Genomic DNA, 115,343 nt, shown 5'->3' with positions numbered 1-115,343 from the left:
ATCTCCCAGGTTACCGGGTTCGAGCGCCGCGCAAGAACCGAACAGGCTGCTCCACGCCTGGACCACGCTGTTCACGTCGAGACGTGGCGTGTGGTCGGCGAACCCGGCGAAGTCGGCAATCCGGCCCAGCAGCTCATGCGGCCAGGCAGCCAGCAACGGACGCCGGGTGCGGCGGTGCAGTTCGTTGATCAGGTAATCGATCGCGCTGTCGTCGGCCTCGATGCCGCGCAGGCGGCACTGGCGCCACAGCAGCGCGCGGTAGCCTGCTTCGGAGAGCGGACCCACGGGAATCCGGTAACCGACGCGGCGCATGCAGGATTCATCCAGCACCGCCTGCGGCGCCAGGCTCGTGACCAGCACCAGGGACACGTCGAACGGCAGGGCATGGCTGGCCCCGCCCGGTACCGTGACGTGGTCGGCGCCGCTCTCGAGCGCGCCCAGCCAGCGGTGCAGGACTTCGGCCGCCGGCACCCGCTGGCGGCCGATGTCGTCGAGCACCAGCAGGCCGTTGTTGGCCAGCAGGTGCGGCGGCGCGCGCAGCACGCCGCTGGCGGCGTCGATACGCAGCTCCAGCATGTCGCGCGCCAGTTCGGCGCCCACGTGCACCAGCGGGCGCTGACACAATGCCCAGCGCGCGTCGCAGCTGCGCCGTTCTTCCAGCGTGCGCGGCTGCAGCGGCGCGGGATGCAGGCCCGGGTCGTAGATCTGCACGATCTCGTGGTTGACCAGCACCGCGTAGGGAATCGCCACCGGCTCCTGGCGCAGCCGCGCGAACTTGCGCGCCAGCGTCGTCTTGCCGCTGCCGGAAGGTCCATACAACATCAGCGGACGGTTCGAATGCAGCGCCGCGCCGATCAGCTCATGCACCGCGGGCTCGATGCCGTCCTCCGCCAGTGTGGCCTGCAGCTCGGCGGGGGTGACGCGGGCGGCGTCGGGCTGGCGCAGCGACTGCTGTTCCACGATGCTGCGGTAAGCGTCGAGCGTCACCGGCGCCGGTCCGACGTAGCGCGATTCGGCCAGGTACCCGGCAGCGGCGCGCTGCCCGAAGGCGGTCAGCTGATAATGCACGTCGATGTCGGAGTCGCCATGCCAGGCCACCTCGGCCAGTTGTTCCGCGACCAGCCCTTGCAGTACTTCGCGCAGCACACTGACCGACAGACGCAGGCGTCCGGTCAGCAGCGAGAGCGGCATCTTGCCGCCGGCGTGCATGATCTTGACCGTGAGCGCCGTGACCAGGCGCGCGTCAAGGCCGGTATCGCGCACCGTGCGTGGCTGGCGCGGCAGCACGGGGGCGGGCTCGGTCTCAGGCCCACTGGCGGCTGCGGTTGCCGGCAGGCCGTCAAAGGGAGCACTTGGCCTAGATGGTGAAAACACTTCCATGAGGAAACCTCCTGATGAGGTGCGGATATTTCTTACATTTGTTAAATTGATTCTAACCATCGCTCCCGCCCCCCCGTTTGACCTCCGGCAAGGAAGCGGAAACCGCGAAACCGGGGCTTAACGGCTCACCAGGAAGTAGATCGTGCCGGCGGCAATCGCTACGCCGTAGGGCATCGAACCGGCGCTTGGCTGCGCCTCCGTCCGGGTGACGGGAAGTCGCAAGGCGACCTGGCGCACGAGGCTCCAGAGCCTGACCAGCGCCAGCTGCAAGCGGCCCCGGAAGATGATGATGGCCAGGGCCATGATGCCGCCGGCACACCAGGCGAGAACCGCGATGTGCAAGGCGGCCGCCGGACCGGTGAAGGCGCCGACCGTGGCCATCATCTTCACGTCGCCGGCGGCCATGCCACGGATGATGTAAAGAGGAAGAAAAATCAGCAGTCCGGCGGCGGCGCCGCCGAAACAGGCCAACAGGGCTTTGGCGGGCTCCGGCGACAGGGAATGAAGGGCCAATGCGGCCACGAAGCCTGACAGCAGCAACAGATTCGGGATGCGCCGGCTCGCGAGGTCGTTGATCGCAGCGGCGGCTACCAGCAGCAACAGCAGTGTGTCGAGATAGGGCGTGACAACCATGATCGGCTCACAAAAAAAAAGCCCCCGGGGCCGGATGGCCCCAGGGACGGCTGCGCTTAGGCGATGGTGAGCTTCGTGACGATTTGACCGAACAGCGTGCTGATTTGATCGCCGAGGGACTCGGCCGCCACCGCCATCACAACGCCGACCAGTGCAGCGATCAGGCCGTATTCGATGGCCGTTACACCGTCTTCATCGGCAACGAAGGTTTTGATGGCGGAGGTAATGGTGCTCATGATGAACTCCTTATGGTAGTTGATGGGACTTCTGCTACAGGGTCTTACTGACAGACGGGGCCCCGTCTTGTGCTGCTTTCGACTGCGTCTGTCAGTGAGTTCACTGTACCGAATAGTGCCGTACGGCAAGTTGATGTCGGGCAAGTTTTCCATGTGGAAACGTGAGCCTGCCATTTCGTTTGCGCTCTCACAAACGCAGCGATCCGGGTGCCTACCGTATTTGCATCAAAACGATAATTATTGTTAAGAATAGTTGCCTACTATACAAAAACGCATTATGCTGTCCCTCTTGCCCGCTTAAAAAAGCGGCAATTATGCGATCAACCCGGCCGCGCTCTTTGCCTGATTCAGTTCTCTCTGTTTCTGAAAAAACCGACATGGATTCCCTGCTGAGACACATGGTGGACATGACTGGCCACCGCGATCACACGATGCTCGACATCTCCGTGATTTCAGCGGTCCAGGAACTGGCGGGGGCGCTGCAGACCCGGGTCTTGAGCATCACGACGGTCTGCGGCCAGAAATTCGTCCGTCCGCGCGCCTGCATCCGCGCCGGCGGCGTGGCCTGTCCGGTAGAGATGCACGACGCCGCGAGCGCGGGAGATCCGATCGCGCTCTTTCCGGAACTGGCGCACTGCCTCGAACACCACGATTCGCGCGCCGAAGGCATGGGAAGCGACGGCCTGCGCCGCCTGTGGCTGCCGATCTGGTTCGGGGACCAGGCCGACACCTGCCTCGAGATCACGCACGAACACGTATTCACCGCCGAGTCGATCCACACCATCAGCGGGATCGTGAGCGTGTACCGCAACTTCCAGAACCTGCTCGACTACAGCGAGCGCGACTCGCTCACCGGGCTCCTGAACCGCAAGACCTTCGACGACCAGCTGGCGCGCATGCTGCACTGCGGGGACGCCGAGCCGCGAATGCCGGGCCATCTCGAAAGGCGCCACCACGTGGCCGAGGAAAAGCAATGGCTGGCCGTGGTCGACGTCGACCATTTCAAGAGCGTGAACGACCGCTTCGGCCACCTGTACGGCGACGAAGTGCTGATCCTGATCGCCAACCTGCTGCAGTCTTCCTTCCGTTCGCAGGACCGGGTGTTCCGCTTCGGCGGCGAAGAGTTCGTGGTACTGCTGCGCTCGACCACGCTGGAGAACGCGCGCAAGATCATCGACCGCTTCCGCACCAACGTCGAGGCGCACGTATTCCCGCAGGTGGGACGGGTCACGGTGAGCGTCGGCTTCACCAGCATCAGCGCCGCCGATTCGCCGGTGGTGACCCTGGGCCACGCGGACCAGGCCCTGTACTTCGCCAAGGCCAACGGGCGCAACCGCGCCTGCCATTACGAGGAACTGGTCGCGAACGGCCTGCTGCAAACCATCGCCACCAACGATACCGCCGAATTCTTCTAAGGCGAGGGGGCAACCCGCTGCGCGAACTCCAGCGCATCTTCCAGGCGGTCGTCGCCCCAGAACATCTCGCCCTGCACGATGAAGGTCGGCGCACCAAAGATGCCGCGTGCCCGCGCAGCGGCGGTCTGCGCACGCAGCGCTTCCTTCGCATCCGGCTGTCCGGCCGCCTGCACGATCGCGGCGGGATCCGCAACCAGGCCGTCGAGCGCGGCCAGCACCACGCCGGCGTCGTCGATCTCACGGTCGTGCACCCAGTTCTCGCGCATGATGCGGCGGCAGAATTCCCCGATCCACGGCTGTCCGCTGCCCAGCAGCGCCACGCGCAACGGCAGCACCGCCCGGCGCGGAAAATTCGTCGGCCGCGTGAAAGGCAGCCCGTACTTCGCGCTGCGGCGCGCCATGTCGCGCCAGACGTATTCGCCTTTCTCTTTCTGCTCGGCGAAGGGCGAGCTTTGCCAGCCGAGTTCGCGGAAGATGGGCCCGAGCAGGAAGGGCTTCCAGTGCAAGGGCACACCGGCGCTGCCGGCCAGGGCCTCGATGCGCATCACGGAAAGATAGCTGTAGTTGCTGCCGAACTCGAACCAGCATTCGATGGGTGCCGCCATGCCCTTCCCTCCCCGCTTGGTGGAAAACGCCATTGTCGCCGCATTGTCGGGTATCGTGCGCATGGAAGCCATGGAATGCGGAGGGAAGATGAGCAAGCTACTGATCATGACTGGCGCCGGGCGCGGCATCGGCGCTGGTGGCGTCCATCCGCGACGGCGGCGGACAGGCCGTGGCGGCCTGTAAGGAACAGCCTGGATCTCAGGCGATGTTCATGAACTGCAGCGGGTTGACGTTCCACTTCTCGGCCGACTCGTGGCGCAGGATCTTGTCGCCGCCGCCGAAGCCGAGCGGCTTGGACAGGTCGAGGGTCTGCGGCTTGATATAGCCAGGCGTCTTGGTGCTGAAGAACACATTGACCTTCGGCGTGAGCAGGCTGGTTTCGTGCGGCTCGATCACCACGCCGAGGCGCCCCGATTCGAGCAGCACCAGGGTGCCGACCGGGTAGATGCCGACGCAGCGCATGAACTCCTGGGCCAGCGTCGGGCTGAAGTGGAACTTGCTCCACTCGTAGATCTTGCGCAGCGCTTCGGCCGCCGGCATGCCCTTGTGGTAGCAGCGGTCCGAGGTAATCGCATCGTAGACGTCGACGATCGCCGCCATCTGCGCCAGCTCGCTGATGCGAGCTTCGTCCTGCTTGTCCGGATAGCCGCTGCCGTCGCGCCGTTCATGGTGGTGCAGCGTGATGTCGAGCGGGATCGGGCCGATCTCCGGCGTCTTGACCAGGATGTCGTAGCCGTCGCGCGGATGGCGCTTGATGATGTCGAATTCCTCGTCGCTCAGGCGGCCCTGCTTGTTCAGGATGGCGTCCGGCACCAGCGCCTTGCCGGTGTCGTGCAGCAGGCCGCCCAGGCCGGCCTGGTAGATCGTGTCTTCGTCCATCTTGCGCGAACGGCAGAACGCCACCAGCAGCGCGCACACGCTGACCGAATGCAGGAAGGTGTAGTCGTCCTTGTTCTTGATGCGCAGGAGGCCCAGCAGGGCGCCGGAATTGCGCAGGATCGATTCGGTCACGCTCTCGACCACCGGCCCCACCTTGTCCAGCTCGACCGCCTTGCCGAGGCGGGCATCGGCCATCACGGTGCGCACCAGGCCGGCGGCCTGCTTGCGGATCTGGGCGGCACGCTGCAGTTCTTCGCCCAGCGACACGCGGGTGACGATCAAGGGTTTGGTGGCGATCGCCGTGACTTCCGCTTCGGTCGCGGCTTCGGCCTGGGCCAGGGTCGGCGCATCATCCACGTCCATGCCCTTGCTGCAGTCGATGACGACGCCGCGGATCTTGGCGTTGCGGATCTTGTAGATCTCTTCGTTGGTGGTCAGCAGGAAGCGGCTGCGCACGAAAGGATGTTCCATCCAGCCGCAATCGAGGTCGTGGATGAACATCCCGACCTTCAGCTGTGATGCATCCACCTTTTTCAACATATCGCTACTCTGTCTGTAATAATGTCGGCGCCCGTCGGCCATCATGCAGTATAGCAATATTGTTACATTCCATCATCGTTTGTTGCTTATAAGACACACAGCCAAGAATGGAACTTCGTCAACTCCGGTATTTTGTCGCCATCGTCGACCACGGTTCGCTGTCGCGCGCCGCACTGGTCCTGCACGTTGCGCAGCCGGCCTTGACGCAGCAGCTGCGCCAGCTCGAGGAAGAACTGGGTGCGCAACTGCTGCACCGCTCGGCACATGGCGTGCTGAGCACCGATGCGGGCAAGATCTTCTACGAGCATGCCCAGGCCATCCTCAAGCAGGTGGCCGATGCGCGTTCGGCGGTGGTCCAGTCCACCACCCGGCCGTCGGGCAGCGTGTCGCTCGGCCTTCCTCACAGCATTTCGGGTGCACTGGCGCTGCCGTTGCTGCGGGCCGCGCGTGCCAGGTATCCCGAAATCACGCTCCAGCTGACCGAGGAGATCTCGGGCAGCCTCACCGAGCAGCTGAAGTCGGGCCGCCTGAACCTGGCGGTGCTGTTCGATGAAGTCCCGGCCGGACACTTCACCGCGACCGCGCTGGTCGAGGAAGACCTGATGTTCATCTGCCGTGCCGGTTCGGCTTTCGCGCCGGCGGCAGCGACGCTGACCCTGAAGGAAGCGCTGGCCAGCACCCTGATCCTGCCGGCGCGCCAGCACGGCGTGCGGCCGCTGGTCGAGCAGGTGGCGCAAGGCGCGGGCCTGGCGCTCGGCCCTGTCCTCGAAATCAACTCGCTCGCCATCCTGCGCTCGGCCCTGCTGGCCGATCTCGGCGCCACCCTGCTGCCGGTTGCGCCCCTGCTGGCCGACATCGAGCGCGGCGCGATGGCGGCCTGGCCGGTCGGCGCGCCGGCGGTGACGCGCCATGTGACGCTGTGCGCGTCGCGTAACATCCCGCTGACGAATGCGGCGGCGGCGATCGGGAAGCTGGTGCGCGAAGTGACCGAAGACCTGTGCGCGCGCGGCGCCTGGCCGGGCGCGCGCCTGATCTCGGGTTGACCATATAACGGTCATCATTTTTTCTTATACCCCCATCCGCATTCCCTATTGGCCCTGCCGGGACTAAATCCCTACACTCCACGCGGTTAAAAAGCGCCCTCGCCTACCCGGCGGCCGGCGCCACAGCACCGAACCACACAATGGAGACCCGCATGCCAGATACCGTCACGCCACAGGCCGTGGCGCCGGACTATTCGTCCCGCCTTCACACCGTTACCCTGGACGACAAATACACCGCCAAGTCCGGCAACATCTTCCTGTCCGGTATCCAGGCTCTCGTGCGCCTGCCGATGATGCAGCGCGAGCGCGATGCCGCCGCCGGCCTGAACACCGCCGGCTTCGTGTCCGGCTACCGCGGCTCGCCGCTCGGCGGCCTCGATGAGACCCTGTGGAAGGCCAAGGGCCATCTGGAAGCGAACAAGATCCAGTTCGTGCCGGGCGTGAACGAAGACCTGGCAGCGACCGCGGTCTGGGGCACCCAGACCGTCGACCTGATCGGACCCGCCAAGTACGACGGCGTGTTCGCCATGTGGTACGGCAAGGGCCCGGGCGTGGACCGCTGCGGCGACGTCTTCAAGCACATGAACCATGCCGGCACCGCGCAGCACGGTGGCGTGCTGCTGGTGGCCGGCGACGACCACGGCGCCTATTCCTCGACCCTGCCGCACCAGTCCGACCACATCTTCTCGGCCTGCATGATCCCGGTGCTCTACCCTTGCAACGTGCAGGAATACCTGGACCTGGGCGTGCACGGCTGGGCCATGTCGCGCTACTCGGGCTGCGCGGTCGCCTTCAAGGCACTGGCCGACACGGTCGAATCGAGCGCCTCGGTCGATGCCAATCCCTTCCGCGTCGAGGTGAAGTATCCGAAGGACTTCACGATGCCCGAAGGCGGCCTGAATACGAAATTGTCCTCGGTCCCGCTGGGCCAGCAGGCGCGCGCCCAGGAAGCGCTGATGCAGGACTATAAAATCTACGCGGCGCTGGCCTATGCGCGCGAGAACAAGCTGAATCGCACCACCATCGACAGCCCGGACGCGAAACTCGGCATCATCGCCTCCGGCAAGTCCTACCTCGACGTGCTGGAAGCGCTGGAAGAACTGGGCATCGACGAAGCCATGGCCGCCAAGGTCGGCCTGCGCCTGTACAAGGTCGCGATGATCTGGCCGCTGGAGCCGGAAGGCGTGCGCGAATTCGCGCAAGGCCTGGAAGAGATCCTGGTGGTCGAAGAGAAGCGCCAGGTCGTCGAGTACCAACTGAAAGAACAGCTGTACAACTGGCGCGACGACGTGCGCCCTCACATTGTCGGCAAGTTCGACGACAAGGGCGAATGGGTCGCGCCGCGCGGCGACTGGCTGCTGCCGCCCAAGGCCGACTTCTCGGTGGCGCAAGTCGCGCGCGTGATCGCCGGCCGCATTGCACGCCTGGTCACCGACGAGGCTACCCGTGACCTGATCAAGGCGCGCCTGTCCTTCCTCGAAGCCAAGGACGCCGTACTGCAGAAGGCGATCACCACGCCCTTCCGCCCGGCCTTCTACTGCTCCGGCTGCCCGCACAACACCTCGACCAAGGTGCCGGACGGTTCCTTCGCGCTGGCCGGCATCGGCTGCCACGTGATGGCGACCTCGATCTACCCGGAGATGAACAAGCTGACCACCCACATGGGCGGCGAAGGCACGCCCTGGATCGGCCAGGCCGCGTTCTCGCAGGTGCCGCACGTGTTCCAGAACCTGGGCGACGGCACCTACTTCCACTCGGGCTACCTGGCGATCCGCGCGGCGGTGGCGGCCAAGGTCAACATCACCTACAAGATCCTGTACAACGACGCGGTCGCGATGACCGGCGGCCAGCCGGTCGACGGCCAGACCTCGGTGCCGATGATCGCGCAACAGATGGCGGCCGAAGGCGTCAAGCGCATTGCGCTCGTCACCGAAGACCTGTCGCGCTACGCGGACCGCTCGAACCTGCCGGCAATGGTCACCCTGCACGACCGCAAGCACATGGACGACGTCCAGCGCGAGCTGCGCGAACTGCCGGGCGTGACCGTCATCATCTACGACCAGACCTGCGCCGCCGAGAAGCGCCGCCGTCGCAAGAAAGGCGAGTTCCCCGACCCGAACCAGCGCATGGTGATCAACGAAGCCGTGTGCGAAGGCTGCGGCGACTGCGGCATCCAGTCGAACTGCGTCTCGATCCTGCCGAAGGAAACGGAATTCGGCCGCAAGCGCCAGATCGACCAGTCCTCGTGCAACAAGGACTACTCCTGCGCCAAGGGCTTCTGCCCGAGCTTCGTCACCGTCGAAGGCGGCACGCTCAAGAAGAGCAAGGCCGGCGTGTCGAAGAACGGCGCCGACGATGGCTGGGGTTCGCTCCCTGAGCCGGTCCTGCCGAGCGTCGAGCACCCGTACAACATCCTGATCAACGGCATCGGCGGCACCGGCGTCATCACCGTCGGCGCCCTGATGGGCATGGCCGCCCACCTCGAGGGCAAGGGCGCATCGGTGCTGGACATGACCGGCATGAGCCAGAAGAACGGCTCGGTGACTTCGCACGTGAAGATCGCCGCCACCCCGGACCGCCTGCGCGCGCAGCGTATCGCCACCGGAGAGGCGGACCTGATCCTCGGTTGCGACATCCTGACCACCGGCGCCGCCGATGCGGTATCCAAGATGCGTCCGGGCCGCACCCTGGCCATCGTCAACCTGCACGAGCAGCCGACCGGCACCTTCGCCCAGCAGCGCGACTGGGAATTCCCGTCCGGTGATGTACGCTCCCTGATCCTGGAAGCCGTGGGTGGCGAGTCGGGCGCCGATTTCGTCGACGCGACCAAACTCGCGACCGCGCTGATGGGCGACTCGATCGCGACCAACCTGTTCCTGATGGGTTACGCCTGGCAGAAGGGCCGCATCCCGCTGTCGGAAGCCGCGCTGCTGCGCGCGATCGAGCTGAATGGCGTGGCCGTCGCTTCCAACAAGATGAGCTTCCTGTGGGGCCGCCGCGCCGCCGTGGACTTCAAGCGCGTCGAGAAGCAGGCCACGCCGACCCATTCGATCGTGGTGCAGATGCCGCAAAGCCTGGGGGCGATCGTCAAGAAGCGTGTCGAATTCCTGACCGGCTACCAGGATGCTGCCTATGCACGTGTCTATGAAGACCTGGTGGCACGCGTGCAGGCTACCGAGACCGCGAAAGGCCTGGGCAACAAGCTGTCTACCGCTGTCGCCAAGTACTACTTCAAGCTGATGGCCTACAAGGACGAGTATGAAGTGGCGCGCCTCTACACCGACGGCCGCTTCGTCGAGCAGCTCAAGACCCAGTTCGAAGGTGACTTCAGCCTGAAGTTCAACCTGGCCCCGCCGCTGTTCGCCAAGAAGGACGCCAAGGGCCACATGGTCAAGGCGCAGTACGGCTCCTGGATGTTCGGCGCGTTCAAGCTGCTGGCGAAAATGAAAGGCCTGCGCGGCGGTGCCTTCGACATCTTCGGCCACACCGCGGAGCGCAAGATGGAACGTGCCCTGATTGGCGAATACCGTGAGATGGTGGAAGGCCTGATCGCCACGCTGGACGCGGCCAACCATGCGGATGCCGTCGAACTGGCCTCGCTGCCGGAACAGATCCGCGGCTTCGGCCACGTGAAGGAAAAGGCCGTGGCCGAGTTCCGTGCACGCAAGGCTGAGCTGCTTTCCGGCAACATCAAGCGTCGCGCTGCGTAATTAACTGGAGGGGGCGGATTGCCGCTCCCCTTCCGCGCGCCCAGCTTGACGTTAACGTTAACGTCATATACCGTACCAGGATACCCCTGTCCTCCCGAACTCCCAAGGACCTAATCCAATGAACGACATCACCACCGCCGCGAAACTCGACCTGCCGGAGCAGCCGAAGCTGGCCAACAAGGTGCGCTTCGTGACCGCCGCTTCCCTGTTCGACGGCCATGACGCCTCGATCAACATCATGCGCCGCATCCTGCAGTCGAACGGCGCCGAAGTGATCCACCTCGGCCACAATCGCTCGGTCGACGAAGTCGTCACCGCGGCCCTGGCCGAAGACGTGCAAGGCATCGCCATCTCGAGCTACCAGGGCGGCCACGTCGAATACTTCAAGTACATGATCGACCTGCTGCGCCAGCGCGGCGGCGCCCACATCAAGGTGTTCGGCGGCGGCGGCGGCGTGATCGTCCCCAGCGAGATCGAAGACCTGCACGCCTATGGCGTCACCCGCATCTTCAGCCCGGAAGACGGCCAGCGCATGGGCCTGGTCGGCATGATCCGCTCGATGCTGGAAAGCTGCGACGTCGATCTGTCCTCCTACGCACCGAGCTCGATCGAAGCGCTGCAGCAGGGCGACATCGCCGCGCGCCACCGTCCGCTGGCCCAGCTGATCACCGCGCTCGAAAACGGCAAGGCCGACCCCGAACTGCACAAGCAGATCGTGGAAGTTGCCGATACCGTCAAGACACCGGTGCTGGGCATCACCGGCACCGGTGGCGCCGGCAAGTCCTCGCTGACCGATGAACTGATCCGCCGCATCCGCCTCGACCAGGGCGACCGTCTCAACATCGCCGTCATCTCGATCGACCCGTCGCGCCGCAAGTCGGGCGGCGCCCTGCTGGGCGACCGCATCCGCATGAATGCGATCAACCCGTGGAACGGCCAGGCGCGCGTCTTCATGCGTTCGCTCGCCACCCGTGAAGCCGGCTCCGAAATCTCGCAGGCGCTCCCCAGCGTGATCGCCGCCTGCAAGGTGGCCGGCTTCGACCTGGTCATCGTCGAGACCTCGGGCATTGGCCAGGGCGACGCCGCCATCGTGCCGCACGTCGACACCTCGATGTACGTGATGACCCCGGAATTCGGCGCCGCCTCGCAGCTCGAGAAGATCGACATGCTCGACTTCGCCGACTTCATCGCCATCAACAAATTCGACCGCAAGGGTGCGCAGGATGCCCTGCGCGACGTCGCCAAGCAGTATCAGCGCAACCGCGAACTGTGGAGCAAGCAGCCTGACGAGATGCCGGTCTACGGCACCCAGGCGTCGCGCTTCAACGACGACGGCGTCACTGCCCTCTACCACGGCCTGCTGCCGAAGCTGGCGGAACTGGGCCTCAAGGTCGATGCAAGCCGCCTGGCCCCGCCGACGCAAAAGTACTCGAGCGGCAAGAACGTGATCGTTCCGCCGGCCCGTGCGCGCTATCTCGCCGAGATCGCCGACACCGTGCGCGGCTACCACCGCAACGTGAAAAAGCAGGTGCAACTGGCACGCGAGCGCCAGCAGCTCAGCGAGACCCAGCGCATGCTGGCCGCCGCCAACCGTGAGATTGTCCTCGACGACCTGATCACGGAACGCGACAACGCCATGGAAGGCGGCGCCAAGAAGCTGCTGGCCATGTGGCCGGACATGCAGGCCGCCTATGCGGGCGACGATTACGTCGTCAAGATCCGCGACAAGGAAATCCGTACCCGCCTGGTGCAAAAGACCCTGTCCGGCAATCCGATCCGCAAGGTCGCGCTGCCGAAGTTCGAAGACCACGGCGAGATCCTGCGCTTCCTGATGCTGGAAAACGTGCCGGGCTCCTTCCCCTACACGGCCGGCGTGTTCGCCTTCAAGCGCGAAGGCGAAGACCCGACCCGCATGTTCGCGGGTGAAGGCGACGCCTTCCGCACGAACAAGCGCTTCAAGCTGGTGTCGACCGGCATGGACGCGAAACGCCTGTCCACCGCCTTCGACTCGGTGACCCTGTACGGCGCCGACCCGGCCATCCGTCCCGACATCTACGGCAAGGTCGGCAACTCGGGCGTGTCGATCGCGACCCTGGACGACATGAAGGTGCTGTACGACGGCTTCGACCTGTGCAGCCCGAGCACCTCGGTGTCGATGACCATCAACGGCCCGGCCCCGACCATCCTGGCGATGTTCATGAATACCGCCATCGACCAGCAGATCGACAAGTTCGTGGCCGACAATCATCGCCAGCCGACCGACGACGAGGCCCAGAAGATCAAGGACTGGGTCCTGATGAACGTGCGCGGCACGGTGCAGGCCGACATCCTGAAGGAAGACCAGGGCCAGAACACCTGCATCTTCTCGACCGAGTTCTCGCTGAAGGTGATGGGCGACATCCAGGAATACTTCGTGCACCACCAGGTGCGCAACTTCTACTCGGTGTCGATCTCGGGCTACCACATCGCCGAAGCCGGCGCGAACCCGATCTCGCAGCTGGCCTTCACGCTGTCGAACGGCTTCACTTTTGTGGAAGCCTACCTGGCGCGCGGCATGCACATCGACGACTTCGCCCCGAACCTGTCCTTCTTCTTCTCGAACGGCATGGATCCGGAATACACGGTGCTGGGCCGCGTGGCGCGCCGCATCTGGGCGGTGGCGATGCGCGACAAATACGGCGCCAACGAGCGTTCGCAGAAGCTGAAGTACCACATCCAGACCTCGGGCCGCTCGCTGCATGCGCAGGAGATCGACTTCAACGACATCCGCACTACGCTGCAGGCCCTGATCGCGATCTACGACAACTGCAACTCGCTGCACACCAACGCCTACGACGAAGCGATCACCACGCCGACCGACGAATCGGTGCGCCGGGCCTTAGCCATCCAGCTGATCATCAACCGCGAATGGGGTCTGGCGAAGAACGAGAATCCGAACCAGGGTTCCTTCATCATGGACGAGCTGACCGACCTGGTCGAAGAGCAGGTGATGCAGGAGTTCGAACGCATCGCCGAGCGCGGCGGCGTGCTGGGCGCGATGGAAACCGGCTACCAGCGCGGCAAGATCCAGGAAGAGTCGATGCTGTACGAGCACAAGAAGCACGACGGCTCGCTGCCGATCATCGGCGTGAACACCTTCCGCAACCCGAACGGCGCCGGTGCACCGGCGACGATCGAGCTGGCGCGTTCGACCGACGACGAAAAGCAGTCGCAGCTGACCCGCCTGGAAGCCTTCCACGCACGCAATGCCGACCAGGCCCCGGCCGCGCTGGCAGCACTGCAGCAGGCCGCGATCGACAACGAGAATGTGTTCGCCAGGCTGATGGACGCCGTGCGCGTCTGCTCGCTGGGCCAGATCACGACCGCGCTGTTCGAGGTCGGCGGGCAGTACCGCCGCAATATGTAATCCTTCGGTGAGTTTTTAGCCGAAACTCACCGCATACACCGGCGGCAGCGTGGTGGACAAAGTCCGCCAGCTGTCGCCGCCGTTTTCCGAGATCCACACCCCGCCCGTCGTCGACCCCATCAGCAAGGTGCGGCCGTCGCCGCTCACCGCCAGTCCGTGGCGGTACACCAGGTCATAGCAATGCTCCTGCGGCAGGCCATGGCGCAGCACCTCGAAGCTCTTGCCGCCGTCGCGGGTGCGCAGCACCGCCAGGGCCGCGCCCACCGGAATGCGGCGCTGGTCCGCCTCGGCCGGCACGAACCAGGCCGTGTCGGCATCAAGCGGATGGGCCGCCACCGCGAAACCGAAATGCGACAGCGGCGCGCCCCTGATCTCCTGCCAGCGCCGACCGCCATCGAGCGAGCGCCACATGCCGTTGTGGTGCTGGCACCAGAGCACGTCCGGCTGTCCGGCGCAGCGCACGATACGGTGCGGGTCCTGCACTTCCTCGTTCTCGTTCATCTCGGGCGGCATGTAGTCGGCACGCATGCCGGTCGCGCTGACGGTCCAGCTTTCGCCGCCATCCTCGCTGCGCCAGGCGCCGCCGCAGGATACCCCCACCAGCAGGCGCCCGGCGTCGCGGGGATCGATGCTGATGCTGTGGATGCCGGGAACGTCGTAGCCGCCGCCGAACCAGTTGGCGCGCTGCGGCACGTCCCACAGCGAACGCACCAGCTGCCAGGAATCGCCATGGTCGCGCGAGACGAACAGGCCGCCGGGCAGCGTGCCCGCCCACAGCAGGCCGGGCTGGCTGGCATGGCCTGCCTCCAGCACCCAGATCATCCGGTTGTTCCAGTCGGTCTTGTCCTCGCTGTCCTCCGGTTTGGGCGGATAGGCAGGCGCCGGCAGTTCGGTCCAGGTTTCGCTGCCGGCGCGGCGGCGGTGCAGCTTCACGCCGAAGTGGCCCAGGTTGAGCGCCGCATACAGGGCGCCGTCGCGCGGGTCCGGCAGCGCCATCGATACCGGCTCGCCAAGGAAATGAACCGGACCGAAGTCCCAGCGTCCGCCTTCCTTGCGCAGTTCGAACAGGCCCTTGCGGGTCGACAGATATGCACGCTCGCTCATCGTTTCAGCCTCCGGAAAGTGCCTGCAGCACGTAGACCTGGCTGTCAGGCAGCAAAGGGTCGTCCAGGCGCGCGGGGTCGCGGCAACGCCGGCCGTCGATAAAGATCGTCACGTTCGCGCGCAGCCGGCCCTGGTCATCGAGCACGTAGCCGCGCAGCAGCGGATTGATGGCGAAGGCATCCTCCAGCCCGGCGCGGAGCTCGCACGCCGCGGACGCGACTTGCGGCACGCTGGTAAAGCGCGCCAATTGCTGGGTGAAGAACAGCTGTGCCATGGCCGACCTGACGCTCCTTCGTTGTTTCTCTTGCGAAATGCCATTCTATGCCTGTCGGACCGGGGCGGCTACTGTCCAATCCCGTGGCCGCCCCTCGCTGCCCTGGCCTAGAATGGACTGACGACAACCAGCGGAGTTCACGCATGCCGATTCAACCCGAACAGCTCGCCGCCCTGATGCGCGAAGTCGAACTGGAAGACCCGATCGATTTCGCCGACCTTCCCTTTCCCGAGGATGAATTGCGTGGATTGGTCGCCACCCACCTGTGCGAGATGGCGGCGGCGATGGAAAACTTCAGCACCGAAGACCGTCTGATGACCCTGCTCGCGGTATCGGCCAAGCTGGTGCTGGAAAACCTGGTGTTGCATGTCCAGTTATTGCGCCGGCATGGTTTACCTGTCGGTGAGAATGTCGAAGCCCTCCTCAGCCGCCTGCGCAAACCTTGAGCATATGCGCTGATCCCCCATCCATGGGGCTGCAATCAGCAGCGAACTGCTGTTATCTTTCCATAAATCAACACGAAAACCCGTTCCATCTCGCACAATAGCAACAGTAACCGGCTATTTATAGATACGAATCAGATGATGACGTTGACAACGGATTCCTTAGGGTATTATTAACACTCGGGAAACTTCGCTTGTACCGAAAACAATCTTTACGCAAGCGCCTTCATCAAAGGGAAAGACAATGCCGAGTACTCTCACCAAGAAACAACTTGCCGTTGCCGTGGTTTCCGGCGCCATCCTGCTGAGCGCGGGCATGGCGGGTTGCAGCCGCTCGCAAACTGCGGAAGAGCTGATTGCCGAAGCGCAACAGTATGAAAAGAAGGGCGACCACAAGGCTGCGCTGATCCAGCTCAAGAATGCTGTTGCACAAAACCCGGAAAACGCGGAGGCGCGCCTGCGCCTCGGCACCCTGCATCTTGAACTCGGCGATGCCACTTCCGCGGATAAGGAACTGCGCAAGGCAGCCAGTCTCGGTGGCGCATCCGACAGGATCCTGCCGAATATGGCGCGCGCCTTGCTCATGCAAGGGAAATTCAAGGAAGTCCTGGAAGAAATCAAGCCGGAACAAGCACAAAAATCGGCCGAACTGATGGCCCGCCGCGGTGACGCCCACTTCTGGCTGGAACAACGCGAACAATCGAAGGAAGCCTTTGATGCCGCGCTGGCGCTGGATCCGAATTCTGGCGACGCGCTGATCGGCCTGGCGCGCCATGCGGCCGTTGCCAATGATCGGCAAGGCGCGCAGCGCTACGTGGAGGAGGCTACGACCCGTGCGCCGCGCCATGTCGAAGCGTGGATGATGAAGGGTAACTTTTTGCGCAGCACGAACAACGCCAAGGAAGCGCTTGCTGCCTATGACAAGGTACTCGAGATCAATCCGGGACATCGAAGCGCCCATGTCGAAAAAGCCTACGTCCACATCGGAACTGGCGACCTGGCTGGAGCAAAAGCCGACCTCGATGCCGCTCGGAAACAGTGGAACGGCGATCTCAACGTGACTTATGCCCAAGCCTTGCTCGACTACACGAACGGTAAGAATGCGGAAGCAAAAGAATCCCTGCAAAAAGTCTTGAGGGTCTCCCCAGAGCACATGCCGAGCATCCTGCTGTCCGGCGCTGTGGAATTAAAGCTGGGCGCCAACCAACAGGCCGAGCAGTACTTGCGCAAATACCTCCAAACGAACGCAAATAACCTTTACGCCCGCAAGCTGCTGGCGCAAGTTCTGCTGAAATCAGGCCAGCCGGGCGAGGCGACGGCGGTGCTGGCCCCGGCCCTCAAGGACGGCGGCCAGGATCCGCAGCTGCTGGCGCTGACCGGCCAGTCCTACCTGCAGGCGCGTGATTTTGCCAAGGCTTCGGCCTACCTCGAACAGGCCAGCGTGCTGGCACCGGGCGCATCCAGCATCCATACCTCGCTCGGTCTGTCGAAGCTCGGACAGGGCGAGCTGGACAAGGGGATCGGCGAACTGGAGCGCGCTGCCACCCTCGACCCGAAGAACACCGACGCCGGCTTTGCCCTGGTCCAGGCCGAACTGCGCCGAGGCAAATTCGACAAGGCCATGGCCGCCGTTCAAAAGCTCGAAAAGGCCCAGCCGGACAATCCGGCCGTCCATACCGCGAAAGCTACCGTTCACCTGGCTACGAAAGATGTCAAGAACGCCCGTACCAGCCTTGACCGAGCGGTCGCGCTGAATCCCACCTACTTCCCTGCGGTTTCCCTTCTGGCACGGATCGACATGTCGGAGAAAAACGTCGCTGGCGCAAAAAAGCGCTTTGAAACCGTTTTGGCGAAAGATAACAAGCATTTTGACGCCATGCGTTCGCTCGCAGCGCTCGAATTGTCTCAGGGCAAAGTCGCTGAGGCTACCACTTGGCTGGAAAAAGCGCAGGCCGCAAACACGGGAGATGTCGCCCCGGCATTAACTCTGGCCGGCCATTATCTGAACGCTAAGCAGGCCGATAAAGCCCTGGTGCTGATGCGTTCGACGCTGACAGTGCATCCCGCGGACCCAGCCGTGCTGGACATGATGGGTCAGGCACAAGTCGCCAGCAAGGACTTGAACGGTGCGCTCGAGTCATACAGCAAGCTGACCGCGGCGGTGCCGAAGTCGGCGCCGGCCCACGTGCGCCTGGCGTCCGTGCAGATGATGATGAAGAACGACAGTGCTGCAGCAGAAAGCCTCAAGCGCGCCTTGTCAATCGATCCAAAATTCTTGCTGGCACGCTTGGGGCAGATCGAACTGGCAAACCGTAGCGGCAAGCACGAGGAAGCGCTTGCGATCGCCCGTCAGATCCAGGCGGACGATCCAAAGAAAGTGACTGGCCAGCTGCTGGAAGGAGAGCTGCTCCTGTCGCAGAAAAAGCTTGCCCCGGCCTTGGCGGCCTTCGAAAAAGCCTTCGCCACCTCCCAATCCCCCCAGGTGCTGATGAAAATCCATCAGGCGCTTGCTCAAAACGGCAGGGCGGCGGAAGGCGAAGCGCGCTTGGTGAAGTACCACGCCGCCAATCCGGGTAATGACCAGATTGCCATGCTGGTGGCCGACAGCTATTTGGCCAAGCGCCAGTACAAACCCGCCATCGCAGCCTTACAGGCAGCGTTGAAGACGAATCCTTCGAACCCTGTTGCGCTCAACAACCTGGCTTGGGCTTACCAGCAAGAAAATGATGCGCGTGCACTACCGACGGCGGAGCAGGCCTACAAGCTTGCCGGGAAGAGTCCTGCCGTGATGGATACCTTGGGATGGATCCTCGTACAGCAAGGCGAAACCGGACGCGGTGTCGATCTGCTGCGCAAAGCCGTTGACGCCTCGCCGAAATCGCTGGATATGCGCTTCCATCTCGCCGCTGCGCTGGCGAAAGCGGGCGACAAGGCCGGGGCGCGCAGGGAAGTCGAAAAATCGCTCGCCAGCGGCGAGCCTTTCGCCGCGATGGATGAGGCAAAAGCTCTGTTGCGTCAGTTATAAGGCCTGAGGCGGCCGCCGTGCGGCCGCCCCTCTACCTCAACACCATACCGCCCGACAAGACAATGAATTCCATTACCCAACAACAAGATTGCGAACGCGCTGTAGGTGGATTCTTTTCTCAAATGGTAGAGCGTTTGAATGGGAAACGCGACATTCTCATTCCATACTTCAATTTCCGAAGAGTCTTGAAGGGTAATATCGAATCTAATGTCCTGAAGGAAATTTTTAAACTCCGTTACGAGGTCTACTGCCTGGAGCGGCAGTACCTTGCAGCGAGTGAATTTGAAGAGGGTCTCGAGACGGACGAGTACGACGACTGTTCCATCCACTTTGCTGCCTACACTCTCGACAACAATATTGTCGGCACTGTGCGCCTGGTACAGCCCCACCCGGGCCAGGAATACCCCTTCGAATCGCATTGCATGCCTTTTCCCGATTTTGTCGCGCCGGCCCGCGAATCGGTTGCCGAAATCTCGCGCCTGGTGGTGAGAAAGTCTTACCGCCGGCGCCGGGGAGATTCGATGGAAGGCATCTCTCAGGATTTTGTCGAAAAAGGCAGCGCCAAGACCATCAAACCGCACTCAAGCGTACGGCGCGACAAGCGTGGAAATAGTCCGCTATTATTGTTGGGAATGTATCGGGAGATGTACCGCTATAGCCGTCAGAACGGGATCCGTTACTGGTACGCCGCTATGGAGAGGTCACTGGCGCGCTCGCTAGAAAAGATGGGATTCAAGTTTGTGCCAATCGGGCCACAGGTCGACTACTACGGCCCCGTCACCCCCCATATGGCCGACTTGGATGAACTGATCGGGCGTTTAGAGAGAGAAAATAAATTCCTGGCAGCCTGGTTCAACGATGAACCGATTCCCTTCTGGATCATGGTGAAGACTATGGCCGGAAACTTCCTGGGAGGGCTCAGGAAAAAATAACTAGTTCCAGACTGGAAGGACAGATGGACAACGGAAAACTACGCGTCAACCCTGACGCCTTCCTGTCCCGTGTTGAGTTCGGGGCACATCAAGAAACAATCGACCACGTCAACCGCAAGATTTTCCGGGCTTACCGGGGCTGCAATCCCAACAATATTCCTAATGACATTTTCAGGCTGCGCCATCAGGTGTACTGCCTCGAATGTGCATTTTTGCAACCCGAACAGTACGTCGACGGACTTGAACTCGACGACTATGACGACGCATCCACCCACTTCGCGGCCTACACGATGGACGAAAAGCTGGTTGGCGCCGTCAGACTCGTGCAGCCGCAGGTACCAAAGCCCTATCCCTTCGAATTGCATTGCGAAGTATTCAGCGATTACGACTTTCCTGAACGTGAGCAGGCAGCTGAAATTTCGCGCCTGGTGGTCAAGAAAAGCCACCGGCGCCGGCGTGCCGACAGCGTGCTCGGCGTGCCTGGTTTCGTCCAGAACAATGAGGCAGGAGTCGAATTCGATCCCGCCGTCGACCGGCGCGACCGCACGTCGCCGATGCTCTTGCTCGGAATGTACCGCGAAATGTTCCGGCACAGTGAAGACACCGGAATTCGCTATTGGTTTGCGGCAATGGAGCGCTCACTGGCGCATGCACTGAAGAAAATGGGATTCCGATTTATGGCAATCGGTCCGGAAGCTAATTATTATGGTTCGGTAACACCATACGTGCTCGATCTGCACGATTTGCGGCGCAAGTTGGCGACGAGTAATCCAACGCTGGCGGCTTGGTTTGCTGAAAAGCCGCCAGTTGTCGAACATGCCCATCCTTCGCGCATACACGTGGTACGCAAACCAGGGCTGGGCAACGATATCAACTAAGCAGCGATACTGACCAGCTTGGTGACATGATTGCGGAAACTATGGATGACCATATGCGGTGCCTGCGGCACCTCCATTCCGGCAAGCATGTCATGCATCATCGCCATCGCTAGCGCTGCTACTGAGAAACTGCCTACGGCAATCTGCGACGCCGGGCATGCCGTACCGTCGGCCATAATGGTCAAGGCTTTCGCTACCTCTTCCCTCACCTGCTGGTCGAGGTGCGCGCCAATACGTCCCATCACCCGCGTGAACACGGCGGTATAACTCAAATTTCCCTCAGCGGCGGCGGCCTCGACATCGCGCTGCAGAATCGCGGGCAGCGAATGCCCCGAGTCCGGCGCGAAGTACAGCACCCCCGCACCAAATCCGATGTTCATTGCAGTGAAGATAGGCTTGCTCCGGGCGGCCGCATTGCCGTGCAGTGCAAGCACTGCTTCCAGATCGACGAAATCGATCGTGTCGAAGATGACATCGACCTTGTCGACCAGGTCGGCTGCATTGTGCTTGTCCAGCATGGCGACATGGACCTCGACTTTGGCCTCCGGGTTGATGCGCAGGATGTGTTTTTTCAATGCCTCAACCTTCGGCATTCCTACGTCTTCGAAATCGAAAAACTGCCGGTTCAGGTTATGCGCATCGACAGTGTCACCGTCGATGAGCACGAAATGCTGGAAGCCGGTGCGGGCTGCGCAAATGACGGGACCGCTGCCGAGCCCACAACCGGCAAACAGGATACGGGTATTCCGAATCTTGTCCTGAGTCGTGGCGTGGATATATCCACTGTTTCGCTTGGTAAATTCATCGTAGTTAAAAGTATTCATCGGATCTCGTATCTCGTGGTCGGGTGAGCAATAAAGGAATCCTAGTTCAATTTATTGCCTTAGGCGATAGTTATGTTCGCTGGCTCACTGTCGAATTCTCTTACAGTACCCCAGCAGGCGCAGGGCCCCTACTTGAACGTGCTTTCAGCTTTTCCTTTTGAATCAACATGTTAAGTAAAAGAATTAAATCTGGCACGGAACATGCTTAATAGTCCATGTCGCTGTTGTGTATAACTACCACGTGAGGATTGAATAATGAACATGATCAAGAAGATTTCGGGCGTCGCAGCTGGTGTTGCACTTGCTTTCGGCCTGGCTGCTCCAGCAAGCGCTGGCGTCACCCTGGTGTCGGGCGACTACAAGATTACCTTTAACGCCTATGATGCAGGTACCGTCGGCTACGTTCCTGGTGCGACCACCACCATTTGCAACACTACTGCATCATGCGATGCTGTCGTCGTCGACACCGATCGCGATGCTGACGCTCTCCCGGACACTTCGCCGTACGGCGTGGGCAGCGAAGACACCTGGGGTATCTTCTCGGTGCAAACCATCACCAACATCAAGACCGGCGATGCCTTCTTCACCCGTGGCGTGGACGGCTTCCTGATCGGCATGTTCGGCGGCCTGGCCGACCAGAAAGTTGACGTGTTCGGCATGGATACGGCGATTGCCTACGCCAATGGCGGCTGGCTGAACATGTACCTGACCAGCCAGGACTACGATCCGACCATCGGTCCGGACGGTCGCCTGGGTGCAATGGGATACCAAGGCGTCACCAACCAGGCGGGTGGCATTCTCGCCCTGTCGGCCGAGTTTGCCGGTACCGCAAGGGCGACTCAACCAGGGTACAGCTATTACTCGAGCTTCCAACTCGACAGCATTTTCGGCAATGGCGCAGGCTACCTGGACGTGACCGGCGGTGCATGGGCCGACGCGTTCGACCAGAACTCGGTCAAAGATGCTCTCGGCAACACCCGCGACATGTCCCTGAAAGCCACCTACCAGGTCACCAATACGTCCAAACTGGCTGGCTGGACCGTCGACGCAACCGGCGACGTGCAAGGCAATATCCCGGAACCGGGCTCGCTGGCACTGCTGGGCCTGGGCTTCGCCGGCCTGGCCGGTCTGCGCCGCCGCCGCGCTGCCAAGTAATTCCACCGCTGCCGGGTCATCCCGGTAGTGTGGACAAAAAAGGCCGGACCCTCATGGGCCCGGCCTTTTGCATTATCGAACTGATCAGGAAGGAAGGCGGTCAGGCCGCCACGTCATCCTGGCGCGGCGACAGGAAGGCCTTATGGAACAGGTGGCGCGCCAGCATCAGCGGGGGCATGCGCAGCCAATTTCCGCGTAAGTAAATTGCGCCCTGCGCCGCTGGGGTGAACCGGTCGGCGCAGCCGGGATGGGGTGGCGCCAGGCTGCGCAGGAATAGCGCATCCATCAAGGCCAGCAGCGGCGCCGGGGGCTTCCCTGCCGCCGCAGCCGCAGCGAGCACCGCCGGCGGGACCGTGGTCCCGAGCAGCCGGGCGCAATAGCGCAGCGCATAGAACAGCGGCCGTGCCAGTTGCAGCTGCACGGCGCGGGCAGCCAGACCTTCCCAGAACCCGGGCATGGCGCCGAAGTGCTGCAGCAGCCGGTGCAGGTCGAGCAGGTCGCGCAGGCCATGGTCCATTTCGCCTTCGGAGAACAGGTGTACCGCGCTGTGCAGCACCATGTCATGCGGCGCCAGCATCCACAATCCCTCGTTGCCCGGAATCGGCTGGCTTGCTGCCCGCAGCAGGGCCGGGTCCGGCCGCACGGCTGCGGTTTCAGGCAGGATCGCGTGGTGGACGTCGATCGCATTGCCGCGCTGGACGTGCTCCATCGGCGGCAATTCATGCATCCACTCGCGGTAGTAGCGCTGGTCGTAGGCATCCTGCTTTACGGTGGCCCAGCCGTGCAGTATCAGCGCCGCCTCGACATCACCGATGCGCTCCTTCGGCACCAGGATGTCGACGTCGGAAAAGATGCGTCCGGGAGCTGGCGGCAGGCCGGCCATCGCATAAGCGGCGCCCTTCAGCAAGATCAGCGGCAGGCCCAGGCCGTCCAGTGCGCGCCGGATCTGGCCGACCTCGAAGCGCACGGCGCGCCGGTGGCGTGCGGCCACGACCTCGGCCCATTCGAAGTGCCGGCGCGGCGCCGGCGGCACTGCTTCCAGCAGGCCGGCTTGCACGAGCATCGCACCAAGGCCGGCGCTCAGCTTGGCGTTGGCAGCCTGGCGCAACAGAAAGTCCCAACCGGCCAGGTCGAGCGTCGTCGACCGTGCGGGATCGCGCAATACCTCGATCAGGAGGGGTAGAGAGTGGGCGTTCGGCATCACTGGCTCCCCTCGGCGAAGCGCTCGAACAGGGCCATGGCATCGTCGAGCCGGCTGTAGCTGAATGCGTGGCCAGAACAGCTTTCCACCAGGCGCCCGAGGGTGTCGAAACCCTGCGCCCCCAGCACCGGATAATTGAAGGTGTTGTCGGCCATGCCGGTGAACAGGCGCGCCTTCGGCAGCGGCGCCAGTTGCGCCGCTGCACCCGCTATGTATTTCGGGAACACGATATGGGTGGCGCGCGCCGTGACGCCGGCGCTGGCGACGCTGGCAGCCGGCGCGCGCATGTGGGCGATGGTGCCCTTGGTGGTGCCGTGGACCTCGGGACCGAACAATGCGTCCGGCGCAAAGCTGCGCAGCACCCCGATCGAGGCATTCTTGAGGCTGACCGGGCGCGGTAGCGGCACCAGGGCCAGGTCATGTGGCCGCACCAGGGTCAGCTCGTCCGACAGCAGGCGCCAGCCGCGGCTGGCCAGGGCGCCGCACAGGGTGCTCTTGCCCGAACCTGGCGGCGCCGGCAGGATCACGCCGGCATTGCCGCGCTGGAGTACGGCGGCGTGGAAGATCAGGTAGCCATGCGCATGGTTCGACACGCACCAGTTCATCACCCACTCGAACATCGGGTAGGCCTGGGCCAGCGGCAGCGGCTGGAACGGCACCCGGCCGTCGCTGTCGAACCGTACCTGCGGACGGTACCAGCGGCGCAGGCCGCCAGAGCGGCGGAAGGCCAGCTGAAAGTCGGCAAACCCGTCTTCGCCCTCGACCGGATAGTCGGCATACAGCAGTGCGATGGTATTGGTCAGGTGGGGAATATCGGTATGGATGCGGCTGCGGAAGGGCCCGGTGCGCAGCACCAGGCCAGGCCCGGTCAGGGCAAGACGGCGGCGACATTCCTCGCGGCCAAGACTGGCCACGGTCAGCATGGACAATGCTCGATCAGGCTGAGCTGCGACAGTTCACGCAGCAGTACTTCCAGTTCGCCGTCGAGGGCGGCGGCGTCGTCGACGTCGAATTCGTTCAGCAGCCTGGAAGCCAGTGACACCGCGGAAGCGGGACCGGGGCGCAGCGCTTCGAGCACACAGAGCGCGGCCGGTCCGAGCAGATGGGTTGCGCCGGACAGGTCGTTGTACAGCACGGCTTCGTCATCCCAGCAGCGGTATCGAAGCGACTGTCCGTTCACCAGACGCCACAGGGCACGCGGCAAATCGGCCTGCAACATCCTTACTCGCCCTTGTAGGTACCCTCGAGGTATTCCTTGGTTTTGTCGACATCCCAAAAGACACCGCGCACCGGCTGATAATGACCGGAAGTCCGCAGTTCATTCCACATTTGCAGCAAAGTCCGCTCCGAAAGGAAGCCGATTTTTCCCGATTTCACATTCAGGTAAGCCGCAGTCAGATGCTTGCCGATGTTCTGCTTGTCGAAATCACATCCTTCCACCATGGCCAGCAGCGTTGCCGAGCCATAAGTGCTTGACAGGGGTTCAGGACAACTAAATACGCTGCTGAAAAGCATGCTGTTCGGCACGGGCCAGCCGCTGTGGTTCTTCCAAAACCCCGGAGACCTGCCTTCGCAAGCCACGGACCCGCTATCCACCTTATTGCTGTCCAGTCCCCCGGACAGCGCCGCGGATGCTGAAACGCAGGTGAAGTCGATGGCGTGGCTCTGGGCCGTCCACAGCACGCCGGCCGCACCGAGGCCGGCCTTGGCCAGGCGGCGACGCGCCGCACCGCGCGGGGTCATCGGAGCGGCCTGGTCGGCGCGTCCTGCTTGATCTTCGGTCGACACGGTATTCTTCCTCACGATGATGGTATGCCATGACGGCTGACATTTCAGTCAAGCAAGAAATATGCCGTGCCGCGCCGCCGGTAGCAAACTCGTTGTAAAAACAAGTACTTGACGGAGACGAGTCATCCTTCATGCAAGAAGTCTACCGAGCTTCATGCATGCTGTGTCAGATTTTTCGACACCAGTCTCAGAAATGCGTCAGAAGAAGCTTTCAGGAATGACCAGCACGTCACCCGGGCGCATCGTCATGTTGGCTGAGATGTCGCCGTCCTTGATCAGGTCGTCGAGACGTACTGCGTATTTCTGCTGCTTGCCGTCCACGGTACGGATGATGCTGGCGCGATTGCCCGACGCGAATTCGGTGACGCCGCCAACGGCGATCAGGACATCCATCAGCGACATGTCCTTGCGATACGGCAGGGCCTGCGGACGAGCTGCCTGGCCGATCACGCGGATCTGCTCGCTGTAATTGCCGACGAAGTTCACGACGACCACCGTCACGACCGGTTGCTGGATGAACTTGGCAAGCGCTGCTTCGATGTCGCGCGCCAGTTGGGTCGAGGTCTTGCCGGCAGCCGGCAGGTCTTCGACCAGCGGCGTGGTGATCTTGCCATCCGGACGAACCGGCACCGACATCGAGACTTCCGGATTGCGCCAGACGATGATGTTGATGGTGTCGCCCGGACCGATCAGATACTCGGGGTTTACTGCCTCGGCCGAGGGAAGCTGCGGCGGGGTGCTGGTGCAGCCGCCCAGGGCCAACAGGCAGGTAATGGCAACGGCCTGGGTTGCGCGCTTGATCTGATGGGTCATGTTCGTGCTCACGTCAAATTCCTCTGGTTGGCTGCGCCGCGAGTATTCGCAGGCTGCTTCGTACGTGCATCATTGTCAAGCACAATTCTATACCATAGCACTTCGGCAACACCTGCACAATTGAAATACCTGTGGCGTCCTTGCACGCCTTTGCTCCGCTTTTTTGTTTTTACCAGCTGCGCTGCAGGAGTTCGCGTACGTGGCGCACCGGGATCGCGTAGCTAATGCCGCTCGGGTCGGACACCGCGCTCTCTCGCAGTCCCTTCAGGAACACCATGTTGATGACCCCGACGACGCTGCCGTCTTGTGGCCGGAACAGTGGGCTGCCGCTGTTGCCGGGATAGGCGGTGCCGTCGAGCTGGTAGACCGCGAACCCCGGGCGCTGCAGCAGGGCAATCGCGCGGGCGTCGAGCTGGCGCGAATTCAGCGACGGTCGCACCGCAGGTGCGATCGCGGCCAGCAGCGCACGATGGGTCGCCGCGTGCAGCCCCAGGCGCATCCCCAGCGGATAGCCGGTGAAGGCCAGGTCCTGTCCTTCGGCCACGCCGTCGTCGCCGGCCAGGGCCAGCGGCGCCAGCGGCGGTCCGGACAGGCGCAGGTGCGCCAGGTCGTGTTCAGCGTCCAGCCCGACCAGGCGCGCCGGGCGGAAGCCGACGGTCTCGCCTTCGCCGCCGATCACGATGCCGAGTTCCTCCTTGCGCGCACCATCCAGCTGTTTGGGGATGACATGGGCATTGGTAATGATGCTCAGGCCGTCGCCGACGGCAAAGCCGGTGCCGACGAAGACGACGGCGGGCTGGCGGGTCTGGAGCAAGGTGCCGATGCCGACCACCGAGGGCTTGACCCGCGCCACCGTGCGCGGCAGATCCTGGGCCTGCAGCGGCATGGCGGCGGCACCGAGGACGGCAGCGGCGATACCTGGGAGCGAGAACAGGGCCATCCGGCGGCCTTCCCGAACCGGCGCTGAAGCATTTCGGTTAGGAATCAATCGTGTGGGCACTTTTGTCTTTCCGACATTAAAATACGTATTTGACACAAGGCAATATTCATTAAAGAAACGGTCACGAGTGTAAGCGAGTCAGCAGTTCACTGATAGCAAATTTCCAGTTGAAAACAATTCAGCTCGTAAAATGTTGCAAATTTGTAACTTCTGAGCGCTAAACTGCTTAAGAACCCGACGGAATATTGTTACTTAGAGGAATTTGTGTTGCAGAGATCATCATTTTTTTTCATCTTCACGCTTATTTTTCTGACCCGCAATTGCAATTGCTCAGTCAACAAGCGATCATGCAGAATACCTTTTATTGATTGATGGGCTTGCATCTTTTTGCACGTTCTTAGGCGAGAATCCAACATGGCAGATATCACAGCCGCAATCCTGAATTTCCTCAAGGCAATTGGGAAGTACCGCTGGCAGGCAGTCTTCATTACCTGGGCCGTCGCAATCGCGGGCTGGGTGGTTGTCATGAAACTTCCCAACCAGTATGAAGCGTCGGCCCGCGTCTACGTCGATACCCAGAGCATCCTCAAGCCTCTGCTGTCCGGCATGACCACCCTGCCGAACCTCGACCAGCAGGTCGTCTTCATGCGCCGCACCTTGCTCAGCCGTCCGAACGTCGAGCGCGTGATGCGCATGGTCGACCTCGACGTCAAGGCCAAGAATGCGAAGGAACACGACGAGATGGTCGACGAGCTGATGGAGAAGATCAAGATCGGCGGCACCGAGCGCGACGACATCTACACCATCAGCTACACCGCTCCCGACGCGAAGCTGGGCAAGGATGTGGTGCAGTCGCTGCTGACCATCTTCGTCGAAGGCAGCTTCGGCGGCAAAAAGCAGGATTCCGCAAAGGCGGTCCAGTTCATCGACGACCAGATCCGCAACTACGAAGAGAAGCTGGCGGCGGCCGAGAACAGCCTGAAGGAATTCAAGATCCGCCACATGGGCATGCTGCCTGCCACGGGTGGCGGCGACTTCGGTACGCGCATGGTGAGCGCCAGCGAAGCGCTCAACACCGCACGCCTGGAACTGGCGGAAGCCGAGCAGGCGCGCAATGCGATCCGCCGCCGCATTTCCGGTGAAGCCGCCCCTGGCGAGACCACGCCGATCCGGATCACCGACCCGGAACTCGAAGCACGCGTCGCCGCCGTCACCAAGACCCTGGACAGCCTGCGTACCCAGTACACCGAAGCCCATCCGGACATCATCGCCAACGCCCGCCTGCTCGAGCAGCTCAACGCGCGCAAGCAGGAGCTGGCCAAGAACGGCAAGCCGAGCGCCGACCCGGGCGCCGGCTACAGCCCGATGCTGCAGCAGCTGAATGTGTCGCTGTCGGAAGCCGAGGCGCGCGTGGCATCGCTGCGGGCGCGGGTGAATGAATACTCGGAGCGGGTGGCGCGTCTGCGCACCCAGAGCAGCCAGGCGCCGGAAGTCGAGGCACAGCTGGCCCAGCTCAACCGCGACTACGAAGTCAACCGCGAGAACTACCAGAAGCTGGTGGAGCGCCGCGAATCGGCCAAGCTGTCGGGCGACCTGACCTCGGCCACCGACATGCTGAGCTTCCGCATCATCGATCCGCCGACCGCGCCGCCGCTGCCGTCCGGACCGAACCGCCTGCGCCTGTTCTCGGCGGTGTTCGTCGCCGCACTGGCCGCCGGCCTGGCTGGCGCATTCCTGCTGAGCCAGCTGCGTCCGACTTTCCTGAGCCAGGCCGCCCTGCGCGAGGCCACCGGCCTGCCGATCCTGGGCTCGATCAGCATGAACTGGACCGAACAGCAGACCGTCCGCCGCAAGCGCCGCGTGGTCGCGCTCGGCGCCGCCGTGCTGCTGCTGTTCGGCATCTATGGCGCGGGCGTGACTGCCATCCTGGTCCGCCCGGGCCTGTAACGATCACAAGGAGCAGACGTGAGCATTATCGAAAAAGCAGCGCGCCGCATTGATCAGGAACGCGGCCAGGCCGCGCCGCTGCCGGTCGCCGCAACGCCGGCACCGGTGCCGGTGCCCGTGGCGCCAGATGCCGACCTCGAGGTTCTGGAACCGGTCGCCATCGCGGCGCCTGCCGCAGTCCCCGCGCCCCCCGCCGCCCCTGTCCTCGAAGCCGATACGGGCGCCGCCGCGGACACGGGCTCGCATCCTACCCGCAAGGTGGAACTCGACCTGGCGGTAATGCGCGCCAGCGGCATGGTGACCGCCGCCGGCGGCCGTACTTCGCTGGTGGAAGACTTCCGCATCATCAAGCGCCCGCTGCTCAAGCGCGCCTTCGCCGAACGCGCCAAGGGCGAAAACCCGGCCAACCTGATCATGCTGACCAGTTCGCTGCCGGGCGAAGGCAAGACCTATTGCGCGATCAACCTGGCGATGAGCATCGCCATGGAACTCGACCATACCGTACTGCTGGTGGACGCCGACGTGGCCCGCCCCTCGGTGCTGGGCACGCTCGGCCTGCCGGCCCAGCGCGGCCTGATGGACCTGCTGGTGGACGACAAGCTCGACGTCTCCGACGTCCTGCTGCGCACCAATGTCGACACCCTCAGCATCCTGGCCGCCGGCACCAGCACCCCGCGTGCCACCGAGCTGCTCGCCAGCTCGGCCATGACGAGCCTGGTGCACGAGATCGCCAACCGTTACCCGGACCGGATCGTGATCTTCGATTCGCCGCCCCTGCTGCTCACCAGCGAGGCACGTGCCCTGGCCAGCCACATGGGCCAGATCGTCGTGGTGGTCGAAGCCCAGAAGACCACCCAGCACGCGGTCAGCGAGGCGCTGCGCCAGCTCGAGGGCTGCCCCAACGTAAACCTCATCTATAACAAGACCAGGGACATTCCCGGCATCGAAGAGACGTATGATTACCACTATGGTTAAAGGGCCGGCGCGGCCGCGTGCCGCGCTGCCCGTCGGCATGGCCCCCCTGGCTGCCGCCGTGCTGCTGCTGGTGGCACCACCCTCCCACGCGGACTGGCGCGTGCTGCCAAGCTTCACCCTGACCGAAACCTGGACCGACAACGTCACGCTGCAGCGCGACGAGCTCGCCGATTCGCAGTGGATCACCGAGTACCTGCCCAGTATCGCCGTGGTCGGCTCCGGCCGCCGCTTCAAGGTCGCAGCCAGCAGCCAATGGCGCCATTTCGATTACCGCAATGCCCGGCAAGCGAACACCGTCGACAGCATGCATGAGTATGCATTCAGCGGCCAGGGCGAACTGGCCGAGGACCTGCTGTTCATCGAGGCTGCCGCATCATCCTCGCCACAAGCCATCTCTGCCTTCGGCCCGCAGCCGTATAACAACCTGTACTCGCTCGGCAACCGCACGCAGATCAAGACCTGGCGCGTCAGTCCCCACCTCGAGCAGCGCCTCGGCCGCGCAGCCCACCTGTCGCTGCGCTACGCGCGCGATTCCGTGGATGCCGGCGAGCGCAACCGCTTCGGCAGCAGCACGGGCGACAGCTTCAGCGCCAGCCTGAACAGCGGTCCGGGATTCCGCACCCTGGACTGGGGCCTGAGCTTCATGCGCCAGAACCTCGAGAACGAACTGGCGGGACCGTCTTCGACCACCATCATCGGATCCAATCTGCGCTACGCGCTGAACCCGCGCTTCGCGCTGACCGCGACCGCCGGCTACGACCGCTACGACTACCAGTCGCTTGGCGGACGCACGGCCGGCCGCAACTGGTCCACCGGCTTCGACTGGCAGCCTTCGCTTCGTACCGCCCTGAAAGCCTCGCTCGGCCGCCATTACTTCGGCAACACGGGCGCGCTCGACGCCAGCCACCGCAGCCGCCACACGGTCTGGAAAATCACCTACGACGATGCGGTCACGACCACGCGCTCGCAGTTCCTGCTGCCGTCGACGATCGACACCACGGCCATGCTCGACGCCCTCTTCAAGACCCTGATTCCCGATCCGGTGCTGCGCCAGCAGGCCGTGGCCGCCTATATCCGCGATACCGGCCTTCCGCCCAGCCTGGCCGACAACGTCAACTACCTGAGCAACCGTTACCTGCGCCAGAAGCGGCTGCAGGCGTCGGCAGGGTTCTCGATGGCCCGCACTACCGCGGTACTGACGCTGTTCCGGACCGAGCGCATCGCCCTGTCGAGCCAGCAGAGCGACAGTGGCCTGCTCGGAAGCCAGTTGTCCTCGCTGAACGACAACATCGAGCAGCTGGGCACCAGCCTGAGCTACGGCTACCGTCTCAACTCACGCTCCAACCTGAGTGCTTCGGCAATGGCAAGCCGCAACCGCTCGCTGAGCACGGGTTTCGAGGACAGCAGCCGCCAGTTCCGCATCGGATTGACGCGTCAGGTCGGCAAGCACCTGCGCGCCGCGGTCGAAGTACGCCACCAGCGCGGCGGTGTCGGCATCAACGCCGGCGAATTCCGCGAGAACGCCGTCTCGGCCAGCCTGGCCGCCCAGCTTTAAGGAGCCAGCAAGCGATGTACGAAACTTATTACGGACTGTCCGCCAAGCCCTTCCAGCTGCGCCCGGATCCGCACTTCTTCTTCGGCAGCAAGGGCCACAAGCGCGCCATGGCCTACCTCGAGTACGGCCTGTCGCAGGGTGAGGGCTTCATCGTCATCACCGGCGAAGTCGGCGCGGGCAAGACCACGCTGGTGCGCAACCTGCTGAACAAGATCCCGCTTGATCAGATCGTCGCCGCCCACATCGTCAACACCAGCCTCGATCCGGAAGACACGCTGCGCATGGTGGTCTCCAGCTTCGGCCTGCCCTACGAGGGCGCCAGCAAGGCCGAGCTGCTGAATCGCCTGGAGCAGTTCCTGCGCGGCGTCGACCGCCAGGGCAAGCGCGCCCTGCTGGTCATCGACGAAGCCCAGAACCTGAACGCGCGCACGGTCGAGGAACTGCGCATGCTGTCGAACTTCCAGACCGACGACCGCTCGCTGCTGCAGACCTTCCTGCTCGGCCAGCCGGAGTTCCGCGCCACCCTGCACAGCCCCGGCATGCAGCAGCTGCGCCAGCGCGTGATCGCCAGCTACCACCTGGGACCGATGGATGCGCAGGAGACCCGCGCCTACGTCGAGCACCGCCTGGCCACGGTCGGCTGGAAGGGCGACCCGTCCTTCGACGACGATGCCCACGCGGCGATCTACGCCTACAGCGGCGGCATCCCGCGCAAGACCAATACCCTGATGGACCGGGTGCTCCTGATGGGCTACCTGGAAGAACTGCACGCCTTCACCGGGGACCACATCAACGAGGTGGTGCGCGACATCGCCGAGGAATACGAGCTGCCCGAGGTCATGGGCTCGCCCGACGCCTCCCTCCAGCAGAATGAACTGCGCACGATGGACACCCGCAGCGGCGAACGCCGCGCCGGCGCCAGCGTGGAAGTGCTCGACGAACGCATGATGCGCCTCGAGAAGTCGATCGTCTCGGTGCTGTCGATCCTGAAGAAAATCGTCGCCACGCCGCAGGGCGCGTCGGCCCAGCACATGGACAACCAGGAATGAAACTCTACGCACCCGCACCGCGCCCCTCATCTGGCCAACCTTCTGCGCCGGGAGCGCGCATCAAGAACGCCATGACCTGCGACGTCGAAGACTACTTCCAGGTCTCGGCCTTCGCGCCCTACATCGACCGCGACTCCTGGCCTTCGCGCGAATGCCGGGTCGAGGCCAACATGGAGCGCATCCTGGCCATCTACGAGCGGCACGGCGTCAAGGCCACCTTCTTCACCCTGGGCTGGATCGCCGAGCGTTATCCGGCCATGGTGAGGAAGATCGTGGCCGCGGGCCACGAGCTGGCCAGCCACGGCTACGGCCACCTGCGCGCCTCGGACCAGGACCGTGCCCAGTTCGACAACGACATCCGCTCGTCCAAGGCGCTGCTGGAAGACATCGGCGGCCAGGCCGTGCTGGGCTACCGCGCACCGAGCTTCTCGATCGGCCACGCCAACCTCTGGGCCCTCGAAGCCCTGCAGGAAGCCGGCTACCGCTACAGCTCGAGCATCTACCCGATCGCGCACGACCACTACGGCATGCCGGACGCGCCGCGCTTCGCCTTCTACCCGCATGGCCCGGACGGTCTGCTGGAAGTGCCGGTCACCACCGTCAACATGCTGGGGCGGAACCTGCCGGCCGGCGGCGGCGGCTACTTCCGCCTGCTGCCCTACGCGCTGTCGCGCTGGATGATGCAGAAGGTGAACCGCGAAGACCGCCAGCCGGCACTGTTCTACTTCCACCCCTGGGAACTCGACCCGGGCCAGCCGCGCCCCGCAGGCCTGGACGCCAAGTCGCGCTTCCGCCACTACGTCAACATCGAACGCATGGAAGGCCGCCTCGAGCAGCTGGCGCGCGACTTCGCGTGGGACCGCATGGACCGCATTTTCCTGGACAGTAAGTAAAAGAAGCGAACCGCACCATGAACTCGATCATCGAAGCCGCCCAGGCCAAACGCGCCGCGCCGGCGCTGGCCACCGGCCCCCAGACCCTCCACCTGCTGCAGCCGCAGGAAAACGCACGCTGGGACGCCTTCGTGCGGGCCTGCCCGGACGCCAGCTTCTTCCACCTGTCGGGCTGGCAGAAGGTCATCGAAGAATCCTTCGGCATCAAGACCTGGTTCTACTACGTCCAGCAGGACGGCCAGATCCAGGGCGTCCTGCCGTTGGCCGAGATCAAGAGCCGCCTGTTCGGCCACTCGCTGGGCGCGATGCCCTTCTGCGTCTACGGCGGCGTGGCCGCCATCGACGAGGGCGCGCGCGTCCTGCTCGACGAGGCGGCCGACAAGCTGGCGCGCGAGCTGGGCGTCGGCCACCTCGAATACCGCGGCATGCAGCGCGCCCACCCGGATGACAGCAGCTGGCATACCAAGGAGCTGTACGTCACTTTCCGCAAGGAGATCAGCGCGGACGACGAAGCCAACCTGAACGCCATCCCGCGCAAGCAGCGCGCCATGGTGCGCAAGGGGATCAAGCTGGGCCTGAAGGGCGTGGTCGAGAACAACGTCGACCGCATGTTCGAGGCCTATGCCAACAGCGTGCTGCGCCTCGGCACCCCGGTGTTCCCGAAAAAATACTTCGCGCTGCTGCAGCAGACCTTCGGCGACGAGTGCGAGGTGCGCAGCATCTATACCGAAGACGACCGCCTGGTGGCCTCGGTGCTGTCCTTCTACTGGCGCGACGAGGTCGTGCCCTACTACGGCGGCGGCATGGACCTGGCGCGCGAAGTGGCCGGCAACGACTTCATGTACTGGAACCTGATGCAGGCCGCCGCCGCGCGCGGCTGCCGCATCTTCGACTACGGCCGCAGCAAGCTGGGCACCGGCGCCTACGACTTCAAGAAGAACTGGGGCTTCACCGCCACGCCGCTGCCGTATGAATACAAGCTGTATGCGTCGGACAAGCTGCCTGATAACAACCCGCTGAACCCGAAATACCAGCTGTTCATCAAGATGTGGAAGAAGCTGCCGCTGCCGGTGGCGAACTTCCTCGGCCCCTACATCGTGCGCAACCTGGGATAAGACGTGGAAGACCTGCTGCTGCTGATCCACCGGATCCCCTACCCGCCCAACAAGGGCGACAAGATCCGTTCCTACCATCTGCTCAAGCACCTGGCGCGCGACTACCGGGTGCACCTGGCTACGTTTGTCGACGACGCCGACGACTGGCAGCACGTGCCGACCGTCGAGAAGATGTGCGCGAGCAGCCATTTCGCCAGCCTGAACCCGACCCTGGCACGAGTGCGCAGCCTGGGTGCGCTGGTCAAGAACCGCTCGTTGTCGCTCGACTACTACCGCGACGCCAATTTGCAGCGCTGGGTCGACCAGACAGTGGCCGCCCACAAGATCGAACGGGTGCTGGTGTTCTCCTCGGCGATGGCGCAGTTCGTCGACCACCACCGCCAGGCGCGCCGCGTGGTCGACTTCTGCGACGTCGACTCGGACAAGTGGCGCCAGTACGCCGACAAGAAATCCTGGCCGATGAGCTGGCTGTACCGCCACGAAGCGCGCCAGCTGCTGTCCTACGAGCGCCAGGTGGCGCGCGACTACGACGCCTCGCTGTTCGTGTCGGCGCCCGAGGCTGACCTGTTCCGCCAGCTGGCCCCGGAAAGCGACGCCAAGATCGGTTTCTTCAGCAACGGCGTCGACACCGACTACTTCTCGCCGGCGGCGGTGCAGTCCAGTCCCTACGCCGAAGGCGAGCGCGCCATCGTGTTCACCGGCGCCATGGATTACTGGCCGAACGTCGATGCGGTGCAGTGGTTCGCGGCCGAGGCGATGCCGCTGCTGCGCGCACGCTTCCCCGACCTGCGCTTCTACATCGTCGGCGCCCGTCCGGCCCCGGCCGTGCTGGAGCTGGCCAGGCAGCCGAACACCGTGGTCACCGGCACCGTGCCGGACGTACGGCCCTACATCGCCCATGCGCAATGCGCGGTGGCCCCGCTGCGCATCGCGCGCGGCATCCAGAACAAGGTGCTCGAGGCGATGGCGATGGCCACACCGGTGGTGGTGACGCCGCAGGCGCTCGAAGGCATCGAGGCCGAACCGGGCCGCGAGCTGGTGCTGGCGCATGACGCCGCCGGCTTCACCGAGGCCGTCGCCGCCCTGCTGGGCCGCGCCGGCAATGACATTGGGCTGGCCGCACGCGCCAGGGTCGAACGCAAATACAGCTGGCCGAGCAACCTGGCCTGCATTGGGGAGCGCCTAGAATGTTCCTGACACCTCCACCCGGTGTGGCTCAAACGCCGCTCGCCAACGCAAACGCGCCGGCTCCATGGGCAGCTGCCAGCGTCATCGCGCTGGCGCTGGCGCTGCTGGCGCCCTTCCTGCTGTACTCCGGCACCGTGGCCTCGATGGTCGCGACCTGGAACAGCTCCGAGACTTTCGCCCACGGCTATGTGATCCTGCCGATCAGCCTGGCGCTGATCTGGCGCGAGCGCGCCTGGTTCTCGCGCCTGCCGGCGCGGCCCTGGTGGCCCGGCCTGGTGCTGATGGCCGGCGCCGGGGCCGGCTGGCTGGCCGGGCGCATGGGCGAAGTGCAGGTCGTGATGCAGTACGCTTTCGTGTCGCTGCTCCCGCTCGCCGCGCTGACCCTGCTCGGACCGCGCCTGGCGTCGAAGTTCACCTTCCCGCTGCTATTCCTGCTGTTCGCAGTGCCCTTCGGCGAAGTCTTCGTCGCCCCCCTGATCAACTACACCGCCGACTTCACGGTGTGGGCGGTGCAGGCCACCGGCATTCCGGTACTGCGCAACGGCACCCGCTTCGAGCTGCCCACCGGCACCTGGTCGGTGGTCGAGGCCTGCAGCGGCATCCGCTACCTGATCTCTTCGATCACCCTGGGCTGCCTGTACGCCTACCTCACCTACCGCTCGAACACGCGGCGGGCCGTCTTCATCGGCCTGTCGATCGTGGTGCCGATCGTCGCCAACTGGCTGCGCGCCTACGGTATCGTCATGATCGGCCATACCAGCGGCATGGAACTGGCCACCGGCGTCGACCACCTGGTCTACGGCTGGCTGTTCTTCGGCATCGTCATGTTCATCATGTTCTGGATCGGCAGCTACTGGCGCGAGGACGACCAGCCGGCGCCCGCCAAGGTCGCCGATACCCCGGCAGCGGCCCACGTCCCCATGAAGTCGCTGGTGCCGGTGGCGGTTGCCGTGGTGGCGGTGGCTGCCGCCTGGCCGGCCTTTGCCGCCTACAACGAGCGCGCCAACCACAACCCGCAACCGGTGGTGCTGGCTGCCCTGGACCTGGCCTGGCCAGCAGCCGCCGGCTTCCCGGACTGGCAGCTCGACTACATGGAGCCGGACGCGCGTCTGGCACGCACCTACGCTGCACCGGAAGGACGTCCGGTACAGCTTCAGCTGCTGTATTACCGCAACCAGGACAAGCAAAAAGCGCTGATCAGCTCCATCAACCGCCTGACTCGTGAGAAAGATGCGTTTCATGTGGTCGGTTCCGGCATGCGCAACGAGGAAGCAGGCGGCCGCACACTGCCGCTTCGCGAAGCGGTGTTGAGTGGTCCCGGCGGTCCCTTGCTCGTCTGGCACGTGTTGTGGATCGATGGCCAGTACACTGCCAGCAACGTGGTCGGTAAGCTGCGCCAGGCCGCCGGCAAGCTGAAATTCCGCGGCGACGATGGCGCGCTCGTGACGATTGCCGTCCCGGCCACGAACGACAAGGATGCCGCACGCGCTGTGCTGCGCGCCTTCCTGGCGGAGAACTTTGCCGCAGTCGATGCAGTTCTGGTTCAAACCCGTCAAAAATAATTCATTGGCATCCCATGCAGATCGTCATCTTTACCGCCAACCTGGACTTTAACGTTCGCTGGAACGTCGCGTCGCTCGCTGAGCAGTATCCGGAAAGCCATATCGCGGTACTGGTCCATGCGCCACAAAAGAAGCTTGCCACGCTGCTGCGCAACCAGTGGAAAAATCTACAGCGCCACGGCTGGCGCTGGATTCCTTATCAAGGGGCTGAGCTTGCCAATTTGGCAGCCGACCGCTTCTCGTCCCGGCCACAGTCCAGTCCTGACCGCCCAGGGCAAGCCTTCACCCTTCGTGCCCTGGAACAGCATCCGCGCATCACCATCAAGCGCGTTGCCGCCATCAATGGACAAGAGGCGTGCACCTGGGTGGCGCAACTGGCTCCGGACATCGGTATCGCCCTCGGTGCGCCGATTCTCAAACCGGTGCTCTTTTCGCTGCCGCGGCTAGGCACTATCAATCTGCACAAGGGCCGCCTGCCGCATTACCGTGGCATGCCGCCGGGTTTCTGGGAGCTGCACAACGGTGAAACCAGCGTCGGCGTTACCGTGCACCGCGTCGACGCCGGCCTCGACACGGGCGACATCCTGCTCGAGTCCAGCGTGCCAATCGACCGCTTTTCAACACTGCGTGGCCTGAAGACAAAGCTCGATCGCGTTGGTGTAGAACTGGTATGCGAAGCGGTAGGCCGCATACTCGACGGCAGTGCCGTGTTCAGGCCACAGCCCCAAGGTGGAAAGACCAATACGCGTCCGCCGCTGGCGTTGGAATCGGATCTGGCGCGCAGGCTGGCTGCACGCGATCCTTCCCGCGGTAGCTTGGGCAAAATTGCAGCCAAAAAATTGTTGTTCATGGCGTATTCGCAACTCTGGATGCCGATGGTGAATTGGCTGCATGGGCGCACCGGCAAGCAGCGTGTCATTATCCTGCTCTATCACCGCGTGAGCGACCAGTTCCGCGACCACGTTACGATCGGGATCGAGCGCTTCGACGAACACATGGCCTATGTGGCCAAGAACTTCGTGACGGTCTCGTTAAAAGAAATTGTTGAAGGCAAAATCCCGCGCAATACCTCGAAGCCGGTCATTGCCGTATCGTTCGACGACGGCTACCTCGATAACTATGAGAACGCCGCGCCGATCCTGATCAAACATCAGGTGCCCTGCACCTTCTTCGTGAGCACTGAAAAAGTACGCGAGAACAAACCGTTTGACCATGATATGCGCGCGCTCGGATTTGGCCTCGACAACATGAACTGGGAACAAGTGCGCCGCATGCGGGACTGGGGCCTGCATTTCGGCAGCCATACCCGCAATCATGTCAACCTGGCGGAAATCAGCGATGAATTGGCCCTCGAAGAACTGCAAGGGTCGCTGAATGACATTCGTCGCGAACTCGGCCAGGAGCAAGTGTTCATCGCCTACCCATACGGGCGCAAGCACCACATCACGGCTGCACGCATCGACATGATGAAGAAGCTTGGTTATGCCGCGTGTTTCTCAGCCTATGGGGGCTTGAATGGCGCCGATGTGGACCTGTTCAATATCAAGCGCATTGGCGTGAACTGGGCGTTTGACCTGGCGACCCTGCGGGCGCGCTTGCGCGGATGGGACAAGACCCAATGAAGCAGCCTCCACTCATCGTGCACTTGACGTACGTGCTCGACTTCGGCGGGTTGGAGACCCTGATCGTCGAATCGATCAACCGCATGCCGGCAGACCGCTATCGCCACGCAATCATCTGCCTGACGCGCTACACCGACTTTGCCAAGAAGATCACCCGTCCCGGGGTCGAGATCATCGCCCTCGACAAACCTTCGGGCCTGGCACTCGAGACCCACGTCAAGCTGTATCAGTTGCTGCGCAGGCTGCGTCCGACCATACTGCATACCTACAATCTCGCGGCGATCGAGTACCAGTTCACGGCCTTGCTGGCCGGCGTACCGGTGCGCGTCCATGCTGAACACGGGCGCGACGCAGGTGATCCGCACGGGACCAACCGCAAGCACAACCTGCTTCGCCGCCTGCTGGTGCCGCTCATCGACTGTTTCGTGCCGGTTTCGCTTGACCTGCGCAATTGGCTCGCCCGCATTGGTATCCCTGCGACGAAGAATCTTCTGATCGACAATGGCGTCGATACCACGGACTACCGCCCCGATCCGGGCGCGGCGCCGCCTCCCGGCTGGCCTGAATGGCGCGACTGCTTCGTTATCGGCACCGTAGGCCGTGTGCAGGACGTCAAGGACCACGCTTCCCTTGTCGAAGCATTTGCACTGCTGCGCAAACAGCAACCCGAACTTGCTGCGCGGGCGCGCCTGGTCATCGTGGGCGAAGGCCCGCTGCGCGCCGCACTGCAGCGCCAGGTCGAGGCAGCCGGACTAAGCGATGTAGTACACCTGCCGGGCGCACGTAACGATATCGCAGCCATCATGCGCAGCTTCGATGTGTTCGCACTCAGTTCGATTGCGGAAGGTACGCCGGTAACGATGTTGGAGGCAATGGCTACCGGGCTGCCGGTGGTATCGACCCGTGTCGGTGGTATTCCCGACCTGGTACAGGAAGGAAGCACTGGCCTGCTGGTGCCGGCGCGCAATCCACAGGCCCTGGCCACTGCGCTGGCGCAGTATGTGGCCGACCCGGCCTTGGCTCGCAGTCATGGTGCGCTGGCACGAATGCACGTCGAACGTCGCTACAGTCTCAGCGCGATGCTTTCTGTCTACCTTGCGTTGTACGACCGGTTAACAAGCAGTAAATCGAAACATAAGAAAGTCATTGAACCATGTGCGGAATAGTTGGAATATTTGACATGCAGGGCAGTCGCCCCATCGACCGCGAACTCCTGCATCGGATGAACGAAAGTCAATTCCACCGCGGCCCGGTGGAAGGCGACCTGCACCTCGAGCCGGGACTCGGCTTCGGCCACCGCCGCCTGTCGATCATCGCGCTCGAAGCCGGCCTGCAGCCGCTTTTCAACGAAGACGAAACCATTGCCCTCGTATTCAACGGCGAGATCTACAACTTTCGCGAATTGCGCACCGAACTGCAGGGCCTAGGGCACGTGTTCCGTACTCCTTCGGACAGCGAAACCATCGTTCATGCTTACGAACAATGGGGCGAAGCATGCGTCAACCACCTGCGCGGCATGTTCGCCTTCGCGATCTGGGACCGCCCACAACAGACCCTGTTCCTGGCGCGCGACCGCATGGGCATCAAGCCGATGCACTACGCGGCTCTGCCGGACGGGACCTTCGCCTTCGGCTCGGAGCTCAAGTCCCTGCTCACGCTGCCGAATATCACGCGCGACATCGATCCGCTGGCCGTCGAAGAATATTTCGCCTACGGCTACGTACCGGAACCGCGTACGATCTTTACGAGTGCGCGGAAACTGCTCCCAGGCCATACGCTAAGCTTGCGTGTCGGCCAACCGCTGCCGGCATCGAAGCAGTACTGGGACGTACCGTTCATCCCACACGCTGCCATGAGCGAACGCGAGATCGAAGCCGAACTGGTCGTCCGCCTGCGCGAGGCGGTCCAGAGCCACCTGATCTCGGACGTTCCCTTGGGGGCATTCTTGTCCGGCGGCGTCGATTCGAGCGCCGTGGTGGCAATGATGGCCGGTGTCACCGAAGGGCCGGTCAATACCTGCTCGATCGCTTTCAATAACCAAGCCTTCGACGAATCGGTGTATGCGCGCCAGGTCGCCGAACGCTACAAGACAAGCCATCGCTCCGAAACGGTCGACAAGGACGACTACGGCCTGATCGACACCTTGGCGGCCCTGTATGATGAGCCTTATGCAGACAGCTCGGCTATCCCGACCTACCGAGTCTGTCAGCTTGCGCGAAAGAACGTGACCGTCGCTCTGTCAGGCGACGGCGGCGATGAGAACTTTGCCGGTTACCGCCGGCATCGCATGGCAATGGGAGAAGAGCGCGTACGCTCACTGCTGCCGCTTGCACTGCGCAAACCGGTATTCGGCCTGCTCGGTGCGGCCTACCCGAAGGCCGACTGGGCACCGCGCGTGCTCCGTGCCAAGACCACCTTTGAAGCCTTGGCCCGAGATCTCACCGAAGGCTACTTCCACGGTGTCTCGGTCAGCAACGACCGCATCCGCGCCCAACTTTTCTCGAACGGTTTCAAGCAGCGCCTGCAGGGCTACCGTGCGGTTGAAGTCATGCGTGGCTATGCAGCCAAGGCGCCGACCGACGACCCGCTGTCGCTGGTCCAGTACCTCGACATGAAGACCTACTTGCCTGGGGATATCCTAACCAAGGTGGATCGCGCGAGCATGGCACATGCGCTGGAAGTACGCGTGCCGCTGCTCGACCACAAGTTCGTGGAATGGGTATCCGGCTTGCCTTCAGGAACGAAGCTGCGCAATGGCGACGGCAAGCATATCTTCAAGAAAGCGCTTCAACCATATCTGAGCGACGACATCCTGTATCGCAAGAAGCAGGGGTTCTCGATCCCGTTGTCCGAATGGTTGCGCGGTCCGCTGCTCGATACCATGCGGCGCGCGGTACTGAATCCCGCCCTGCTCGACACCGGCATCTTCAACCGCAGCTACTTGAAACAGATGGTTGACGAACACGCGGCAGGTACGAAGGACCATGGTACGACCCTGTGGTCGGTGCTGATGTTCGACGCCTTCCTGCGCAACAACGGTGCCGCCGGCTCGGCCGGCCATAGCGCCCCCGCAGTTGCCGTCGCCGCATAACGAACAAGACCAACGCAACAAGCGAACCGGAACCACAAGATCATGCGAGTCCTTCACATCCTCGATCACTCGATCCCGCTGCACAGCGGCTACACCTTCCGCACCCGTTCGATCCTGCGTGAACAGCGCGCCCTCGGCTGGGAGACCTTCCACATCACCGGTTCCAAACAGCATTCGGGCGAGCAGCTCGAGGAGACCGTAGACGGCCTGCATTTTTACCGCAGCCCGGTCTCGACCAGCGCGCTGTCGAAACTGCCGGTGCTGAACCAGAAGGAAGTCATCGATGGCCTCACGCGGCGCCTGGCCGAGATCATTCCGCAGGTGAAACCGGACGTGCTGCATGCCCACTCGCCAAGCCTGAATGCGATCGCCGCCTTGCGCGCCGGCAAGCGCTTCGGCATTCCGGTGGTGTACGAGGTGCGCGCTTTCTGGGAGGACGCCGCGGTCGACCACGGCACCAGCAGCGAAAATGGCCTGCGCTACCGCGCCACCCGCGCTCTCGAAACGTATGCGCTCAAGCGCGCGGACGCCGTCACCACCATCTGCGAAGGCCTGCGCAAGGATATCGTGGCGCGCGGCATTCCGGTCGACAAGGTCACGGTGATCCCGAATGCGGTCGACATCGACAAGTTCTCGGTCGGAGGCAGCGCCGACCAGGAATTGAAGGCCAAGCTCGGCCTGCAGGGATCGCGCCTGATCGGCTTCATCGGTTCCTTCTATGCCTACGAAGGCCTGGACATCCTGCTGCGCGCGGTGCCGCAGCTGGCAAGCGAGCTGCCGGACCTGCGCGTTCTGCTGGTCGGCGGCGGCCCGCAGGACGCTCAGTTGCGCCAGCTGGCGAACGACCTGGGCATCAACGACAAGGTGGTGTTCACCGGCCGCGTGCCGCACGACCAGGTACAGACCTACTACGACCTGCTCGACGTGCTGGTCTACCCGCGCCTGTCGATGCGCCTGACCGAGCTGGTAACGCCCTTGAAACCGCTCGAAGCCATGGCCCAGGGCCGCATCCTGGCCGCGTCCGACGTCGGCGGCCACCTCGAACTGATCGCCGACGGCAAGACTGGCGTACTGTTCAAGGCCGACGATCCGGCTTCCCTGGCCGACAAGGTCGGCGCCCTGCTGCGTGCCCAGGACCGCTGGCCGGCGCTGCGCGCGGCCGGCCGCGAATACGTCGAGAGCGAGCGTAACTGGCAGGTCAGCGTGGCGCGCTACAAGAGCATCTACGGCCGCCTCACCGGGCGCGCCACTACCGGTGTCACCGAGTCCCAGGCGGCATGAAGATCCTGACTTTCAGTACGCTGTTTCCAAACACGGAAAAGTCGGGACACGGCATTTTCGTGGAAACCCGCCTGCGCCACCTGGTCGCGACCGGCCAGGTCGAGGCGCGCGTGGTGGCGCCGGTGGCCTGGTTTCCTTCCACCAATCCGCGCTTCGGCAACTATGCAAACATGGCGCGCGTGCCGCGCCAGGAAATCCGCCACGGCCTGCAGGTGGCCCACCCGCGCTATCCCGTGCTGCCGAAGGTCGGCATGAACCTGGCGCCGCTGCTGCTGGCGCAGGCAGTGAAACCCGTGATCGCCCGCATGATCGACGAAGGCTACGACTTCGACCTGATCGATGCGCATTACTTCTACCCGGACGGCGTGGCGGCAGCCATGCTGGCGCGCTACTTCAAGAAGCCGCTGGTGATCACCGCGCGCGGCTCGGACATTACCTTGCTGCCGCAATACGCGCTGCCGCGCCGCATGATCAAATGGGCGGCGCGGCGCGCCGATGCCGTCATCACCGTCTGTAATGCCCTGCGCGACGAAGTGGTGGCGCTGGACGTGCCGGCAGAGCGCGTAACTTCATTGCGCAACGGCGTCGACCTGCAGTTGTTCCGCCCGCTCGAACGCCGCGCCAACCCGATGTTCACGCTGCTCACGGTCGGCCACCTGGTGCCGGTCAAGGCCCAGGAGCTGATCATCGCAGCCCTGCCGCTGCTGCCCGGCGTGCGCCTGGTCGTTGCCGGCGATGGCCCGAACCGCGGCATGCTGGAAGCGCTGGCGCGCAAGCTCGACGTCGACGGGCGCGTGGAATTCCTGGGCGCCGTGCCGCAGGCCCGGTTGCGCGAGCATTACGGCGCGGCCGACGCCCTGGTGCTGGCTTCCTCCCGCGAAGGCTGGGCCAACGTGCTGCTGGAATCGATGGCCTGCGGTACGCCGGTCGTCGCCAGCCGCGTTTACGGCACGCCGGAAGTGGTGGCCGCGCCTGAAGCCGGCATCTTGATGTCCGAACGCACGCCCCAGGGCGTGGCCGATGCCGTCAATGCGCTGCGCGCCGCCTACCCGGACCGCGCTGCGACCCGCCGTTACGCCGAAGGCTTCAGCTGGGATGACACGAGTGCCGGACAATTGCGCGTCTTTAGTGCAGTGCTGGGGAGAACGGCCGGTGCTGCAAACCCGACTAAAAGCGGCAAGCCCGCCTACCTGGATTAGGAAGAAACATGGAATCGCTACTTTGGGCAATCGACCTGCTTGCCATCGCCGGTCTGTGCCTGTGGGCATTACGCCAGGATAAGAATGATGCCAAGCGCGAGCGTAAAGGCCGGAGATAACAATGCGTGACCTGTTTTTGCTGGCCATATTGCCCGTATTTCTTTATGCCATGGCGCAGCGGCCCTTCATCGCCGTCGGCATGTGGGTCTGGACCGCACTATTTTTCCCCAACGGTTGGGTATACGGCCTGGCGAGCAACCTCCGCTATAACTTGCTGTTCGCTGGGGTGGCTATTCTTGGCTATATGGTGATGAAAGATAAGCCTCGTGTTCGTTTTGGGCCGATTGGCGTAATGGTGCTGGTGTTCTTCGCCTGGACGACGATGAGTACTGCGATGACCGTTGGCATCCCTGATGTCGCATGGGAGATCTGGAACCGATTTGCGAAAGTTATTGCTCTTTTCGTATTCGTTATCCTGGTCGTCGAAAAGAAGCTGCATGTCGATTTCCTGCTTTGGTGCGTCGTACTGTCAGTCGGTTTTTATGCGAATCTTGAAGCATTAAAGTATGTTGTCACTGGCGGCGGTCACAAAATTGAAGGGATGAGTGGTCATGTCCTGGGTGATCGTAATGAACTGGCGATTGCCTTCGTCATGACCTTGCCGATCTGTTATTACCTCCTCAGTGAATTTGGCAAGCAATCCCGAATTTTGAAACTAGGCTTGATTTCGACCATGGCACTGCTCGTGTTTGCCGTAATCGGTACGCAGTCCCGCGGTGGTTTCATTGCCCTCACTGTGCTGGGTGGTTACCTGTTTTTCAAAAGCCAACGCAAATTCATGATGGGCCTCCTGATAGCCATCATCACGGTCGCAGCGCTGCAGCTGGTCTCGGCCGAGTGGATTGAGCGTATCAATACGATTGAAACCGCGAACGAAGACCAGTCCTTCATGCAACGGGTCGTAGCCTGGAAAATGAGCTTTATCCTGGCCTCACAAAACCCGATCTTCGGTGGCGGATTCAAGGCGCTCGAAACGCTTTCTGTCTGGCGTGAATTGTCGCAGGAATTTTTCTCATATTCATGGTTCCACACTGGCGACGCGGTCCCCGATCCGAGCAATGCACGCGCGGCGCACAGCGTGTATTTCCAGGTAATGGGTGATCACGGATTCGTCGGGCTAGGGATTTATCTGACCTTCTTGGCAGGAGCCTTCTTCAAGGCGGGCAAGCTGGCTCGGACGGCCCGCAAGCTAGGAAGTGTGCCATGGTTGACGTCGCTTGCGACCATGCTCCAGCTCAGCATTTTTGCTTTCGCGGTCGGCAGCGCCGCACTCAGCTTCGCGTATTTTGATTTGATCTACGCGTTGATTGGCCTGGTTATCGTGCTCGAAACACACATGCTACCCCGTGTTGAAACTAATCCATTTACGTCGGTACGCCACACACAAAAAGAAATGGTAGAACCATGACCCATGTGAACGGATTACCTTGGACAGCCAAGCCTTTGCTGAAATTTGCGGGAAATGCACTCGCCGCTGGCGCGGCAAAGCAGCGTATTTGCGTTATTAATTACCATCGGGTACTGAAAGATCCTCACCCCTTGCTGCCTTCGGAACCTGACGTCGAAACCTTCCATTGGCAAATGGCGCTGCTGGCTCGCTGCTTCAACGTCCTGCCCTTGCGTGAGGCGCTGGCCCGGATCGATACAAACGACTTGCCGCCACGTTCCGTCTGCATCACCTTCGATGACGGCTATAGTGCGGTACACGATCTCGCACTTCCTATCTTGCGCAAGTTCGAACTGCCAGCCACGGTCTTCGTCACCAGCGGTCATCTTGGACACAATATGATGTGGAATGACCGCATCATGGAAGCGGTCCAGGTCTTGCCTATGGAGCGTCTCGACCTCAGCGAATTCGGATTGAGCGACTATCCCCTTCGCACACTGAGCGAGCGTCGTGCCACACTCGCGGCCTTAACGGAGCAGTCAAAGTACCTGCCGGCATTTAAACGGCGCGAACTGGTCAAGCAGCTTGAGCTGATGACGAAAGATCATCCAGTGCCCGGGCAGATGCTTACTCCAAACATGGTTCGGGTACTAGATCGCCATGGCATTGAAATCGGTGCGCATACCGTGACCCATCCGATATTGACCAGTCTCGACGACGAAAGCGCCGAAAAGGAAATAAGCGTCAGCAAGCAGGAGCTCGAGGCGATCCTTGACAAACCAGTCCAATTGTTCGCCTACCCGAACGGCAAAGTAGGCAAGGACTATGATGCGCGTCACGTCGAGATGGTGCGCCGTGCAGGTTTTACTGCCGCGTTTACGACAGCAATCGGTGCGATCACAAAAGAGCAGGATCGGTTCCAGCTGCCACGCAGCCGTCCATGGGACCGCACGCCGTTCATGTTCGGCCTGCGGCTGCTGAGATGGATGGCACAAGGGCAGCCACGCTGACGCCCGGGCGGCCTGTATGGGCATCGCTCCCCAAATTAGATAAAGATATGATGAAACGAGTATTGATGATCGCGTTCCACTTTCCGCCACAGGCTGCGAGCAGTGGAATCCAGCGTACGCTGAATTTTTCCAAGTACCTTGGCAAGCATGGTTGGGAACCGATGGTTTTATCGGCTCATCCGCGCGCCTATGATGCCCAGAATCCGTCCCAACTGGCGAGCGTCCCGCCGGAACTCATCGTAAGGCGGGTATTTGCGCTCGACGCCAAGCGCCATCTTGGCATCCGGGGTCGCTATATGGAATTGCTGGCCCTTCCCGACCGCTGGGTGTCATGGTGGCTCGGCGCGATGCCCAGTGCATTGTCACTGATACGAAAATATCGCCCCCAGGTCATCTGGTCGACGTTTCCGATCGCAACCGCGCATTTGATCGGGCTCACCCTGCACCGTCTTACCGGTTTACCCTGGATTGCCGACTTCCGTGACCCCATGCTGCAGCCGGCCTACCCGACCTCTGGCCTGCAGCGCCGTTTCTATGGCTGGATCGAGCGCCAGACCGTCACCCGTTGCCAGGCTGCCGTCTTCACCACCCACAGTGCCATGCAGACTTATCGCACGCGCTTTCCTGATCTGCCACCTGAGAAATTTCTCGTCATCGAAAATGGTTACGATGAAGAGAGCTTCGCGCATGCCCAGCCGACTGCGCCGACCGTTCCCGGCACGGGTCCCCTGATCCTGGTGCACAGCGGTGTCCTGTACCAGACCGGCCGCGACCCTTCGCGCTTCCTGGAGGCCTTGGGCATGCTCAAGCAACAGGGCGTACTCGACGCTCGTGTGTTGCGTGTGGTGCTGCGTGCTCCTGGCGATTTGCCGCACATGAGCGCGCTGGTAGATCGCTACGGCGTCGGCGATATCGTCGAGGTAGCGGCCCCTGTGCCTTATCAGGCAGCATTGCAGGAAATGCTCAACGCCGATGGCTTGCTGATCTTCCAGGGTGCGCAGTTCAACGCGCAGATCCCCGCAAAGGTCTACGAATATTTCCGGGCCCGGAAACCCATCATGGCGCTGGTCGATCCTGCCGGAGAAACGGCCAAGGTGTTGAGCGCGGCAGGTTTCGATAGCCTGGCAGACATGGACGACAGCAAGCAGATCGCGACCATACTGGAGCGTTTCGTCGCTCAGGTCCGCGAAGGCAGGGCCCATATTGCCAGCGAGTCCGTCATTGCAGGCGCTTCGCGCGCCGGCCGGACCAAGGAACTGGCGGGCGTGTTCGATCGCGCCGTCACCAGCAAGAGCGGCGTTTTCGTCTCCAGCATCGGAGCACACAAGCCATGAATGACGGTCTTCGCTCTAAAACAGTCAAGGCTGTCGGCTACCTCGGTTTAGGTGGTGCCCTCGGCAAAGTCGTGTCGCTTGGTAGCACCTTGATCATGGCTCGCTTGCTGAGCCCTGCCGATTATGGGCTGATGTCGATGGCCTTGGTACTGGTCGGCTTTGTTGGCTTCTTCAACGAAGTCGGAATCGGCGCCGCCATCGTTCAGAAAACTAAGCTCTCCGAGACTGAAGTCAATGGCTGCTTCAGCTTTTCGCTACTTGCCAGTATTGTGTTGTTCGGGCTCACCGCGTTGCTGAGCATTCCGGTTGCCAATTTCTTCGACAGCCCGCCGCTGCAGCCGATGATGGTCGTGCTGGCTTCCACTTTTGTACTGGGCGCGATTGGCACGGTGCCGCTCTCCTTTCTGCGCAAGGAGATGCATTTCAAGGCAGTTGCGGGAATTAACATCGCCGGTCTTCTCATCCAGAGCATGGTGGCACTGGTACTGGCGTGGAATGGGGCCGGAGCCTGGTCCCTGGTAATTGCGTTTGTCGCCTCTACCTTATCGCAGTCGATCGCCGCTTTTTACCTGTCCTCCTGGCGTCCCACCTCCCTGCGTGGCCTGGGTGCTGCATTGGGGCTCGTGCGCTACGGCCTGGAAGTAACGATGACCCGTGTATTCTGGTATCTGTATAACAATTCCGATAAGGTTGTCATCGGGAAGGTACTAGGAAACCATCCGTTGGGCATTTATGACATGGCACTGTCGCTGGCGACACTACCAACCAGCCAGATTACCTCGTTAGCAACCAATGTTTCGTCGCCACTTTTCTCGCGGCTTCAAGAGAACAAGGACCAGCTTCAAGCCTATATTCTGCATTTCACTCGCGGCGTGGCTTACGTTACCTATCCCATATTGATAGGCATGCTGATGTGCGCAAACGAATTGATCGCCTTCCTGCTCGGCAAAGAATGGATGACGATGCTGGTCCCGTTCGGCGCCCTGTGTTTGATGGGGCTGGTGCGCTCGGTCGATCCGCTGCTGTCGCAGGTCCTGATTTCTATCGGTCGCGCTAAAGAACTCAGCGGTTATACCCTGATCTGCGGAATCGTCATGACCGCCGCCATCATCGTCGGTGCCCTGGTCGATGGACTGCGCGGTGTCTCGGTGGCCTGGGTGACGATCTACCCTCTGTTGTCGATCCGCCTGCTTTACCTGGTTTCGCGAGCTACCGGGCTATCCATGCGTACCTACTACCAAGCATTGCTGCCGGTTATCGCTGCCACGGCGGCAATGGCCGGCGCCGTCTTTGTCGTACGTACGGCACTGATTGCCATCAACGCCCCTACCTTGCCGATTCTGCTGACCGAAATCGCCACCGGCGCAGCTGTTTACATGACCTGGATCGTCCAGTTCGACCGCAAGGGCCTCGGGCAACTTCGTCAGGTCATGCTCGATCTGGGCATTTCCGAGCAGCGCCTGGAACGCTGGCCGTTCAATCGTGCAATTACTCCGTAACGGAAGAAAACAATGAAGGAAAAAAAAGAAGATGTCTTACCGGCCATCGTTGTCGGCGGCGGCCTGAATGCGCTCGGTGTGGTACGCAGCCTGGGCACGTGCAATATCCCGGTCATCGTCGTGGACACCGACCCCAAATCCCCTGCCATGCGCTCGCGCTATGGTCGCAAACTCGTCTGCGCTTCAATCGAAGGCGAACAGTTTGTCGAATTCATGATTGGACTGGCGCGTGAATATGCGGCACCGCTGGTACTGTTTGCCACAGAAGAGAAAACCGTGGAGACGGTGTCGGCGTTCCGCGAGCGTCTTGCTCCGCACTTCCGCCTGCGCCAGCCTGAACATGAGCGCCTGATGGCGCTGATGCACAAACAGGGCTTCCAGGAACTGGCCGAAGCGGTCGACGCGCCGGTGCCGCGCACGGTACGCCTGCAGGGCAAGGCCGACCTGGCGCGGATCGGTAACCTGAAATATCCCTGCATCTTCAAGCCCTCGAAGAAGGATTACGGTTATGGCGCCCGCTTCAAGAAGGGCTACAAGGTCTCGTCACCCGAGGAAGTAGCGGCCCTGTACGAGGAAATCCATCCCGTGCTGGCTGACATGGTCGTTCAGGAATGGATCGAGGGCAGCGACGCGGACGTGTATTTCTGCCTGCAGTACATCGGCCAGGATGGCAGCGTGGTCAGTTCTTTCAGCGGCCGCAAGATCCGCGCCTGGCCGCTGCGCGTCGGCGGCACCGCCAGCTGCACCTCGGCATGGGAAGTGGCCGATGAGCTGGCCGCGATGACGGCGGACTTCTTCCGGAAGGTCGGCTTCGTCGGCATGGGCAGCATGGAGTACAAGCGCGACGAGCGCGATGGCCGCTTCTACATGGTCGAGCCGACCGTGGGACGGACCGACTTCCAGGAAGAAGTCGCATCGCTGAATGGTGTGAACATTCCGGCCGCGGCCTATCGCCACGAGATGGGCCTGCCGGCATTGCCGCAGCAACGCAGCGCCAGGCCGCGCATCTGGCGCGAACCGAACTCCGACCGCTGGGCTTTCCAGGAAAACGGCGGCCAGGCCGATGCACGCTCGGCCGGCCACGCGGTATGCGACGCCTACTGGCGCTGGAATGACCCCAAGCCCTGGATCGACATGTTCGCGCACCGCCTCGGCGCAAGGTTCGGGCGCACCGCATGAAACGGTTCCGCCTGCGCTATGCCGACTGGTCCTGGCGCGAATATGCCGCCATTGCCGCCTGTATCCTGCGCGGCAGGATCGCCGCCGGCCCCGATGCCGGCCGGCTGGCGCAGGAACTGAATGCCCTGTATGCGCCCTCCGCCGCCCATGCGCTCGATTTCGGGCACAGCGCCCTGCGCATCGCGCTCGACGCTTTCCGTGAACTGGAACCCGGGCGCAAGGAGGTCATCGTCCCCGGCTATATCTGCCCGAGCGTCGTCGACACCGTGCGCGCAGCGGGGCTGGAGCCGCGCGCCGCGGAAATCGGGCCCGACCTGAACATCGATGCCGCGGCCGTGCGCAGCCTGCTGGGGCCCGACACCCTGGCGGTGGTGGTCCCGCACATGTTCGGCTGCCCGGCCGCGGTGGGGGAATTCGAGCGGATGTGCCGCCAAGCGGGCGTCTTCATGATCGACGATGCCGCCCAGGTGGTGGGAGAAAGGGTGGAAGGACGGCTGCTCGGCAGCTTCGGCGACGCCGGTATCGTCAGTTTTGCGCAGTCGAAGGCTGTCGTGACCGGCGTCCGCGGCTCCGGCGGCATCCTGCTGGTGAATAACCCGCGCTTGCAGGACGCGCTCGCCCGGCGCTGCCGGGGTCTGGCGCCCGCCCGCGGACGCCTCGGCGCGCTGGCGGACTTCCTGTGGAACTACCAGTGGAGAGGTGTCACAGGCAACAGCGGCTATTACCTGTTGCGTCTCGGCCGGCTGCTCGGCCGCGCGCGCCCGGTATCCGGGCCGATGGCCCTGATCAGCAACCTGGATGCCGCCATCGCACGGGTCCAGCTCGCGCGCCTCGGCCATCTCTGCGCGGAAAAAAAGCGGGTCGCCGACGCCTACCGGCAAGCCCTGGCTGCGCTGCCTTCGGTCAGCCTGCCGCAACATGCGCCCGGACGTTACCTGTCGCGCCTGATGGTGGCCTTGCCACCGGAAACCGACGTCGCGCAGTTCAGGAAGGACCTGGCCCTGGCAGGCGTGGAAACCCGCCTCGGCTATGCGAATGCCGTGACGCCCGGCCGGCCGGACACGCCGAATGTGGCCGCAGCCAGACGCTTGATCGGCTTGCCTTACACCGGTACGCTACAGAACGATGCCATAAATAAAATTTGCAGTATATTAACGAAATGTTTGTTAAAACAAGACCTGCCCGCATCCCGGAATTCGACCAGCCATGAAACACATCACACAGCTCATCAAAGATAAAATCGGTTCCACCGTCGCCGAACCGCGCGATATTGAAACCCACCTGAAAAGCGCGGCAGACTGGTTACTGGTCGCCCAGAAAGCCACCCCGGACGACGGTGTGGCGCACAGCTACGACATCAAGAGCAAGCGCTGGAACGCATCCTATCCGGAAACCACCGGCTACGTGATCCCGACGCTGTACGATTACGCGCGCCTGTACGCCGCGCCCCGGTATGCCGAGGCGGCGCTGCGCATGACCCACTGGGAAAGCGACATCCAGCTCGAGGATGGCGGCGTGCGTGCCGGGACCATGACCGCCGAAGTGGTCGTGCCGACCATCTTCAATACCGGCCAGGTGCTGTTCGGCTGGGCCAAGGCCTATCTCGAGACGAAGGAAGAGCGCTTCCACAGCTCGCTGGTACGCGCCTCGGACTGGCTGGTCGACGTCCAGGACGAGGACGGCGCCTGGCGCCGTTTCGCCTCGCCCTTCACCACCTCCAAGCTGAACAGCTATAACACGCGTTCGGCCTTCGGCCTGGTGCGCGCCTACGAGGCGACCGGGATCGAGCGCTACCTGGAAGCGGCGGTGAAGAACGCCGACTGGGCACTCAGCCGGAAGCATGTCAACGGCTGGCTCCCGGATAACTGCCTGGTGCAGATGGAGGACGGAAGCGCGCTGACGCATACCCTCGCCTATTCGATTCGCGGCCTGCTCGAGATCGGCGCTGCTTCCGGCCGCCAGGACCTGGTCGAGCATGCCGCCCTGATGGCACGCCACCTGGCCCGCGGCCAGCGCGAGGACGGCGCCCTGCCGGGACGCTACCTGCCGAAGTGGACCACGGTGGCGGACTGGACCTGCGTGACGGGCAATTCGCAGATGGCGATCAATTGGCTGCGCCTGGCACAGATCACCGGCGACAAGGAATTCAAACAGCATGCCGTGCGCGCCAACCGCTTCAACATGAGCATCCAGGACCTCGAGACCGGCGACATCAACGTGCGCGGCGCACTCAAGGGTTCACATCCGGTCAATGGCGAGTACATGACCTACCGCTACCCGAACTGGGCCACCAAGTTCTTCATGGACGGCCTGATGCTCGAGCAGCATTTCGACACAGCCAAGAACATCGGCTGATTTCGATCAGACCAGCACTTCCTGGGCCTGCGGATGGCCCAGGAAGGCGCCCGGGCTGGCGGTGAGACCGTAGGCGCCCGACTGGAACACGACCACCAGGTCGCCAGGCTCGGCGCGCGGCAATTCCATGCGCTCAGCCAGCAGGTCGAGCGGCGTACACAGCGGCCCGACGACGGACACGGCCTCGCGCTCGTCGGACGTCATCCGGTTGCCGATCGCAACCGGGTAATTCTTGCGGATCACCTGCCCGAAATTGCCCGATGCCGCCAGATGGTGGTGCAGGCCGCCGTCGGTGACCAGGAAGACCTGGCCGCGCGACAGCTTGCGGTCGACCACGCGCGCCACGTACACGCCCGCTTCGCCCACCAGGTAGCGCCCGAGTTCGATCGACACCTGGGCCTGGGGCAGTGCAGCCCGCACGCGCGGCAGCGCACTGTCGAGCGCGGCGCCGATCGGCGCCAGGTCGAGCGGCGCCTCGCCTGGGAAATAAGGAATCCCGAATCCGCCGCCGATGTTCAGCACGCGTACCGGATTGCTGGATGCGTCCGCCAGGCGCAGCGCCAGGGCGATCGTCTGTGCCTGCGCCTCCACGATCGCATCGGCCTTCAGGCTTTGCGATCCGCTGAAGATATGAAAGCCGAGCACGTCCAACTCCAGGGAGGCCGCCAGCGCCAGCAGGCGCGGCGCGTCCTCGGCGTCGATGCCGAACTGCTTGGCGCCGCCGCCCATGCGCATGCCCGAGCCCTTCAGTTCGAAATCCGGATTGATCCGCAAGACCAGTCGGGGAGCGGTGCCGAGTTCGGCTCCCAGGCGCGCCGTCGCCCGGATTTCGCGCTCCGATTCGGCGTGGACGCAGATGCCGGCGGCGATTGCCTGGCGCAGTTCGGCGTCCGACTTGCCGGGACCGGCGAAACTGATGCGCGCCGGCGCCATGCCGGTGTCAAGCGCCACCTTCAGTTCGCCGCCCGAGGCGACGTCGAGGCCGTCGACCAGGCCGGCCAGGTGCTGGACCAGTGCCGGCATCGGGTTGGCCTTGATCGAATAATGCAGCTCGAGCGCGCCAGGAAGCTGCGCGCGCAGCTGGCGCACCCGTTGCGTGACCAGGCCGCGGTCGTAGGCGTAGAAGGGCGTGCCGCCGACCCGCTGCGCCAGGCGCGTCAGCGGAATGCCGCCGACCTGCAGGCAGCCGTCGACGACGGGGAAGCCGGTTTGCGGTGCGTGGAGTGGTTTGCTGGTGCTCATCGATCAATCGCTTTCGAACAGCGCGGTGAATGGCGTACGGAGCGCCGGGCGGTCGAACTTGCCGTTCGGGTTGCGCGGCAGCGGACCGGCTTGCAGCGCGATATGGGACGGTAGCATCCAGGCCGGCAGGCGGCGCTGGCATTCCTTCTGCAGGACAGCCGGCGCCAGCCCCGCTTCGCGCGCGACCGCCAGCAGGACGATGGCCTGGCCCAGGCTCGGATGGGGCACGCCGAAAGCGACCGCTTCCTCGACCAGGCCGCTGGCATGCACCGCTTCTTCGACTTCGGCCGGGCTGACCCGGTAGCCGGAGACCTTGATCATGTCGTCGCTGCGGCCGATGAAGTACAGGTAGCCCTCTTCGTCGCGCCTGACGGTATCGCCCGACCAGACCGCCATTTCGGTCAGCGGCAGTGCCGGATCCTGTCCGGGAGCCGGGCGGAAGCGCTCGGCGGTCTTGGCCGGATCGTTCCAGTAGCCGAGCGACACCAGGGCGCCACGGTGCACCAGCTCGCCCGGTTCATTGTCTTCGCACAGGCTGCCGTCCGGGCGTACCACCAGCACTTCTGCGTTCGGGATGGCGCGTCCCATTGAGCCGGGACGGCGCGCCAGCTCGGCCGGCGGCAGGTAGGTCGAGCGGAAGGCTTCGGTCAGGCCGTACATCAGGAACAGCTCGGCACCGGGCAAGGCGGCGCGCAGGGCGTCGATGGTCGGTCCCGGCATGGCGCCGCCCGAATTGGTCAGGTAGCGCAGGCTGCACGCCGCCGGCCAGTCCAGCTGCGCCAGCTGGATCCAGAGCGGAGGCACCGCCGCCAGGCCGGTGATGCGCTCGGCCGCGACCGCATGCAGGATATCGCGCGGGAACAAATGGTTGATCAGTACCACGGAGGCGCCGGCATGGAAGGCAGTAGTGAGCTGGCTGAGGCCGTAGTCGAAGCTGAGTGGCAGCACCGCGAGGATGCGGTCGACTTGCGTATTGCCGAGGTAGCCGGCGACGCTGCGCGCCCCGGCCACGATGTTCCGGTGCGACAGCACCACGCCTTTCGGCTTGCCGGTACTGCCCGAGGTGTACAGGATCGCGGCCATGTCGGCATCGATGCCGGCGTGCGGCCGGGGCGCTGCCGCGTCGCGGAAGTCCGCCTCCCCTTCCCAGGCCAGTACCCGGCAGCCGGGCGGCAAAACAGGCGGCATGGCGCCGACCACCAGCACGGTGTGCAGCCCGGGACAATCGGCCAGCACGTCCGCCAGCTGGCGCAGGCGTTCGCCCGAGGTGACCAGCACGCGCGCATCGCAGTCGGCCAGGATGTGCGCGACCTGCGCCGCCTTCAGGAGCGGATTGACGGGCACAAACACGGCCCCTGCGGCGCAGGCGCCGAACAGGGCGGCGACGTTCTCGATGCGCTTTTCCAGGTAGACCGCCACGCGCTCGCGTGCGCCGATACCGGCGCCGAGCAAGGCTGCCGCCGCGCTCCGCACGGCGCGTTCCAGCTCCGCGTAGTCGAGCCGTTCGGCGCCGTACACCAGCGCTTCGGCGGCGGGGACCCGGCGCGCGGTCGTGAAAATCAAATCGTGAACCAGGTCGCTCATTCGAACCTTCTTGCATGGACCAGCGGGGTGGGGAAAAGCGGGCGCCATCTTAACATTTTCGCTTCCAAACGGACCAGCACATCCCGGCCGCCGCCGTTATACTGTGTTGTCAAATTTGAATATTCTCACATGCCGGTCCCGCGCCCAAAGATACCGATCGCCCCCGTACTGTCGCGTGCCTCGTTCAGCCTTGCCCGCGGTGGGCGCCCTGCGTCCGTGCTCGACGCGGGGCAGGTGCGCAAGGTCACCAGCGGCCGGGTGGCGATTGCGATGGCCTTGCGCCAGATGGGTGTAGGGACGGGAGACGAAGTGCTGGTGCCGGCCTACCACAGCCCTTCGATGGTGCCGCCGGTGCTGTGGTGCGGCGCCACCCCGATATTCTACCGGATCGGCGCCGACGCCTCGGTCGACCTCGACGACGTCGCTGCCAAGACCGGCCCGGCCACGCGCGCGCTCATGGTCACCCATTATTTCGGCTTTCCCCAGGACCTGGCCGCGATCCGCGCATTCTGCGACGCACGCGGCCTGCAACTGCTGGAAGATTGTGCGCACTGCTTCTTCGGCACGCACCAGGGCCGCCCGGTCGGCTCCTGGGGCGACTACGCGATCGCCAGCAGCATGAAATTCTTCCCGGTCTACGAAGGCGGCTGCCTGGTTTCGGCGCGCCACCGGCTCGATGCGGTCAAGCTGCGCCCGTCGGGCCCAGGCTTCGAGGCAAAGGCCGCCCTGGCCACCCTGGAAAACAGTTTTTCCCACGGCCGCCTGCCGATCCTGGACGCCATGCTGCGCCTGCCCTTGCGGCTGAAGGATGCGGCCTGGACCACCCTGAAATCGCGCCGGGCCGCGGCATCCGGCGCCGCCGCGGCACTGGCGCCGGCCTCCTCCGACAGCGGCTTCGAGTTCGAGCCGCGCTGGATCGACCGGCGCTCGGCCTGGTTTTCGCGCGCGGTCATGGCCTGCGCTTCCACCGGGCGCATCGCGGCCTTGCGGCGCCGCCACTACCTGGCGCTCGCGGAAGCGGCGCGCGGCCTGCCCGGCTGCCGCCCATTGTTCCCGGTCCTGCCCGAGGGGGTCGTACCCTGGCAATGCCCGCTGGTGTTCGACGACCCGGAAGGCGTGTTCGAGCGGCTGCAGGCAGCCGGGGTGCCGCTGGTGCGCTTCGCCCAGGTGCGCTGGCCGGGCGTGGATGGCGCCACCTGCGTCAACAGTGCAATGCTGGCGCGGCGCGTGCTGGCCCTGCCCTGCCACCAGGAGCTGCGCGAGGACGAGCTGGCATGGATCGCCGGGCAGCTGCGCGCGGCGCTCCACGTTCAGGCGAGCGCGGCATGAACTGGACCCTGGTTCCCGCGGCCGGTTTCGCCGTCCACGCCGCCGAATGGACGCGGCTGCACGCCGCCGGCCCTGCCTCGCCGCTGCTGGCCCCGGACTTCGTACAGCCCCTGCTCGATCACTTCGCCAGTGGCGGCGAGCTGTTGGCCATTTGCCGCCATGACGGACAGACAGTGGCGATGGCGGTGCTGGCCCCGGGCGGCCGGGCGCGCTGGCACACCTTCCAGCCGGCCCAGGCCCCGCTGGGGATCTGGCTGCAGCGTCCGGGGCTGGACAGTACGTCACTGGCACTGGAACTGATGCGCGCCCTGCCCGGATTCACTCTCGTGGCCAGCCTGACCCAGTGCGACCCCGAACTCTACCCGCGACCGGCCGCCGCCGGCCGCGTGCAGACGCTCGATTACATCCAGACGGCGCGCATCAGCATGCAGGGCGGGTTCGAGCGCTATTGGGAAGGCCGCGGCAAGAACCTGCGCGCCAACCTCAAGAAGCAGCGTGCCCGGCTCGAACGCGCCGGAGTCGTGCCGCGCCTGGAGGTGCTGCGCACCCCCGGAGCGGTGGCGGCGGCGGTGCGCGATTACGGCTGGATGGAAAGCACGGGATGGAAGGCGGGAAGCGGCACCGCCGTCCACGCCGACAACGCCCAGGGCCGTTTTTACCGTAGCATGCTGGAAGCCTTCTGCCGGCGCGGCGCCGGCAGCATCTACCGCTACTGGTTCGGCGAACGGCTGGTGGCGAGCGACCTGTGCGTCGAAGGGCCGGACTGTATCGTGGTACTCAAGACCGCCTACGACGAATCGGTGGACAAGGCGCTGTCGCCCACCCTCCTGATGCGCGAGGAGGCGACCCGCCGGCTGTTCGACGAGGGCCGGTTCGCGCGCATCGAGTTCTACGGCAAGGTCATGGAATGGCACCTGCGCTGGACGGATGAGGTGCGTACGCTCTACCATCTCAACACTTACCGTTGGGCGGCGTTGCGCAGCCTGCATCGCAGGCTGCAGGCCCGGACGGCAGACACTAGAACAATGGAGCAAGAATGTATTTGAACGAAGTCAGGAACATCGTCACCGACGTGCTGAGCCTGGGTGCGGCGGGCGAGGCCCTTACCGCCGATTCGCCACTGCTCGGCAGCTTGCCGGAACTCGATTCGATGGCTGTGGTCAGCCTGATCGGCGCGCTCGAGGAGAACTTCGGCATCACGGTCGACGACGACGAGATCAGCGCCAGCACCTTCGCCACACTGGGCAGCCTGGCCGCCTTCGTGCAGGAAAAACGCGGCGCATGACGGCGTCCCCGGGACCTGCGGCCGAGCCGTTCTTCCTGCCGGTGGAGGATGGGGAGAGGTTCTGCCTGTTTTATCCCGCCGCAGGGAGCTGCCGTGGCGCAGTGCTCTACGTGCATCCGTTCGCCGAAGAGATGAACCGTTCGCGCCGCATGGCCGCGCTGCAGGCGCGCGCCCTCGCCGCGCTTGGCTATGCGGTGCTGCAGATCGACCTGCATGGCTGCGGCGACAGCAGCGGCGACTTCGCCGACGCACGCTGGGACGACTGGAAACGCGATCTGGAGGCCGCCTCCGCCTGGCTCGACGCACGCACCGGGCAACCGCTGACCCTGCTCGGGCTGCGGCTCGGTGGAGCGCTCGCGCTCGACTTCGCACGCGGTACGGCCAGGCCGCCCGCCGCCATCATCCTGTGGCATCCTGCACTGTCGGGACCGGCCGCCATGACCCAGTTCCTGCGCCTGCGCGTGGCCAACGACATGCTGTCCGGTGGCGACGTCCGGGCCGGCCCCTCCGCCCTGCGCGCGGCGCTGGGACGCGGCGAGGTGCTGGAAATCGCGGGCTACGACCTGCATCCGGAACTGGCGCGCGCGATCGACACCCTCGATCCGGTGCTGCTGGCGCCGCGTGGCATCCCGGTGCACTGGTTCGAACTGACCGCCGCCGCCGACCGGCCGCTGGCGGCGACGACACATGCCACCGTCGGAGCCTGGCGCCGCGCACGCGTACAGGTCGACGTGCACCAGATCGTCGGCCAGCCTTTCTGGTCGACCCAGGAAATCAGTGAGTGTCCGGCCCTGGTGGCCGCCACCTGCGCCGCCATCCGGGAGCCGGCCCATGCATTTTGAAGAACAGGCGCTGGCTTTCCCTTGCGAAGGCGAATGGCTGTACGGCGTGGCGGCCATTCCCGCCACGCCGGGCCCGCGTGGCGTGCTGGTCGTGGTCGGCGGCCCGCAATACCGGGCCGGCAGCCACCGCCAGTTCACCCTGCTGGCGCGCGCCCTGGCCGCACAAGGCATCCCTGCCATGCGCTTCGATTACCGCGGCATGGGCGACAGTGGCGGCGACGCGCGCAGCTTCGAGGATGCCGGCGCCGACCTGCGCTGCGCGATCGATCACTTCATGGCCTGTGTGCCGGGGATGCGCGAGGTGGCGCTGTGGGGACTGTGCGACGGCGCTTCCGCCGCCGCCATGTATGCGGGCGGCGATGCACGGGTGCGCGGACTGGTGCTGCTCAATCCCTGGGTTCGCAGCGGCGACAGCCTGGCAAGGGCGACCCTGAAGCACTATTACCGCGACCGCATCCTGTCGCCCGCACTGTGGAAGAAGATCCTGCGCGGCCGCTTCGAATTGGGGGCGGCGGCCGGTTCGCTGTTCTCTCAGGTCAAGCAGGTGCTCAAGCGGTCCCCGGCGGCGGAGTCGAGCCTGCCGGATCGCATGCACGCCGGCCTGGCGCGCTTTGCCGGCCCGGTCTTGCTGGTGCTGAGCGGGGCCGACCTGACCGCGCGCGAGTTCGCCGACCTGTCCTCGGGCTCGCCGCCATGGCGGCAGTTGTTGGGCGAAGCGCGGTTTACCCGGCGCGAACTGGCGCCGGCCGACCACACCTTTTCCCGGCGTGCCTGGCGCGACCAGGTGGCGGCATGGACGGCGGATTGGCTGCGCGCTTGGTGAAGCGCCGGCCCTGGACAGTGCCCGATTACTCTGCCGCCCCGCAGGCCGCAAAATCCTCGAAGGCGCCGTAGGCAGGCGTTGCGGGACGTTGTTTTCCGCACAGGTCCACCGAAGACTGCCCCGCAGTGCGCCGCGGCGGCTCGCCGGCCCAGCGCAGATCGAGCAAGGCCGGTGCCGCAAACAGGGCGCGCTGCGGGTGCCAGCCCGCATACAGCGCCGCGACCGGACTGATGCGGTTATCCCCTATCCGAAGCACCGCACCATCCCGGCTGGTGACGGGCCCATCGATGATATTGCCGTCGAGCTCGGCGCTGCTTTCCGGATAGCGTACCTGCACGCCCGCGGTATCGACCAGTGTGTTGTCCAGCAAGCGTGTGCCGGCACTGCTGTTGACATAAATGCCGGCATCGGAGCAGGCGGCAACCAGATTGGCGCGCATCGTTCCCCCATCGTGCTCGGTAATGCATTTGCCGTCACGACAATATTGCTTGCCGGTGCCGCCGCCGCCGAACGACAGCCCGACACGCTGGCCCGGCTGGCCGTGCAGTTTCTGTTCGCAGATGATGACATTGCGTTCGAATACAGTCCGTGCCGCCGCGCCTTTCGCGAAGGCGCCATAGCTGATGCGGTCCCCGCCTGCCTTGACGAAATCGGTGATCAGGTTGGCGCGCACGGTCCAGTCATTCACCGCCACCAGGTCGATCGGCGTCACCGGGCTGCTCGTGGGACGCGGCGCGGTATTGGTCAGCGTGTTCGCTTCGATCAAGCCCTGGTCGGGATAGCCCTGGCTGTCGCCGTTGATCTTGAAGTGTGCATTGAAATCGGTGATCGTGTTGTTGCGGGCGACAAAGTACGCGCCCCTGCCGACCACGTGGAAGGCATGCTGGCACCATTCGATGCGCGTACAGGCCCCGCGGATGTCGAGGTTCTCGAACGTCCAGTAAGGTGCGCCGACCACGAAGCCCTCCCCACTGTCGAGTTCGAGCACGACGCTTCCCGCCCTGTCTGCCCGCACGGTGACCGGCATGCCGGCGGCGCCAGGCCGGTCGAGCCTGACCGATCCCTTTATCCGGTACACCCCTGGGAGGAAGGTGATCGTGTCGCCTGCCGTGGCGGCGGCGAATGCGCGCCGCGCCTCATCGGCCGATCCCACCATGACGATCCGGCCGCCCGACGGCGCCGGTGTGCCTGCTTGTGCTCCGAGGGTCAGCGCGGGCAGCAGGTAAGGTCCCGGCTCGCCGCGGTCGAGCCGGCGCAGCGCGGCGCCGAGCCGGCGTCCGGTGTCGATGATGACCGCGTTGTGGCCTGCTGCGCGTTTCTCGATGTAGGGTGCAAGGGCGCGTGGTGTGATGCCCTTGTCCTGCAGGTAGAGCACGCCGCCGCCGGCGACGGCCAGGCCTGCCAGCACCAGTGCCGCCGCCAGGTGCCGCAGGCGGCGGCCCATCCGTGTGCTCATGCGCCTGCTTTGATGCCGTGCCGTCCCATCAGGTCGTACAGCGTCGGGCGGCTCACGCCCAGCATTTCCGAGGCCTTGACGATGTTGCCGTCGACCCGCGCCAGCACCTTGACGATCGCCTTGTACTCGGCCTCGTCGCGCACCTGGCGCAGGTTGATCGGTTCTTCCACCGCGCCTTCGCCCGGCAGCCCGAGGTCGTCGGCGACGATGGTGTTCCCGTCGGCCATGATGACCGCGCGCTTGATGTAGTTCTCCATCTCGCGCACGTTGCCCGGCCAGTTGTAGGTCTCGATGGCGGCGATCGCGTCCGGCGCGAAGTGCAGCGACGGGCGCCCTTCGGCCGCACAGAACTTGTTCTTGAAGTGGTGGGCCAGCAGGGCGCTGTCACCCTCGCGCTGGCGCAGCGGCGGGATGGTCACCACGATTTCCGACAGGCGGTAGTACAAGTCTTCGCGGAAGCGGCCCTGGGCGCACAGCTCCTTCAGTTTCTGGTGGGTCGCGCAGACGATGCGCACGTCCACCGGGATTTCCTCATGGCCGCCGATGCGCTCGATCACGCGCTCCTGCAGGAAGCGCAGCAGCTTGGCCTGCAGCGGCATCGGCAGGTCACCGACTTCGTCGAGGAAGAAGGTACCGCCGTGCGCCAGCTCGACCTTGCCCTTGGTCTGCTTGGCGGCGCCGGTGAAGGCGCCTTTTTCGTAGCCGAACAGTTCGCTCTCGAGCAGATTTTCCGGAATCGCCGCGCAGTTGATTGCCATGAAGCGCTCCTTGGCGCGCGGCGACAGCTGGTGCAGCGCGCGTGCCAGCACTTCCTTGCCGGTGCCTGATTCGCCCAGCAGCATCACCGAAGCCGAGGTCGGCGCCACCTTCTCGATGTTGCGGCAGACCTTGAGCATGCCCGGGTCGCGCGAGATCACGCCGGCCAGCGGCGAGTCGGCCTGGGCCTGCTGCATGCGGCGGTTCTCCTGCTGCAGATTGTGCAGGAAGAAGGCGCGCTGGATCACCAGGTTGAGCACTTCCGGATCGCAGGGCTTCTGGTGGAAATCGTAGGCCCCCATGCCGATCGCCTTGACCGCGTTCGCATGGTCCTGGTTGCCGGTCAGGACGATCACACGGGTGTCCGGCGCCAGCGCCAGGATCTGCTGCAAGGTCGCCAGGCCCTCGGTCGAGCCGTCCGGGTCGGGCGGCAGTCCGAGGTCCATGGTGCACACGGCCGGCTCGTGGCGGCGAATCTGGGCCAGCGCGGCCTCGCGGTCGCCGGCAACCACCACGTCGTAGCCATCCAGGCTCCAGCGCAGCTGCTTCTGCACGCCGGGATCGTCTTCGATGATGAGCAGTTTGGGTTTGGTCTGGGTCACGTTGTTCCTCGCTTCAGGCGGCACGCTGGGCGCGCTGGTCCGCCGGCACTTCATGTTGATGGAGCGGCAGCATGACGCGGAAGGTGGTGCCCGTGCCCGGGCTGCTCCTCACCTCCAGGCTGCCGCCCAGTTCGTTGATGTATTCGCGGCTCTCGAAGGCGCCGATGCCCATGCCGGCCGATTTGGTCGAATCGAAAGGCTTGAACAGGCGCTCACGGATGAATTCCTCGCTCATGCCCTCACCGGTATCGCTGATCTCGATCAGCGCACGCCCTGCCTCGCCGGCCAGACGGATGGTGACGCTGCCGGTGCGCGGCGTGGCCTCGATCGCGTTCTGGATCAGATGCCCGACCACGCGCTCGAGGCGCTCGCGGTCGGCCAGCACCTGCAGGCCGGGGGTCTCGACCAGCAGCTGGGGACGCGGCTCGAAGGCCGCCTTCTGCCCCACCGCCTGGCGCACCACCTGCTCCACCGCCAGCGCCAGCGGCTTCTCGGCGGATTCGGTGCGGCTGAGTTTCTGCAGCATGATCTTCATCTTCTGCACCGAGTAGTCGACGGTCTCGAGCATGTCGGCCTGGAATTCCGGATTGTCCTTGTGTTTCGCCGCGTTGGCGTTCATCAGCGACAGCTGCAGCACCAGGTTCTTCAGGTCGTGCACCACGAAGGTGGACATGCGGTTGAAGGACTCGAACTGGCGTGCCACCATCAGCGCGTTGGCGGTCTCCTGCTGGGCCAGCTGGCTGGCGGCCTGGCTGCCGGCGATCTCGAGCACGTCGATGACTTCCCAGTTCAGCTTCACCGGGCTGCGCGGGTTCTGCAGCAGGACGAAGCCGGACAGGCGGCCGTGCAGGATCAGCGGCACCACCAGCCAGGCGCGCGGATAGCTGCCCAGCCACTCGGGCAGCACCAGGGAATCGTATTTATCGGGAGTGTGCGCATATTCGTGCAGGTCGACCACCCACTGGCTGGTCTCGAGGAATTGGCAGAACGGGGAATCGGCCGGCTCCACTCCCTCCAGCGCCGGCGAGTTCCAGTACGTCACCGGTTCGTAGTGACCGGAAGCGATGCGCTGCCACAGTACGCCGCCCGGACTCTCGACCAGTGCCGCGACCGCCTCGATGACGCGCTCGCCCAGGTCCGGCCCGGGTTTGGACAGCGTGCGCGTGAAGCGCATCCATTCCTCGCGGTAGTCGTAGTTATACCGATAAAAGTGCTTGCTGATAAAGACCTTCAGGCGCGCGCGGAAGCTCCCCGAGAACAGCACGCCGGCCAGCAGGATCAGGGCGCCGAACAGGAAGGTCACCTGCATGACCGTACCCCAGCTGCCGCCGAAGTAACGCAGGTAGTAACCGGCCGAGCCCATCGCCAGCAGGTAGAGGGCCGAACCGAACAGGGTGGCGGAATGGAACATCGCGCGGCGTGACACCGACAGCGGCGAGGACCACATCTTGCTGCGTCCCAGGGAGATGGCAATCAGCGGCACGGTGAGGGCGTTGACGACACCGCGCGCGGCCCAGATGTCGGAATTGACCTCGCGGAACAGCATCGCGTTGCTGTAGAGGTAAAAGTCGTAGGCGAACATCGCGCCGATGCCGAGGCAGGCGAATTTCACGGCCCAGCGCTCATGCAGGGTGCGGGCGCGGTACACGTGCTCGACGAGCAGCATGCCCGACACCGCGATGGCAACCCGCACCGCTCCCGGCAGCGCGCCGGTCCGGTCCAGTTGCGCCAGGTCCCACCATCCGCCGGCCACCGCGCCGAAGCAGGCCAGGTAGACCAGGCCGCCCAGTATCAGCGCCGGCTGCAGGCGCAGCGGCATGCGGCTGCTGGCGTCGGTGAAGTGCCCGCGCAACACCATCAGGAACACCGACCAGCCGGCATTGCGCAGCAGCTCCGCGCAGTCGGTCAGCTTCGACGACATGTTGCCGCCCGCCGCTTCCCAGGCCAGGACGGCGCCCCACAGCACGCTCGACAGGCAGGCCAGGCCGAGCGCGATGTCGTGACGGCGGCGCTGGCGCACCGCCAGCGGCGCGCCGAGCACGAGGAAACACACGGCCACCAGTGCATAGCTGTAAGCCGCGATACTGGTCAGGGAGACGTCGTCCATGGGAGTGGCATTGGCGGCGCTAAAAGGAAGGGATGAAGCTCGGGTTGGCCCGGCGCAGCGGCGCCGGGCGGGATATGGCGATCGCCGGTCACTGGCCGCGGCGCAGCAGGACGACCTTGAGCGTGTTGATCAGGATGAGGACGTCGAGGAACAGGCTGTTGTTCTTCACGTAGTACAGGTCGTACTGCAGCTTCTGCAGGGCGTCCTCGGCCGAGGAACCGTAGCCGTAGCGCACCTGGGCCCATCCGGTAATACCCGGCTTGACGCTGTGGCGCACGTTGTAATACGGAACCACTTCGATCAGCTGCTCGACGAAGTAGGGACGCTCCGGACGCGGTCCGACGAAGGACATCTCGCCCTTGAACACGTTGAGGATCTGGGGCAGCTCGTCGATGCGGGTCTTGCGCATGAAGTTACCGAAACGGGTGACGCGCGGGTCATTCTTGGACGCCCATTGCGGCTGGCCGCTTTTCTCGGCATCGGCACGCATGCTGCGGAACTTGTGGACGCGGAAGGTTTTCCCATCTTTGCCTACCCGCTCCTGCGAATAGAACACCGGGCCGCCGTCTTCGAGCTTCACCAGCAGTGCCGCGAGCAGCATCAGCGGAAGGGACATCACCAGGATCAGCAGGCTGCACACCAGGTCGAAGCTGCGCTTCATGAAGGTGCGCACGAAACTCTGGTCGAAGCCGCCGCCGAACACCAGCCACGAAGGCTGCAGCGAATCGACGCGGATCTGGCAGGTCTCGCGTTCGAAGAAGGTCGCGGCGTCGGTGACGCGGATGCCTTGCAGCTTGCAGTCGAGCAGCTCCTTGATCGGGAAGCCGCCGCGGCGGTTCTGCACCGACACCACGATTTCCGAGACATTGTACTGGCGTACCAGCGATACCAGCGAGTCGCCGTCGCGCACCTTCAGCAGGTTCGCCGGAGGCACGCACAGTTCCTCGCCCGCGCTCGGGATGAAGCCGGCGATGTTATAGCGATGGTAGTTCGAATTCTTCTGCGCCAGCTCGCTGCACTCCTTGGCCAGCGGCCCACTGCCGAGGAACATGATGCGCGACTGCAGGAAGCGCGCTTCGGACGACTTGAAGAAGGCCATGCGCGCCAGGAAGATTCCGGTGCCGGCCAGCATGAAGACCAGGGCCATGGTGCCGCGCCCGAAGGACAGCTCCGGTGCCAGGTAGAACACCAGCGCCAGGATCGCGAAACCCATCAGGAAGGACGGCATCAGCTTCATGAAGAAGGGATGGCGCAGGCCTTCGTCGAAGTCGAGCTGGTACATGCCCATCGCGCTCATGCTGAAGATGATCGCCACCGTGAACGCGACCGCGGATGTGAAGAAGTGGTCGAGGTGGGCGGCCGCCGCCGCGTCGCCGAACTCGAGCATGCGCAAAGCGACGCCGACGTAGGCTGCTCCCAGCAGCACCAGCACTTCGACGAAGAGCAGCAGGAATACGATCTTAGATACGTAGTGGTTAGAGATCCTGAACACGGTACCCCCCCTCTTTCTTATTACTTATATTTATGCGGTGATGTTCGACGATGGTGCCAGGTGCGCCACATACCATGCCATCGCCTGTTGCAGGCCTTCGCCGATACGGTGCGTCGGCTGGTAGCCCAGCAGCGTTGCCGCCTTGGTGATGTCGGCCTGCGAATGGCGCACGTCACCGCGCCGGAAATCGACGTATTGCGGCTGGTGCGCTTCCAGGTGCGGGAACTGTTCCCGCAGCAGCTCGCGCATCATGCCGTACAGCTGGTTCAGGCTGGTGCGGTCGTTGACCGCGACGTTGTACACCTGGTTGGCCGCTTCGCTGCTTGCGAGCGCGGACAGCAGGTTGGCCTGCACGACGTTGTCGATGTAGCAGAAATCGCGGCTGGTCTCGCCATCGCCGTTGATGCGCAGTTCGTCGTTGCGGATCAGTGCCGCGACCCATTGCGGGATCACGGCGGCGTAGGCGCCGTGCGGATCCTGGCGCGGGCCGAACACATTGAAGTAGCGCAGGCCGATCGATTCCACGCCGTAGGTACGCCCGAACACGTTGGCATACAGCTCGTTCACGTACTTGGTGACGGCGTAGGGCGACAGCGGGCTGCCGATCCGGTCCTCGATCTTCGGGAGGCCCGGATGATCACCGTAGGTCGAGCTCGATGCCGCGTAGACGAAGCGTTTGACTTTCGCATCGCGCGCCGCCACCAGCATGTTGAGGAAGCCGGTGACGTTGACCTCGTTGGTCGTGATCGGATTGTCGATCGAGCGCGAGACCGAACCCAGCGCTGCCTGATGCAGGACGAAGTCGACGCCGGCGCAGGCGCGCGCGCACTCCGCCGTGCTGCGAATGTCGCCTTCAATGAAAGTGAAGCGCGACCAGGCCTCCTGCCCGACGGCCTCGCGCACCATCTCGAGGTTGTGACGGTGACCAGTGGCGAAATTGTCGAGCCCGGTGACCTGCTGGCCCAGGCGCAGCAGCGACTCGACCAGGTTCGAACCGATGAAACCGGCCGCACCGGTCACGAGCCAGTGGTAGCGCTGCTGCAGCAGGTGTTGCTGAACTTCTTGAAACTTATTCACTTTCGGAGACTTTCTCGTTCACACCGATACAAGACCAGCGCCGCCGCAGCGTTCGCGCTGCGGTCGGAGCTCGGCCGGGCCTGGTTACTGATTACAGGCGCCAGACGCAATAACCGGCCTCTAACAGGGCTTTCGGATCGAACTGCGATTTCACGTCGATGAAGCAAGCGTTTTCATTGAGCTTCGACTGGAAGTCCGCCAGCGACAGCGCCAGTACCTCCTTGTGCGGTACGGCCACAACGAGGGCATCGGCTTTCGGCAGGCTGTCCCAGCTTTGCAGCGCGATACCGTACTCGTGCTGCGCTTCCTCGGCATCGGCCTGGGGATCGAACACATGCACCTCGCAGCCGTAGCTTTCCAGCTCGTGGACGATGTCCGCCACCTTCGAATTGCGCAGGTCCGGGCAGTTTTCCTTGAAGGTCAGGCCGATCACGTTGACCTTCGAGCCCTTGACGTGGAAGCCCGAGGAGATCATCGACTTCACCGTCTTCTCGGCCACGAACTTGGCCATGCCGTCGTTGATGCGACGCCCCGCCAGGATCACCTGCGGGTGGTAGCCGACCATCTCGGCCTTGTGGGTCAGGTAGTACGGGTCCACGCCGATGCAGTGACCGCCGACCAGGCCCGGACGGAAGGGCAGGAAGTTCCACTTGGTGCCCGCGGCCTTCAGCACTTCGAGGGTATCGATGCCGACCTTGTCGAAAATGATTGCCAGTTCGTTCATCAGGGCGATGTTCAGGTCGCGCTGGGTGTTTTCGATGACTTTCGCGGCCTCGGCGACCTTGATGCTGGACGCGCGGTAGACGCCGGCAGTGACCACCGATTCATACAGTTTGGCAATGCGGTCGAGCGATTCGTCGTCGTCGCCCGAAACCACCTTCAGGATGGTGGTCAGGGTATGCTCCTTGTCGCCCGGGTTGATGCGCTCCGGCGAGAAGCCGACATGGAAGTCTTCCTTCCACTTCAGTCCCGACTCGCGTTCCAGGATCGGGATGCAGACTTCTTCGGTGGCTCCCGGATACACGGTCGATTCGTACACGACGACGGCGCCCCGCTTCATGTTCTTGCCGACTGACTTGCTGGCGCCGATCAGTGGGGTGAAGTCGGGATTGTGGGCGATGTCGACGGGGGTCGGCACGGCGACGACGATATAGTCGGCCTGTGCCAGCATGACCGGATCGGTGGTGACCTCGAGATGGCGAGAAGCTTTCAAGTCGTCCGAGGCAAGTTCGCCGGTCGGATCGATGAAACGCTTGTAGCTCTCAACCTTGGCGCTTGACAGGTCGAAACCGATGGTACGACCCTTTTTGCCGAACTCTACTGCCAGGGGCAGGCCAACATAGCCCAGCCCGACTACCGCGACGACTTCATCTACTTTCATTATCGCATTCCGTTCTAGAATTGAATTTTGCAATTATGCTAACTTTTAGTGTAGCACGATGCATAAGTACACTCAACGTCTCAAGTGCAATTTATGGGATAGTAACAACACACCATCCAAAGTGATATAGGAATGACATGACCTGGGCATGACAATGTTGCTCCTAGCTCATCCATATCGTGATCGCGATATTAGCATTTTCTAAAAGAAAATTTCCAAGAAAGCATGAATCGTGCGCAGGGTTTTGATAGCATTTCATCAATGAGTGTTGCATCGTTTGCATCTACCACGTATCTACGAACAGTGCCGGCCCGTTCGGGTCTGCGGCCCGGTTCAGCAAGTAGAAATTACTGCCTTTAATACAACTAGTTGTATCGCAGCCCTGTGTTACCATGTGGCGTTATCTCTGGACAATTTCACCATGCGAACACGAGTCTGCATTACGATCGATACTGAATTCAGCATCGCCGGCGCGTTTTCGGATCGCATGAAACGACCAGTTGCCGAACCGCTAGTTTGGTGCGATGTCGATGGACGTTCGGAAGGTCTTGGCTTTATGCTGGAAACTTTCCGTCGCCACCATATCGAGGCCACATTTTTTGTCGAAACTTTACATCGACATTTTTTCAAGCACGATCCGATGGCCGCCATCGCGCAGCGCATCCATGAAGCCGGGCATGACGTTCAACTCCATTTGCATCCGTGCTGGGCCCAGTTCCAACACGAAGACTGGTGGGAACGGACCCGCGGCCACCGCGGCGCATTGGACAACTTCAAGGGCCGCAGTGTGGCCGATTCCATCAGCTTGCTTGAGCAAGGCATTGCCACCTTTCAGGAATGGGGTCTGCCACGGCCGCTTGTCTTCCGTAGTGGAAATCTGCAGCATGATGACAAGCTCTATCAGGCGCTGGCCCAAGTTGGCATTCCCTACAGCTCGAACGTGGCGATGGCCGTTTTCGATAGCGGCGACGCCGCCTACAAGCTCTACAGCGGCCGGCACGAGCGGCACGGCGTGCAGGAATTTCCTGTATTGACTTTTTCCGACTGGAAAATCGGCGGCAAGCGACATATCAAGTCGCTCACCATCGCCGGCTCCAGCTTTACGGAAACACGCAAGGTGTTGGAAAAAGCGAGGCAAGCCGGCATCCCCTTGGTGGTGATACTGACTCATCCGTTCGAATACATCCAGAGCCAGGACTTGGCATTTTCCCGGACGCGCCGACATAGCCTGACCCAGCGCCGACTGACCCAGCTGTGCGCATTTTTGGAGGACAATAACGACCGCTTCGAGGCATGCGGACTGGCTCGAGCCGCAGCGGCCCTGCCGGCGGGCGATTCGGCCAACACGCTGGTGCCGGGCGCCATTTGGGATGCGTTGCCACGCATGGCGTCGCAGGTCGCGTACGACCGCCTCGGCCGTTGGATGCTGGCACGCAAGTACGGCAATCGCAGGACACCGAGCTAGCAACACCCCGACACTTGGCATTTCTAAATGATGCGACGTGCCACTAATGGCACCGCAGGCCGGGCCTAACTAGATGGTCGAATACCGGCATGACCCGGCGACGGGCGAGTCGGCACTGATGGAGGTCAACGGCCGCTTCTGGGGCAGCCTGCCGCTGGCCTATCATGCGGGCGCAGAGTTTCCTTTCCTATGCTATCAGTTGCTCGGAAACAATGAAGCGGTCGCCAACACGACATACCGCAGCGGGATACGGTGCCGTTACATGGTTCCGGAAACCAGGCGCCTGGTGCGCATTTTGTTTGGTCAGCAGCAAATTGCCGACAAGACTCTGGTGTTCAGGCGTCTGCCGGAACTGCTTGGCTATTGCTTCGATTTCCTGCGCCTGGGTAGCAGCTATTACGTGTTCGAGCTGCGCGATGCGCATCCGTTTGTCAGTGACGTAACCCAGATGCTGGGCAAAGCGGTAAACACCATGGCGGCGCGCTTACAGCCCAGATAGTTCGCTTCCAGCTTTGCACGCGGCATTCACGCGATGACCGATCCTGCCAGGCCTGCCTCGGCCATGCCAGGTCGACTTCGCCGGTATCGGCGTTCGACTCGACTTTTGTCGTACCGGTAATGGAGTTGCGTATGAAGGATCGAGTTTGAATTTTCGCAAACTCTACAAAAACCTTGGAAAGCCAAGGCTTGCTGGCGCGGCTGGCGGGGATCGAACCCACGACCCTTGGCTTCGGAGGCCAATACTCTATCCACTGAGCTACAGCCGCATTGATGGGACGGAAAGTAACGCGAAGGATACAGTCTTTCGCTCCCCGCGTCCATGGCTGAGACTTGCCTAGGATGAATTTCGTTACACTAGAGCAGCTTTACGTCTATAATCGGCCGTTTGACGGCATTTGCAAAAAAGCATGTGAGCGCAAGCGCCGGGAGTGGCAGGTTTTTTTAATAGAATTAAGGAAATCATGAGCGACGCACACAACGAACATCAGTCCCTGATCAGAACCCCGAAGCAACTCGTTGCTGCCGTCACAGGCTTTTTCCTAGTCATTGTCATCGGCATTATCCTGCTCGTGGTTTTTGCAACGAACGACCGCCTGACTGGTGCCGGCACCGACAGCCAGAGCGCCGAAGCCGTCAATGCACGCCTGCGTCCGCTTGCCGAAGAAGGCTTCAACCTGGTCGACGCCAACGCACCGAAAGTCCTGCAAGCCGGAAACGCCGTGTATACCGCGGTCTGTGCCGCCTGCCACGACAGCGGCGCGGCCGGTGCGCCTAAGCTGGGCGATACCGCCGGCTGGGGCGCACGCCTGGCCCAGGGCTACGACACCCTGGTCAAGCACGCCATCGAAGGCATCCGCGCAATGCCGGCCAAGGGCGGCAACCCGGATCTCGACAATCTCGAAGTCGAACGCGCGGTGGTTTATCTGGCCAACAAGAGTGGCGCGTCGTTCAAGGAACCGGCTGCGCCAACACCTGCTGAAGCAAACGCTGCGACCGCGCCAGCAGCTGCCGCAGTGGCCATGCCCGCCACTGTGCAATCGGCTTCCGCGGCCCCGGCCGCTACGCCCCCGACTGTTGCTTCCGCCACCGACGCAGGCAAGAGTGTCTATAGCAGTGCGTGCATCGCTTGTCACGGTGCGGGCATTGCAGGTGCACCAAAGTTTGGAGATAAGGCCGCTTGGGCAACGCGTGTCAGCCAAGGCAACGCAACGCTATATGAACACGCGATCAAGGGATTCCAAGGCAAAACCGGCGTGATGCCACCAAAAGGTGGCGCAAGCGTGCCTGATGCCGATGTCAAGGCAGCCGTGGATTATATGGTGAGTTCCTTGAAATAAAACGCAATGCCCGTACAAGCCCGTCTTCGACGGGCTTTTTTTTGGGCGCTGACATCGTGTAAGAGATCTTGAACTGTCGAGCTGCTTTGCTGTCTGATGCTTACCTCAATAATGACGAGGTGCTGATGCACGCTGCAGGCTCTTGCACGAGGCCGTCAAGCTGAGAGTGATCGATAGCCGGCGCATCAATACGGCCGAGCGGAGATAACGCGCGGCGCTGGCGGAAATTCTGAACTGTCGAGCTGTTTTGCTGTCTGACCTGGACTCCATGTTCGACGCCCCTTGGTTACGGGCTGCTGAACCAGCCGTCATGCAAGCGAGGCCTTGGCAAATGACGCAGATCAACCCTTTTCATTCTGTAACTGTATGAGCAAGGCTTATGCAGCTCCCTCTTCACATCTACTTTCAGTTTCGTACACACTGCCAAAACTTGTTACTAACTTAGCAAAAATTAGCAAAAAAACTGTTGTTACCGAATAATATTTGTTAGATTCTGGGTAATCTTGCGTTGCGTTAGGCCAAAAATTTGAATAAATTTGGGCATAAATGGAGATTCCAGTGGGAATCTTTTTTTCTTTGCCGTAACCTTTGAAGTTGACGGGGCGTATTTTTCGCCCGGCATTCTTCAAGAGGTTCCAATCCATGAAGCATCCGATTCATTTTCTGACTACTCGCGCTACTTCCCTCCTCCTGATCGGTGCGGCCCTTGCCGCCTGCGGTGGAGCTGCCGAAGCGGCAACGACTACGGCAACTACCTCGACCACGACCGCCACTACCGGCGCAATTACCGACGTACGCTTCGAAAGCACCTCGGCAACTGCGCAAACCAACGTGCCAGTTACCTTTGGACAGGTCTTCGCTCCTGGCCATCTGCCAGCCGGCACCTCGCTGGTTGGCCGTCTCGACACCGGTGCGACTATTCCGCTGCAGCTCGACGTCAAGGCCACGCATCCTGACGGCTCCGTGCGCCACGCCATCATTTCGGCCGTGTTGCCATCGCTGGCTGCCAGCGAACGCCGTACCATGAGCATGAGCAAAACGACGGCAACGAGCGTGACTCCGGCAGCGGCGTCCACCCTGTTGAACGCTGGCTTCACCGCAACCTTTAACGCTACCATCGGCGGTGTCCGCTATTCCGCTTCTGCGCATGACCTGATCAAGAGTGGCAAGGCCACTGTCTGGCTGGCTGGCGCCAACGCCAACGAATGGCACGTGTCGGCACCACTGACCAACAGTAGCGGTGCCGAGCATCCGCACCTGGCAGCGCGCTTCGCGATTCGCTGGTACGACGACGCCAAAAAGGCCCGTGTGGACGTGGCCGTCGAGAATAACTGGGCCTATGAAGCAGCTCCGCGCAACTTCACCTATGACGCCGACCTGATTGTTGGCGGCAAGAGTGTGTATGCCAAAGCCGGCATGAACCACCTGCACCATGCACGCTGGCGCAAGCTCGCCTGGTGGGGCGGCAGCAGCCCGGAAGTCAATGTCAAACTCAACAGCGCGTATCTGATCGCTACCCATGCCGTGCCAAATTATGACCAGAGCGTGGTCGTGGCTGAAACCACCCTGGCCGGTTACAAGAATGAGTGGACTGGTGCCAAGACCGAACCGATGGGCGTTGGCATGGCTCTCCCGGCCATGCCGACCACCGGCGGCCGCCGCGACATCGGCCTGCTTCCGGGCTGGACTGCCAGCTACGTGCTGAGCATGGACAAACGCGCCCGCGACGTCACCTTGGGCACCGCTGACCTGTCGGGCAGCTGGTCGTCGCACTACCGTGACAAGAACACCGGCCACCCGGTCAGCCTGGTGGACTATCCATACATGACCATCCAGGGCCTTACCAACGACACCTTCAACAAGGCTACCGGCCGTTATGAAGCGTTCCCGGTCTGTGCAGGAGCCGATCTGTGCAAGTCGCCGAACTACCACGATACCTCGCACCAGCCGAACTTGGCCTATGTGCCCTATCTGGTGACGGGTGACTACTACTACTTGGAAGAGATGCAGTTCTGGGGCATGTGGAGCGCGTTCATGTCCAATCCGTACTATCGCGGATTTGGCAAAGGTCTCGTGAAATCGGACCAGATCCGCGGCCAGGCATGGACGCTGCGTACGCTTGCCGAAACTGCCTACATTACTCCGGACAAGCACCCGCTGAAATCCCACTTTGCTGGTTTCGTCGATGCCAACCTGGACTGGTACAACACCAACTATGCCGCCGGTGCTGCGACCAGCAATACGCTGGGCATCCTCACCAATGGTTATGCGATGGCGTATAACAGCGGTACCGGTGTGGCTCCTTGGCAAGACGACTTCTTCACCGCGGCCGTTGGCCATGCAGCCGAGCTGGGTTTCAGCAAGGCTGAGACCGTGCTGAAGTTCAAAGCCAAATTCCCGATTGAACGCATGGTCGGTACTGGAGGCTGCTGGATCGGTGCATCGGCTTACACAATGAAGGTCCGCGACAGCTCGACGGCACCGTTCTACACGACGATTGCCAAGGTGTACCAGTCGACCGATACGAAGTTCACCAGCACGGTCTGTGGCAGTGCCGAAATGGCTACTTCGCTCGGCCTTAAAATCGGCGAAATGGTAGGTTATTCGAGCGAAGTGTTCGGTTATCCTGCGAACATGCAACCGGCCATGGCCTATGCGGCCACTGCTGGCGGCACCCAAGGTGCCGCTGCATGGAGTAAGTTCATGTCGCGTACCGTCAAGCCGAACTACTCGCTGTCGCCGCAATTCGCTATTTTGCCGCGTGGAACCACCACATCGGGCACCACCACGGAAGTGGCACCAGCACCAGCACCAGCACCGGCTCCGGCTCCGGCCCCAGGGACGACGACGCCTACGACGGTGACTTACACCGCCTGCGCTGTCGAAGGGCAAATGTGTTCGTTCACCGGCACGCGCACGGTTCGCTACAGCAGCGCCACCAAAGGCTACGTCAGCAAGCTCCTGACTGGCCCGGTCCTTTGCTCGTCCTCCGTCTTCGGAGATCCTGCACCCGGTTACGCCAAGACTTGCAGCTACTCCAGCACGTCCACGACGTCCACGACGTCGACGGCATCGACGACGACCGCAGTGGCTCCGACGACCACGACCACGACGACGACGACGACCACGCAACCGGCGACGGAGACCTATACCGCCTGCGCAACCGAAGGGCAAATGTGTTCGTTCACTGGCACTCGCAAGGTCCGCTACAGCACTGCCACCAAGGGTTACACCAGTAAAGTCTTGACTGGACCGGTCCTTTGCTCGGCCAAGACTTTTGGTGATTTTGCTCCAGGCTATGCCAAGACTTGCAGCTACTCCAGTATCGTGCAGTAACGAAGCAATTAGTTAGCGCACTTTACAGTGCGCTATGAGAAACGGTCGCGATGAAAATCGCGACCGTTTTTTTTTGCTCGGCAGGGGCCGTGTTGGCAAGTAACCATCTCTCAATTTTGCAAGTGACTGAGCAATCTTTAGTTGCATCAAGTATTTTCTCTGCACATGCCAGCCCGGGAGCCGCAGCACAATATGTTCATGATGACGCAAGATCGCGCCCGATAGACGACGATGTATGAGTGCCAAAGTCGAAACAATTCTTGTCAGAATTTCTGACTGTTACAATTGGTTACGTGATTTTACAGACGGCATCGTATATTCTTGTCGGAAATGTGTCGCAGGAAATTTCCTTAAGACACATATCTTGTTACTCTGACCTGAGGTACATTGATGCATAAGCTTTTTGTTTCTACTCTGCGTACCAGCGCAATCTTGGCCGGCATGGTCGCTGCTCTGCCGGCATCGGCCGCTACCCTGAGCGTCGGCGCAGGCAAGACCTACGCATCGCCATGCAAGGCATTCGCAGTCGCCAAGACTGGCGACCTGATCGAAATCCAGGGCAATCAGACCTATGCCGGTGATGTATGCGGTATTTACGCCAGCAATCTCACGATTCGTGGCGTTAACGGTCGTCCAAAAATTGACGCGGCGGGCAAGAACGCCATGGGTAAAGGTACTTGGGTCGTTATCGGCAGCAATATCGTGGTTGAAAACGTCGAGATGCTTGGCGCAAAGGTTGCCGACGGAAACGGTGCTGCGCTCCGTCTCGAGGGAACGAATTTCACCCTGCGCAAGGCCTTCCTGCATGACAACGAGAACGGCATCCTGAGCGGTGTGAACACGGCCAGCAATATCGTGATCGAAAACAGTGAGTTCGGTCATAACGGCAACGGCACTGGGCAGACCCACAACCTGTACATCGGCAACGCCGGCAGCCTGACCTTCCGCTACAACTTCTCGCACGATGCCGTTGTCGGCCACAACCTGAAGTCGCGCGCACGCGTCAACATGATCGCGTTCAATCGTTTCTCGACGACTGCGCCAGGCCAGACGGGCAGCACCGCGACCGGTAAGCCAAGCTATGAAATCGATCTGCCGAATGCCGGCACGTCTTACATCATCGGCAACGTGATCCACCAGCCTGCACTGCATGACAACCCGAATCTGGTCGCTTACGGTATGGAAGGCGCAAGCAATCCCGGCAAGGACCTGTACATCGTGAACAATACTTTCCTCAACGATGACAGCTCGCGCGGCAACTTCGTCGTCGTCGGCAGTGGCGTTACCACCCCTATCCTTCTGCAGAACAATATCTTTGCAGGCGTGGGTACCGTGACCAACCAGAGCAGCGCCGTGCAGAAGACTAACTATCGCGCCCTGTCGCCGGGATTCGTCAGCCGTGCCGGTTTCGACCTGCGTCCGACCGCGAACGCACTGGTGATCGATGCCGCTTCCGTGCCGGGCACCTCGGCAACAGGCGTGTCGCTGGCGCCGACTGCCCAGTACAAACATGTTGCCCTGGGCGAATCCCGACCAGTGTCGGGCAAGCTCGACATCGGCGCCTATGAAGCAGCCAGCTCGACGACGGAACCTGCGCCTGCACCTGCGCCTGCGCCTGCCCCGACGCCGACGCCGACCACGGAAACCTATACCGCCTGCGCAACCGAAGGACAAATGTGTGTCTTCATCGGCACACGCAAGGTCCGCTACAGCAGCGCCACCAAAGGCTACGTCAGCAAGGTCCTGACTGGTCCGGTACTTTGCTCGTCTTCCGTTTTCGGCGATCCTGCGCCGGGCTACGCCAAGACCTGCAGCTATTCCAGCATCGTGCAGTAAAAAAGCATATGGACGGCGCCACTGTATGGCGCTCCATGAAAAACGGCCGCGATCTCATCGCGGCCGTTTTTTTCGCTCTCGCTAAATATGTGCTGCCATTATTGGACTGCATCGGCAGCGCGTGGCTGCCTCTGCAACCAGCGTCTGGCCAGGCCCACGAGCCCCTCTTCGCGCAATACTGATAACGGATGCAGCAAACGAGCGCGGACGAGTTCAGAAAAACCGCTCATTTCGGCCTCGAACTCAATTTGATGAACACTCCCTCCGTCCAGGAACCGTGGCAGGTAATAGTAGCTGTCGCGTTCACCTACCTCCATCAAGCCAGTGGCGCAGGTCGTCGCCGACTTCATGCCATTCTGGTGCAGCACGCGGGCTGCAGCCTCGTCGTGCGCACCGCTCGGATAGCAATAGTGGCGCGGACGCGGCAGCCCGAGTGCAGCAATCTCATCTGAGCAACGGCGGAGGTCTTCGGCAAAGCGATCCGGCGCACCTGCCGGATAGCTATGCACATGTCCGTGTGCTTCGATTGCGCAGGTGAGACTGGCCGTCTGGATCTCTTCCCTCGATGCATACTCAAAGCGTCGGCTTGCCAGGTCGAGCTGAGACGGCGAAATGCCCAGGCAGAGCGCGAAGCTTTCAAGTGCATCGCATACTTCTGCGCGACTATGCTTTGTTTTGACGAATGCTATTGCGCGCGTGATGAGTTGCTTGCGCTCATGGACGTTACTGAGGTCATACTTGCCGTCGAGATCAGGACAGAGGCCATTGACGACGGCAGTGTCCTGTCGCGTCTTCCACAGGATGTAGTGGACGCTCACCGTGGGAACTGGCCAGCCTTCGAGAAAGTGCTTGGTACACAGATACAGAGTCGATGGGATCTGGCGTTCGGCCAAGACTGGCAACAGGCATGCCGCCGTCGTGTGCCAGCCGTCGTCAAAGGTGATGACGACCCGCGGCTGGTCGGCCGGCTGGCCCTTATCGATGTCGGTCGCTTCGTCGAGGCTGATGAAGCGAAAACCCGCCGCCTGCATCCAGTCAAGGCGTTCGCGAAAATGCGCTTGCGACGTGAACAACTTGGAATTGTATTGAGATTCGTCACCAACACAGCCGCCGTGGTAGCAGAGCACCCGAACATGATCGTTGCTGACATACCGTGACAATGCAAACAGCCCCAGAGATCGCGCGGCGAACAGAAGAGAAATTTTTAATCGCATATAGAAGTTGCCGCTGACAAGAAGGCAATGCAGGAGAGCAACCATCTATGGTTGCGACACTGCATTGTAAGTTCTCCTCCGTCAATACATGCGACAAATCTTCTACTTGATGGGAATGACACTCAAATCTGATACTTTTAAACAACTGAACGTTGCAGTGGCAAGGTCGGCAGTTCACAGTTGGACAGCGCAATGCGCCGTCCAACCGATTCAGGTCCTTACCAGATGATCACGCGGTCCTTCGGCGCCAGGTACATCTTGTCGCCTTCCTTCACGCCGAAGGCTTCGTAGAAGCCCGGCTGGTTCTTCAGCGTGCCGTTGGCGCGGAACTGCGCCGGCGAGTGCGGATCGGTCTTCACCTGATTGATCTGGGCCGGCTCGCGCATCTTCGCGCGCCACACCTGGCCCCAGCCCATGTAGAAGCGCTGGTCGCCGGTGAGGCCGTTGATGACGGGCGCCTTCTTGCCCTTCAGCGACAGCTTGTAGGCCTTGTAGGCGATCGCCAAGCCCGAGTTGTCGCCGATGTTCTCGCCGAGGGTCAGTTCGCCGTTCACGTTATAGCCCGGCAGCGGGCTGTAGCCGGCGTACTGCTGGATCAGGACCTTGGTCTTCTCGGCGAAGCGCTTGCCGTCTTCCTCGGTCCACCAGTTGCGCATATTGCCGTCGCCGTCATACTGCGAACCCTGGTCGTCGAAGCCGTGGCTGATTTCGTGGCCGATCACGGCGCCGATGCCGCCGTAGTTCACCGCGTCGTCGGCCTTCGCATCGAAGAACGGCGGCTGCAGGATCGCGGCCGGGAACACGATCTCGTTCAGTTCCGGGTTGTAGTAGGCGTTGACGGTCTGCGGCGTCATGCCCCATTCGTCGCGGTCGATCGGTTTGCCCAGCTTGTTCAGCTCGCGGTTGTATTCCACTTCGCGCGAACGCATCACGTTGCCGACCAGGTCATCACGCTTGACGCTCAGCGACGAGTAATCCTTCCACTTGTTCGGGTAGCCGATCTTCGGGGTGAACTTGGCCAGCTTGGCCTGGGCTTCCTTCTTGGTGGCGGGGCTCATCCAGTCCAGGGTATCGATCGAGGTGCGGTAAGCTTCCATCAGGTTCTTCACCAGGACTTCCATGCGCGCCTTGCGCTCGGCCGGGAAGTGCTGCTTCACGTACAGCTTGCCCACCGCGTCGCCCAGCGAACCCTCGATGGTCGACACGCCGCGCTTCCAGCGCGGTTCCAGCTTCGGCGCGCCCGACAGCGTGGTGCCGTGGAAGGCAAAGCGCTGGTCGACGAAGGCCTTCGACAGGTAGTTGGCGTAGCCGTTCACGGTGTGCAGCTGCAGGTAGAGCTTCCAGGTTTCGAGCGGCACGCGGTTCACGATCTCGGCCATGCCCTTCAGGTAGCTCGGCTGGCTGACGATGACGTAGTCGGTCTTGCCCTTGATGCCGGATTCCGCCAGCCAGGCGTCCCAGGCATAGCCCGGCGCCAGTTCGGCCAGCTTGGCCAGTTCCACCTTGTTGTAGGTCTTGATCGGATCGCGGTTCTCGACCTTGGTCCACTGGACGCGCGCCAGTTCGGTCTCGAGGTCGACCACGGCCTTCGCATTCGCAGCGGCGTTGGTGTCGCCCGACAGCGCCAGCATCTTCTCGACGTGCTGCTGGTACTTGGCGCGGGTGTCGGCCAGCTTGGCGTCGTCCGCCTTCAGGTAGTAATCGCGGTCCGGCATGCCCAGGCCACCCTGGTACAGGTCGGCCACGTACTTGGTCGAGTCCTTGGCGTCCTGGTGGATGTAGAAGCCGAAGGGCACGGTGACGCCGACGCGGCCCAGGCGCGCGAAGGTGGCCGGCAGTTCAGCCTTGTCCCTGAGGGCGGCGATCTTGGCCAGCTCGCCCTTCAACGGGGTGATGCCCAGCTGTTCCAGGCGCGCTTCGTCCATGTAGCTGGCGAAGAAGTCGCCGATCAGCTGCTCTTCCGAGCCTGCGCGGGCGTTCCTGGTTGCGGCCGACTTCTCGATGATCGCGCGCAGCTGCGGCTGGGTGTCGTCGTGCAGCTTGTGGAAGGCGCCCCAGCTCGACTTGTCGGATGGGATCTCGACGGTCTTGAGCCACTTGCCGTTCAGGTGCTGGAAGAAGTCGTCCTGCGCGCGCACGGACGGCTCGACGTAGTCGAGCGCGATGCCGGCGGACAGCTTCGGTGCGGCCTTGCCGCCGGTGGTGGTCTTCGCGGATTCCGCCTGGGCCATCGAGGCCACCAGGACGAGCGCCGCGGCGCTCAGGATATGTCGTTTCATTGCTTCTCTCCGTGGGTTTCTTGTTGTCGTTATGTGAAACGGGCCGGAAGCTTGCGCCGCCGGCCCGTTTGGGCTTGCTACCTGATTACCAGATGATCACGCGGTCCTGCGGCGCCAGGTACATCTTGTCGCCCGGTTTCACGTTGAAGGCCTCGTAGAACTCCGGCATGTTCATCACGGTGCCGTTGGCGCGGAACTGGCCCGGCGAATGCGGGTCGGTCTTCACCTGGTTGATCTGCTGCGCTTCGCGCATCTTCGAACGCCACACCTGGCCGAAGCCCATGAAGAAGCGCTGGTCGCCGGTCAGGCCATCGATGACCGGGGCCGGCTTGCCGTTCAGCGACAGCTTGTAGGCTTTATAGGCGATCGACAGGCCGGCGTTGTCGCCGATGTTCTCGCCCAGGGTCAGTTCGCCGTTCACGTTATAGCCAGGCAGCGGCGAGAAGCCGTCGAACTGCTTGACCAGCTTGTCGGTGCGGGCCTTGAAGGCGGTGCGGTCCTGCTCGGTCCACCAGTTGCGCAGGTTGCCGTCGCCGTCCGACTGGCTGCCCTTGTCATCGAAGCCGTGGCCGATCTCGTGGCCGATCACGGCGCCGATGCCGCCGTAGTTCACGGCGTCGTCGGCACGCATGTCGAAGAACGGCGGCTGCAGGATCGCGGCCGGGAACACGATCTCGTTGGTCGTGCTGCGGTAGTAGGCGTTGACCGTCTGCGGCGTCATGCCCCATTCGCTGCGGTCGACCGGCTTGCCCAGCTTGTTCAGCTGGTAGTTGTACCTGAAGTTGGCGGTACGCATCGCGTTGCCGATCAGGTCGTCACGCTTGATGCTCAGCTTCGAGTAGTCGCGCCATTTGTCCGGATAGCCGATCTTCGGGGTGAACTTGGCCAGCTTGGCGCGGGCTTCCTTCTTGGTGTCCGGGCTCATCCACTCCAGGTTGTCGATCGACTGGCCGTAGGCGATGATCAGGTTCTTCACCAGCTCTTCCATGCGTGCCTTGCGCTCGGCCGGGAAGTGCTGCTTCACGTACAGCTTGCCGACCGCTTCGCCCAGCGCGCCCTCGACCGCGCCGACGCCGCGCTTCCACAGCGGGGCCTGTTCGCTCACGCCGCTCAGCGCGGTGCCGTAGAACGAGAAGCTCTGTTCGACGAAGGCTTTCGACAGCAGCGGCGAGTATTCACGCAGCAGCTGCCATTCGAAGTAGGACTTCAGGGTCGACAGATCGGTCTTGGCCAGCACCTCGTTCAGGCCCTTGAAGTAGCTCGGCTGGTTGACGATGATGGTATCGACCTTGTTGCCGATGCCGGCCGCGCCGAGCGCCGCCTTCCAGTCGTAGCCTGGGGCCAGCTTGCCCAGCTCGGCCACGCTCATCTTGTTGTAGCGCTTGACCGGGTCGCGGTTCTCGACGCGGGTCCACTGCACCTTGGCCAGCTCGGTCTCGAAATCGACGATGGCCTTGGCCTGGGCCGCGGCATTCTTCTCGCCGGCGAGAAGCAGGGTCTTCTCGACGTGCGCCAGGTACTTGGTACGCACTTCGGCCAGCTTGGCGTCGTCCTGCTTCAGGTAGTAGTCGCGGTCCGGCATGCCCAGGCCGCTCTGCGAGATGTACACGACGTGCTCGGTCGAGTTGCGCATGTCCTGGCTGACGTAGATGCCGTACGGGGTCGACACGCCGATCTTCGACAGGTGGGCGGCCAGGGCCGGCAGGCCTTTCTTGTCCTTCAGCGCGCGGATCTTCTGCAGCTCCGGGTTCAGCGGCTTGACGCCCAGGGCTTCGCGGCGCGCTTCATCCATGTAGCTGGCGTACAGGTCGCCGATCTTCTGGGTTTCGGACCCAGGCTTGGCCGACTTGTCGGCCTGCGCTGCTTCGATGATGGCCTTGATCTGCGGCGTGGTGTCGTCGCGCAGCTTCATGAAGGTGCCCCAGCTGGCCTTGTCGCTCGGGATCTCGGTCTCTTTCAGCCACTTGCCGTTCAGGTGGGTGAAGAAGTCGTCCTGCGGGCGCACGCTGGTGTCGATATATTGGGTGTCGATGCCCGAGATCGGTGCGGCGACCGGCTTGGCGCTTGCAGCCGCCGCAGTGGCCGAATTGTCCGCCGCGTTGGCAAAGGCTGCCGCCAGGGTCAGCGTCAGGGTGCTCAGAAGGATTCGCTTCACGGAATAGTCCTCGATTGCTTGGAATACTGGGTTGGGAAATAGCGGCCGGCTTGTGGCCGGTCTCATCGTTGTGCGCCGTCAGTGTTCAACTGTCGGCCGTCTCAGCCACCGTCCTCGACGGTACAGGCTTCAGGCATTCTAGCGGGTGGGCAAGGGGCGGCAACCGCCTGTGGGGCTTTTTTACTTTTCGATACATGCAGATAGGGTGATATCGCATATGCATGTGTTGGTACGTCACAACAAGATGAGCTGCGTCCGGACATAAAAAAGCCCGCGGAGGGGGCCGCGGGCAAAGACCACTTCAAAAGTGGAGAGAGAGAAAAACTGAGATTGACTATAAGGTCGGCACCCCCCGTCCGATTCGACTCTTACAATTGCTTACCAAGCCGAGCAATCCGTAACAAATGAGGTCTGCTTCAAAGCAGCCGCGGGCGTTCGGGTTTATACTGGCCTCGCGCTAACTCATGTGCCAATACAGGTGTAACATCAGCCGCAGGCGCCGCGGCGCGCCATCGCAGCGAGCAGCGCTCATACCGGGTGAACCATGGGCTCCACTTTCAAGAATTCCTGTCTCCTCGGCCTGGGCGCCATCGCCGGGGTCGCCGTCACCATGCAGTTTTCCGCCCTGGCCTACAAGCCGGTCGACGCGGGCATGCCCCTGGCCGAGCTGCGCCAGCTGGCCGACGTCTACGGCGTCATCAAGTCCGCCTACGTCGAGCCGGTCGAGGACAAGGCCCTGCTGTCGGAAGCGATTTCCGGCATGGTCGCCTCGCTCGATCCGCACTCGGCCTACCTCGACCCGCGCGCCTACCGCGAACTGCGCGAAGGCACCGAAGGCCGTTTCGTCGGCCTGGGCATCGAGATTTCCGAGAGCGAGGACGGCTTCGTCGAAATCGTCGCCCCGATCGAGGATTCGCCGGCCTGGCATGCCGGCATCAAGGAGGGCGACCTGATCACCCAGATCGACGGCCATCCGGTGCAGGGGCTGCCGATCGACGAAGCGATCAAGCGCATGCGCGGCGAGCCGGGCACCCGGGTCACCCTGACCATCGCGCGCAAGGACAGCCCTGCCCCGCTGCGCTTCACGATCGCGCGCAGCGAAATCGTCCAGAAGAGCGTCAAGGCAAAGATAGTGGAGCCGGGCTACGCCTGGCTGCGCATCTCGCAGTTCCAGGAGCCGACCGTGGACGACATGGCGGCCAAGCTGCAGGCGCTGTACCGCGCCAATCCCGACATGAAAGGCTTGGTGCTCGACCTGCGCAACGACCCGGGCGGCCTGCTGCAGGGCGCGATCGGGGTTGCCGCCGCCTTCCTGCCCAAGGATGCCGAGATCGTCTCCACCAACGGTCAACTGGCCGATTCGCGCCAGCGTTTCTACGGCCGCCCCGAGTTCTACATGCTGCGCAGCGGCGCCGACCCCCTGTCGACCCTGCCGCCGGCCTTCAAGAAGTTGCCGATGGTGGTGCTGGTGAACACCGGCTCGGCCTCGGCCTCCGAGATCGTGGCCGGCGCGCTGCAGGACTACAAGCGCGCCACCATCCTGGGCAGCCAGACCTTCGGCAAGGGTTCGGTGCAGACCATCCGCCCGATTGGACGCGACGCCGCCGTCAAGCTGACCACGGCGCGCTACTACACCCCGGCCGGGCGCTCGATCCAGGCGCGCGGCATCGTGCCCGACCTACCGGTCGACGAAACCCTTGATGGCGACGGCCTGAACGCGCTGCGCATGCGCGAGGCCGACCTCGAACGCCACCTGTCGAACGACCGCGACAAGGAAGAAGCCACGCGCGCCGAGGACATCGAGGAGCAGATGCGCCTGCTGGCCGAGGCGCGCGAGCGCAAGCCGGTCGACTACGGCAGCGCCGACGACTTCCAGCTGGCCCAGGCCCTGCGCCACCTGAAGGGCGAAAAGGTGCAGCTGTCGCGGCGCGCGGGGGGCGCCACCCTGGCGCAGCACGCGCGCTGAAGGCTAGGTTTTCCCCTCTAAACTGCCGGTTTCGACAATTCCCAGGTCAGAAGCGAGGGTGTAGAATCGTCGCATCTTGGGGGCAACTCCCGTTATTTTCTTTGAAAGTCGCTATATGAAACCTGTCGTGATCAGCGGCACCGGCCTGTTTACGCCGCCCTATTCCATCTCCAACGATGAGCTGGTGACGGCCTACAACGCCTACGTCGAGCTGTATAACCAGGAACACGCCGCCGCCATTGCCGCCGGCGAGACCACTGCGCTGGAAGCCTCGAGCAGCGCCTTCATCGAGAAAGCCTCCGGCATCAAGTCGCGCTACGTGATGGAGAAGGAAGGCATCCTCGACCCGGCCCACATGACCGCCCGCATCCCGGAACGCGCCGACGAACAGGTGTCGCTGCAGGCCGAGATGTGCGTGGCCGCCGCGCGCGAAGCGCTGGACCGGGCCGGCAAGCAGCCGTCCGACATCGACATGGTGCTGGTGGCCTGCTCGAACATGCAGCGTCCCTACCCGGCCATGGCGGTCGAGGTGCAGGAAGCGCTGGGCATCGAGGGCTTCGGCTTCGACATGAACGTGGCCTGCTCCTCGGCCACCTTCGGCATCCAGACCGCCGTCGACGCGGTGCGCAGCGGCCGTGCGCGCGCCGTCCTGATGCTGAATCCGGAAATCACCAGCGGCCACCTGAACTTCCGCGACCGCGACAGCCACTTCATCTTCGGCGACGCCTGCACCGCGGTGATCGTCGAAGCGGCGGATACCGCGACCAGCCGCCACCAGTGGGAAATCCTGGACAGCAAGCTGAAGACCAAGTTCTCGAACAACATCCGCAACAACTTCGGCTTCATGAACCGCTTCGACGAAGCCGGCATCGGCGCACCGGACAAGCTGTTCCGCCAGCAGGGCCGCAAGGTGTTCAAGGAAGTATGCCCAATGGCGGCCGAGACGATCGCCGACACCGTCAGGAACGCCGGCCTCGAGATCAAGGACGTGTCGCGCTACTGGCTGCACCAGGCCAACCTGAACATGAACCTGCTGATCACCCGCACCCTGCTGGGCCGCGATGCGGAGCCGAACGAGGCGCCGGTGATCCTCGACACCTATGCCAACACCTCGTCGGCCGGGTCGATCATTGCGTTCCACAAATACCAGGATGACCTGCCGAGCGGAGCGAATGGCGTGATTTGCTCGTTCGGAGCGGGGTATTCGATTGGTTGCGTGGTCGTGCGCAAGAAGTAAGCAGCTCACGACAACGCCGGGCCTTGCCCGGCGTTTTCAGTGCGTCCCTGCTAGGCGGCCGCTGCCATTGCCGGCACCGCATCCGCGAGTTGCGGCGCCAGGCTTGTACCCCGGCGCCCGCCGGCAGCAGCCTGGCCGGTACCGAGCAGCTCAAGAAGGGTCGGATACACATCCAGGATCGAGGCTTCGGCGGCATGGTGGCGCCCCTGGCCGCCAGCGATCCACAGTGCACCTTGTGGATGGTGACAGCCGCTCTTGAGAGCATCGATCACGTACAGCATGTCGCCAAATTTCACCTGCTTGCCGGTGCGGCGGTGGAATACAGGCGTGTCGGCCGACACCGTGCCGTGCAAGCCACATCCCAAATAAAGGCCGCCATCAGCCGTGTCGTCGAAATCGATCACGCGCTGGCCGCTCTCCAGGGTGAAAGCAGCCAACTGCTCGCGTGCGTTCTGCTTCTGCTCCGGGGACGCAAACAGGACCAGGTATTGGTTGGTCATGGTCGGACTGAGCTCGGTATATGCGATATCCCACTGGCGCATGAAACGTTCGGCATCATGGAAGCGATAGAACTTCTGGCCGCCTTTTGCTTCATGCTTCAGGAAAGGCTGCTGGCTCAGCGCCGTCATGAAAACCAGGCGTGCTCCCGTTTTATTGGCCAGATCAAGGAAGTCGCCGACCAGGCGATCCATCGACTCGTATCCAAAACGCACTGCGTCGCCGTACACAGCCATTTCGTCCGCCCCCGGCTTGACCTCAAAGGCGTCCGGGTCATGGTGACGCCAGTAGGCATGCTGGAGGTGGGCGGTACTGTTGATGAAGAAGGTCGCCAACGCGGGACGGTTGCGGCGGTAGTACCAGCGGAACACATCGAACTGCATGAGATCGAGCAGTGCGGCACGGCGGTAGGACAAGCGCCGGTCGCTGGTGCGTTCCTTGAGCAATTGGCCAGCGAGACGCGCAATTGTTGACAAGCGCAGGCCGCGCGACAGCATGAAACTGAGGAAGGCCGCGTAGTCGCCGAAACCCAGCCGGTTGTTCGTATTCGAATATTCGCGTACGTTACGACTGATGAAACCGTTGTAGATTTCCAGCTCTGGTGGATAGGCATCGCCATTTTCCGACCAGGGATCACCCACGAACAGCGAACCATCTTCGGCAAACCCGCGCACGTTCATGCCCGCAAAGCACATGACCTTGCGGCCTTCCTTCATCAAGGTCCGGTATATATCCTCATGATCGGCACGTGCGCCCTCGGTCAGGTGAAACACGCCATGCTGGTCGTATGCCAGGCCCGTATGGGTCGAATACCATTGGATCCAGGGTTCGAGCTGACCTGGATCCTTGACATCGGCGTTCGTGATGAACACGTCGCTCTGGCCTTGCAAACGCGTGAAATTCGGCAGCCGGCCTTCTGCCATCCAGCGTTCGAGGAGTGACGGACACAGCTCATTAAACTCCATCACGATAATCGGACGAGTCTGTTGGGCCGACGAAAACTGGGTAGGGTGGGCGGGGCTGATGATCGCCTCCATTGTCTGTTAAGTAGGAGCCGGACTTTTTCCGGCGCCGTGGTATGACTGCTGAAGCGTATCATAGTAAGTTTGTAAAATCTACAAATATAGTTGCAATTACAGCATTGAAATTCATGTGACGCCGCGTATTGACAACACGCCCATTACAATCCCGCAGCCAGCTCCGCCCCCTCCCGAATCGCCCGCTTCGCATCCAGCTCCGCCGCCAGCGCCGCTCCGCCGATCTTGTGGAAGCGCGGCCCGCCCGATGTCCCTTCCGCCGGCATCAGCTCCGCCAGGCTCTCCTGCCCCGCGCAGATCACCACGTTGTCCACTTCCAGCAGGCGCGCTTCACCGCCGACCGTGATGTGCAGGCCGGCGTCGTCGATACGCTCGTACTGCACCCCCGCCAGCATCTGCACGCCGTTGCGCACCAAGGTTGCGCGGTGCACCCAGCCCGACGTCTTGCCCAGCCCTGCGCCGGGACGGGTGGTCTTGCGCTGCAGGAGCCAGACCTGGCGCGGCGGATGCGGCTTGACCGGCGGCGCCAGCCCGCCCGGCGTGCCCAATGACGGATCGACGCCCCACTCGCCCATCCAGTGCGCGGTCGGCACCGGCAGCGGCACGTCGGGATCGTGCACCAGGAATTCCCCCATGTCGAAACCGATGCCGCCTGCTCCGATGATGGCCACGCGCCGTCCCACCGGCTTCCCTTCGCGCAGCACGTCGAGGTAGCTCAGCACCTTCGGGTGCTCGATGCCCGCGATCTTCGGCTTGCGCGTGGTGATGCCGGTGGCGACGATGACGTCGTCGTAGCCCTCGGCCAGCAGCTCCTCGCGGCTGACGCGCCGGCCCAGGTGCAGCTCGACGCCGGTCAGTTCGATCTTGCGCCCGAAGTAGCGGATGGTCTCGGCGAATTCCTCCTTGCCCGGCACGCGCATGGCGACATTGAACTGGCCGCCGATGCGGTCCAGGGCGTCGAACAGCGTCACCCGGTGCCCGCGCTCGGCCGCCACGGTGGCCGCGGACAGGCCGGCCGGACCGGCGCCGACCACGGCGACGCGGCGCGCCTTGACCGTCTTGCGGAACACCAGTTCGGTTTCGTGGCAGGCGCGCGGATTCACCAGGCAGCTGGCGCGCTTGTTCGAGAAGGTATGGTCGAGGCAGGCCTGGTTGCAGGCGATGCAGGTGTTGATCTCGTCCGTGCGGCCAGCGGCCGCCTTGGCGACCCAGTCCGGATCGGCCAGGAAGGGCCGCGCCATCGATACCATGTCGGCGCTGCCCTGCGCCAGCAACGCTTCCGCGTCATCCGGCATGTTGATGCGGTTCGACGCCACCACGGGAATGCTCACCTCGCCGCGCAGGCGTCCTGCGATCTGGGCGAAGGCCGCGCGCGGCACCGAGGTGACGATGGTCGGCACGCGCGCCTCGTGCCAGCCGTAGCCGGTGTTCAGGATCGTCACGCCGGCCGCCTCCAGGGCCCGGGCCACCGCCACCACTTCGTCCCAGGTGTTGCCGCCTTCGACCAGGTCGAGCACCGAGTGGCGGTACATCAGGATGAAGTCGGGGCCGACCGCGGCGCGGATGCGGCGCACCACCTCGACGGCCAGGCGCATGCGGTTCCCGATGCTGCCACCCCATTCGTCCGTGCGCTTGTTGGTGCGCGCGCACAGGAACTGGTTCAGCAAATAGCCTTCGCTGCCCATCACCTCGACGCCGTCATAGCCGGCCATCTTCGCCAGCCTGGCGCAGCGGGCGTAGGCCGCGATGGTGGCCTCGATGCCGGCGGCGTCGAGCGCTTTCGGCTTGAACTTCGAGATCGGCGACTTCAGGCTGGAGGCCGACACCACGAAGGGCTGGTAGCCGTAGCGGCCGGCGTGCAGGATCTGCAGCACGATCTTGCCGCCCTCCTCGTGCACGGCCCGCGTGACGCGCCGGTGGTTGGGCACGTCGCCGAGGAAGTTCAGGGTGCCGCCGAAAGGCAGCAGCCAGCCCTGGCGGTTCGGCGAGATGCCGCCGGTGACGATCAGGCCGGCGCCGCCGCGCGCGCGTTCGCGGTAGAACGCGGCCAGCTTGCCGTAGTTGTAGAAACGGTCTTCGAGCCCGGTGTGCATCGAGCCCATGATCACGCGGTTCTTCAGGCTCGTGAAACCGAGGTCGAGGGGCGCGAGGAGGTGGGGATAAAGTGAATGCGTCATCACGGCATTACACCGTGATTTCGTGGAGGCGTGTTTCTAAACGCTTCAGGCCAGGTGGCTTTCGCGATCGCGCAGCTCGGCGAAACTTTCGATGCTGCCGATATTGATGACGACCGGATTCAGGCTCGCGTTCGGCGACATCGAGCGCCAGGCGAACTGCCATTCCTTTTCCCGGGACAGTCCCAGGCTCTTCGAAAACGCGGCGCCCAGCGGCGAGCGCACGCCGTATTCGACCTGGCCGTCGATGCCGGCCCAGTTGGGCAGGGTACGCTGCACCGCACGGTGCAGGCGTTCGCCGAATTCTTCGGTGTTGTGGATCACCAGGCAGCGGTCGGCGGGGCTGAACACGTCGAACAGCTGCTTGTCCCAGGCCGTCGAAAACGACAGGGCCAGGAAGCCGCCGTCGGGCAGGAGGCGGAACTGGCCGCGCAGCGCGGCTTCGAGCTCGTCTTGCGGCGCATAACGGTACAGGGTCGGGGGGCGTTGGTAGTCGTGCATGCTTTACTCGATTATTTGGTAGGCGCCTGCTGGCGGGGATGCTGGAGCGACAGCATGGCCTGCATGCGCATGAAGCGCGAGGCGATGAGGATCTCGCGCAGGAAGTAGACGAAGCTGCTGATCAGGCCCAGCATCGCGAACACGAACAGTCCGGCGATGTACTGGTCCAGCGGCAGGTTAGTGGTGTCGCCCAGGAACAGCATCGCAATCACCAGGCAGACCATCAGGCCGCAGCCGGTGCTGGAGGTGATCGCCGTGTTGATCAGGTGCGAACGGACGTAGAGGGTTTCGAGTTCGGACGAGTCCTCGGTGCTTGGCCGCTCCTTGAGCCGGTCTTCGAGCACGCGGGTGCGGTCGATGATGCGCGCCAGCCGGTTGGTCAGCACGGTGAGCTTGGTCGCCACGCCGGTCAGCAGGAAGACCGGCGCGATCGCCAGCTGAATCACGTGGCCGATGTCGCTGATCTGGATATTCATGAAAAGGTGCGTGGTTGTAGGTTTTATTCGTAGTGTAGCAGCCGCGGAGCGGCCGCGGCGTCAGTCGAAGCGCCCGTGGCGCTTGAACTGCTCGGTCGCGCTCACCAGCGCGCGGGCGATGCCGATCTCGAGGGCGCCGTGGCCGCCGTCGGGAATCATGTGCAGCTTCGCGCCGGGCCAGGCCTGGTGCAGGCGCCAGGCCGACAGCGGCGGGCAGATCACGTCGTAGCGGCCCTGGACGATGGTCGCCGGCAGGTGGGCGATGCGGCCGATGTCGCGCACCAGCTGGTCTTCTTCCAGGAAGGCGCCGTGCAGCATGTAGTGCGACTCCAGGCGGCCGACGCCGAGGTCGAGCGCATCCGACGAGGCTTCCTCGGGCTGCGGCAGCAGGAACACGCGACGGCCCTCGAAACGGCTCCAGGCGCGCGCGGCCGGCCAGAACACGGCAGGGTCCTCGCACAGCAGGCGTTCGCAATAGGCCTTGAGCAGGTCGCCGCGCTCGGCCACCGGGATCGGGGCCACGAATTCCTCGTACAGCTCGGGATAGAACCACTTGACGCCGTTGATGAACCAGTCGACCTCAAGCTTCGTGCACAGGAAGATCCCGCGCAGCACGAAGCCGAGGCAGCGCTCGGGGTGGGCCTGGCCGTAGGCCAGCGCCAGCGTCGAACCCCAGGAGCCGCCGAACACCAGCCACTGCCGGATGCCGAACATGGCGCGCAGGCGCTCGATGTCGTCGATCAGCAGCTGGGTCGTGTTGTTGCGCCATTCGCCCAGCGGGGTCGACTTGCCCGCGCCGCGCTGGTCGAACAGGATCACGCGGTAGGCGTTCGGGTCGAAAAAGCGGCGATGCTGCGGCGACAGGCCGGCGCCCGGCCCGCCGTGCAGGAACAGCACCGGAATGCCGTTGGGGTTGCCGACTTCTTCCCAGTAGATCGTGTGCAGCTCGTCGACGGCGAGCATGCCCTGCCGGATGGGCTGGATCGGCGGGAACAGTGACGGCGGTGTGGCGGGCATGGCGACTCTACTCTCTCGGCAGGTGAACGCCGATTGTAGCCTACCGGGACGCCGTTTCAGAAGAAGGTATTCAGCGCCTGCGTGACGTTGTAGGCGTCGTCCACCGCCAGCAGCACCTGCCATTTGTCGAAGGTGGTGCAAGGGTGCGAGATGCCACAGCCGACCAGGTCGCCCACCTGCAGGCTGTTGCGGATCTCGCCTTCGGGCAGACGCAGGTAGGCGTGCTGGTCGTTCATCTTGGCGATCTCGCAGCCGGGCGGCAGGGCCGACGGCACCGCCGCGTCGCTGCCGGGACGGTGGCTGAACAGCGGAACCGGCAAGGCTTCGTCGTAGGAGGCGTCGCGCTTGCCCATCGTGAGGATCGCCAGGCCGGGTTCGGGGCGCGATTGCACCATGCTCCAGACTTCCAGGGCCGGGCGCAGGCCTTCGCCACGCGCTTCACGCGCGTCGAGCTGGGCCAGCAGGCGTTGATAGGAACCGTGGTCGCTGGTGAGATAGCAGCCGCTGCGCAGCACCGGACGCACGGGCCGCGACAGGCCGTCCACGCCGTGAAAACCGCGTGCCACCAGGTCGAAATAGGACGAGCCGCCGGCCGACAGCAGGATCTCGCCGCTGCCGAACAGGCCTTCGTGATCGGCCGTTTTGACCAGCTCGACCAGCTGGGCCAGGAAGGCATTCACGGCACGGATGTCGGCCTCGCGGTCTTTCGTCACCAGCAGGCCTTCGTAGCCTTCGAAGCCGGCCAGCACCAAGCCGGGGGCACTGGCGATCGCACGTGCCACCGCCAATGCTTCTTCGCTGGTCCTGCAACCGGCGCGCTTGCCGGCCAGGCCGAGTTCGACCAGCACCGGCAGGGATCTAGCCAGGCTGCGCGTCGTGACAGCCTGCGACAGACGCGCGACGCCCTCCAGCGAGTCAGCCAGCACGAAGCATTCGAAGTCGGGATCGTCGTGCAGCAGCGCCAGCACGGCCTCGATGTCGGCGCGTCCCACCAGCTGGTTCGCCAGCAGCACGCGGCGCACGTTGAAGCGGTGCGCCACGGCTACCTGCGTGGCGCTGGCCAGCGTGATGCCCCAGGCGCCATTCGCCAGCTGGGCCGCGAACAGCTGCGGGCTCATGGTGGTCTTGCCGTGCGGGGCGAGCGTGGCGCCGTGGCGCTCGCAAAACGCCTTCATCCAGGCGAGATTGTGCAGCAGCGCCGATTCCTTCAGCAGCGCCACCGGGAAGGAGGTGTCGCCGCGCAGCACGTTCCAGCCCTGCACGCCGATCGCGCCCTGGCGCAGGGCTTCGGTGAGTGGCAGGCCCTTGGTGCCGGGCGGAAGCAGTTGTTCGTCGAGGCAGGACAGGGCAAGGCCGTCGCGGGGCAAGGTGTGCATGGCAGCGCTTTGTAAATGGTGAAGATGCGAATATTTTAATCGCGCGCGCGCGTGGCAGACCGCGAAAAAAAAGCACCGCCGCGGCGGTGCTCTTCCTTGCGCGCGAGCGCGGCAATCACTGCATGTGCTGCCCGCCGTTGATCGCGATGTTTGCGCCAGTCACAAACGCCGCTTCATCCGACGACAGATAAGCCACCAGGCCGGCCACTTCTTCCGGCTTGCCCAGGCGGCCCATCGGGATCTGCGGGATGATCTTGGTTTCCAGGACTTCGCTCGGGATGTCCATCACCATCTTGGTGCCGATGTAGCCCGGCGAGATGGTGTTGACGGTCACGCCCTTGCGCGCCACTTCGTAGGCCAGGGCCTTGGTGAAGCCGTGCATGCCGGCCTTGGCCGCCGAATAGTTGGTCTGGCCGAAGGCGCCCTTCTGGCCGTTGACCGACGAGATGTTGATGATCCGGCCCCAGCCGCGTTCAACCATGCCGTCGCAGACCGGCTTGGTCATGTTGAACACGGAATCCAGGTTGGTCTTCATGACCGCGTCCCAGTTCGGCTTGTCCATCTTCTTGAAGGTCATGTCGCGCGTGATGCCGGCGTTGTTCACCAGCACGTCCACCGGGCCGACTTCTTGTTCGACCTGGCGCACGCAGGCCTGGGCCGAGTCGTAGTCCGACACGTCGCAGGCATAGGCCTTGAAATCATAGCCCTGCTCTTTCATCTGGCTCAGCCAGGAATCCGCCTTCTTGTTCCCCGGCGAAAAGGTAGTGACGACCTTATAACCCAAAGCGGCCAGCTTGATGCACACCGCTTCGCCCAGGCCGCCCATGCCGCCAGTCACTAATGCTACTCGTGCCATTGTCTTCTCCAGTTTTATTTGTCAGTCACTACTTTCGTACACATCCAGCGAATCAGTCGCGTTCGACCGCCAGCGCCACGCCCATGCCGCCGCCGATGCACAGGCTGGCCAGCCCGCGCTTGGCGTCGCGGCGCACCATCTCGTGCAGCAGGGTGACCAGCACGCGGCAGCCGGAAGCGCCGATCGGGTGGCCCAGCGCGATCGCGCCGCCGTTCACGTTGATCTTCGACGTATCCCAGCCCATTTCCTTGTTGACCGCGATGGCTTGGGCCGCGAAGGCCTCGTTGATTTCCATCAGGTCGACGTCTGCGTGGGTCCAGCCGGCCTTCTGCAGGCACAGGCGGGTGGCCGAGACCGGTCCCATGCCCATGATCGACGGGTCCAGGCCGGCCGACGAGTAGGCCTTGATGCGCGCCAGCGGGGTCAGGCCCAGTTCTTTGGCCTTCGAGGCGCTCATCATGATGACGGCGGCCGCGCCGTCGTTCAGGCCGGATGCGTTGCCGGCGGTGACGGTGCCCTCTTTATTGAAGGCGGGACGCAGGCCGGACAGCGCCTCCAGGGTCGAGCCGTGCTTCGGGTATTCGTCGGTGTCGAAGATGGTCGGGCCCTTCTTGGAGGGAATCTCGACCGGGATGATCTCGTCCTTGAACTTGCCTTCTTTTTGTGCGGCCTCGGCCTTGAGCTGGGACTGCAGCGCGAATTCATCCTGCTCGGCGCGCGAGACTTCGTACTTGCGTGCGACGTTCTCGGCGGTGACGCCCATGTGGTACTGGTTGTACACGTCCCACAGGCCGTCGACGATCATGGTGTCGACCAGCTTGGCGTCGCCCATGCGGAAACCGTCGCGCGAGCCGTTCAGCACGTGCGGCGAGGCGCTCATGTTTTCCTGGCCACCGGCGATGACGATGTCGGCGTCGCCGCAGCGGATGGCCTGGGCCGCCAGGTGGGTGGCCTTCAGGCCGCTGCCGCAGACCATGTTGATGGTCTGCGCCGGCACCATGTCGGGCAGCCCGCCCTTGATGACGGCCTGGCGCGCCGGGTTCTGGCCGGCGCCGGCGGTGAGGACTTGTCCCATGATGACCTCGCTGACCGAGGCGGGATCGATGCCGGTCTTGGCCAGCAGTTGGCGGATCACGTGCGCGCCGAGCTCGGCGGCAGGAATCTTGGCCAGTGTGCCGCCGAACTTGCCGACCGGCGTGCGGCCAGCGGCCACGATGACGACGTCTTCCATTTGGATCTCCCTAGTTCCGGCGTGGCCGGTGAATTGTTGAGACAGCTGGTTGCGAAACCATGCATGTTACGGGGGGTGCGGTGCTGATGTTTAAGCAAAATCAATCTTATCAGCTTATTCACCGATTACAACCGCGGAATGACAGGCTTGCAATCAGCCTGCTGAGCTTATTTTGAACGGTCGCTGCAACACTTATTTCTACTAGGAATCATGCGTACGTAAAGCCCTTTCGGTCAAATTTCACAGTAGAATGCACGAGCGCAACGCCAACCAGACTGTTTTATGCTCAGAACGCCATCCTCACTGCCTATCGAAATCAAGATCTCGACGGTCGTCGCCATTTCGACGATCCTGCATTCGGCCGACCCGGCCACGATCGATGCTGCGCTGAGCCAGATGACCGGTGGGGTCTCGGACTTCTTCGAGGACGAATTCGCGGTGATCGACGTCGCCGCCATCGCCCATGAAGCCACGGCCATCGACTGGCCCGCCTTGGTGGCGCTGCTGAAGAAATACCGCCTGAACGCGGTCGCCGTGCGCGGCGCCGGCCCGGAGATGGCAGAGGCGATCCGCGCCCACGGCCTGTCGCTGGACGACGGCTCGAGCGGCGTGCGTGCGCCCGAAGAGAAGGAATTGCCGGCCGCCGCTGCACTGGCCCCGGCCCCTGCTCCGGAACCGGCCCCGGTAGCAGCGGCCCCTGTTCCTGCGCCGCCGGTGGCGGCCATGATCATCGACACCCCGGTGCGCGCCGGCCAGCGCATCTATGCGCGCGGCACTGACCTGATCATTACCGCGGTCGTCAACAATGGCGCGGAAATCATCGCCGACGGCAGCATCCACGTGTATGCCCCGCTGAACGGCCGGGCACTGGCGGGCGCCTCCGGCAATCCGGAAGCGCGCATCTTCGCCCTGTCGATGCAGCCGGAACTGGTGTCGATCGCCGGCGTGTACCGAACCTTCGACGACGGGTTCCCCAACGACCTGACGCGCCAGCCCGCGCAGATCAAGCTGGTCGGCGACCGGCTTGCCATCTCCTCGCTGGCGCCGGCCACGTCGCGCTGATCCGTCAAACGTTTGATCCGCAGATACTGCTAGAACTGTAAAGGACCTTTTTGTGGCACGAATTATTGTTGTGACGTCCGGCAAGGGCGGTGTGGGCAAAACCACTTCGAGCGCGAGCTTCTCCAGCGGCCTGGCCCTGCGCGGCCACAAGACCGCGGTCATCGACTTCGACGTCGGCCTGCGCAACCTCGACCTGATCATGGGCTGCGAACGCCGGGTGGTCTACGACCTGATCAACGTGATCAATGGCGAGGCGACCCTGAACCAGGCGCTGATCAAGGACAAGCACACCGAGAACCTGTTCATCCTGCCGGCTTCGCAAACGCGCGACAAGGATGCGCTGAGCGAAGAGGGCGTGGAACGCGTCCTGAACGACCTGGTGCAGATGGGCTTCGAATTCATCATCTGCGATTCGCCGGCCGGCATCGAGCACGGCGCCCTGATGGCCCTGACCTTCGCCGACGAAGCGATCATCGTCACCAACCCGGAAGTGTCCTCGGTGCGCGACTCGGACCGCATCCTCGGCATCATCCAGGCCAAGTCGCGCCGCGCCCAGAGCGGTTCGGAGCCGGTCAAGGAACACCTCTTGATCACCCGCTACTCGCCGAAGCGCGTCGAAGCCGACGAGATGCTGTCCTACCAGGACGTGCAGGAAATCCTGCGCATCCCGCTGATCGGCATCATCCCGGAATCGGAATCGGTGCTGCACGCCTCGAACCAGGGCAACCCGGCGATCCATTTCAAGGGCACCGACGTGGCCGAAGCCTACGAGGACGTGATCGCCCGTTTCCTGGGCGAAGACCGCCCGCTGCGTTTCACCAACTACGAAAAGCCGGGCCTGTTCCAGCGCATTTTTGGAGCCAAGTGATATGCCACTGCTCAATTTCCTCTTTCCGAAAAAAGAGAAGAGCGCGACAGCTGCCAAGGAGCGCCTGCAGATCATCATCGCCCGCGAGCGTACCAATCGCGCCGGACCGGACTTCCTGCCGGCCCTGCACCGCGAGCTGATCGAGGTGATTTCGAAGTACACTAAGGTCAGCGCGGACGACATCAAGATCTCGCTCGACCGCCAGGGCAACCTGGAAGTGCTCGACGTGAACGTGGTGCTGCCGGACGCTTGATTGTCTGGTGTTTTTATAAACAAATGCCCGCTTGATGCGGGCATTTGTTTAGCTACACCGGCACCTGGGCCGTCCCCGAATCGACCACCTTCGCCTTCTGCAACTCCCGCGCCACCTTGGCGCAGGCTTCCACGTGCTGGTTCCCCATCTTGCGGAACAGCGCGAAGCCGATCGCCGCCGACGCCACTTGGCCCGCGATCGGCACCACCTTGGTCACCGTCTTGGCCGCGATCTTCAGCCCGGCGCGCTTGAACAGCTGCAGCACCAGGGCCTTGGTCACCAGTTTCCCGACCAGCATGCCGCCGACCGAGGCCGCCGCCTGGTAGGCCAGCACCCGCAGGCGCGGATTCAAGCGCTCGATCTGCTGCTGGCTCAGGCCGAACTCCTTGTTGACTTCCTCGACCAGCACTGTGAAGGTGGTCAGGTCCGACAGGATGTCCACGCCCGGCAGCGGCACCGCCGCCACCCCGGCCGACACCAGGGCCCGCTTGCGCACCATCTCGCGGCAGCGCTCGCGCACGGTCTCGATCTCGGCGCCGCTCACCGGCACGAGGGGCGCTTCGGTCGGACCACCGTCCTTTTTTTTGCGTCGAAACAACATAATCGCCTCCCGTTCAAGTTGTGTGGACAAGTGTAACGCCCCCGGGCGTTTCTCCTTAACACAACAGATCTAATTTCCGGAACGCAAATTCGTTATTTTGCTGTAGCGCTATTTTGTGAAAGTCTGCTATATTCGGTTTAACCCTTGTAGGAGCCTTCCTACAAGAGCAACCTTACCAGTAGATGTCCTATGAAGATCGCCGTTCTTGAACAAGACCGCAGCCAGGCTGAACTCATTTGCCAGGTGCTGACGGCCGCAGGTCACAGCTGCCAGCCGTACGACAGCGCCAAGGAATGCCTCGCGCAATTGCGCAAGGAAAATGCCGACATGCTGGTCATGGACTGGAACGTCCCTGATCTGGAAGGCGCCGAAGTCCTGCGCCGTGCCAAGGAAAAGATGGCGGCAAATGCGCCGATCATCTTCCTGGTCGGCAACAATGCCGAAGACGACATCATCGCCGGCGTCACTGCGGGCGCCGACGACTACCTGGTCAAGCCGCTGCGCCGCGGCGAGCTGGTGGCACGCGTCTCGGCCCTGCTGCGCCGCGCCTACCCGTCGCAGAACAGTGCCGAGCAGCTGCAATTCGGCCCCTTCACCTTCGAAACCCGCCCGGGGCGCCTGCTCAAGGATGGTTCGATCATCGACGTCACCCAGAAGGAATTCTCGCTGGCGCTGCTGTTCTTCCGTAACATCGGCCGCCCGCTGTCGCGCGCCTACATTCACGAATCGGTCTGGGTACGCGATACCGACGTGCCTTCGCGCACCATGGACACCCATGTCTCGCGCGTGCGCAACAAGCTCAGCCTGCGTCCGGAAAACGGCTTCCGCCTGGTGCCGGTCTACAGCTACGGCTACCGCCTTGAAAAGCTGGGCGCTTAACATTGCGCCAACAGGGCGGCCGGCCCCGGCCGCCCGCTGAAACCCTTCTCGCGTAAGGGTATAATGGGCGCAACCCTGTCGACCCTGTCCCACCATGCAACTGCTTGCCGTTGGCCTGAACCACACGACCGCACCGGTCTCGCTGCGCGAGCAGCTGGCGCTCGCGCCTGACCAGCTCGGCAAGGCGGTACAGGCGGCGCGTGGCTGGTTCGCGCGCCAGGGCGCTGGTGGCGATGAGGCTGCGATCCTGTCGACCTGCAACCGCACCGAGATGTACGCGGCCAGCGACATCGCCAACCCGCTCGATGCCTCGGCCCAGTTCCTGGCCCACTACCACGCCCTGAATTTCGCCGAGCTGCGCCCCCATCTTTATATGCTGCCGCAGGACAGCGCGGTGCGCCATGCCTTCCGGGTCGCTTCCGGGCTCGATTCGATGGTGCTGGGCGAGCCGCAGATCCTCGGCCAGATGAAGGATGCGGTGCGCACCGCCGAGGAAGCCGGCGGCCTGGGCACCTACCTGCACCAGTTGTTCCAGCGCAGCTTCGCGGTCGCGAAGGAAGTACGCACTACCACCGAAATCGGCGCCCACAGCGTCTCCATGGCAGCCGCCGCGGTCCGCCTGTCGCAGCGCATCTTCGACCGCATCGCCGACCAGCACGTGCTGTTCATCGGCGCCGGCGAGATGATCGAGCTGTGCGCGGCCCACTTCGCGGCCCAGAACCCGAAGTCCGTCACCATCGCCAACCGCACGATGGAGCGCGGCCAGGCCCTGGCCACCCGCTACAACGGCGAGGCGATTCGCCTGGCCGACCTGCCCGAGCGCCTGCAGCATTTCGACATCGTGATCTCGTGCACCGCCTCGACCCTGCCGCTGATCGGCCTGGGCATGGTCGAGCGCGCAATCAAGGCGCGCCGCCACCGCCCGGTGTTCATGGCCGACCTGGCCGTGCCGCGCGATATCGAGCCCGAAGTCGCGCGCCTGGACGACGTCTTCCTGTACACCGTCGACGACCTCGCCCAGGTGGTCCAGACCGGCATCGAGAGCCGCCAGGCCGCTGTCGCCCAGGCCGAAGCCATCATCGAGACGCGCGTGCAATCCTTCATGCACTGGGTCGGCGACCGCGCCATGGTGCCGGTGATCCGCGACCTGCACGAGTCGAGCGAGGCCCTGCGCCTGGCCGAACTCGAACGCGCCCGTAAGCTCCTGGCGCGCGGCGACGACCCCGAAGCCGTGCTCGAGGCGCTGTCGCGAGGCCTCACCGCCAAGTTCCTGCACGGTCCGCAGCAGGCGCTGCACCATGCCCAGGGCGACGAGCGCGCCCGCCTCGCCAGCCTGTTGCCCCAGCTGTTCCGCAGCCGCCGTTAGCGGCCTTCCCCGTTTGCCCGCGTCCCTGCACGGACGCATCCGGCCGTCCCCTGCGGCTTTCCGAACCCCTTACCGAACACGCCTATGAAACCATCGATGCTGGCCAAGCTGGACCAACTGGCCAACCGACTCGTCGAACTGGACGAACTGCTCATGTCCGAAGGCGCCACCGCCAACATGGACAGCTACCGCAAGATGACCCGCGAGCATGCCGAGCTGTCGCCGCTGGTCGCCCTGTACCGTCAGTACGGCGCGGCCCAGGACGACATCGCGGCGGCCCAGGAGATGGCGCAGGATCCGGAGATGAAGGACTTCGCCCAGGAAGAGATCGAAGAAGCAAAGGGCCGCCTGGCCGCGCTGGATCTCGAGCTGCAGAAAATGCTGCTGCCGAAGGACGTCAACGACGAGCGCAACATCTTCCTCGAGATCCGCGCCGGCACCGGCGGCGACGAGTCGGCCCTGTTCGCCGGCGACCTGCTGCGCATGTACACCCGCTTCGCGGAGCGCAACCGCTGGCAGGTCGAGGTGGTGTCGGAATCGGTGTCCGACCTGGGCGGCTACCGCGAAGTCATCGTGCGCATCATCGGCAACGGCGTGTACTCGAAACTGAAATTCGAATCGGGCGGCCACCGCGTGCAGCGCGTTCCCGCCACCGAGACGCAAGGCCGCATCCACACCTCGGCCTGCACCGTGGCCGTGATGCCGGAAGCCGACGAGGTCGAGGACGTCAACATCAACCCGGCCGACCTGCGCATCGACACCTACCGCGCTTCCGGCGCCGGCGGGCAGCACATCAACAAGACCGATTCGGCGGTGCGCATCACCCACCTGCCGACCGGGATCGTGGTGGAATGCCAGGACGACCGCAGCCAGCACAAGAACAAGGCCCAGGCGCTGAAGGTGCTGGCGGCGCGCATCAAGGACGTGCAACTGCGCGAGCAGCAGTCGAAAGAGGCGGCCACCCGCAAGAGCCTGATCGGCTCGGGCGACCGCAGCGAGCGGATCCGCACCTATAACTTCCCGCAGGGCCGCCTGACCGACCACCGCATCAACCTGACCTTGTACAAGCTGGACTTCATCATGGACGGCGACCTGCTTGACCTGACCAATGCGCTGGCGGCCGAGCACCAGGCGGAGCTGCTGGCGGCCTTGGGTGATTGATGCGAGAATGCCCCGTCCGAACAACCCCTACAAGTAAGCACCCATGCTGCCTTCCAACCGCCAGATCCTGTTCGCCATCTCGTCGATCTGCTTCGCGCTGATCGGCGTCGCCCTCTACCTGCAGCACATCCAGGAGATGCTGCCCTGCCCGCTGTGCGTGATCCAGCGCTACATGTTCCTGGCGATCGGCGTGGCGACCCTGGTGGCGGCCATCAGCGGCAAGGTCCGCGAAGGCAGCATACTGGCCCTGCTGGCGGCCTTCGGCGGCCTGTACGCGGTCGGCAAGCACCTGTACGTGATCGCCAATCCGGGCTTCAGCTGCGGCATCGACCCGATGGAGACCTTCCTCAACAAGATCCCGACCGCCGAATACCTGCCCTGGCTGTTCCGCGCCGACGGCCTGTGCGAAGGCGCCACCGATTCGCTGCTGGGCCTCGCGATCCCGCAGTGGTCGGCGGTCTGGTTCGTGGTGCTGACCGCGCTGCTGGCCTTCGTCCTGCTGCGTAACAAGCGCGCATGACGCCAGCCTTGCAGGCCGGAGCGACCATCCGGCAGCTCCAGGCAGCGCTGCCGCTCGACCCGCTGGAAAACCGTATCCTGCTGTGCCATGCGCTGGGCCTGCCGCGCGTGGCCCTGATCACCCAGTCCGAACGCGCCCTCAGCGCCGACGAAGCCGCGCGCCTCGGCGCCCTGGTGCAGCGCCGCCTGGACGGCGAACCGATCGCCTACATCGTGGGCGAACGCGAATTCTTCGGCCTGCCCTTCAAGGTCGGCCCCGGCGTGCTGATTCCCCGCCCCGACACCGAACTGATCGTCGAGCTGGCGCTGGAGCGCCTGCCGCAGGGTGGGCGCCTGCTCGACATGGGTACCGGCAGCGGCGCCATCGCCGTGGCCTGTGCCCACACCCGCAAGGACGCCGACGTGACCGCGCTCGACCTCAGCGACGCGGCGCTGGTCATCGCGCGTGCCAATGCCGCCGCCAACGGGGCGACCGTGCGCTTCCTGCGCAGCGACTGGTTCGCGGCCGTGGGTGAGGAGCGTTTCGATATCATCGCCTCGAACCCGCCCTACATCGCGGCGGGCGACGAGCACCTGTCGCAGGGCGACCTGCGCTTCGAGCCACCCGGCGCCCTGACCGACCATGCCGACGGGCTGTCGGCCCTGCGCAGCATTATCGCGGGGGCCCCTACCCACCTGGCGCCCGGCGGCTGGCTGCTGCTCGAGCATGGCTACGACCAGTCTGCGGCCGTGCGTGCGCTGCTGGCGGCGCGCGGCTTCGGCGAGGTGCAGAGCTGGCGCGACCTGTCCGGCATCGAACGCGTCAGCGGCGGCCGCATTTTCTGACGGGCGCACCGCCGAAAACAGCCTTGTTAAAATGACCAGCCCACTTTCAGGGCCCGGTATGCGCAAATTCTTCGCCTCGATCGTCCTGCTCGCTCCCTTCGTCTGCGGCGCCGCCGACACGACGGCGGAGGACGCGCGCCGCCTGTTCGAGCGCGAATGGCAGTGGCAGCTGCGCCAGCAGCCCGAGTACGCGACCGCCATCGGCGAGCACCGCTACGACGCCTTCCTTTCCGATACCAGCCTGGACGCGCGCGCCGCCGCCATCGAACACACGCGCGAGGTCCTGCAGGAAGCGCGCCAGCTCGAGCGCGCGGAACTCGCGGGCCAGGACCTGCTGTCCTACGACCTGTTCATCGCCCAGCGCGAACGTGCCCTTGCGCTGAACGCTTTTACCCCCTTCGATCCGCAGCCGCTCAGCAGCGCGGACGGCCTGCACGTCCGCCTGCCGCGGCTGGTGGCGGCAATGCCGTTCACGAACGAAGCCGACTACCGCAACTACCTGTCCCGCCTCGGCGCCCTGCCCGCCCATGTGGATGGCCTGGTCGAGCAGCTGCGCGCCGGCATGGCCGCCGGATGGACCGTGCCGAAAACGGCGATGGCGCCGGTGCCGCCGGCCCTGCATGCGCTGCACGAGGACATCGCCGCCGGCCCCCTGTTCGCACCCTTCCTGCGCATCCCGGCCAGCATCGAGCCGGAGGCGCGCGAAAAACTGCTGGTGGACGGCATCTCGGCGCTCGCCGATGCCGCCCAGGCCCTGCACCGCCTGGAAGAGTTCATCCGCAACGACTACCTGCCGGCGGCGCGCGAGACCATCGGCGCTTCCAGCCTGCCCGGCGGCGCCGATTGGTATGCCTTTGTGGTGCGCAACGCGACCACCACGCGCCTGACGCCGGCCCAGGTACATGCCATCGGCCTGCGCGAAGTCACGCGCCTGCGCGCCTCGATGGCGGCGCTGGTGCCGCGTACCGGTTTCCGCGGCAGCCTGGAGCAGTTCCTGGTGTTTGCGCGCAGCGACCGGCGCCTGTTCTTCCCGAACCAGGAAACCCTGCTGGCCCGCTACCGCAAGGCCGTGACGCGTGCGCGCGCCAGGCTGCCGAAGGTCGTGGCGACGGTCCCGGAGGCGGACATCGCGGTCAAGCCGATGTCCCAGGATGGTCCCGGCCAGCCGCTCGCCTATTACGAGGCAGGCAGCGACAGCCGCAGCGCCGCGCTGGTGGTGAACGTGTCGCAGCCGGGCACGCGGCCGGTCTGGCAGGTCGACAGCGTGGCCCTGCACGAAGCCGTACCGGGCCACCACCTGCAGGTGGCGCGCGCCCAGGCGCTGGGGCTGCCCGCCTTCCGGCGCCATGGCTGGTACGAAGCCTTCGGCGAAGGCTGGGCCACCTATGCCGAAAGCCTCGGTCCCGAACTGGGCTTTTTCGACGACCCGTTCTCGCGCTTCGGCCACCTGAACGAAGAGATGCTGCGCGCGGCGCGGCTGGTGGTGGACACCGGCATCCATGCACTGGGCTGGTCGCGCAAGCAGGCGATCGATTACCTGAACACCCATACCGCCAATCCCCCGCAGGACAACGAGGCGGAAGTCGACCGGTATATCGCCCAGCCGGCGCAGGCGCTCGGCTACAAGATCGGCCAGCTGCGCATTGCCGCGCTGCGCGAGCGGGCCGGCGCGGTGCTGGGCCGGCGCTTCGACCTGCGGCGTTTCCACGATGCGGTGCTGGCCGGCGGCGCCTTGCCGCTGGACGAACTCCAGCGCCAGGTCGAGCGCTGGATCCTGAGCGAAAAAGAGGCAGCGAAACCGGCTCCCGCCGTTGCCGCCGCGGGCTCCCGGAAGGAATGAGGCAGTCGCCGACGCACTGCGCGTTTTTCGGTTAATCTCTGCTCCAATCCGCATTGGCAGTATAAGAAAGGAAACCCCCGTGTCGAACCAACTACAGCGCCGCCTTGCCCTGCTCGATGATGACGACCACCGCGCCCTGCTGGGCCAGGGCCTGCGCGGCATCGAACGCGAAACCCTGCGCGTGGACCGGCACGGCCACCTGGCGCGTACCCCGCACCCGATCCAGCTCGGTTCGGCACTGACCCATCCGCAGATCACCACCGACTACGCGGAAGCCCTGCTGGAGTTCATCACGCCGGCCGAGCACGACATCTCGGTCGTACTGAACCACCTCGACGCCATCCACCGCTTCGCCCATGCGCGCCTGGACAAGGAGATGCTGTGGAGCGTGTCGATGCCGGGCGAACTGCCGTCCGAGGAAGAGATCGAGATCGCCTGGTACGGCAAGTCCAACCTGGGCATGCTCAAGCACGTCTACCGGCGCGGCCTGGCGCTGCGCTACGGGAAGGCGATGCAGTGCATCTCCGGCATCCATTACAACTACTCGCTGCCGGAAAAGCTGTGGACCCTGGTCGCCGCCAGCGAAGGCATTGCCGAGGAGCGCCGCCATGCGCTGCGCGACTTCCAGTCCGAGAGCTATATCGCGACGATCCGCAACTTCCGCCGCTACAGCTGGCTGCTGATGTACCTGTTCGGCGCCACCCCGGCCCTGACCACCAGCTTCCTGCGCGGCCGTCCGCACAAGCTGGAAACCTTATCAAGCGACACGCTCTACCTGCCCTACGCGACCAGCCTGCGCATGAGCGACCTCGGTTACCAGAACGACGCCCAGGCCGGCCTGCGCCCGCACGAGAACAGCCTGGAAAGCTATGTCACCAGCCTGATGTGCGCGGTGAACACGCCCTACGAGCCCTATGCGGAGATCGGCACCAAGAAGGACGGCGAGTGGATCCAGCTGTCGACCAATGTGCTGCAGATCGAGAACGAGTACTACTCGACGATCCGTCCGAAGCGCGTGATCCGCACCGGCGAGCGTCCGGTGCAGGCGCTGTGCAACCGCGGCGTGCAGTACATCGAGGTGCGCTGCCTCGACGTCGACCCCTTCGAGCCGGTCGGCATCAGCCTGGAAACCGGCCGCTTCCTCGACGCCTTCCTGCTGTTCTGCGCCTTCGAAGAGAGCCCCCTGATCAGCGCCCACGAAGGCCAGGTCCATGCGCGCAACTTCGCCCGCACCGTGAAGGAAGGCCGCGATCCCGCCCTGACGCTCACCCGCGACGGCCTCGAGGTCCCGCTCAAGGAATGGGCGCTGGAGCTGGTCGAGCGCATCCGCCCGGTGGCGCAGCTGCTGGACGACCAGCACAATGAGGGCAACGTGCACGAGTCCTCGCTCAACCTGCAGAAGGCCAAGATCATCAACCCGGCGCTGACCCCGTCGGCGCGCGTGCTGGAAGAGATCCGCAGCCTCGGTTCGGCCAAGGCCTTCGGCCTGCGCCAGAGCGAACTGCACGCCGCCAGCTTCCGCGACAGCCCCCTGATGCCGGCCGAGGAAGCGCTGTTCGACGAGATGGCCGAGAAATCGCTGGCCGACCAGGCCGCGATCGAGACGGCGGACAGCGGCAGCTTCGATGACTTCGTGGCGGCCTACAACAGCAGTACCCTGTGCGGCAACCACTAGCCGCGAGGGCGGGGTGCTCACTTTTTATAACGAACACCATGCCCACGGAATGGGCAGCCGGCCTGCGCCGGGGGCGCTAGCCTCCGTGCTGGCGGAGCTGGAACGGCGCGGCCTGGGGCGCATCGTGACCCCGCACGGCGTGCCCCTGGTGTCGCTCGAACGCGTGCACACGCCGCGCTACCTGCACTTCCTGCGCACCGCATGGAGCGAGTGGGTCGCGATCGATCCGGCCAACGCCAGGCGCGAGCTCTTGCCCACTACCTGGCCGGCGCGCGGCATGCGCGACGATATCGAGCCGCTCGATGTTCATGCGCGTGCAGGACTGTTCGTTTCCGACGCGCGCACACCGGTGACCAGCGGCACCTGGACCGCGGCCAAGACCGGCGCCGACTGCGCGGTCAATGCCGCGCACGCGCTGCGCGTGGGCGAACGCGGCAGCTTCGCCCTCACCAGTCCGCCCGGCCACCATGCGGGCGCCGACTGGTGCGGCGGCGGCGGCTTCCTGAACAATGCGGCGCTGGCGGCCCAGCACCTGCGTGACGACGGCCTGCAGCGCGTTGCCATCCTCGACATCGGCCTGCACCACGGCCACGGCACCCAGCAGATCTTCTACGGCCGCAGCGACGTGCTGTTCGTCTCGCTCCACCTCGATCCGCGCGCCGCCTATCCGTTCTACGCCGGCCATGCCGACGAAACCGGCGCCGGCGCGGGGCTCGGCTATACGATGAACCTGCCGCTGGACGCGGGCAGCAGCGGCGCGCAGTGGTTCGCCGCGCTGGAAACGGCCTGCGTCAAGCTGGCCATGTTCCGCCCGGAGGCGCTGGTGGTATCGCTTGGCGGCGGCCTCGGTGCAGGCTTCGGCCTGCAGGGCGGCGACTTCCTGCGCATTGGCGAACGCATCGCCCACCTGGAGCTGCCCACCACCTTCATGTTCGAGGACTTGCAGGCAAGCGCCTCCGGTGTTGACACCGTCAACGTCCTCGAAGGCTTCGAAACCGCCGCCTGAGCGCGGCATTCCTACCTGCTCAACACCACGCACCCACCATGATCGACTGGCAGTTCTCCCATTTCAACGACCTTTCCCCCGCCGACCTGTACGAAGTACTGCGCCAGCGCCAGGACGTCTTCATCCTCGAACAGACCTGCCTCTATCCCGACATCGACGGCCTCGACCCGGTGGCGCACCACCTGCTCGGCTGGCGCACGGTCGACGGCGAGCGCCGGCTGGCCGCCTACCTGCGCGTGCTCGGCCCCGGCGTGAAGTACGAGGAGATGTCGCTCGGCCGCGTCATCACCACGCAAGCCGCGCGCGGCACCGGAGCCGGACGCGCCCTGCTGGAACGCGGCATCGCCTGTGCCGAAAGCCTGTACCCGGGCCACCGCATCCGCATCGGCGCCCAGCAGTACCTCGAGAAGTTCTACGCCGGCTTCGGCTTCGACACCGTCTCCGCGCCGTATGACGAAGACGGCATCATGCACATCGATATGCTGCGCTAGCGCGCTGTGGGACAAGCCTGCGAGAAGCCGAGGCTTTCGCGCTTGCCCGGCTTGCGCCACCCCGCCAGCAGGACCAGCCCGGCCGCCAGCAGCGCATAGCTGCCCGGCTCGGGTACCGCGGAGACCAGGTCCAGCCGCACCGAGAGGCATTCGTCCCCCCGGCAGGCCTTGCCGAGGATCTGTTGCGCGTCGTTGATGTCGTAGGCTTCCACGATTGTCCAGCCGTTCGCGTCCTGGATCAGCCCGTTCAGCTTGCTCATCGCGCCGCCGGCGTAGAGAAACGCATCCATCTCCTCGCTCCCAGCATATTGCGCCCAGCCGACCACCATCCCGGCATTGTTGATGGCTTTCGCCTCGCCCGATGCGATGTCGCCGAGTTGACGCATGCTGCCGTCGGTGTAGATGAACGGCAGCCTGGCGTCAGCCGCGTCGGTACTCCAGCCGACGACCTGACCGGCATCGTTGATGTCGTTGGCGAAGCTGTCCCAGCCTCCGAGGCTGCCCAGGTCGTGCATGCTTCCGTCCTGGTACAGGAAAGCATGCCCGCTCCAGGGCGAATCGGCGCCCTCGTAGGTCGAGCTGCCCACGACCTGTCCATGCCTGTTGATGGCCGTGGCGACGGACCAGATTTCCCAGCCCTGCAGGGTGCCGAGCATGCGTACGCTGCCGTTGGCGTCCACCCAGGCATGCTGGTCGCCGCCCCAGGTGGCGTATTCGCCGGCCACCTGGCCCAGGTCGTTCAGGCCATTCGCACGCCCGGTCTGGAATTCTCCGAGCACCGGTCCGGCGTGACGCAGCGTGCCGGAGGTATACAGGAAGGGCTGGCCGTTTTCCCCGTTCAGGGCACCGGCCACGTCCCCACGGCCGTTGATCGCAAAGCCGTAGCTGCCCGCACCGAGTCCGAGATCGGTGAGCGAAGCGCCATCCCAGATGCTCACCCCCGCGCTGGTATTGCCGACGATACGGCCTGCACCGTTCATGGCCCTGGCATCGAAGCCGGCTGGCAGGAACGAGATTGCATAGATCGGTTCCGCGACTGCCATGACCGGGCAAGCCAGCAGCGCCAGCAGGCATCCAAGCGTGATTTTTCCTGACATCATGACCGCCCCTTAGCGTTATTCGAATAACAAGCATGCGGCGGTCATGAAAGGGCGCTCTGCGCTAGCTCAGGCGGGCACAAAGTTCGTCGTTTGATGTGTGAACGGGAAGGGCCGACGCCGACCGCGCCTCCCTGTACTCATCGGCGCGGCTGCGTCGCCAGCCGGCCGGCCGTGCACACGATCAGTGCCGCGAGCAACAACCAGCCGTCCGGCTCGGCTTGTACGGCCTGAAGCGGCAGGCAGGCCGCGGGCGCCACAGTCGCAGAAACGGACGGGACGGCAAGGAAGAGTGGCAGAACAGGAAGGAAACGCATGGCGCACCGGCAGGGGCATCGGGAACAGCAGCATCGGGCATGCGGCGGGCCCGGCCTGTGCGCCAGCGCAGGCGTGCGCGCAAAAAAAAACCCGGGCGGCGCCCGGGTCTCTCTCGGCTTGCAGTGTTACTCCACCTTGGTCAGGGTGATTTCGAAGACCAGGCCATTGTTGCCCGGAATACCGTTGGAGCCGCCGGCGCCGTAGCCCAGGCTGGCCGGCACTTCGATGGTGCGCTTGCCGCCCACCTTCATGCCGGTCACGCCCTGCTCGAAGCCCGGGATCACGGCATTGGTGCCCAGCTTGAACGAGAAGGAATTCGACTCCAGGCGGGTGCCCTTGTGGTCGGCCGTCGTGGCGTTGTACAGCCACAGGGTGTAGGTCACGGTGGCGGTCTTGCCGCTGACGGCTTCGGCGCCGGTGCCGAGCACGTCGTCCTTCTTGACCAGCGCGGTCGGGTTGTTCGGGTTCACGATGGGGGCGCTGGAATCGCCGCCGCCACCGCCGCAGGCGGTCAGGCTGAGGATGGCGACGAAGGCGGCGATCAGGGGGAACTTCAGCTTCATGGATGGTCCTTAAGGGAGATGCGGAATAAATAAAGCGAAACACCGCACCTTAGCTCATCCGTTCGTCACCGTGTGTCGACCCTTTGTATTTTTCTGTAATTCACTAAATTTCCACCTGCGTACCCAGCTCGATCACGCGGTTCGGCGGGATCTGGTAATAGTCCGCGGCGGCGCGGGCGTTGCGCGACAACATCGCGAACAGGTGCTCGCGCCATGGCGCCATGCCGCGGCCCGGGGTCGAGATCACGGTCTGGCGCGCGATGAAGAACGAGGTCTCCATCATCTCGAAGCTCAAGCCCAGCCCGGCGCATTGGCGCAGGATGCCCGGAATGTCCGGCTCGTCCTTGAAACCGTAGCGGACGTTGAGCTGGAAGCAGTTGTGGCCGAGTTCCACTACGTCGACCTGCTGTTCCAGCGGCACCCAGGGCTCCTCGAGCATGGACACCGTCAGGAACACGACGCGTTCATGCAAGACCTTGTTATGCGAGAGGTTGTGCAGCAGGGCGTGCGGCACGCCGTCGCTTTCGCCGCGCAGGAACAGCGCGGTACCGGGCACGCGCGCGGGCGGCGCCACGAACAGCGATTCCATGAAGGCTTCCAGCGGGATCGCGTGCTTTTCCAGGTTCTCGAACACCAGTTCGCGGCCGCGCTTCCAGGTCAGCATCAGGGTCAGCAGGATCGTGCCGAGCAGCAGCGGGAACCAGCCGCCGTGGAACAGCTTGAGCGAGGTCGACGCGAACAGCAGGATGTCGATCACCAGGAAGAAGCCGGTCGCCAGCAGGCATACCGCCAGCGGCAGGCGCCAGCGGTAGCGGGTGACGAAGAAGGTCAGGATGGTGGTCGCCATCATGGTCGCGGTCACCGCGATGCCGTAGGCGCCGGCCAGCTCGTCCGAGGAACCGAAACCGATCACCGCGATCAGCACGATCGCCAGCTGCGCCCAGTTGACGGCCGGGATGTAGATCTGGCCGATCTCGCTTTCCGAGGTGTGCAGGATGCGCATGCGCGGCAGCAGGCCGAGCGCGATCGCCTGCTTGGTCATCGAATAGGTACCGGAAATGGTCGCCTGCGACGCGATCACGGCCGCCATGGTCGACAGGATCACCAGCGGGATCACGCTCCAGGTGCCGAGCTGGTGGAAGAAGGGGTTCTCGACCGCGGTCGGGTCGGTGATCAGGAGGCCGCCCTGGCCGAGGTAGTTCAGCACCAGCGCCGGGAAGGCGATCGCGAACCAGGCCAGGCGGATCGGCTTGCGCCCGAAGTGGCCCATGTCGGCGTACAGCGCCTCGGCCCCGGTGATCGCCAACACCACGGCGCCCAGCGCGACGAAGGCCAGGAATTTGTTATCGAGCATGAAGCGCAGCGCATGCCAGGGATTGAGCGCTTCCAGGATGACCGGGGCTGCAATGATGTTGATGACGCCCATCACGGCCAGCGTGATGAACCAGACCAGCATGACCGGCCCGAAGAAGCGGCCGATGCCGGCGGTGCCGTGGCGCTGCACGCTGTACAGGCCCACCAGCACGACCACGGCGAGCGGTACCACGTAGTGCGACATGCCCGGCGCCGCTACTTCCAGGCCTTCGATCGCACCCAGCACCGAGATCGCCGGCGTGATCACGCTGTCGCCATAGAACATGGTGGCGCCCAGCACGCCGATGACGAGCAGCGGGAAATACCAGCGCGAGGCCTTCGACACCGAATTGGTGGCCAGCGCCATCAGGGCCATGATCCCGCCTTCGCCGCGGTTGTCGGCGCGCAGCACCAGCGTGACGTACTTGAGCGAGACGATGATCGTCAGGCTCCAGAAAATCAGGGAAATGATGCCGAGGATGTTGGGGGTGGTGAGGGGGAGGCCGTGTTCTTCGTCGAAGATCGCACGCAGGGTGTAGAGGGGGCTGGTGCCGATATCGCCGTAGACGATGCCGACGGCGGCCAGCGTCAGCGCCGCAACGCTGCTCTTCTTGTTTTCGGTACTCAAGGTTGCACCATTGTTCTGTTCTTGGTGCAGCGCACCATAAAATAACGACAAGAAAATTGCAAGAAGATTTCGTCTTGAATGATATACCGGCCAAAACGTGGCCTTCACCTGCAGAGATATTGCGCATCAGGGATAATGTGACCCCAGCAATCGCCCTCCTCTTCCCATGCGCTCCGGTATCCTGTCCGCCGCCCTCGCCTTCCTGTGCTGGGGCCTGTTCCCTATTTATTTCCACGCGCTCGGCGACGTGCCGCCGATGCAGATCCTGGCGCATCGGGTACTGTGGTCGCTCGCTTTTCTTCTGCTGGTGCTGGGCTTCCGCCGCCAGTGGAAATGGCTCGCGATCGTGCGCCAGCCGCGCGTCTTCTGGAGCTTCGTCGCGTCCGCCCTCCTGCTATCGGCCAACTGGCTGGTCTACATCTGGGCGGTCAAGAACGGCCACGTGATCGAAGCGAGCCTCGGCTACTTCATCAATCCGCTGGTGAACATCATGTTCGGCTACCTGCTGCTGAAGGAACGCATGCGCCCGGCGCAATGGGGCGCGATCGCGATCGCGGCGCTGGGCGTCGGCTGGCTGACCTGGCAGTCGGGCACGGTGCCCTGGATCGCCCTGTTCCTGGCGGCCTCCTTCGGCGGCTACGGCCTGCTGCGCAAGACCGCGGCGCTCGGCGCGCTGGAAGGCCTGTCCTTCGAGACCATGGTGCTGTTCCCGTTCGCGGCCGCCTATGTCGGCTGGCTGAGCATGAACGGCGATAACGCCTTCCTGAATGCGCCGCTGGACTCCACCCGCATCCTCTTGATCATGGCGGGGCCGATCACGGCGATCCCGCTGCTGCTGTTCGCCGCCGGCGCGCGCAAGATCCCCTTGTCGATCCTGGGCCTGCTGCAGTACCTGTCGCCGACCATCCAGTTCATGCTGGGCGTGTGGCTGTTCCACGAAGCCTTCAGCAGCGACCGCCTGGTCGGCTTCCTGATGATCTGGGCCGCGCTGGCGCTGTTCGGCGGCGAAGGCCTGTGGCGCAGCCGATCATCGAAGACCGCCTGATTTCTCCGCCCGGACGCAAAAAGCTCGTGTCCGGCGCGGGTTCTGTCGTATCCTGTGCACCTTAAACAACACCAGAGTCAAAGCATGGCCAATTACGTCTATACCATGAACCGCGTGGGCAAAATCGTCCCACCGAAACGCCAAATCCTGAAAGATATTTCCCTGTCCTTCTTCCCGGGTGCGAAGATCGGCGTGCTGGGCCTGAACGGCTCGGGCAAGTCGACCCTGCTGAAGATCATGGCCGGCATCGACACCGACATCCAGGGCGAAGCGCGCCCGATGCCGGGCCTGAACATCGGCTACCTGCCGCAGGAACCGCAGCTCGATCCGGAAAAGACCGTGCGCCAGGAAGTGGAATCGGGCCTGGGCGAAGCCTTCGAAGCCCAGGCCAAGCTGGAAGCCGTGTACGCCGCCTATGCGGAAGAAGACGCGGACTTCGACGCCCTCGCCAAGGAGCAGGAGCGCCTGGAATCGATCATCGCCGCAGCCGACGGCGGCAACCTGAACCTGCAGATGGAAATGGCCGCCGACGCGCTGCGCCTGCCGCCGTGGGACCAGAAGATCAGCGTGCTGTCGGGCGGTGAAAAGCGCCGCGTGGCGCTGTGCAAGCTGCTGCTGTCCAAGCCGGACATGCTGCTGCTCGACGAACCGACCAACCACCTGGACGCCGAATCGGTCGAGTGGCTGGAGCAATTCCTGCTGCGCTTCCCGGGCACCGTGGTGGGCATCACCCACGACCGCTACTTCCTCGACAATGCCGCCGAGTGGATCCTGGAACTGGACCGCGGTTCGGGCATCCCATGGAAGGGTAATTACTCGTCCTGGCTGGACCAGAAGCAGGCCCGCCTGAAGCAGGAAGAAGCGACCGAATCGGCACGCCAGAAGGCCTTGCAGAAGGAACTCGAATGGTCGCGCCAGAACCCGAAGGCACGCCAGGCCAAGTCGAAGGCCCGCCTGGCCCGCTTCAACGAGCTGAGCGAATACGAATACCAGAAGCGCAACGAGACCCAGGAGATCTTCATCCCCGTGGCCGAGCGCCTGGGCAATGAAGTCATCGAGTTCAAGAACGTCTCGAAGGCATTCGGCGACCGCCTGCTGATCGACAACCTGTCCTTCACCGTGCCGCCGGGCGCGATCGTCGGCATCATCGGCCCGAACGGCGCCGGTAAGTCGACCCTGTTCAAGATGATCGCCGGCAAAGAGCAGCCGGACAGCGGCGAAGTCGTGATCGGCAAGACCGCCAAGGTCTCGCTGGTCGACCAGCACCGCGACGAACTGGCCAACAACAAGACCGTGTTCGAAGACGTCACCGGCGGCGCCGACATGCTGTCCGTGGGCCGCTTCGAAATGCCGTCGCGCGCCTACCTCGGCCGCTTCAACTTCAAGGGCTCGGACCAGCAAAAGGTGGTCGGCAACCTGTCGGGCGGTGAACGCGGCCGACTGCACCTGGCCAAGACCCTGCTGCAGGGCGGCAACGTGCTGCTGCTGGACGAACCGTCGAACGACCTCGACGTGGAAACCCTGCGCGCACTGGAAGACGCCCTGCTCGAGTTCGCCGGCAGCGTGATGGTGATCTCGCACGATCGCTGGTTCCTGGACCGCATCGCGACCCACATCCTGGCCTTCGAAGGCAATTCGCAGGTTACCTTCTTCGACGGTAACTACCAGGAATACGAAGCCGACAAGAAGAAGCGCCTGGGCGAAGAAGGTGCCAAGCCGAAGCGTATCCGCTACAAGCCGCTGACGACCTGAGCTCATCAGTAAGTGTTTGTTTCATAAATGAAAACCCCGCTCATGCG

Annotated in this window: 95 protein-coding genes and 1 tRNA gene (1 of these 96 running past the window's edge); 56 read left to right on the top strand and 40 right to left on the bottom strand. The window is 63.6% G+C overall.

What is annotated here, in order from left to right; genetic code table 11:
• The 3 genes from ACSQ25_RS23790 to ACSQ25_RS23780 all read right to left on the bottom strand — a co-directional run.
• On the bottom strand, positions 1–1,287 hold the 5' portion of the coding sequence (locus tag ACSQ25_RS23790) for an ATP-binding protein (protein ID WP_436108219.1). The gene continues 9 nt to the left of window position 1, outside the view; 1,287 of the gene's 1,296 nt are visible here — the first part of the coding sequence; its start codon is at positions 1,285–1,287; the stop codon falls past the left edge of the window.
• A gap of 210 nt (positions 1,288–1,497) precedes the next feature.
• Positions 1,498–2,013 (bottom strand): A24 family peptidase, encoded by a 516-nt coding sequence (locus ACSQ25_RS23785; RefSeq protein ID WP_436108218.1) that lies wholly within the window; start codon positions 2,011–2,013, stop codon positions 1,498–1,500.
• A 56-nt stretch (positions 2,014–2,069) separates the two neighbouring features.
• Positions 2,070–2,249 carry a Flp family type IVb pilin gene (locus ACSQ25_RS23780; RefSeq protein WP_436108217.1) on the bottom strand — a complete coding sequence of 60 codons (180 nt, stop codon included), beginning with the start codon at positions 2,247–2,249 and terminating at the stop codon, positions 2,070–2,072.
• Between the two features lie 377 nt (positions 2,250–2,626).
• Here ACSQ25_RS23780 and ACSQ25_RS23775 point away from each other — a divergent pair, with 377 nt between their 5' ends.
• Entirely contained in the window at positions 2,627–3,664 is a 1,038-nt protein-coding gene (locus tag ACSQ25_RS23775) for a GGDEF domain-containing protein (RefSeq protein ID WP_436108216.1), read from the top strand.
• Here ACSQ25_RS23775 and ACSQ25_RS23770 read toward each other — a convergent pair.
• Together ACSQ25_RS23770 and ACSQ25_RS23765 are read right to left on the bottom strand one after the other, a co-directional pair.
• Entirely contained in the window at positions 3,661–4,269 is a 609-nt protein-coding gene (locus ACSQ25_RS23770; RefSeq protein WP_436108215.1) for a 2-hydroxychromene-2-carboxylate isomerase, read from the bottom strand. The two genes, ACSQ25_RS23775 and ACSQ25_RS23770, sit on opposite strands and share 4 nt — an antisense overlap.
• Before the next feature lie 199 nt (positions 4,270–4,468).
• Positions 4,469–5,689: an HD-GYP domain-containing protein gene (locus ACSQ25_RS23765; RefSeq protein ID WP_436108214.1), complete on the bottom strand. Its 1,221-nt coding sequence runs from the start codon at positions 5,687–5,689 to the stop codon at positions 4,469–4,471.
• Between the two features lie 107 nt (positions 5,690–5,796).
• Between ACSQ25_RS23765 and ACSQ25_RS23760 the strand changes: the two genes are divergently transcribed.
• The 3 genes from ACSQ25_RS23760 (at position 5,797) to icmF (ending at position 13,848) form a co-directional block, all read left to right on the top strand.
• The gene (locus ACSQ25_RS23760; RefSeq protein ID WP_436108213.1) at positions 5,797–6,732 is read left to right on the top strand and encodes a LysR substrate-binding domain-containing protein; all 936 of its coding nucleotides are present in this window, start codon (positions 5,797–5,799) and stop codon (positions 6,730–6,732) included.
• Positions 6,733–6,884: 152 nt separating this feature from the next.
• Positions 6,885–10,442 (top strand): indolepyruvate ferredoxin oxidoreductase family protein, encoded by a 3,558-nt coding sequence (locus ACSQ25_RS23755; protein ID WP_436108212.1) that lies wholly within the window; start codon positions 6,885–6,887, stop codon positions 10,440–10,442.
• 118 nt (positions 10,443–10,560) lie between these two features.
• Complete coding sequence (icmF, locus tag ACSQ25_RS23750; RefSeq protein WP_436108211.1) at positions 10,561–13,848, top strand: fused isobutyryl-CoA mutase/GTPase IcmF; 3,288 nt, start codon at positions 10,561–10,563, stop codon at positions 13,846–13,848.
• Between the two features lie 15 nt (positions 13,849–13,863).
• Here the strand turns inward: icmF and ACSQ25_RS23745 are convergent, their stop codons facing one another.
• Positions 13,864–14,952: a WD40/YVTN/BNR-like repeat-containing protein gene (locus ACSQ25_RS23745; protein ID WP_436108210.1), complete on the bottom strand. Its 1,089-nt coding sequence runs from the start codon at positions 14,950–14,952 to the stop codon at positions 13,864–13,866.
• 4 nt (positions 14,953–14,956) lie between these two features.
• Entirely contained in the window at positions 14,957–15,226 is a 270-nt protein-coding gene (locus ACSQ25_RS23740; RefSeq protein ID WP_436108209.1) for a MoaD/ThiS family protein, read from the bottom strand.
• Positions 15,227–15,369: 143 nt separating this feature from the next.
• Between ACSQ25_RS23740 and ACSQ25_RS23735 the strand changes: the two genes are divergently transcribed.
• The 4 genes from ACSQ25_RS23735 to ACSQ25_RS23720 all read left to right on the top strand — a co-directional run bounded on the left by ACSQ25_RS23735 (position 15,370) and on the right by ACSQ25_RS23720 (position 20,504).
• Positions 15,370–15,672 (top strand): hypothetical protein, encoded by a 303-nt coding sequence (locus tag ACSQ25_RS23735; protein WP_436108208.1) that lies wholly within the window; start codon positions 15,370–15,372, stop codon positions 15,670–15,672.
• Positions 15,673–15,913: 241 nt separating this feature from the next.
• A complete protein-coding gene (prsT, locus tag ACSQ25_RS23730) occupies positions 15,914–18,694 on the top strand; it encodes an XrtA/PEP-CTERM system TPR-repeat protein PrsT (protein ID WP_436108207.1) in 2,781 nt (926 codons plus the stop codon).
• A 62-nt stretch (positions 18,695–18,756) separates the two neighbouring features.
• A complete protein-coding gene (locus tag ACSQ25_RS23725) occupies positions 18,757–19,626 on the top strand; it encodes a PEP-CTERM/exosortase system-associated acyltransferase (protein ID WP_436108206.1) in 870 nt (289 codons plus the stop codon).
• Between the two features lie 23 nt (positions 19,627–19,649).
• A complete protein-coding gene (locus tag ACSQ25_RS23720; RefSeq protein ID WP_436108205.1) occupies positions 19,650–20,504 on the top strand; it encodes a PEP-CTERM/exosortase system-associated acyltransferase in 855 nt (284 codons plus the stop codon).
• On the opposite strand, the gene ACSQ25_RS23715 is transcribed toward ACSQ25_RS23720, so the two are convergent.
• Complete coding sequence (locus tag ACSQ25_RS23715) at positions 20,501–21,328, bottom strand: ThiF family adenylyltransferase (protein WP_436108204.1); 828 nt, start codon at positions 21,326–21,328, stop codon at positions 20,501–20,503. The two genes, ACSQ25_RS23720 and ACSQ25_RS23715, sit on opposite strands and share 4 nt — an antisense overlap.
• A gap of 255 nt (positions 21,329–21,583) precedes the next feature.
• On the opposite strand from ACSQ25_RS23715, the gene ACSQ25_RS23710 reads away from it, so the two are divergent.
• The gene (locus tag ACSQ25_RS23710; protein WP_436108203.1) at positions 21,584–22,483 is read left to right on the top strand and encodes a PEP-CTERM sorting domain-containing protein; all 900 of its coding nucleotides are present in this window, start codon (positions 21,584–21,586) and stop codon (positions 22,481–22,483) included.
• A 100-nt stretch (positions 22,484–22,583) separates the two neighbouring features.
• Here the strand turns inward: ACSQ25_RS23710 and ACSQ25_RS23705 are convergent, their stop codons facing one another.
• The 7 genes from ACSQ25_RS23705 to ACSQ25_RS23675 form a co-directional block, all read right to left on the bottom strand.
• Positions 22,584–23,684 (bottom strand): nucleotidyltransferase domain-containing protein, encoded by a 1,101-nt coding sequence (locus ACSQ25_RS23705; RefSeq protein WP_436108202.1) that lies wholly within the window; start codon positions 23,682–23,684, stop codon positions 22,584–22,586.
• The gene (locus ACSQ25_RS23700) at positions 23,684–24,607 is read right to left on the bottom strand and encodes an HprK-related kinase A (RefSeq protein ID WP_436108282.1); all 924 of its coding nucleotides are present in this window, start codon (positions 24,605–24,607) and stop codon (positions 23,684–23,686) included. The genes ACSQ25_RS23705 and ACSQ25_RS23700 overlap by 1 nt, the downstream gene beginning before the upstream one ends.
• On the bottom strand, positions 24,601–24,903 hold the full coding sequence (locus tag ACSQ25_RS23695) for an HPr-rel-A system PqqD family peptide chaperone (RefSeq protein ID WP_436108201.1): 303 nt from the start codon (positions 24,901–24,903) through the stop codon (positions 24,601–24,603). The genes ACSQ25_RS23700 and ACSQ25_RS23695 overlap by 7 nt, the downstream gene beginning before the upstream one ends.
• A gap of 2 nt (positions 24,904–24,905) precedes the next feature.
• Complete coding sequence (locus tag ACSQ25_RS23690; RefSeq protein WP_436108200.1) at positions 24,906–25,472, bottom strand: hypothetical protein; 567 nt, start codon at positions 25,470–25,472, stop codon at positions 24,906–24,908.
• Positions 25,473–25,670: 198 nt separating this feature from the next.
• On the bottom strand, positions 25,671–26,285 hold the full coding sequence (locus ACSQ25_RS23685; protein WP_436108199.1) for an XrtA/PEP-CTERM system exopolysaccharide export protein: 615 nt from the start codon (positions 26,283–26,285) through the stop codon (positions 25,671–25,673).
• 169 nt (positions 26,286–26,454) lie between these two features.
• Positions 26,455–27,225 carry a S1 family peptidase gene (locus ACSQ25_RS23680; protein ID WP_436108198.1) on the bottom strand — a complete coding sequence of 257 codons (771 nt, stop codon included), beginning with the start codon at positions 27,223–27,225 and terminating at the stop codon, positions 26,455–26,457.
• A 248-nt stretch (positions 27,226–27,473) separates the two neighbouring features.
• Positions 27,474–27,752 carry a hypothetical protein gene (locus ACSQ25_RS23675; RefSeq protein WP_436108285.1) on the bottom strand — a complete coding sequence of 93 codons (279 nt, stop codon included), beginning with the start codon at positions 27,750–27,752 and terminating at the stop codon, positions 27,474–27,476.
• Here ACSQ25_RS23675 and ACSQ25_RS23670 point away from each other — a divergent pair.
• The 20 genes from ACSQ25_RS23670 to ACSQ25_RS23575 all read left to right on the top strand — a co-directional run bounded on the left by ACSQ25_RS23670 (position 27,640) and on the right by ACSQ25_RS23575 (position 53,526).
• Positions 27,640–29,172 carry an XrtA system polysaccharide chain length determinant gene (locus ACSQ25_RS23670; RefSeq protein ID WP_436108197.1) on the top strand — a complete coding sequence of 511 codons (1,533 nt, stop codon included), beginning with the start codon at positions 27,640–27,642 and terminating at the stop codon, positions 29,170–29,172. The genes ACSQ25_RS23675 and ACSQ25_RS23670 overlap by 113 nt on opposite strands.
• 18 nt (positions 29,173–29,190) lie before the next feature.
• On the top strand, positions 29,191–30,147 hold the full coding sequence (locus tag ACSQ25_RS23665; protein ID WP_436108196.1) for an XrtA-associated tyrosine autokinase: 957 nt from the start codon (positions 29,191–29,193) through the stop codon (positions 30,145–30,147).
• Positions 30,128–31,702 (top strand): TIGR03016 family PEP-CTERM system-associated outer membrane protein, encoded by a 1,575-nt coding sequence (locus ACSQ25_RS23660; RefSeq protein WP_436108195.1) that lies wholly within the window; start codon positions 30,128–30,130, stop codon positions 31,700–31,702. Before ACSQ25_RS23665 ends, ACSQ25_RS23660 begins: the two co-directional genes overlap by 20 nt.
• A gap of 14 nt (positions 31,703–31,716) precedes the next feature.
• Complete coding sequence (locus ACSQ25_RS23655) at positions 31,717–32,751, top strand: XrtA/PEP-CTERM system-associated ATPase (RefSeq protein WP_436108194.1); 1,035 nt, start codon at positions 31,717–31,719, stop codon at positions 32,749–32,751.
• On the top strand, positions 32,748–33,644 hold the full coding sequence (locus ACSQ25_RS23650; RefSeq protein WP_436108193.1) for an XrtA system polysaccharide deacetylase: 897 nt from the start codon (positions 32,748–32,750) through the stop codon (positions 33,642–33,644). The genes ACSQ25_RS23655 and ACSQ25_RS23650 overlap by 4 nt, the downstream gene beginning before the upstream one ends.
• A gap of 17 nt (positions 33,645–33,661) precedes the next feature.
• A complete protein-coding gene (locus ACSQ25_RS23645) occupies positions 33,662–34,759 on the top strand; it encodes a FemAB family XrtA/PEP-CTERM system-associated protein (protein ID WP_436108192.1) in 1,098 nt (365 codons plus the stop codon).
• A 3-nt stretch (positions 34,760–34,762) separates the two neighbouring features.
• A complete protein-coding gene (locus tag ACSQ25_RS23640) occupies positions 34,763–35,956 on the top strand; it encodes a TIGR03087 family PEP-CTERM/XrtA system glycosyltransferase (protein WP_436108191.1) in 1,194 nt (397 codons plus the stop codon).
• Positions 35,947–37,509: an exosortase A gene (gene xrtA, locus ACSQ25_RS23635; RefSeq protein ID WP_436108190.1), complete on the top strand. Its 1,563-nt coding sequence runs from the start codon at positions 35,947–35,949 to the stop codon at positions 37,507–37,509. The genes ACSQ25_RS23640 and xrtA overlap by 10 nt, the downstream gene beginning before the upstream one ends.
• Positions 37,510–37,523: 14 nt before the next feature.
• Positions 37,524–39,131: a polysaccharide deacetylase family protein gene (locus tag ACSQ25_RS23630; RefSeq protein WP_436108189.1), complete on the top strand. Its 1,608-nt coding sequence runs from the start codon at positions 37,524–37,526 to the stop codon at positions 39,129–39,131.
• Positions 39,128–40,297 (top strand): TIGR03088 family PEP-CTERM/XrtA system glycosyltransferase, encoded by a 1,170-nt coding sequence (locus ACSQ25_RS23625; protein WP_436108188.1) that lies wholly within the window; start codon positions 39,128–39,130, stop codon positions 40,295–40,297. Before ACSQ25_RS23630 ends, ACSQ25_RS23625 begins: the two co-directional genes overlap by 4 nt.
• Positions 40,285–42,222, top strand: coding sequence for an XrtA/PEP-CTERM system amidotransferase (locus tag ACSQ25_RS23620; RefSeq protein ID WP_436108187.1), 1,938 nt, complete (start codon positions 40,285–40,287; stop codon positions 42,220–42,222). Before ACSQ25_RS23625 ends, ACSQ25_RS23620 begins: the two co-directional genes overlap by 13 nt.
• 42 nt (positions 42,223–42,264) lie before the next feature.
• Entirely contained in the window at positions 42,265–43,503 is a 1,239-nt protein-coding gene (locus ACSQ25_RS23615) for a TIGR04063 family PEP-CTERM/XrtA system glycosyltransferase (protein ID WP_436108186.1), read from the top strand.
• The gene (locus tag ACSQ25_RS23610) at positions 43,500–44,702 is read left to right on the top strand and encodes a glycosyltransferase family 4 protein (protein WP_436108185.1); all 1,203 of its coding nucleotides are present in this window, start codon (positions 43,500–43,502) and stop codon (positions 44,700–44,702) included. The genes ACSQ25_RS23615 and ACSQ25_RS23610 overlap by 4 nt, the downstream gene beginning before the upstream one ends.
• Before the next feature lie 121 nt (positions 44,703–44,823).
• Positions 44,824–46,170, top strand: a complete 1,347-nt coding sequence (locus ACSQ25_RS23605) for a putative O-glycosylation ligase, exosortase A system-associated (protein WP_436108184.1) — start codon at positions 44,824–44,826, stop codon at positions 46,168–46,170.
• The gene (locus ACSQ25_RS23600; protein ID WP_436108183.1) at positions 46,167–47,159 is read left to right on the top strand and encodes a polysaccharide deacetylase family protein; all 993 of its coding nucleotides are present in this window, start codon (positions 46,167–46,169) and stop codon (positions 47,157–47,159) included. The genes ACSQ25_RS23605 and ACSQ25_RS23600 overlap by 4 nt, the downstream gene beginning before the upstream one ends.
• A gap of 65 nt (positions 47,160–47,224) precedes the next feature.
• Positions 47,225–48,493 carry a glycosyltransferase gene (locus ACSQ25_RS23595; RefSeq protein ID WP_436108182.1) on the top strand — a complete coding sequence of 423 codons (1,269 nt, stop codon included), beginning with the start codon at positions 47,225–47,227 and terminating at the stop codon, positions 48,491–48,493.
• Positions 48,490–49,992 carry a lipopolysaccharide biosynthesis protein gene (locus ACSQ25_RS23590; RefSeq protein ID WP_436108181.1) on the top strand — a complete coding sequence of 501 codons (1,503 nt, stop codon included), beginning with the start codon at positions 48,490–48,492 and terminating at the stop codon, positions 49,990–49,992. The genes ACSQ25_RS23595 and ACSQ25_RS23590 overlap by 4 nt, the downstream gene beginning before the upstream one ends.
• A 12-nt stretch (positions 49,993–50,004) precedes the next feature.
• Positions 50,005–51,171: a carboxylate--amine ligase gene (locus ACSQ25_RS23585; RefSeq protein ID WP_436108180.1), complete on the top strand. Its 1,167-nt coding sequence runs from the start codon at positions 50,005–50,007 to the stop codon at positions 51,169–51,171.
• Complete coding sequence (locus tag ACSQ25_RS23580) at positions 51,168–52,409, top strand: DegT/DnrJ/EryC1/StrS family aminotransferase (protein ID WP_436108179.1); 1,242 nt, start codon at positions 51,168–51,170, stop codon at positions 52,407–52,409. Before ACSQ25_RS23585 ends, ACSQ25_RS23580 begins: the two co-directional genes overlap by 4 nt.
• Positions 52,378–53,526: a hypothetical protein gene (locus ACSQ25_RS23575; protein ID WP_436108178.1), complete on the top strand. Its 1,149-nt coding sequence runs from the start codon at positions 52,378–52,380 to the stop codon at positions 53,524–53,526. The genes ACSQ25_RS23580 and ACSQ25_RS23575 overlap by 32 nt, the downstream gene beginning before the upstream one ends.
• 6 nt (positions 53,527–53,532) lie before the next feature.
• On the opposite strand, the gene ACSQ25_RS23570 is transcribed toward ACSQ25_RS23575, so the two are convergent.
• On the bottom strand, positions 53,533–54,768 hold the full coding sequence (locus ACSQ25_RS23570) for a pyridoxal-dependent decarboxylase, exosortase A system-associated (protein ID WP_436108177.1): 1,236 nt from the start codon (positions 54,766–54,768) through the stop codon (positions 53,533–53,535).
• Positions 54,769–54,771: 3 nt separating this feature from the next.
• Positions 54,772–56,352, bottom strand: a complete 1,581-nt coding sequence (locus ACSQ25_RS23565; RefSeq protein WP_436108176.1) for an acyl-CoA ligase (AMP-forming), exosortase A system-associated — start codon at positions 56,350–56,352, stop codon at positions 54,772–54,774.
• Positions 56,353–56,481: 129 nt separating this feature from the next.
• Here ACSQ25_RS23565 and ACSQ25_RS23560 point away from each other — a divergent pair, with 129 nt between their 5' ends.
• Genes ACSQ25_RS23560 through ACSQ25_RS23540 form a run of 5 tightly spaced genes read left to right on the top strand, consistent with a single transcriptional unit; the run spans position 56,482 to position 60,631 of the window.
• Entirely contained in the window at positions 56,482–57,681 is a 1,200-nt protein-coding gene (locus ACSQ25_RS23560; protein WP_436108175.1) for a DegT/DnrJ/EryC1/StrS family aminotransferase, read from the top strand.
• Positions 57,627–58,727, top strand: coding sequence for a GNAT family N-acetyltransferase (locus ACSQ25_RS23555; RefSeq protein ID WP_436108174.1), 1,101 nt, complete (start codon positions 57,627–57,629; stop codon positions 58,725–58,727). The genes ACSQ25_RS23560 and ACSQ25_RS23555 overlap by 55 nt, the downstream gene beginning before the upstream one ends.
• Positions 58,718–58,966, top strand: a complete 249-nt coding sequence (locus ACSQ25_RS23550) for an acyl carrier protein (RefSeq protein ID WP_436108173.1) — start codon at positions 58,718–58,720, stop codon at positions 58,964–58,966. Before ACSQ25_RS23555 ends, ACSQ25_RS23550 begins: the two co-directional genes overlap by 10 nt.
• Complete coding sequence (locus tag ACSQ25_RS23545) at positions 58,963–59,808, top strand: hydrolase 2, exosortase A system-associated (RefSeq protein WP_436108172.1); 846 nt, start codon at positions 58,963–58,965, stop codon at positions 59,806–59,808. The genes ACSQ25_RS23550 and ACSQ25_RS23545 overlap by 4 nt, the downstream gene beginning before the upstream one ends.
• On the top strand, positions 59,798–60,631 hold the full coding sequence (locus ACSQ25_RS23540) for a hydrolase 1, exosortase A system-associated (protein ID WP_436108171.1): 834 nt from the start codon (positions 59,798–59,800) through the stop codon (positions 60,629–60,631). The genes ACSQ25_RS23545 and ACSQ25_RS23540 overlap by 11 nt, the downstream gene beginning before the upstream one ends.
• Positions 60,632–60,656: 25 nt before the next feature.
• Here the strand turns inward: ACSQ25_RS23540 and ACSQ25_RS23535 are convergent, their stop codons facing one another.
• The 6 genes from ACSQ25_RS23535 to ACSQ25_RS23510 all read right to left on the bottom strand — a co-directional run bounded on the left by ACSQ25_RS23535 (position 60,657) and on the right by ACSQ25_RS23510 (position 69,502).
• Complete coding sequence (locus tag ACSQ25_RS23535; RefSeq protein WP_436108170.1) at positions 60,657–62,087, bottom strand: right-handed parallel beta-helix repeat-containing protein; 1,431 nt, start codon at positions 62,085–62,087, stop codon at positions 60,657–60,659.
• The gene (gene prsR / locus ACSQ25_RS23530; RefSeq protein ID WP_436108169.1) at positions 62,084–63,445 is read right to left on the bottom strand and encodes a PEP-CTERM-box response regulator transcription factor; all 1,362 of its coding nucleotides are present in this window, start codon (positions 63,443–63,445) and stop codon (positions 62,084–62,086) included. Before prsR ends, ACSQ25_RS23535 begins: the two co-directional genes overlap by 4 nt.
• A 13-nt stretch (positions 63,446–63,458) precedes the next feature.
• The gene (gene prsK, locus ACSQ25_RS23525) at positions 63,459–65,552 is read right to left on the bottom strand and encodes an XrtA/PEP-CTERM system histidine kinase PrsK (protein ID WP_436108168.1); all 2,094 of its coding nucleotides are present in this window, start codon (positions 65,550–65,552) and stop codon (positions 63,459–63,461) included.
• 88 nt (positions 65,553–65,640) lie between these two features.
• Positions 65,641–67,044, bottom strand: a complete 1,404-nt coding sequence (locus tag ACSQ25_RS23520; protein WP_436108167.1) for a TIGR03013 family XrtA/PEP-CTERM system glycosyltransferase — start codon at positions 67,042–67,044, stop codon at positions 65,641–65,643.
• Positions 67,045–67,074: 30 nt separating this feature from the next.
• On the bottom strand, positions 67,075–68,121 hold the full coding sequence (locus ACSQ25_RS23515; RefSeq protein WP_436108166.1) for an SDR family oxidoreductase: 1,047 nt from the start codon (positions 68,119–68,121) through the stop codon (positions 67,075–67,077).
• A 91-nt stretch (positions 68,122–68,212) separates the two neighbouring features.
• On the bottom strand, positions 68,213–69,502 hold the full coding sequence (locus ACSQ25_RS23510; protein WP_436108165.1) for a nucleotide sugar dehydrogenase: 1,290 nt from the start codon (positions 69,500–69,502) through the stop codon (positions 68,213–68,215).
• 421 nt (positions 69,503–69,923) lie between these two features.
• Between ACSQ25_RS23510 and ACSQ25_RS23505 the strand changes: the two genes are divergently transcribed.
• Both ACSQ25_RS23505 and ACSQ25_RS23500 read left to right on the top strand, forming a co-directional pair.
• Complete coding sequence (locus tag ACSQ25_RS23505) at positions 69,924–70,967, top strand: hypothetical protein (RefSeq protein ID WP_436108164.1); 1,044 nt, start codon at positions 69,924–69,926, stop codon at positions 70,965–70,967.
• Between the two features lie 73 nt (positions 70,968–71,040).
• Positions 71,041–71,466, top strand: coding sequence for a hypothetical protein (locus tag ACSQ25_RS23500; RefSeq protein WP_436108163.1), 426 nt, complete (start codon positions 71,041–71,043; stop codon positions 71,464–71,466).
• Between the two features lie 192 nt (positions 71,467–71,658).
• Here the strand turns inward: ACSQ25_RS23500 and ACSQ25_RS23495 are convergent.
• A tRNA-Arg gene (locus ACSQ25_RS23495) sits at positions 71,659–71,734 on the bottom strand.
• A gap of 195 nt (positions 71,735–71,929) precedes the next feature.
• Here ACSQ25_RS23495 and ACSQ25_RS23490 point away from each other — a divergent pair.
• Positions 71,930–72,805, top strand: a complete 876-nt coding sequence (locus ACSQ25_RS23490; protein WP_436108162.1) for a c-type cytochrome — start codon at positions 71,930–71,932, stop codon at positions 72,803–72,805.
• Between the two features lie 377 nt (positions 72,806–73,182).
• On the opposite strand, the gene ACSQ25_RS23485 is transcribed toward ACSQ25_RS23490, so the two are convergent.
• On the bottom strand, positions 73,183–73,449 hold the full coding sequence (locus tag ACSQ25_RS23485) for a hypothetical protein (RefSeq protein ID WP_436108161.1): 267 nt from the start codon (positions 73,447–73,449) through the stop codon (positions 73,183–73,185).
• Between ACSQ25_RS23485 and ACSQ25_RS23480 the strand changes: the two genes are divergently transcribed.
• The 3 genes from ACSQ25_RS23480 (at position 73,448) to ACSQ25_RS23470 (ending at position 77,977) form a co-directional block, all read left to right on the top strand.
• A complete protein-coding gene (locus ACSQ25_RS23480; RefSeq protein WP_436108160.1) occupies positions 73,448–76,141 on the top strand; it encodes a hypothetical protein in 2,694 nt (897 codons plus the stop codon). The genes ACSQ25_RS23485 and ACSQ25_RS23480 overlap by 2 nt on opposite strands.
• Before the next feature lie 50 nt (positions 76,142–76,191).
• Positions 76,192–76,380: a hypothetical protein gene (locus tag ACSQ25_RS23475; protein WP_436108159.1), complete on the top strand. Its 189-nt coding sequence runs from the start codon at positions 76,192–76,194 to the stop codon at positions 76,378–76,380.
• Positions 76,381–76,531: 151 nt separating this feature from the next.
• The gene (locus ACSQ25_RS23470) at positions 76,532–77,977 is read left to right on the top strand and encodes a hypothetical protein (RefSeq protein WP_436108158.1); all 1,446 of its coding nucleotides are present in this window, start codon (positions 76,532–76,534) and stop codon (positions 77,975–77,977) included.
• A 98-nt stretch (positions 77,978–78,075) separates the two neighbouring features.
• Here ACSQ25_RS23470 and ACSQ25_RS23465 read toward each other — a convergent pair whose 3' ends face one another.
• The 3 genes from ACSQ25_RS23465 to ACSQ25_RS23455 form a co-directional block, all read right to left on the bottom strand.
• Positions 78,076–79,236 carry a polysaccharide deacetylase family protein gene (locus ACSQ25_RS23465; RefSeq protein ID WP_436108157.1) on the bottom strand — a complete coding sequence of 387 codons (1,161 nt, stop codon included), beginning with the start codon at positions 79,234–79,236 and terminating at the stop codon, positions 78,076–78,078.
• A 173-nt stretch (positions 79,237–79,409) separates the two neighbouring features.
• The gene (locus ACSQ25_RS23460; protein ID WP_436108156.1) at positions 79,410–81,470 is read right to left on the bottom strand and encodes a M13 family metallopeptidase; all 2,061 of its coding nucleotides are present in this window, start codon (positions 81,468–81,470) and stop codon (positions 79,410–79,412) included.
• An 85-nt stretch (positions 81,471–81,555) separates the two neighbouring features.
• On the bottom strand, positions 81,556–83,625 hold the full coding sequence (locus ACSQ25_RS23455; RefSeq protein ID WP_436108155.1) for a M13 family metallopeptidase: 2,070 nt from the start codon (positions 83,623–83,625) through the stop codon (positions 81,556–81,558).
• A gap of 544 nt (positions 83,626–84,169) precedes the next feature.
• Here ACSQ25_RS23455 and ACSQ25_RS23450 point away from each other — a divergent pair.
• Both ACSQ25_RS23450 and ACSQ25_RS23445 read left to right on the top strand, forming a co-directional pair.
• A complete protein-coding gene (locus tag ACSQ25_RS23450) occupies positions 84,170–85,591 on the top strand; it encodes a S41 family peptidase (protein WP_436108154.1) in 1,422 nt (473 codons plus the stop codon).
• 115 nt (positions 85,592–85,706) lie between these two features.
• Positions 85,707–86,828 carry a beta-ketoacyl-ACP synthase III gene (locus ACSQ25_RS23445; RefSeq protein ID WP_436108153.1) on the top strand — a complete coding sequence of 374 codons (1,122 nt, stop codon included), beginning with the start codon at positions 85,707–85,709 and terminating at the stop codon, positions 86,826–86,828.
• Between the two features lie 50 nt (positions 86,829–86,878).
• Here ACSQ25_RS23445 and ACSQ25_RS23440 read toward each other — a convergent pair whose 3' ends face one another.
• From ACSQ25_RS23440 to ACSQ25_RS23405, 8 genes are all read right to left on the bottom strand, one after another.
• Positions 86,879–88,363 (bottom strand): hypothetical protein, encoded by a 1,485-nt coding sequence (locus ACSQ25_RS23440; RefSeq protein WP_436108152.1) that lies wholly within the window; start codon positions 88,361–88,363, stop codon positions 86,879–86,881.
• A gap of 143 nt (positions 88,364–88,506) precedes the next feature.
• Entirely contained in the window at positions 88,507–90,540 is a 2,034-nt protein-coding gene (locus ACSQ25_RS23435) for an FAD-dependent oxidoreductase (RefSeq protein ID WP_436108151.1), read from the bottom strand.
• 45 nt (positions 90,541–90,585) lie between these two features.
• Positions 90,586–91,038 (bottom strand): hypothetical protein, encoded by a 453-nt coding sequence (locus tag ACSQ25_RS23430; RefSeq protein WP_436108150.1) that lies wholly within the window; start codon positions 91,036–91,038, stop codon positions 90,586–90,588.
• An 11-nt stretch (positions 91,039–91,049) separates the two neighbouring features.
• Positions 91,050–91,514 carry a DUF2721 domain-containing protein gene (locus tag ACSQ25_RS23425; protein WP_436108149.1) on the bottom strand — a complete coding sequence of 155 codons (465 nt, stop codon included), beginning with the start codon at positions 91,512–91,514 and terminating at the stop codon, positions 91,050–91,052.
• Positions 91,515–91,574: 60 nt separating this feature from the next.
• The gene (gene pip / locus ACSQ25_RS23420; RefSeq protein WP_436108148.1) at positions 91,575–92,531 is read right to left on the bottom strand and encodes a prolyl aminopeptidase; all 957 of its coding nucleotides are present in this window, start codon (positions 92,529–92,531) and stop codon (positions 91,575–91,577) included.
• A gap of 56 nt (positions 92,532–92,587) precedes the next feature.
• Entirely contained in the window at positions 92,588–93,907 is a 1,320-nt protein-coding gene (locus ACSQ25_RS23415) for an amino acid deaminase (RefSeq protein ID WP_436108147.1), read from the bottom strand.
• Between the two features lie 115 nt (positions 93,908–94,022).
• On the bottom strand, positions 94,023–94,763 hold the full coding sequence (locus ACSQ25_RS23410; RefSeq protein WP_436108146.1) for a beta-ketoacyl-ACP reductase: 741 nt from the start codon (positions 94,761–94,763) through the stop codon (positions 94,023–94,025).
• Positions 94,764–94,815: 52 nt separating this feature from the next.
• Positions 94,816–95,994, bottom strand: coding sequence for an acetyl-CoA C-acetyltransferase (locus ACSQ25_RS23405; protein ID WP_436108145.1), 1,179 nt, complete (start codon positions 95,992–95,994; stop codon positions 94,816–94,818).
• Positions 95,995–96,276: 282 nt separating this feature from the next.
• On the opposite strand from ACSQ25_RS23405, the gene minC reads away from it, so the two are divergent.
• The 3 genes from minC to minE are packed head-to-tail and all read left to right on the top strand — an operon-like array spanning position 96,277 to position 98,177.
• Positions 96,277–97,056 (top strand): septum site-determining protein MinC, encoded by a 780-nt coding sequence (gene minC / locus ACSQ25_RS23400; RefSeq protein WP_436108144.1) that lies wholly within the window; start codon positions 96,277–96,279, stop codon positions 97,054–97,056.
• Positions 97,057–97,108: 52 nt separating this feature from the next.
• Positions 97,109–97,924 carry a septum site-determining protein MinD gene (gene minD / locus ACSQ25_RS23395; protein ID WP_436108143.1) on the top strand — a complete coding sequence of 272 codons (816 nt, stop codon included), beginning with the start codon at positions 97,109–97,111 and terminating at the stop codon, positions 97,922–97,924.
• A 1-nt stretch (position 97,925) separates the two neighbouring features.
• Positions 97,926–98,177 (top strand): cell division topological specificity factor MinE, encoded by a 252-nt coding sequence (gene minE / locus ACSQ25_RS23390; protein WP_231059021.1) that lies wholly within the window; start codon positions 97,926–97,928, stop codon positions 98,175–98,177.
• 52 nt (positions 98,178–98,229) lie between these two features.
• Here minE and ACSQ25_RS23385 read toward each other — a convergent pair whose 3' ends face one another.
• The gene (locus ACSQ25_RS23385; RefSeq protein WP_436108142.1) at positions 98,230–98,778 is read right to left on the bottom strand and encodes a hypothetical protein; all 549 of its coding nucleotides are present in this window, start codon (positions 98,776–98,778) and stop codon (positions 98,230–98,232) included.
• A gap of 189 nt (positions 98,779–98,967) precedes the next feature.
• Here ACSQ25_RS23385 and ACSQ25_RS23380 point away from each other — a divergent pair, with 189 nt between their 5' ends.
• The 9 genes from ACSQ25_RS23380 (at position 98,968) to ACSQ25_RS23340 (ending at position 108,540) form a co-directional block, all read left to right on the top strand.
• Entirely contained in the window at positions 98,968–99,657 is a 690-nt protein-coding gene (locus ACSQ25_RS23380) for a response regulator transcription factor (protein WP_436108141.1), read from the top strand.
• A gap of 94 nt (positions 99,658–99,751) precedes the next feature.
• A complete protein-coding gene (gene hemA, locus ACSQ25_RS23375) occupies positions 99,752–101,023 on the top strand; it encodes a glutamyl-tRNA reductase (RefSeq protein WP_436108140.1) in 1,272 nt (423 codons plus the stop codon).
• 84 nt (positions 101,024–101,107) lie between these two features.
• Positions 101,108–102,184 carry a peptide chain release factor 1 gene (prfA, locus tag ACSQ25_RS23370; RefSeq protein ID WP_436108139.1) on the top strand — a complete coding sequence of 359 codons (1,077 nt, stop codon included), beginning with the start codon at positions 101,108–101,110 and terminating at the stop codon, positions 102,182–102,184.
• 46 nt (positions 102,185–102,230) lie between these two features.
• Entirely contained in the window at positions 102,231–102,704 is a 474-nt protein-coding gene (locus ACSQ25_RS23365; RefSeq protein WP_436108281.1) for a disulfide bond formation protein B, read from the top strand.
• A complete protein-coding gene (gene prmC / locus ACSQ25_RS23360) occupies positions 102,701–103,528 on the top strand; it encodes a peptide chain release factor N(5)-glutamine methyltransferase (protein WP_436108138.1) in 828 nt (275 codons plus the stop codon). The genes ACSQ25_RS23365 and prmC overlap by 4 nt, the downstream gene beginning before the upstream one ends.
• A 58-nt stretch (positions 103,529–103,586) precedes the next feature.
• Positions 103,587–105,368, top strand: a complete 1,782-nt coding sequence (locus tag ACSQ25_RS23355) for a DUF885 domain-containing protein (protein WP_436108137.1) — start codon at positions 103,587–103,589, stop codon at positions 105,366–105,368.
• A 79-nt stretch (positions 105,369–105,447) separates the two neighbouring features.
• Positions 105,448–107,043: a glutamate--cysteine ligase gene (gshA, locus tag ACSQ25_RS23350; protein WP_436108136.1), complete on the top strand. Its 1,596-nt coding sequence runs from the start codon at positions 105,448–105,450 to the stop codon at positions 107,041–107,043.
• A gap of 13 nt (positions 107,044–107,056) precedes the next feature.
• The gene (locus tag ACSQ25_RS23345) at positions 107,057–108,049 is read left to right on the top strand and encodes a histone deacetylase family protein (protein WP_436108135.1); all 993 of its coding nucleotides are present in this window, start codon (positions 107,057–107,059) and stop codon (positions 108,047–108,049) included.
• A 38-nt stretch (positions 108,050–108,087) separates the two neighbouring features.
• On the top strand, positions 108,088–108,540 hold the full coding sequence (locus ACSQ25_RS23340) for a GNAT family N-acetyltransferase (protein ID WP_436108134.1): 453 nt from the start codon (positions 108,088–108,090) through the stop codon (positions 108,538–108,540).
• Here the strand turns inward: ACSQ25_RS23340 and ACSQ25_RS23335 are convergent.
• From ACSQ25_RS23335 to ACSQ25_RS23325, 3 genes are all read right to left on the bottom strand, one after another.
• The gene (locus ACSQ25_RS23335) at positions 108,537–109,640 is read right to left on the bottom strand and encodes a DUF3466 family protein (protein ID WP_436108133.1); all 1,104 of its coding nucleotides are present in this window, start codon (positions 109,638–109,640) and stop codon (positions 108,537–108,539) included. The genes ACSQ25_RS23340 and ACSQ25_RS23335 overlap by 4 nt on opposite strands.
• Before the next feature lie 440 nt (positions 109,641–110,080).
• On the bottom strand, positions 110,081–110,518 hold the full coding sequence (locus tag ACSQ25_RS23330; protein WP_436108132.1) for an FKBP-type peptidyl-prolyl cis-trans isomerase: 438 nt from the start codon (positions 110,516–110,518) through the stop codon (positions 110,081–110,083).
• A 103-nt stretch (positions 110,519–110,621) separates the two neighbouring features.
• On the bottom strand, positions 110,622–112,499 hold the full coding sequence (locus ACSQ25_RS23325) for a potassium transporter Kup (RefSeq protein ID WP_436108131.1): 1,878 nt from the start codon (positions 112,497–112,499) through the stop codon (positions 110,622–110,624).
• Positions 112,500–112,665: 166 nt separating this feature from the next.
• Between ACSQ25_RS23325 and rarD the strand changes: the two genes are divergently transcribed.
• Both rarD and ettA read left to right on the top strand, forming a co-directional pair.
• Positions 112,666–113,544: an EamA family transporter RarD gene (gene rarD / locus ACSQ25_RS23320; RefSeq protein WP_436108130.1), complete on the top strand. Its 879-nt coding sequence runs from the start codon at positions 112,666–112,668 to the stop codon at positions 113,542–113,544.
• An 84-nt stretch (positions 113,545–113,628) separates the two neighbouring features.
• Positions 113,629–115,296, top strand: a complete 1,668-nt coding sequence (ettA, locus tag ACSQ25_RS23315) for an energy-dependent translational throttle protein EttA (RefSeq protein ID WP_436108129.1) — start codon at positions 113,629–113,631, stop codon at positions 115,294–115,296.
• Positions 115,297–115,343: the final 47 nt, after the last annotated feature.

The organism is Massilia sp. LjRoot122 (assembly GCF_964252725.1).
In the GTDB taxonomy this organism is placed as follows: Bacteria; Pseudomonadota; Gammaproteobacteria; order Burkholderiales; family Burkholderiaceae_D; genus Telluria.
The sequence above is the reverse complement of the archived record's forward strand: the minus strand, read 5'-3'. Positions and strand labels throughout refer to the sequence as shown.

Excerpts from the sequence above, each read along its gene's own strand:
- ACSQ25_RS23740 (WP_436108209.1), bottom strand. The coding sequence starts at position 15,226 with ATGGCACAGCTGTTCTTCACCCAGCAATTGGCGCGCTTTACCAGCGTG.
- rarD (WP_436108130.1), top strand. The coding sequence starts at position 112,666 with ATGCGCTCCGGTATCCTGTCCGCCGCCCTCGCCTTCCTGTGCTGGGGC.
- ACSQ25_RS23475 (WP_436108159.1), top strand. The coding sequence starts at position 76,192 with ATGAAAATCGCGACCGTTTTTTTTTGCTCGGCAGGGGCCGTGTTGGCA.
- ACSQ25_RS23425 (WP_436108149.1), bottom strand. The coding sequence starts at position 91,514 with ATGAATATCCAGATCAGCGACATCGGCCACGTGATTCAGCTGGCGATC.
- ACSQ25_RS23625 (WP_436108188.1), top strand. The coding sequence starts at position 39,128 with ATGAAGCAGCCTCCACTCATCGTGCACTTGACGTACGTGCTCGACTTC.
- ACSQ25_RS23445 (WP_436108153.1), top strand. The coding sequence starts at position 85,707 with ATGAAACCTGTCGTGATCAGCGGCACCGGCCTGTTTACGCCGCCCTAT.
- ACSQ25_RS23770 (WP_436108215.1), bottom strand. The coding sequence starts at position 4,269 with ATGGCGGCACCCATCGAATGCTGGTTCGAGTTCGGCAGCAACTACAGC.
- ACSQ25_RS23465 (WP_436108157.1), bottom strand. The coding sequence starts at position 79,236 with ATGGTTGCTCTCCTGCATTGCCTTCTTGTCAGCGGCAACTTCTATATG.
- ACSQ25_RS23780 (WP_436108217.1), bottom strand. The coding sequence starts at position 2,249 with ATGAGCACCATTACCTCCGCCATCAAAACCTTCGTTGCCGATGAAGAC.
- ACSQ25_RS23500 (WP_436108163.1), top strand. The coding sequence starts at position 71,041 with ATGGTCGAATACCGGCATGACCCGGCGACGGGCGAGTCGGCACTGATG.
- ACSQ25_RS23575 (WP_436108178.1), top strand. The coding sequence starts at position 52,378 with ATGAAACACATCACACAGCTCATCAAAGATAAAATCGGTTCCACCGTC.
- prsK (WP_436108168.1), bottom strand. The coding sequence starts at position 65,552 with ATGGACGACGTCTCCCTGACCAGTATCGCGGCTTACAGCTATGCACTG.
- prmC (WP_436108138.1), top strand. The coding sequence starts at position 102,701 with ATGACGCCAGCCTTGCAGGCCGGAGCGACCATCCGGCAGCTCCAGGCA.
- ACSQ25_RS23565 (WP_436108176.1), bottom strand. The coding sequence starts at position 56,352 with ATGAGCGACCTGGTTCACGATTTGATTTTCACGACCGCGCGCCGGGTC.
- ACSQ25_RS23630 (WP_436108189.1), top strand. The coding sequence starts at position 37,524 with ATGCAGATCGTCATCTTTACCGCCAACCTGGACTTTAACGTTCGCTGG.
- ACSQ25_RS23585 (WP_436108180.1), top strand. The coding sequence starts at position 50,005 with ATGAAGGAAAAAAAAGAAGATGTCTTACCGGCCATCGTTGTCGGCGGC.
- ACSQ25_RS23600 (WP_436108183.1), top strand. The coding sequence starts at position 46,167 with ATGACCCATGTGAACGGATTACCTTGGACAGCCAAGCCTTTGCTGAAA.
- ACSQ25_RS23685 (WP_436108199.1), bottom strand. The coding sequence starts at position 26,285 with ATGACCCATCAGATCAAGCGCGCAACCCAGGCCGTTGCCATTACCTGC.
- ACSQ25_RS23715 (WP_436108204.1), bottom strand. The coding sequence starts at position 21,328 with ATGAATACTTTTAACTACGATGAATTTACCAAGCGAAACAGTGGATAT.
- ettA (WP_436108129.1), top strand. The coding sequence starts at position 113,629 with ATGGCCAATTACGTCTATACCATGAACCGCGTGGGCAAAATCGTCCCA.
- ACSQ25_RS23405 (WP_436108145.1), bottom strand. The coding sequence starts at position 95,994 with ATGGAAGACGTCGTCATCGTGGCCGCTGGCCGCACGCCGGTCGGCAAG.
- ACSQ25_RS23430 (WP_436108150.1), bottom strand. The coding sequence starts at position 91,038 with ATGCACGACTACCAACGCCCCCCGACCCTGTACCGTTATGCGCCGCAA.
- ACSQ25_RS23775 (WP_436108216.1), top strand. The coding sequence starts at position 2,627 with ATGGATTCCCTGCTGAGACACATGGTGGACATGACTGGCCACCGCGAT.
- ACSQ25_RS23410 (WP_436108146.1), bottom strand. The coding sequence starts at position 94,763 with ATGGCACGAGTAGCATTAGTGACTGGCGGCATGGGCGGCCTGGGCGAA.
- ACSQ25_RS23535 (WP_436108170.1), bottom strand. The coding sequence starts at position 62,087 with ATGAGCACACGGATGGGCCGCCGCCTGCGGCACCTGGCGGCGGCACTG.
- prsT (WP_436108207.1), top strand. The coding sequence starts at position 15,914 with ATGCCGAGTACTCTCACCAAGAAACAACTTGCCGTTGCCGTGGTTTCC.
- ACSQ25_RS23700 (WP_436108282.1), bottom strand. The coding sequence starts at position 24,607 with ATGCTGACCGTGGCCAGTCTTGGCCGCGAGGAATGTCGCCGCCGTCTT.
- ACSQ25_RS23550 (WP_436108173.1), top strand. The coding sequence starts at position 58,718 with ATGTATTTGAACGAAGTCAGGAACATCGTCACCGACGTGCTGAGCCTG.
- ACSQ25_RS23675 (WP_436108285.1), bottom strand. The coding sequence starts at position 27,752 with ATGACAACCACCCAGCCCGCGATTGCGACGGCCCAGGTAATGAAGACT.
- ACSQ25_RS23745 (WP_436108210.1), bottom strand. The coding sequence starts at position 14,952 with ATGAGCGAGCGTGCATATCTGTCGACCCGCAAGGGCCTGTTCGAACTG.
- ACSQ25_RS23505 (WP_436108164.1), top strand. The coding sequence starts at position 69,924 with ATGCGAACACGAGTCTGCATTACGATCGATACTGAATTCAGCATCGCC.
- ACSQ25_RS23510 (WP_436108165.1), bottom strand. The coding sequence starts at position 69,502 with ATGAAAGTAGATGAAGTCGTCGCGGTAGTCGGGCTGGGCTATGTTGGC.
- xrtA (WP_436108190.1), top strand. The coding sequence starts at position 35,947 with ATGTTCCTGACACCTCCACCCGGTGTGGCTCAAACGCCGCTCGCCAAC.
- ACSQ25_RS23570 (WP_436108177.1), bottom strand. The coding sequence starts at position 54,768 with ATGAGCACCAGCAAACCACTCCACGCACCGCAAACCGGCTTCCCCGTC.
- ACSQ25_RS23720 (WP_436108205.1), top strand. The coding sequence starts at position 19,650 with ATGGACAACGGAAAACTACGCGTCAACCCTGACGCCTTCCTGTCCCGT.
- ACSQ25_RS23615 (WP_436108186.1), top strand. The coding sequence starts at position 42,265 with ATGCGAGTCCTTCACATCCTCGATCACTCGATCCCGCTGCACAGCGGC.
- ACSQ25_RS23440 (WP_436108152.1), bottom strand. The coding sequence starts at position 88,363 with ATGGAGGCGATCATCAGCCCCGCCCACCCTACCCAGTTTTCGTCGGCC.
- ACSQ25_RS23725 (WP_436108206.1), top strand. The coding sequence starts at position 18,757 with ATGAATTCCATTACCCAACAACAAGATTGCGAACGCGCTGTAGGTGGA.
- ACSQ25_RS23595 (WP_436108182.1), top strand. The coding sequence starts at position 47,225 with ATGATCGCGTTCCACTTTCCGCCACAGGCTGCGAGCAGTGGAATCCAG.
- prfA (WP_436108139.1), top strand. The coding sequence starts at position 101,108 with ATGAAACCATCGATGCTGGCCAAGCTGGACCAACTGGCCAACCGACTC.
- hemA (WP_436108140.1), top strand. The coding sequence starts at position 99,752 with ATGCAACTGCTTGCCGTTGGCCTGAACCACACGACCGCACCGGTCTCG.
- ACSQ25_RS23645 (WP_436108192.1), top strand. The coding sequence starts at position 33,662 with ATGAACTCGATCATCGAAGCCGCCCAGGCCAAACGCGCCGCGCCGGCG.
- ACSQ25_RS23560 (WP_436108175.1), top strand. The coding sequence starts at position 56,482 with ATGCCGGTCCCGCGCCCAAAGATACCGATCGCCCCCGTACTGTCGCGT.
- ACSQ25_RS23490 (WP_436108162.1), top strand. The coding sequence starts at position 71,930 with ATGAGCGACGCACACAACGAACATCAGTCCCTGATCAGAACCCCGAAG.
- ACSQ25_RS23620 (WP_436108187.1), top strand. The coding sequence starts at position 40,285 with ATGTGCGGAATAGTTGGAATATTTGACATGCAGGGCAGTCGCCCCATC.
- minE (WP_231059021.1), top strand. The coding sequence starts at position 97,926 with ATGCCACTGCTCAATTTCCTCTTTCCGAAAAAAGAGAAGAGCGCGACA.
- ACSQ25_RS23650 (WP_436108193.1), top strand. The coding sequence starts at position 32,748 with ATGAAACTCTACGCACCCGCACCGCGCCCCTCATCTGGCCAACCTTCT.
- ACSQ25_RS23580 (WP_436108179.1), top strand. The coding sequence starts at position 51,168 with ATGAAACGGTTCCGCCTGCGCTATGCCGACTGGTCCTGGCGCGAATAT.
- icmF (WP_436108211.1), top strand. The coding sequence starts at position 10,561 with ATGAACGACATCACCACCGCCGCGAAACTCGACCTGCCGGAGCAGCCG.
- ACSQ25_RS23460 (WP_436108156.1), bottom strand. The coding sequence starts at position 81,470 with ATGAAACGACATATCCTGAGCGCCGCGGCGCTCGTCCTGGTGGCCTCG.
- pip (WP_436108148.1), bottom strand. The coding sequence starts at position 92,531 with ATGCCCGCCACACCGCCGTCACTGTTCCCGCCGATCCAGCCCATCCGG.
- ACSQ25_RS23695 (WP_436108201.1), bottom strand. The coding sequence starts at position 24,903 with ATGTTGCAGGCCGATTTGCCGCGTGCCCTGTGGCGTCTGGTGAACGGA.
- ACSQ25_RS23655 (WP_436108194.1), top strand. The coding sequence starts at position 31,717 with ATGTACGAAACTTATTACGGACTGTCCGCCAAGCCCTTCCAGCTGCGC.
- ACSQ25_RS23610 (WP_436108185.1), top strand. The coding sequence starts at position 43,500 with ATGAAGATCCTGACTTTCAGTACGCTGTTTCCAAACACGGAAAAGTCG.
- ACSQ25_RS23380 (WP_436108141.1), top strand. The coding sequence starts at position 98,968 with ATGAAGATCGCCGTTCTTGAACAAGACCGCAGCCAGGCTGAACTCATT.
- ACSQ25_RS23785 (WP_436108218.1), bottom strand. The coding sequence starts at position 2,013 with ATGGTTGTCACGCCCTATCTCGACACACTGCTGTTGCTGCTGGTAGCC.
- ACSQ25_RS23735 (WP_436108208.1), top strand. The coding sequence starts at position 15,370 with ATGCCGATTCAACCCGAACAGCTCGCCGCCCTGATGCGCGAAGTCGAA.
- ACSQ25_RS23415 (WP_436108147.1), bottom strand. The coding sequence starts at position 93,907 with ATGCACACCTTGCCCCGCGACGGCCTTGCCCTGTCCTGCCTCGACGAA.
- ACSQ25_RS23705 (WP_436108202.1), bottom strand. The coding sequence starts at position 23,684 with ATGCCGAACGCCCACTCTCTACCCCTCCTGATCGAGGTATTGCGCGAT.
- minC (WP_436108144.1), top strand. The coding sequence starts at position 96,277 with ATGCTCAGAACGCCATCCTCACTGCCTATCGAAATCAAGATCTCGACG.
- ACSQ25_RS23485 (WP_436108161.1), bottom strand. The coding sequence starts at position 73,449 with ATGGATTGGAACCTCTTGAAGAATGCCGGGCGAAAAATACGCCCCGTC.
- ACSQ25_RS23680 (WP_436108198.1), bottom strand. The coding sequence starts at position 27,225 with ATGGCCCTGTTCTCGCTCCCAGGTATCGCCGCTGCCGTCCTCGGTGCC.
- ACSQ25_RS23760 (WP_436108213.1), top strand. The coding sequence starts at position 5,797 with ATGGAACTTCGTCAACTCCGGTATTTTGTCGCCATCGTCGACCACGGT.
- ACSQ25_RS23670 (WP_436108197.1), top strand. The coding sequence starts at position 27,640 with ATGGCAGATATCACAGCCGCAATCCTGAATTTCCTCAAGGCAATTGGG.
- ACSQ25_RS23385 (WP_436108142.1), bottom strand. The coding sequence starts at position 98,778 with ATGTTGTTTCGACGCAAAAAAAAGGACGGTGGTCCGACCGAAGCGCCC.
- ACSQ25_RS23590 (WP_436108181.1), top strand. The coding sequence starts at position 48,490 with ATGAATGACGGTCTTCGCTCTAAAACAGTCAAGGCTGTCGGCTACCTC.
- ACSQ25_RS23450 (WP_436108154.1), top strand. The coding sequence starts at position 84,170 with ATGGGCTCCACTTTCAAGAATTCCTGTCTCCTCGGCCTGGGCGCCATC.
- ACSQ25_RS23710 (WP_436108203.1), top strand. The coding sequence starts at position 21,584 with ATGAACATGATCAAGAAGATTTCGGGCGTCGCAGCTGGTGTTGCACTT.
- ACSQ25_RS23335 (WP_436108133.1), bottom strand. The coding sequence starts at position 109,640 with ATGATGTCAGGAAAAATCACGCTTGGATGCCTGCTGGCGCTGCTGGCT.
- ACSQ25_RS23355 (WP_436108137.1), top strand. The coding sequence starts at position 103,587 with ATGCGCAAATTCTTCGCCTCGATCGTCCTGCTCGCTCCCTTCGTCTGC.
- ACSQ25_RS23765 (WP_436108214.1), bottom strand. The coding sequence starts at position 5,689 with ATGTTGAAAAAGGTGGATGCATCACAGCTGAAGGTCGGGATGTTCATC.
- ACSQ25_RS23605 (WP_436108184.1), top strand. The coding sequence starts at position 44,824 with ATGCGTGACCTGTTTTTGCTGGCCATATTGCCCGTATTTCTTTATGCC.
- ACSQ25_RS23435 (WP_436108151.1), bottom strand. The coding sequence starts at position 90,540 with ATGACGCATTCACTTTATCCCCACCTCCTCGCGCCCCTCGACCTCGGT.
- ACSQ25_RS23330 (WP_436108132.1), bottom strand. The coding sequence starts at position 110,518 with ATGAAGCTGAAGTTCCCCCTGATCGCCGCCTTCGTCGCCATCCTCAGC.
- ACSQ25_RS23545 (WP_436108172.1), top strand. The coding sequence starts at position 58,963 with ATGACGGCGTCCCCGGGACCTGCGGCCGAGCCGTTCTTCCTGCCGGTG.
- ACSQ25_RS23540 (WP_436108171.1), top strand. The coding sequence starts at position 59,798 with ATGCATTTTGAAGAACAGGCGCTGGCTTTCCCTTGCGAAGGCGAATGG.
- ACSQ25_RS23555 (WP_436108174.1), top strand. The coding sequence starts at position 57,627 with ATGGATCGCCGGGCAGCTGCGCGCGGCGCTCCACGTTCAGGCGAGCGC.
- ACSQ25_RS23470 (WP_436108158.1), top strand. The coding sequence starts at position 76,532 with ATGCATAAGCTTTTTGTTTCTACTCTGCGTACCAGCGCAATCTTGGCC.
- ACSQ25_RS23340 (WP_436108134.1), top strand. The coding sequence starts at position 108,088 with ATGATCGACTGGCAGTTCTCCCATTTCAACGACCTTTCCCCCGCCGAC.
- ACSQ25_RS23660 (WP_436108195.1), top strand. The coding sequence starts at position 30,128 with ATGATTACCACTATGGTTAAAGGGCCGGCGCGGCCGCGTGCCGCGCTG.
- ACSQ25_RS23480 (WP_436108160.1), top strand. The coding sequence starts at position 73,448 with ATGAAGCATCCGATTCATTTTCTGACTACTCGCGCTACTTCCCTCCTC.
- ACSQ25_RS23755 (WP_436108212.1), top strand. The coding sequence starts at position 6,885 with ATGCCAGATACCGTCACGCCACAGGCCGTGGCGCCGGACTATTCGTCC.